This is a genomic window from Streptomyces sp. NPDC047017, from assembly GCF_040644175.1.
GTDB lineage: Bacteria > Actinomycetota > Actinomycetes > Streptomycetales > Streptomycetaceae > Streptomyces.
Genome location: NZ_JBEYVW010000001.1, coordinates 100,474 through 210,072, shown reverse-complemented (window position 1 = coordinate 210,072; position 109,599 = coordinate 100,474). Strand labels below are relative to the sequence as shown.

Genomic DNA, 109,599 nt, shown 5'->3' with positions numbered 1-109,599 from the left:
CGGACGGTCCAGGAGATCTCCCCGGTGCGGGGGCCGGCGGCGAGGGCCTTGGCGGCGTCGAGGGGCATGCGCCCTCTGTACACCCGGGGCGCGCGGGACGGGAAGTGCTCACGTGGGAGGTCCGCCGGGCAGGGGCGATGACATTTGTCCCGCCCGAGTCCGTACAACCGCATCTGCCGCCGCCGGTGCGCCCCTTCCTACCGTCATAGGCATGACACAGACACGAAGTGCCGTGTCCTTCCGGGGGGCGGTCAAGGTCTTCGGCGAGGTGCGTGCCGTCGACGGCGTCGACCTGGAGATCGCGCGTGGCGGGACGGTGGCCCTGCTCGGCCGCAACGGGGCGGGCAAGTCGACGGCGATCGCGCTGCTGCTGGGGCTGCTCGCGCCCGACGCGGGGACGGTGGAACTGTTCGGCGGGGAGCCGGAGCGGGCGGTGCGCGCCGGTCTGGTCGGGGCGATGCTCCAGGAGGCGCGGGCGGTGCCCCGGGTCAGGGTGGCCGAGCTGGTGGCGTTCGTGGCCGGGCGTTACCCGGACCCGCTGCCCGTGGCCCGGGTGCTGGAGCTGGCCGGGATCGCGGACCTCGCCGGGCGGCGCGTGGACCGGCTCTCCGGCGGCCAGGCGCAGCGGGTGCGGTGCGCGGTGGCGCTCGCCGGGAATCCCGCGCTGCTGGTGCTGGACGAGCCGACGGCGGCGCTGGACGTGGAGGCGCGCCACGCGTTCTGGGACGCGATGCGGGCCTCCGCGCGCGGCGGCCGGACCGTGCTGTTCTCCACGCACCACCTGGAGGAGGCCGACGCGTACGCCGACCGGGTCCTGGTGCTCGACGGCGGCCGGATCGTGGCCGACGGCACCGGGGAGGAGCTGCGGCACGCGGCCGGTGGCAGCCTGGTCGCCTTCGACCTGGGCGGGCGGGGCACGGCGGGTCTGGAGCTGCTGCCGGGCGTGCGGTCCCTGGAAGTGCGCGGGGACCGGGCGCGGCTGCGCACCGACGACCCGGACGCGACCGTGGTCGCGCTGGCCGGACTGGGGGCGGTCCGCGGCCTGGAGGTGGCCCCGGCCTCGCTGGACGAGGCGTTCCTGGCCCTGACCGCCGGCCGGCCGGGCGGCGCACCGCGCGCACGGGAGGCGGTCTGATGCTGGACTACCTGCGGCTGGAGGTGCGCCGCACGCTGCGCGACACGGGTTTCGTGATCGGCGGGATCGCCATGCCGGTCCTGATGTACCTGCTGTTCACCCACATCGGCACCGGCGGCGACGGGGAGTGGCGGACCGCCGCCATGGTCGGCATGGCCGCCTACGGCGCGGTCGGCTCGGCGCTGAACACCGGCGGCGGGGTCGCCGAGGACCGCGCGCTGGGCTGGCTGCGCCAGCTCAGGGTGACCCCGATGACCGCGCGGCAGGTGGTGGCCGGGCGGGCGCTGACCGGGTCGGTGACGGTGCTGCCCGCGATCTGCGCGGTGCTGCTGGCGGGCGGGCTGGTGAACGGCGTACGGCTCCCGGTGTGGGAGTGGGCGGTGACGGCGGTGCTGCTGTGGCTGGGGTCGGTCCCGTTCACGCTGCTCGGGCTCGGCAACGGCTACGGGCTGACCCCGCAGGCCACGGGTGTGGCGAACATGGTGGGCAACCTGGGGCTCGCGGTGCTCGGCGGGCTGTGGTTCCCCGTCTCGCTCTTCCCGCACTGGCTGCGCTCGGTGTCCGCGTACACGCCGACGTACCGGATCGCGCAACTGGGAGTATCGGTCACCGAGGGACAGGTTCCGGCCATGAGTGCGATCCTCGTGCTGGCGGGCTGGCTGCTGGTGTTCGGTTCGTACGCCGTGCTGTCCTACCGCCGCACCGCGGGAACCGTCTGATCGGGGGAAACGGAAGATGAGCTGGAGGCGCGCACTCTCCTGCCATGTGCAGGCGTGGCGGGAGACCTTCCGGGACGCGCAGGAGGCGCAGCGGTACTGGAAGGAGAACAAGGTACAGCTGAAGGCCGACTGGAAGGCCGCGAAGAAGGCGGGCAAGGAGGTCGAGGACCCCGGCCCGCCGCCCACCGGCTTCGGTCTGCTGCCCTGGCTGATGATGGGGCTGGGCGCCTTCTCCAACCTGCTGCACGGCAGGACGCCCGATCCGTGGGTGGGCGTCCTCGGCCTGCTCGCTTTCAATTCGATGTACATCTACGTCGTCTTCAACGCCTTCGACAAGGAGCGGCGCAAGGCCGCCCCGACGCGGATCGTGCTGCTGCTGATGGGGCTGGTCACCGTCGCGCTGGGCCTCGGCTACGGCGACAGCTGGCTGATGTTCTTCCCGCTGCTCGGCCTGGCGACGGGCTCGGTCATGCGCGGTCCCTGGATGGGCAAGACGGGTCTGCTGCTGGCGGTGCTCGGGGGCTCGGTGGCCGCCGTCCACGAGGGCTGGGACGGCATCAACATCGCCTACGCCACGTTCCTGTCCACCATGGTGACCGCGGCGATCATGGGGCTGAGCGAGGCGGTGCGGGAGCTGCGGGCCGCCCGCGAGGAGCTGGCCCGGCGGGCGGTGGAGGAGGAGCGGATGCGTTTCTCCCGGGACCTGCACGATCTCCTCGGGCACACCCTGTCGGTGATCGTGGTGAAGTCGGAGGCGGCCCGGCGGCTGGCGGCCCGGGACATGGAGGCGGCGCTGACGCAGGTCACCGACATCGAGTCGGTGGGCCGGCAGGCGCTCACCGAGATCCGCGAGGCGGTCACCGGCTACCGGGAGGGCAGCCTGAGCACGGAGCTGGACCGGGCCCGCTCGGCGCTGACCGCGGCCGGCATCGAACCCGTCGTACGCCGCTCCGGGCCGCCGCTGACCCCGCAGACCGAGGCGCTGCTGGGCTGGGTGGTGCGCGAGGCGGTCACCAACACGCTCCGCTACAGCGGCGCCGGCCGGTGCGAGATCACCGTGTCCGGCACCGCCGAACTCGTGCGGCTCACGGTCGCCGACAACGGGGACGGCGCGCCGGGCGCCGCCCAGCCGAACGCGCCCGGCATCGGCGGCACCGGCCTGAAGGGCCTGACCGAGCGGCTGGCCACGGCGGGCGGCTCGCTGCGCGCCGGGCCGTCCCCGCGCGGCTTCACGGTCACCGCCGAACTCCCGCGCGACCCGGAGGAGTTGACGACGGCGGCACTGGCGACGGTACCCAGGGCGACATGAGGCGCCCGGGGCGCGCGATGCCAGGGCGCGGAGTCCGGTGGCCGGTGGGCCGGTCGTGGTGCCGGGCCCGCGCGCGGCTTTCTACTCTGGAGCCGTGAACGAGATGCCCGAGGACCACCGGCCCGCCCCGTCCGTCCGTGTCCTGCTCGCCGAGGACCAGGGAATGATGCGGGGCGCCCTCGCCCTGCTGCTCGGCCTGGAGGAGGACATGGAGGTGGTCGCGCAGGTCTCGGCGGGGGACGCGATCGTGGACGCCGTGCTGGCGCACCGGCCGGACGTGGCGCTGCTGGACATCGAGCTGCCCGGGCGCAGCGGGCTGGACGCGGCCGCCGAGCTGCGGGCGCGGGCGCCGGGCTGCCGGGTGCTGATCCTGACCACGTTCGGGCGGCCCGGCTATCTGCGCCGCGCGATGGAGGCGGGCGCGGCGGGCTTCCTGGTGAAGGACGGCCCGGTGGAGGGGCTGGCCGCCTCGATCCGCCGGGTGCTGGCCGGGGAGACGGTGATCGATCCGGCGCTCGCGGCGGCGGCCCTGAGCGCCGGGCCCAGTCCGCTCACGGCCCGCGAGTGCGATGTGCTCAACGCGTCCGCGGACGGGGCGACGGTCGCCGACATCGCCGGGTCGCTGCACCTGTCGGAGTCCACCGTCCGCAACTACCTGTCCTCCGCCATCGGCAAGACCGGCACCCGCAACCGCACCGAGGCCCTGCGCGAGGCCCGCCAGCAAGGGTGGCTGTAGGGCAATCCCGTCCCGATCAGACCGGATCAGGACCGATCAGACCGGACCAGGACCGATCGGGCGGGATCAGGCGTCCGCCTGCCGCCGCCGGGCCGCGCGCGGCAGCCACACCAGCATCATCAGGGTCCCGCCGAGCAGGACCCACGCCCCGGTGCGGAACACCAGCGCGTACCCCTCCGTCAGGCCGGCCGCGGTGCTGCGCCCCGCCGTGCGGGACGCGGCGATCGTCGACATGACCGCGAGGCCGAGCGAACCGCCCATGGTGCGCGAGGTGTTGATCAGGCCGGAGACCAGGCCGGCGTCGCCGGGGGCGGCGCCGGAGGTGGCCAGGGCGGCGAGCGGGGTGCCGGCCAGGCCCGCGCCCAGCATCATCAGGATGCCGGGGAACATGATCGCCGTCAGGTACGCCCCGTCCGCCCGCATCGCCGACTGCCAGGCGAACCCGGCGGTGGCCAGCAGCGAGCCCAGCACGGCGACGCTGCGCGCGCCCGCCGTCCGCATCAGGCGCGGCGCCAGCTTGGAGCCGAGGACGACGGCGAGCGAGCTGGGCACCAGGGCGACCCCGGCGTCCAGCGGCGAGTAGCCCAGCACGTTCTGCGCGTACAGGGTCATGAAGAACCACATGCAGAACATGGCCGAGCCGGACACCAGCATCGCCGCGTTCGCGGAGGCCACCGACCGCACCCTCAGCAGGCCGAGCGGCATCAGCGGGGCGGCGGTGCGCGCCTGGACGGCGAGGAAGAGGGCGACGAGGACGGCTCCGGCGAGCAGCGGCGCCAGGGTGGCCGCGGCGGTCCAGCCCTCGGCCTCGGTCTGCGAGATGCCGTACGCCAGCGTGGCGAGACCGGCGGTCACCAGCAGCGCGCCGGGCAGGTCGAGGCGGCGGCGCTCACCGGAGCGGCTCTCCACCAGCCAGTACACGGAGGCGGCGAGGACCACCGCGCCGACCGGCACGTTGATCAGCAGCACCCACCGCCAGGACAGCCCCTGCACGAGGACGCCGCCGACCAGTCCGCCGGCCGCGCCGCCGCCCGCGCCGACCGCCGTCCAGGTGGCTATCGCGCGGGCCCGGGCGGCGCCCTCGGGCACGGCGGCGGTCAGCAGGGTCAGCGTGGAGGGGGCGAGCACGGCCGCGCCGAGGCCCTGCACGGCCCGGGCGAGCAGCAGCTGCCAGCCCTCCTGGGCGATGCCGCCGCCGAGCGAGGCCAGGGTGAACAGGGCGAGCCCGACGAGGAACATGCGCTTGCGCCCGTAGAGGTCGCCGGCCCGGCCGCCGAGCAGCATGAAGCCGGCGAAGGCGATGGCGTACGCGTTCACCACCCACTGCAGGCCCGGCGCGCTCAGCCCCAGGTCCGTCCGCATGGAGGGCAGCGCCACATTGACGACGGACACGTCCAGGACGACCAGGAACTGCCCGGCGCAGGCGAGGGCGACGACGAGCCAGGTGGGCGGGGCGGTAGGACGGCGGCGGGCGGCCGGGGCGGCATCGGGGGCTTCGAGCATGGGGGTCATGGTCTCAAGCGGTAGGTGCCCCTTGCATCGGGATTTCGCCCGGCCCCGGCCGGGACCGAGGACCTACGTCCCCGGCCGGGGCGAGGACCCACGTCCCCGGGCGGCGTCCCCTGACGGGCCGTCACCTGATATCGGATCGGTCAAGGATTCGTTAGTACGCCGAAGCATCGGAATAGTCGCCCCGGCGTACGGGGTTCACCCTGCACATATCCGATCGGATGATCACCTGCTCACCTCAACGGCCTGGAGGCCACCCTCAATGACGCTCACGACGACCGACCGGCCCACCCGGAGCGCGAGCGGGGCCGTCGTCCCCGTGCTCGCCTTCGCGGGCATCGTTGTCGCGGTGATGCAGACCCTGCTGGTGCCGGTCATCAAGGACCTGCCGCAGCTGCTGGGCACCTCACCGAGCAACGCCACCTGGGTCCTGACCTCCACCCTCCTCTCGGGCGCCGTCGCCACGCCGATCATGGGCCGCCTCGGCGACCTGTACGGCAAGCGCCGCATGCTCATAGCCAGCCTCGCGGTGATGGTGGCCGGCGCCCTGGTCAGCGCGTTCACCAGCGCCCTGCTGCCCATGATCGTCGGCCGTACGCTCCAGGGCTTCGCCATGGGCGCGATCCCGCTGGGCATCGGCCTGATGCGCGACATGCTGCCGCGCGAGAAGCTCGCCTCGTCGATGGCCCTGATGAGTTCCTCGATCGGCGTCGGCGGCGGCCTGGCGCTGCCCGCCGCCGCCCTGGTCGCCCAGCACACCGACTGGCACGCCCTCTTCTACGGCGCCGCCGGGCTCGGTGTGCTGTCCATCGTGCTGACCCTGCTCACCGTCCCCGAGTCCCCGATGCGCGCCGAGGGCTCCTTCGACCTGCTGGGCGCGCTCGGGCTCTCCGCCGGCCTGGTGCTGTTCCTGCTGCCGATCACCAAGGGCAGCGACTGGGGCTGGTCGTCGGCGACCACGCTCGGCCTGTTCGGCGCGGCCGTCGTCGTCCTGCTGCTGTGGGGCCTCATGGAGCTGCGCGTGGCGGCCCCGCTGGTCGACCTGCGCACCACCGCCCGCCGCGAGGTGCTGCTCACCAACCTGGCCTCGATCATGGTCGGTGTCGCCTTCTACGTCGTCTCCCTGGTCCTGCCCCAGCTGCTCCAGCTGCCCGCGGCCACCGGGTACGGCCTGGGCCGGTCGATGGTCGTGGCGGGGCTGTGCGTGGCCCCGCTGGGCCTGACGATGATGTTCACCGCGCCGGTCTACGCCCGCCTGTCCGCCCGCTACGGCCCCCGCACCACCCTCATCATCGGCCTGCTGGTCATCGCGATCGGCTACGGCGGCGGCCTGGGCCTGATGGACGCGGCCTGGCAGACGGTCCTCACCTCGGTGATGCTCGGCGCCGGCATCGGCCTGGCGTACTCCTCGCTGCCCGCGCTGATCGTCGGCGCGGTGCCGGCCTCCGAGACGGGCGCGGCCAACGGCCTCAACACGCTGATGCGGTCCATCGGCACCTCGGTGTCCAGCGCGGTGATCGGCATGGTGCTGGCCAACACCGCCGACCATGTCAACGGCGTCGCGCTGCCGACCATGCACGGCTTCCGGGTCTCCTTCCTGATCGCCACCGCCGCGGTCGCCGTCGGCCTGCTGCTCGCCCTGTGCCTGCCGCGGCCCGGCCGCTCCACCGTCCCGCAGCTGCGCGCCAGCAGCGAGGAGGACGCCGGCCTGGCCCGCGCCGAGGAGGCCCTGCGGGGCTTCCGCGGCCGGGTCCTGGACGCCGCCGGCGCCCCGGTCGCCCGCGCCAAGGTCACCCTGATCGACCGCCGCGGCCGGCAGGCGGGCGCCACGCTCTCCGCGGAGGACGGCGGTTACGTCCTCGTGGTCCCGGCCCAGGGCCCCTACGTCCTGGCCGCCCGCGCCACCGGCCACGGCCCGCACGCCTCCGCGGCCGTCCACGCGGGCGACGACCGCCCGGTCGACCTGGACCTGTCCCTGCCGGGCGAGACCGTCACGGCCTGAGATCCCGCCCCCGTCCCGGGGCCCCGGGCCCGCACCCCCGCACCCGCTGTCCCCCCGCCGGCAGCGGGTGCGGCAGCATGGGCGGCCGGAACACCGACGTACGACCGGAAGGACCCGCCGCATGAGCGTGGCACCCGCGCCCGAGATCCTGGCCGCGTTCGAGGCGGCGAAGGGGTTCATGCCCGCGGACGAGGGACTCGCGCTGTACGCGGCGGCCGTGACGGCCGGGCGGCTCGGGCTGCCGCTGCTTGAGGTCGGCACGTACTGCGGGCGCTCCACCGTGCTGCTCGCCGACGCGGCCCGGCGGTCCGGGGTCACCGCGCTCACCGTCGACCACCACCGCGGCAGCGAGGAGCAGCAGCCCGGCTGGGACTACCACGACCCGGAGACCGTCGATCCCGAGATCGGCCTGATGGACACGCTGCCCGCCTTCCGGCGCACCCTGCACCGGGCCGGCCTGGAGGAGCACGTGGTGGCGCTCGTCGGCCGCTCGCCGCAGATCGCCGCCCTGTGGAACACGCCCCTCGGGCTCGTCTTCGTCGACGGCGGCCACACCGACGAGCACGCCGGGGCCGACTACGCGGGCTGGGCCCCACACGTGGCCGAGGGCGGGCTGCTCGTCCTCCACGACGTGTTCCCGGACCCGGTGGACGAGTTCACCGGGCAGGCCCCGTACCGGGTGTACCTGCGGGCGCTGGAGTCGGGCGCGTTCACCGAGGTCTCGGTGACGGGCTCGCTGCGCGTCCTGCGGCGAGAGGCCGCCGGCGCCCCGGCCCGCGGTTAGAGTCGCGGTCATGTCGTACGTGGGTCCCGAGTTCGATCCGTCCCCGTCCGAGGGGGCCGGCCGCCCCGGGGGCGCGGGCCGCCGGCGCCGCGGGCCGGTGGTCGCCCTCGGCGCGCTGGCCGCCGCCGCGCTGCTGGGCTGGCTGGCGTACGAGGCGGTGGGCTCCCCGGGCGGTCCCGGCGGCCCGGACGGGGCGGGCGGCGGGCCGGGCCCGGGCGGGACCGCGGCCACCTCCGGGAAGCCGCCGTCCGGCTCGTCCCCCGCCTCCCCCGCCTCCCCCTCCTTCCCCGGCGACGACGCCAAGCAGCCCGGCGGCGCCGCCGGCCCGCTGCGCGGCAAGGTCGTCGTCATCGACCCGGGGCACAACCCGGGCAACGTCCGGCACACCGCCGAGATCGACCGCCAGGTCGACATCGGCACCGGGCACAAGGAGTGCGACACCACCGGCACCGCCACCAACGCCGGTTACGCCGAGGCCCGGTTCACGCTGGACGTGGCGCACCGGCTGCGCGCCCTGCTCGAACAGCGGGGCGTGACCGTGAAGTTGACCCACGACGGTGACTCGCCCGCCTGGGGCCCGTGCGTGGACGAGCGGGCCCGGATCGGCAACGCCGCGCACGCGGACGCGGCCCTCTCCCTCCACGCCGACGGCGCGGCGGCCGGCGACCGCGGCTTCCACGTCATCCTCCCGGCGGCGGTGCGCGAGGGCGCCGCCGACACCCGGCCGATCGCCGCCGCCTCCCACGACCTCGGGGTGCGCCTGGCGGGCGCCTTCCTGCGCGCCACCGGCGAGCCGCCCGCCGACTACGTCGGCGGCGGCACCGGTCTCGTCACACGGAAGGACCTGGGCGGTCTCAATCTGTCAACGGTTCCGAAGGTGTTCATCGAGTGCGGCAACATGCGGAACAGCACGGACGCGGCCCGGCTGACCAGCGCCGACTGGCGGCAGCAGGCGGCGCAGGGGATGTCTGAGGGAATCGTGAGTTTCCTGAGCGGGTCCTGACCTGCGGGGCCGTACCGGCGGACAGGCCGCCCGTACGGGCGATAGTGTCACCCGTACGTGACGACGGTACGTGACGACCTACGAAGGACCTGACGTGAATATCCGCTCCCTCACTCGGGGCGACGGCGTGGTGATCGGGGCAGCGGTGTTGCTGTTCATCGCGTCGTTCCTCCACACCTATGACTACCTGAGCAGCAACGCCTGGGACGGGCTCGGCCTGAGCCTGGGCCTCTACCTGGGCGGAGTGATCGGCGCCGCACTGGTCGTCATCAACCGGTGCCTGCCCCAGCCGCGCAAGGTGGCGGGACTCGAACTGGCCACGGTGGGCACGGCGTTCACGGTCCTGACGGCGTGGATCCTGTTCTGGGACCTGGTGGACCCGGGCGCGGTCGGCGCGGGCCCCGGCCTGGTCCTCGGCTTCATCGCGGCCCTCGTGCTGGCGGGCGCGGCGATCGCCACCCCGCTGGTCCCCGCCCTCCAGGGCGCCCTGGTCCCGGCCCCCAAGCCGGCCGCGCCGCAGCCCTACGGGGCGCAGCCGCAGGGCGGTTACGGCTACCCGGGCCAGCCGCAGCCCTACGGCGCCCAGCCGCAGCCCGGCCAGTCCTTCGGCGGCCCGCCGCAGCCGGGCCAGCCGGGTGCCGCCGGTGCGCCGGGGGCCACCGCCGCGCCGGCCGCCGCGGGCTTCTCGCCGTTCTGGTTCGCCGTCCCGGCGCCGCGCCCGCTGGTCGGGGACGACGGCTCGTCCGCGCCGATCGCCGAACTGACGCCGGGCGTGTGGTACTTGGCGGTGGAGGCCCGCGGCCAGGGCCTGCTGACCGAGATGCAGGACGGCCGCCGCGGTGTCCTGCAGGACGCGTCGAACATCCAGCGCGGCTGAGCCAGCGCGGCTGAGCCAGCGCCGCTGATCCGCCGCACCGCCGACGGCCCCCCTCCCTGCGGGCGGGGGGCCGTCGCCGTGCGCACGGCGGTGAGCCGCGCGCACCGGGGCCGTACGCCTACGAGCCGCTCCTGAGCTGCGCGGGCGAGGGCACCTTGTCCTTGACCGGGGCGCCCGCGCTCTTGCCGGCGTCCTTGATCTTGTTGATGGTGTCGTTGAAGCTGTCCGCCGCCGAACCGTCGCCCTTGCGGAGCTTGGACGGCAGGTCCTTCAGCCCGGCCACGGCCGAGCCGAGCGGGGCGAGCGCCTTGGACAGCGTCGGGTCGCCCTTGGCGTTGCGCTGGGCCGCCTTGAGCCGGTTGTAGGTGAACGCGCCGGCGAGCGCGGCCTTGACCAGGGTCGCCTTGCGGTGCTTGGCGCCCTTCTTGAACTTGCCCTCCTTGTACGGTTTCCAGATCCACTGGTACGTGGCCCCGGCCGCGAGGCCCGCGTTGGCCACGAAACGGGTCTTGGCGAACTTCTGCCGTTCCGCGGACGTGCTCGGGCTCGGTGTGGGCGCGGCGACCGCGACGGCGGGGGCGGTCTGCCGCCCGTCGCCGTGGCCCGCGGCCCACGCGGTGGTGGAACCGGCGAGCAGGGCGCAGCACAGGGTGAGCGCCACAGCGAGGCGCCGTATCGGTACGGGCACGGTGTCCTCCCGAAAGGTGTTGCTCCGGGTACTCCAGGGGACCGTGTGAACCGGGTCATCTCCTGTGAAACAGGACACCTAGGGTGGTGGCCTTCTCACCCGGTGTGCGCGCGGCAGGTTTCAGCCGTGGCGCGGCGGCCAGACGCACTGCATGTCCCCTAGATATCGCTCGGGCCCCAACTCCGCCGGTACGGTCATCGCGGTGGTCGCCGACATCATGGCCGTCATCCTCGGACTGTGGATCCTCATGTATCTGCTGGACGCGAACCGGGGCAACGACCTGGTGCGCCTCGTCCACGAATCGGCCGACTGGCTGGCCGGCTGGTCGCGCGACCTGTTCACCTTCGACCGGGCGTGGGCCCGGGTGGTCGCCGGTTACGGTCTGGCCGCCGTGGTCTACCTGTTCATCGGCCACGCCATCGCCAACCGCCTGCACCGCGGCTGACGACGCGGCCCTCACCGGGCCGCCGTCAGCCGCAGCAGTCCGGGTCCAGGCCCCTGGGCAGCCGGTCGCCCGCGAAGACCGTGCAGGTGGCCTCGTGGCCGCCGAGCGCGGCGACGGCCAGGAGCAGGGACCCGGCGGTCCAGGTGGTCAGCTCGCGGGGCCATATGGCCGCGTCCTCGAAGACGTAGCCCGTCCAGTACAGGCCGGTCGCGGGATCGCGCAGGTGCTGGATGGACTGGAGGACGTCGAGCGCGCGGTCGGACTCGCCCACCGCCCACAGGGTCAGGGCGAGTTCGGCCGACTCGCCGCCGGTCACCCACGGGTTGGGCACCACGCAGCGCACGCCGAGTCCGGGCACCACGAAGCGGTCCCAGTCCCGGGCTATGCGCGCCTTGGCCTCGGTCCCGGTCAGCGCGCCGCCCAGCACCGGGTAGTACCAGTCCATGGAGTAGCGGTCCTTGTCGAGGAACCGCTCGGGGTGGCGGCGGATGGCGTGCCGCAGCGCGCCGGCCGCCAGCTCCCAGTCGGGCTGCGCCTCCTCGCGCTGCTCGGCGATGGCGAGCGCGCAGCACAGCGCGTGGTGCACCGAGGAGGACCCGGTGAGCAGGGCGTCCGCGGTGGCCGTCCCGTCGTCCTCGCGCTTCCAGCCGATCTGCCCGCCGGACCGCTGGAGCCGCAGCACGAACTCGACCGCCGCGTAGACGACGGGCCACATCCGGTCCAGGAAGGTGTCGTCGCCGGTGGAGAGGTAGTGGTGCCACACCCCTACGGCGACGTACGCGACGAAGTTGGTCTCGCGGCCCCGGTCGGTGACGTCGTCGTGGGCGCCGTCCGCGTAGGCCGCGTACCAGGAGCCGTCCGGGAGCTGGTGCCGGGCCAGCCAGGCGTACGCCCGCTCGGCGGCCTCGTGCTCGCCGGCCGCGTCCAGGGCCATCGCGGCCTCGGTGTGGTCCCAGGGGTCGAGGTGGTGGCCCCGGAACCACGGGATGGCCCCGTCCGCGCGCTGGGCGGCGAGGATGCCGTGCACGGTCGCGGCGGCCTGCTCGGCGGTGAGCACCCCGGGCAGGACGAGGTGCTCCGTCCGGGGAGTGGTCACGCGGCGTCCACCGGCGGCAGGTGCGGCTTGGTCGCGTACGCCACGAAGCTCTTGCCGATCACCGGGTTCAGCGCCTGCTCGGCGACCCGGGTGGCCAGCGGCTTCTTCATGATGTCCCAGACCAGCAGCTTGTGGTACGCCCGCACCGGCAGCGCCTGGTCGTTGTCGACGCCGAAGGCGCACTTCAGCCACCAGTACGGCGAGTGCAGGGCGTGCGCGTGGTGGGTGCCGTACGGCTTGAGGCCGGCCTCGCGGATCTTGCCGAGGAGTTCGTCCGCCTTGTAGATGCGGATGTGGCCGCCCTCGACCTCGTGGTAGGCGTCGGAGAGGGTCCAGCAGACCTTCTCGGGGCCGTAGCGGGGCACGGTGATCGCGATCCGGCCGCCCGGCCTGAGCACCCGGACCATCTCGGCGAGGACGCCCTTGTCGTCGGGGATGTGCTCCATCACCTCGGAGATGATGACCACGTCGAAGGACTCGTCGGGGAAGGGCAGCGCGAGGGCGTCGCCCTCCATGGCGGTGGCGGTGGCGCCCTCGGGGGCCTCACCGGCCTCCTTCATGGCCGCGAACCACTTGGCGACCTCGCGTATCTCCTCGGCGCTCTGGTCCAGGGCCACGACCCGCGCGCCGCGCCGGTAGCACTCGAACGCGTGCCGTCCGGCACCGCAGCCGAGGTCCAGGACGCGGTCGCCCGGGGCGAGCGGGAACCGGGAGAAGTCGACGGTCAGCACGTGGCCCTGCTTTCGTATTCCGCTGAGGCTGATTCTGCCGAGGCTGCTGAGTCTGTTGGGGCTGCTGCTTCTGCCGAGGCCACGGGGAGAGAGCCCGCCGAGGGGGCTGCCGCCGGGGGCGATCCCGCCGAAGGGGCTCCCGCCGAGGGCGCTTCCGTCGGGGTCACTTCCGCGGCCGGGCCGCGGCCGGACGGGCGGGGCGCGGCGGGGGCGGCGGCCTGCGCGGCGGCGGCTTGCGCGGCGGGCGCGGCCTGTCCGGTGGGCGCGGACTGCGTGGCGGCGGCCTGCTTGGTGGCGGCAATCTGCACGGTGGGCGCGGTCTGTCCGCTGGGCGCGGACTGCGTGGCGGCGGGCTTGGCGGGCGCCGCCTGCGCAACGGGGGCGGCCTGCCCGGCGGGCACGGCCTGTCCGGTGGGCGCGGCCTGTCCGGCGGGCGCGGACTGCGCGGCGGCGGCCTGCTTGGTGGGGGCAACCTGCACGGCGGGCGCGGACTGTCCGCTGGGCGCGGACTGCGTGGCGGCGGGCGCGGCGGGCGCCGTCTGCGGAACGGGGGCGGCCTGCCCGGCGGGCACGGACTGCCCGGTGGGCGCGGACTGCGCGGCGGCGGCCTGCTTGGTGGCGGCAACCTGCACGGCGGGCACGGACTGTCCGCTGGGCGCGGACTGCGCGGCGGCGGGCGCGGCGGGCGCCGCCTGCGCGGTGGGCGCGGACTGCGTGACGGCGGCCTGCTTGGTGGCGGCAATCTGCACGGTGGGCGCGGCCTGTCCGGTGGGCGCGGACTGCGCGGCGGCGGGCGCGGCGGGCGCCGTCTGCGCAACGGGGGCGGCCTGCCCGGCGGGCACGGACTGCCCGGCAGGAGCGGACTGCGGGGCGGCGGGCTTGGCCGACGCGCCGCCCTGCATGGCGGGCGTCGCCTGCGTGGCGGGCGCGGGCCGCCCGGCGAGCGCGGACTGCGGGGCGGCGGCCTGCGCGGCAGGCAAGCCCTGCATGACGGGCGCAACCTGCGCAGCGGCGCCCTGCCCGGCATGCGTCGCCTGCGCGCTCCCGGCCGGAGTGCTCGCCAGGGCGGTGGCGATGGCCTCGCGGTAGCGGGCCACCGTGCCCTGGGCCGCGCGTGCCCAGGTGAAGTGGCGCAGGACCCGTTCGCGTCCGGCGGCGCCCAGCCGCGTCCGCAGGTCCGGGTCGGCCAGCAGCCGGTTCAGCGCGGCGGCCAGCGCCCCCGCGTCGCCGGGCGGCACCGCCAGGCAGGTCTCCCCGTCCCTCCCGGCGACCTCGGGGATCGCGCCGCCGGTGGTGGCGACCAGCGGGGTGCCGGTGGCCATCGCCTCGGCGGCCGGCAGCGAGAAACCCTCGTACAGCGAGGGCACGCAGGCGATCTCGGCCGAGCGGACCAGATCGACCAGTTCGGCGTCGGAGATGCCCTTGACGAACTCGACCGCGCCTTCGAGGCCGTACCGTTCGACGGCCTGGGCGACGGGCCCCTCGGTGGGCCGCTTGCCGACCACGACGAGATGCGCGCCCGGGTGTTCGGCGCGCACCTTGGCCAGCGCCTCGACGAGGAAGACCAGGCCCTTGAGCGGCACGTCCGCGCTGGAGGTGGTCACGATCCGGCCCGGCACCCGCGCCACCGACGGGTCGGGCGAGAACAGGTCGGTGTCGGCGCCGATGTGCACGACGTGGACGCGGTCGGGGCGCACCCCGAGGTGGTCGACGATCTCCTGCCGGGAGGTGCCGGAGACGGTGAGCACGGACGGCAGCCGGCGCGCGACCCGCTTCTGCATGCGGGTGAAGGCGTACCAGCGCCGCACCGACCACCGCCGCTGCCGGCTCCCGGCGGCGTCCAGCTCCAGTTGCCGGTCCACGGTGATGGGGTGGTGGACGGTGGTCACCAGGGGCGCGCCGACGTCGCCGAGCAGGCCGTAGCCGAGGGTCTGGTTGTCGTGCACGACGTCGAACTCGCCACGCCGGGCGCGCAGCAGGCGGCGGGCGCGCAGCGAGAAGGTCAGCGGCTCGGGGAAGCCGCCGGTCCACATGGTGGCGACCTCCAGCGCGTCGATCCAGTCGCGGTACTCGCCACGCCCGGGGGTGCGGAAGGGATCGGGCTGGCGGTACAGGTCGAGGCTGGGCAGCTCGGTCAGGCGCAGCCGGTCCCCGGCGTCGCCGTCGAGGGCGTCGAGCACGGGGTAGGGCTGGGCGCCGATCACCTCGACGTGGTGGCCGAGGCGGGCCAGTTCGCGCGAGAGGTGGCGTACGTAGACGCCCTGGCCGCCGCAGAACGGGTTCCCCTTGTAGGTGAGGAGGGCGATCCTGAGCGGGCGCCCGCCGTCCGCCGCGAGGTCCGCCGGGGACCCCGCCTGACTGGCCTCAGCGGTCACTCCGGGCCCCCTTCTGACAGCATTTGCGCGCGAGATTACGCCGGGACGCTAATCTAGAACAAGTTTCAGACTTGATCGTTCAGAAGGCTCCGAATCTACCGGCAGGTAGCCGCGCTGTGAGCAGTGGATCAGGTGATTCGCGCCACGGCTCGCGCGGCCTCGGCGCACCGACTCTCACGGAGCGGGACCATGCCTGTGCACGCGCATCCGCCTCGCCCGGCCGCCCCGCCGCTCACCGAGCGGCAGCAGGCGCGCCGCCGCCGCATCCTGCGTGCCAGTGCGCACCTGGCCTGCCGGGGCGGTTTCGACGCGGTGCAGATGCGGGAGGTCGCGGAGTCCTCGCAGGTCGCGCTGGGCACGCTCTACCGGTACTTCCCGTCCAAGGTGCATCTGCTGGTCGCCACCATGCAGGACCAGCTGGAGCAGATGCACGGCACACTGCACCGCAGGCCGCCGACCGGGCGGAGCGCGGCGGAGCGGGTGGCGGAGACGCTGATGCGCGCCTTCCACGGCCTCCAGCGCGAACCGGGCCTGGCCGAGGCGATGGTGCGCGCGCTGACCTTCGCGGACCGCAGCGTGAGCCCCGAGGTCGATCAGGTCTCCCGGCAGACCACGGCGATCATCCTGGACGCGATGGCCCTGGGCACCGCCCCGACCGCCGAGCAGCTCTCCGCGGTCCGCGTCATCGAGCACACCTGGCACTCGACCCTGATCACCTGGCTCTCCGGCCGGGCCTCCATCGCCCAGGTCCGCACCGACATCGAGACGGCGTGCCGGCTGATCGACCTGACGGATCAAGGGATTTGAGGGATTTGGGGGGTTCAAGGGCCTTGCGTCCGGCGTCGGGGGTTCTACACTGATAAGTGCCTACGAGGCGAGTGAGGGAGTCCGACCGGAGTAGCCGACTTCCGCGTGATGCCGAGGCATCCGCCGGGGCCGACGTCGACGGTAGGGCTGAGAGGCCGGAGAGCCGCTGGCACAGGGCTGGACGGCGACCCCCATCACCTGATCCGGACCATACCGGCGAAGGGAACCCGTCTCGTAGGTTCTCGCACGCCGGGGCGGCGGTTCTCGTAGGTCGGGGCCGCCGTCGCCGCATGTCCGCACGCCCCCTCGGCGGCCGTCCCGTTCCCCGGGCTGGGTAGAGTGGCCCGGTCGTTTCACGCCTCCCCGGGGCACCGCAGCCCACTCCAAGGTGCGGCGGGCGGGACCTCCCCGGTGCGTGACCGGCTCGCGTACGCCGGCGCTCCGCCGCCGTACGGCACCGTCGAGGTACACGGAGCCGAGCCGCCGGGGTGTCCCGCGCAGTTGGGCTCCCCGCAGGGAGAGGCACCCGCCGATCATGAACATACGCCGCAGCGCCGCGGCCCTGGCCGCCGTCGCCGCCGTCGCCGTGATCGGTGTCCCGGCCACCGCCGTCGCCGCCCCGCCCGCCCCCTCGGGCGCGCCGAAGCTGCCCGCCGGGCTCTACGGCGGCGCCGACCCGAAGTACGACGGCGTGTGGCGGCAGTCCCTCGCGCTGCTCGCCCAGCACACCACCGGGGTACGGCCCGCCGCGCGGGCCGTGGACTGGCTGACCGGGCAGCAGTGCGCGGACGGCGCGTTCGCGCCCTTCCGCGCCGATCCGGCCGCCGCCTGCGACGCCAAGGTCACGGTCGACACCAACAGCACGGGGGCCGCCGTCCAGGCGCTGGCCGCGCTCGGCGGTCACGACGCGGCCACCGGCAAGGCGGTGGCCTGGCTGAAGTCCGTGCAGAACAAGGACGGCGGCTGGGGCTACACACCCGGCGGGCCCAGCGACACCAACTCCACCGCGGTCGTGGTGGGCGCCCTCGCCGCCGCCGGGCAGCACCCCGCCGACGTCCGCAAGGACGGCAAGTCGCCCTACGACGCGCTGCTGGCGTTCGCGCTGCCGTGCGCGGGGGACGGCGCGGGCCAGGGCGCGTTCGCCTTCCAGCCCGACCGGCAGGGAAAGCTGGCCGCCAACGCGGACGCGACGGCCGCCGGTGTCGTCGCCGCGCTCGGCCAGGGTCTGGCGGCCACGCCGCCCGCCCACGGCGGCGGCGCGGCGGCCTGCTCCGACTCCGGTACGGCGACGCCGGCGCGGGCCGCCGCCAACGGCGCCTCCTACCTGGCGCACGCCGTCGCCAAGAACGGCTTCCTCACCTCGGTGCTGCCCGGCTCCACCAGCCAGCCCGACTTCGGCAACACCGCCGACACGGTCGTCGCGCTGGCCGCGCAGGGCGGCGCCGGGCAGGCCCGCGAGCCGCTCCAGTGGCTGGAGGGGCACGCCGAGTCCTGGGCCCGGCAGAGCGGCCCGGCCGCCTACGCCCAGCTGATCTTCGCCGCCCGCGCCACCGGCACCGACCCGCACGACTTCGGCGGCCTCGATCTGGTCAAGGCGCTCAACGCCACCGGGCCCGCGCCGCAGTCGTCGGCCACGGACCAGGGCGTCGCGGCCGCGGTGAAGGACAGCGGCTCCCGCCACACGGTCTGGTGGGTGGTCGGCGGTGTCCTCCTGGTCGTGGTCGTCGGCGCGCTGGTCCTGGTGGCCGCCCGCCGCGGCCGGGGCGCGGGACAGCGGCCGTGACACGCCGCACGCACGCCGCGCACGTCTCGCGCACCCCGCACGCTCCCCGCGTCCTGCGCGCCCCGCACGCCCCGCACGCCCCGCGCACCCTGTCCGCGCTGCTCCTGGCCGTGGTGTGCGCGCTGGTGGCGGGCGCCGGGCCCGCGCAGGCGGCCGGTTACCGCTACTGGTCCTTCTGGGACCGGGACGGCGGCACGTGGACGTACGCCACCCAGGGGCCGTCCACGGCCAAGCCCGCCGACGGCGCCGTCGAGGGGTTCCGGTTCGCGGTGAGCCAGGACTCGCAGGATGCCGCGAAACCGCGCGGGGCGGCGGAGTTCGCCGCCATCTGCGGCTCCACGCCGGTGCGCGGCGGCGACAAGCGCGTCGCCCTGGTGCTGGACTTCGGCACCCCGGCCGACGCCCCGTCCGGCGAGACCCCGCCCGCCCCGCGCTCGGCCTGCGCGCGGGTGCCCGCCGACGCCACCGCCGCCGAGGCCCTGGCCGCCGTCGCCAAGCCCCTGCGCTACGACACCAACGCGCTGCTCTGCGCGATCTCCGGCTACCCCCGCAAGGGCTGCGGCGAGCAGGTCGCCACGGGCAAGGGCGGCAGCAGCCCGGCGAGCAGCGCCCCGGACAAGGGCGACGGCGGAGACAAGGACGGCGGCCCCTCGGTGGGGCTGCTCGCGGGCGGCGGTGTGGTGGTCGTCCTGGCCGGTGCGGCACTCTGGCAGGCGCGGCGGCGCAGGAATGCGTGAGGCGCCGCGCGGCGCGGCGGGTCCGTACGGCACGGGTCACCGTGACGCGGCCCCGCGCCGTACGGACTCCGGTGGCACGGCCCCGCGCCGTACGGACTCCCGTGGCACGGCCCCGCGCCCTACGGACTCCCGAGACACGCCACCACGCCGCACGGGCCCCCGTGACACGCCCCCGCGCGGCACCGCGCCCGGTGTGCACGCGGGCGCGTGGTGGCTGTGGGCGCTGGCGCTGGGCACCGGTGCCACCCGCACCACCAACCCGGTCCTGCTCGCCCTGCTCCTGACGGTCTCCGGCTACGTCGTCGTGACCTGCCGTCCGAACACGCCCTCGGCCCGCTCGTACACCGCCTTCGTGCGGCTGGCCCTGGCGGTCCTCGTCATCCGGCTGTTCTTCGCCGTCGCCCTCGGCTCGCCCATCCCCGGCACGCACGTCCTCGCCACGCTCCCCGAAGTGCCGCTGCCGCACTGGGCGCAGGGCATCCGGCTGGGCGGCCGGGTCACCGCGGAGGCGCTGCTGTTCGCCCTGTACGACGGGCTGAAACTGGCCACGCTGCTGGTCTGCGTCGGCGCCGCGAACGCGCTGGCCGCACCCGCCCGGCTGCTCAAGTCGCTGCCCGGCGCGCTGTACGAGACGGGCGTGGCCGTCGTCGTCGCGCTCACCTTCGCCCCGCATCTGGTCGCCGACGGCCGCCGCCTGCGCGCCGCGCGCCGGCTGCGCGGCCGCCCCGACCGCGGGGTGCGCGGCCTGCTGCACGTGGGACTGCCGGTCCTGGAGGGCGCGTTGGAGCGTTCGGTGGCGCTGGCCGCCGCGATGGACGCCCGCGGCTACGGCCGTACCGCCGAGGTCGCGCCCGCCGTGCGCCGCACCACCGCCGCGCTCACCCTGGGCGGCCTGCTCGGCGTGTGCGCGGGAACGTACGGGCTGCTCACCGCGGAGGGCGGCGGCTACGGTCTGCCGGTGCTGCTCGCCGGGGTGGCCGCGGCGCTGGCCGGGCTGTGGCTGGGCGGCCGGCGCTCGGTGCGCACCCGCTACCGTCCCGACACCTGGAACCCGCGGTCCTGGCTGGTGGCCGGGTCGGGCGTGGCGGTCGCGGCCCTGCTGGCCCTGGCCGCCGCCCGCGACCCGGACGCCCTGCACCCGGGGGTCCTCCCGCTGGTCGCCCCCGCCCTGCCGCTGTGGCCCGCCGCGGCCGTCCTCCTCGGCCTGGTCCCGGCCTTCGCCGCGCCCGCAGCCCGCCCCGCAGCACTCCCCGCCGCCCGCCCCGCCGCCCGCAAGGAGCCGTCGTGATCCGCTTCGAGGATGTCTCCGTGACGTACGAGGGGGCGGCCGGGCCCGCCGTCGCCGGGGTCGACTTCGAGGTCCCGGAGGGCGAACTCGCCCTGCTGGCCGGGCCGTCCGGGGTCGGCAAGTCGACCGTGCTCGGCGCGGTCAGCGGCCTGGTGCCGCACTTCACCGGCGGCACGCTGCGCGGCCGGGTCACCGTGGCGGGCCGCGACACCCGGGTGCACAAGCCGCGTGAGCTGGCGGACGTCGTCGGCACGGTCGGGCAGGACCCGCTCGCGCACTTCGTCACGGACACGGTGGAGGACGAACTCGCCTACGGCATGGAGTCGCTGGGCCTCGCCCCGGACGTCATGCGGCGCCGGGTGGAGGAGACGCTGGACCTGCTGGGCCTGGCCGCGCTGCGGGACCGGTCCATCGCCACGCTCTCCGGCGGGCAGCGGCAGCGGGTCGCGATCGGTTCGGTCCTCACCCCGCATCCCGAGGTCCTCGTCCTGGACGAGCCGACCTCGGCCCTGGACCCGGCCGCCGCCGAGGAGGTCCTCGCCGTCCTCCAGCGGCTCGTGCACGACCTCGGCACGACGGTCCTGATGGCCGAGCACCGCCTGGAGCGGGTCGTGCAGTACGCCGACCGGGTCGTCCTGCTGCCCGCCCCGGGCGCCGCCCCGGTGCTGGGCGCTCCGGCGGAGGTCATGGCCGTCTCGCCGGTGGCCCCGCCGGTGGTGGACCTGGGCCGTCTGGCGGGCTGGTCCCCGCTCCCGCTGACCGTGCGCGACGCCCGCCGCCGCGCGGCCGGCCTCCGCGCCCGCCTGGCCGACCGCGCACCGGCGCCCACCGCCCCGGCGCCACCCGCGACCCCACCGGCACCCGCGCTCCCCGCGCCCCGCCCCCGTTTCGGCCCCCGCCTCCGCCCCCGCCTCCGCCTCCGCCGCGAAACCGGCACCACCCCCGCGACCGTTCCCGCCGAACCGGTCGCCGACGTCCGCTCCCTCGCCGTACGCCGGGACGGTGTGCAGGCGCTGCGGCACGTAAGCCTGACCGTGCTCCCCGGCGAGACGATCGCGCTCATGGGCCGCAACGGCGCCGGCAAGTCCACGCTGCTCGGTTCGCTGGTCGGCCTGGTGGAGCCCCGCTCCGGGCAGGTCCGCGTCGGCGGGGCCGTACCGCACCGCACCCCGCCCCGGGAGCTGGTGCGCCGCGTCGGCCTGGTCCCGCAGGAGCCGCGCGATCTGCTGTACGCCGACACGGTCGCCGCCGAGTGCGCGGCGGCCGACCGGGACGCGCAGGCCCCGCCCGGCACCTGCCGCGCCCTGGTCACCGAGCTGCTGCCCGGCGTCGCCGACGCCGCCCACCCCCGGGACCTGTCCGAGGGCCAGCGCCTGGCGCTCGCGCTCGCCGTGGTCCTGGCGGCCCGCCCCCCGCTGCTGCTCCTGGACGAGCCGACCCGCGGCCTGGACTACGGGGCGAAGGCCCGGCTGGTCGGGGTACTGCGCGCGCTGGCCGCCGAGGGGCACGCGATCGTGCTGGCCACCCATGACGTGGAGCTGGCCGCGGAACTCGCCCACCGGGTGGTGCTGCTCGCCGAGGGCGAGGTGATCGCGGACGGCCCGATGGCCGAGGTGGTCGTCTCCTCCCCCTCCTACGCCCCGCAGGTCGCCAAGATCCTCGCCCCGCAGCGATGGCTCACCGTCGCCCAGGTCCGCGAGGCCCTGGCATGACGGACCGCCCCGGCGCCGCCGCGGCCACCCCCACGGCCTTCGCCGCCCACCGCCCCCAAGCCCGTGCCATCCGCTTCGGCCCCCGTTCCGTGGCCGCGCTGGTGCTGGCCGGCGCGGTCGGGGTGGCCGCGTTCACCTGGCCGTTCCTGGCCCCGCCCGCCTCGCAGCTCAGCGCGCACGCGCAGGACGCGCCCTGGCTCTTCGCGGGCCTGCTGGTGCTCCTCGTCGCCGTGGTCGCCGCGACCATCTCCGAGTCGGGGCTCGGCCCGAAGGCGGTCGCGATGCTGGGCGTGCTGGCGGCGACGGGCGCCGCGCTGCGTCCGATCGGCGCGGGGACGGCGGGCCTGGAGCCCATGTTCTTCCTGATGGTGCTGAGCGGACGCGTGCTGGGGCCGGGCTTCGGGTACGTGCTCGGCTCGGTGACGATGTTCGCCTCCGCGCTGCTCACCGGCGGGGTGGGCCCGTGGATGCCGTTCCAGATGCTGGCGATGGGCTGGTTCACGATGGGCGCGGGCCTGCTGCCGGGCCCGGACCGCCTGCGCGGCCGCCTGGAACTGCTGATGCTGGCGGCCTACGGCTTCCTCGCCGCGTTCGCCTACGGCACGGTCATGAACCTGGCGGGCTGGCCCTTCATGGGCACCCTCGCCTCCTCCATCGCCTTCGACCCGCACGCCGCCGTCACCGCCAACCTGGCCCGTTTCCTCGCCTACTGCACGGCCACCTCGCTCGGCTGGGACCTGGGCCGGGCGGTCGTCACCGTCGTCCTGACCCTGCTCGTCGGCCCGGCGGTGCTGCGGGCGCTGCGCCGGGCCACCCGGCGGGCCGCCTTCGAGACGCCGGTCACCTTCGACGCGCCCGCGCGGTGAACCCTCGGTGAGCGCCGCGGACCGCCCGGTGACCGTACCGGTGAGGCGCCCCACATGACCCAGGTCACCTACGAAGCGGGGCCGTAGCCGTACACGCGTGGCATGCACGCGGCTTTACCCGTGCCGACCTGCGCGTTGAGACGCCGCTCACACAGGAACGCCCCGCCCGTGATGCGACGAGCACTAGTAAAAGGGGTGTTTGCGGACGGTTTTCCCGGCTGCTTCTCTGGTGGACGTCGCCAGGAGCCGACGGTCCCCACGGGTCGCGGCACCAGGCAGCTCCTCCCCCGCGTCAGCGGGCTCCGGCTGCCGGCGACCCCTGTCCCCGATCAAAGAGGTTCTCCGTGTCCGTCTCCTTCATCCGCCGCATCGCCAGCCCGAAGAAGGCCCTCTCCACCGCCGCCGTGGCCGCCGCCACCGTCGGCATGGCCCTCACCTCGGCTCCCGCCCACGCGGCCACCGCCGCTCCGGCCGCCGACGCGCAGACGGTCGCGCACCAGATGATCCCGGACGCCGCCCAGTACAACGCCTTCAGCCGTATCGTCGAGCACGAGAGCGGCTGGAACATCCACGCCACCAACTCCTCGTCCGGCGCCTACGGCCTGGTCCAGGCGCTGCCGGCCTCCAAGATGTCCTCGGCCGGCGCCGACTGGAAGACCAACCCCAAGACGCAGATCAAGTGGGGTCTGGACTACATGAACTCCCGCTACGGCAGCCCCGCCGCCGCCTGGAACTTCTGGCAGGCCAACGGCTGGTACTGAGCGGCCACCGCACAGAGCCTGGCGCCGGCGACCCCGGTCTGAGCCACCTCACGGCACTCGTGGAGGCGGCGGCCCCCGATCCCCGGGCCGCCGCCTTCGCCGTGCCCGCATCCGCATCCGCACCCGCATCCGCATCCGCATCCGCATCCGCCCTCAGCGCGTCCGCGTCCGGCCCGCTTCCAGCGCGTTGAACCAGCGCGCGATCTTCGGCAGCGAGGCGAACGCCGACCCGTTGTGGTCGACGTCCCCCTGATTCATGACGGGTGCCGTCACCCCGTGCGCGGCCAGGGCGCGGGCGCAACTGCGGGCGTTGCCGATGGGCACGTCCGTGTCGGCGTTCCCGGCGTACAGCCTGACCGGCGCGGCCGGCTTCCCGTCGCAGGCGCCGTCGTTGGCGCGCAGCGCGTCGAGGAAGCCTCCCGTGGGGTGGGCGAGCTGCCGGGCGAAGCCGTCCGTCAGCAGCGCGCGCACGCTGCCCGGGAGCCGCGCGATCACGTCCCCCTCCTCGTGCCGCCCGTCGAAGAGGGCTTCGACCCGGCTCGCGTACGGCGCCCGGAACACCTCGGCCGGGTCCCGGTAGATGGGGTGCAGCCGGTTCTGCGCGACGAGGAAGTACGCGAGGTAGAACACCCCGCTGGTGTCGTTGACCCGGCCGTCGGTGAGCGCCGGGATCTCCTGGCCGGCCAGGTCGTAGGGCCCGCTCACCGGTGCGAGCGCCCGCACCCGGAAGTCCCGGCCGGCGCCCTCACCCAGCGCCTTGCCGAGCGCCATGGCGACCTGCCCGCCCTGCGAGAAGCCGCTCAGGTACACGTCCCCGGTGAGGGTCCGCCCCAGCCCGGCCGCCGCCGTCCGCGCGGCCCGCAGCATGTCCACCGAGGCGGTCACCGCCGAACGCGTGTCCATGTACGGATGGAGTCCGGGCCCCCGCCCGAGCCCCAGGTAGTCGGGCGCGGCGACGGCGTGCCCGGCGGACGCGAACAGGTACGACGCCGCCCGCCCGTCCTCCGCCACGGACGGCGCGTAGTCCCGGTCCACCATGGTCCCGTGCGCGTCCGACACCAGCCCGATCCGCCGCCCGCCGCCGTCGGGCAGGGTGAGCAGCCCGGTGGCGGTGGTGGGACGGCCGTACGGATCGACGGTGCGGTACGTCAGCCGGTACGCCCGCACGCCGTACCGCACCGGATCGGTGGCCATCGGCAGGGCGGCGAGATACCGGACGACCTCGCCCCGGCTGTGCGCGGCGACGGGCGTGACGTCCAGGAGACCACCCCGGCCGCTCCGGCCCGCCGTGGCCGACGCGGAAGGAGTGACATCCGTCCTGGTCGCTGTGGCGGCCGAGGCGGTGGGCGCGGCGGCGAGGGCGGCGAGCAGCAGGGCGGCGGTCGCGGCCACTGCCCGCCGCGCACGCCAACTGTTGGTGTTCTTCCGCGAGTTGTGCGGGTTCTTCGTCATGCCCCGACGCTACGGACACGCGGGGCGCGCGGACATCCGAGACTCCCCCGCCTCCGTGGTGCACTTGGGAACACCCTGCCCGTCCAGGTGACCGGAGGTTCCATGACAGCGGGAGAGGTACGGCCCGAGGACCGCGAGGCGCGCGGACTGCGCCTGGTGGCGGTGCTGCTGGGGCTGACGGTGGTCAGCGGGATCATCGACGCGGTGAGCTATCTGGGGCTCGGGCACGTCTTCACCGCGAACATGACGGGGAACGTGGTCGTCCTCGGTTTCGCCGCCGCCGGCGCGCCCGGCTTCTCCCTCCCGCACACGGCGACCTCGCTGGCGTGCTTCCTGGTGGGCGCGGTGGTCGGCGGCCGGGTCGCGGTGCGCTGCGGGGAGGGCTCGCGCCGCACCTGGGCGCGGGTGACACTCGCCTGCGAGGCGGTGCTGGTCGGGATCTCGGCGGTGGTCGCCTTCGCCGCGCCGGGCGCGACCGGGACGACGTACGCCCTGATCGCCCTGACCGCGTTCGCGATGGGCCTGCGCAACGCGACGGTCCGCAAGCTGGGCGTGCCGGATCTGACGACCACCGTCCTCACGATGACGCTGACCGGCCTCGCCGCCGACTCCCGCGCGGGCGGCGGCGCCGGCCACCGCTCCCCGCGCCGCACCGCCTCGGTGCTCGCCATGCTCCTTGGCGCCACCGTCGGCGCCTGGCTGGTCATCCACCGCGACCTGGGCACGCCCCTGCTGATCGCGGCGGTGGCGGCGGCCGTACTGGCGGCGGTGACGTCAGGCCGGGAGTGAGGCCCAGGCCACGAACTCGGTGAAGACGGCGGGCCGGAAGGTGAGGACCGGCCCGGCGGGGGCCTTGGAGTCACGGACGGCTACGTGGGTGCCTTCGGCGATCTACGGAGCGAGCAGTCCTCGACGGTGTCCGGGTTCGCGGTCGGATGACCGCTGCCGTAGCCCTCGGTGGAGACGATGCAGGGATCGCCGGCGAAGTGGAAGAGGCCGAAGGAGCCCTGCGAGCCCGCTTGTTCACGAGTTTCCAAGCTCGTGGACGAAGCCACTGGGGCTAGGCTCGGTCGGCCACGGGACGCTGATCCGGTGGGCAAACGCCCGCCGCCGGTCCGGGCTGGTCGGCGGCGCGGACGACCGGTGGCTGCGTCGAAGCGGCGGGGCCCGGCACTGCGGATGGCTGGCCAGGAACCTGAAGGCCATCCACTCGCGAGTGCCGTCATTCTGCACCAACTGCGCCCGGTCCAGATGCGGTCTGTGCCGCTCGACCGTCCACTCCGTCCCGTCCAGCACCAGCCCTGCGCCGGGGGATAGGTCCCACACCGGCCCGACTCCCTGGCGGGCATCACGAGCGAGCGGTCCTGGAGCGGGCCGGTCGGGTCGATGCCCCAGCTGCCGGGACCACAGCAGGAGCAGCAACTGGGCCCGGCGACCAGCTCGCAGCCCGTCGCCGCCGCGAGCTCGCCGAACCTCCGCCCGCTCGCCGCCTCGGCGAGCAGCACCGGCCGAAGCCCCAGAGGATCGGACCTCAGCCGACACCGCGACGCCATCGCTTCCAGCCCTGCGAAGGCGTGCTCGCGCCAGCAGGCGGCCACCGTGTCGCGCCAGCCGCAGGCGACCTCGGCGGCCGCAGCGAACGACTCCCGGTCCGCCACCTTGATCAAAGGCTCGGGGCGCACGTCGATCAGCCAGACACCGCGGCGGGTCACCGTCAGGTGGTCAGGGGTATGGGAGCGGCGCTTCCCGCAGGTGTCGAAGGAGATCCTGAGCGGCTGCGTGACGACGTCCACCACGTCGCCGGCGAAGTCCAGAGCCGGCGGCACCCGGCTCTCCTCCAGGCTCTCCGCGCCGTGGTGACGGCCGGTGCTGATCAGGAACGGCGGGCCAGGACGGTGCCGTTGGTCCCGGCGTCAGGTGAAGTGCCGCATCGGGTCGCTCGTGAGCACGGGGGATGTCACCGTGGCGGTTCTGAAAGGTCGTAGACCCGGTCGCCTGGAGCGCGGCATGCGGCCTGCGACGCTCAGCCCTGGGAAGGTCAGAAGCCGGCCTCCCTTTCTTCCCGCGTTTCGAATCCTTCGCGTGCGCGTTCGACGGCGGGCATGTTCTGCGAGGCCCACGCCAGCAGCACGTCAACGGGATGCCGGAGGGTCTTGCCGAGGGGCGTGATCCGATACCGGACCGCCACGGGGCGGATGGAGACGACCTCGCGCTCGATCACACCGTTCCGTTCGAGCCGCCGCAGTGTCGCGGTCAGCGACTTCTGCGTGACCTGGGGGATGGCCCGGCGCAGTTCGTTGAAGCGGCACGGGCGTTCGCAGAGCTCGTTGAGGACGCTGAGCGACCATTTGTCGAGGATCTGGTCGAGCAGTTCGCGGTGCGGGGTGTCGATGCGGAGTTCGTCGTCGGTATCCATGGTGAAACCTGATCTCGTTGAAGTGTCCTTCTTCCACTAGGTAGCTTACCGATACCTATTTGGGAGGAGAGAAACCCATGACTGTTCAGCACTTCACGCCAGAAGGCATGCTGCAGCCGGTCCCCTACCACCATGTCGCCGTGGGCACCGGGACGAAGCACATCCACGTCAGCGGCCAGGTCGCGCGCCAGGCCGACGGGACTCCGGTGGCACCCGGTGATCTGGCCGGGCAGGTCGCCCAGGCACTGCGCAACACCGCCGTCGGACTGGCGAGCACGGGCGCGTCGTTCGTGGACGTGCTGCGCTTGACGTTCTACGTGACCCGGTGGAGCCCGGAGAAGATCGGCGACCTCATGGCCGGCGTGGAGGCCGTCGCCGAGGAGATCGGCCTCCGGCTTCCCCTGCCCCCGGCCTCCCTCATCGGCGTCGAGTACCTCTTCGAACCGGACGTCCTCGTCGAGGTCGAGGCGACCGCACTCCTGGACTGACCCCTTCGAGGGGACTCACGCAGCCCCGGCACGGCCCGCGTGAGGAGGGCTTCGGGGGCCGCCCGCCAAGGGCCGGAGGGACGACCGCCCCGGCGGTCCGATCCGTACGACGCCCCCATCGCCCGGGCCGACCGCCGGAAGCTGATCGTCAATGATTAGCAGGTGACGAACCTCAAGCCCGGCCAGACGCTGCGCACCAGCAGCGGCAATGCCGTGACTGTGGTCCGTGTCCACCTCTTCCACCGGCTGCACTCCGCATACAACCTCACGGTCGACAGCCTGCACACCTACTATGTGCTGGCCGGGACGACGCCGGTTCTGGTCCACAACACGAGCGGTTGCCCGACCGGAACCATGGTGCTCGGCATCGGCGAACACTCGGAGGCCCTGGCCAAGGAGATCCAGGGGGGATACACCTTCAACGGTGACGCCTACGCGGAGGTGATCGGCCGGAGCAACGGAAAACCGATCGCCCTGTGGATGACCGAGGTCTCGAATGTCCTGCGCAACAACGGCAAGGTGGCGGTCAGCCTCAAGGGCTTCGACGGGGACACCCCAGCCGAGCAGTATGCGCGCGCGTACAAGGCCTGGCGCTCGGGCGACTGGGCAGCCACCCAATGGGAAATGGGCCAGATCGGACTTCAGACCCAGTTGGAAAATTTCGAGTGGCGCAACATCACGTTCTACAGCAAAGAGGGCAAAGTCGTGAACATCCCCGAACCCGATTGGGATGTGCTGAACAGTGGGAGCTGAAGTGACGCCGGAGCCCACCGGTCCCGAGCTATTCCGGTCGGACAGATACTTCAAGGTCTGGCAGTACACCGTAGGCCATCAAAGGCTCCTCCTCCGCAGTAGCAGGGACAGACCGCCGGAGACCCGCATCGACGTCCACTTCGCCAACGTCGACCTCATGGTCCTCCGCTCCGGCTACGAAGGCTTGGTCATCCGCCGGGCCGGCGCCGAGGAATGCGCGAAGGTCGGCCTCGACTACGGGGTGGAGGTCCTACCGGGCCGCCTGTTCGCCCTGGGCGACGGCATGAGGAGCTTCGTCGTCTCCGCACCTCCGCAGTGGCATGAGGACGAGGGCGAGATGGACGATCCCTCATGGTTCGGCCAGATGCGAGGAACACGCTGAAGTGCTCGGAAGGCCCCTTCGCGAAGGGGCCTCCCGACGCCGTCCGGGCCGGGAGTGCGCTTATGTGGTTCGTCAAAACGCCCGAGTCGGGCTGGGGGGTTGACCGGCTGGGACCATGCGGCGAGTTCGGCGTGCTTGGGGACGTGGGGCTCGTAGCTCTCCGCTGCCGGAGCCTGTACTGCGCACCGTCTGGCTGGCTGCCGTACGACGGTGCTGCGGGCCCCGCCGAAGCAGAAGGGGACGTTCGGGCCTGGCTGCGCCGCCTCTCGCACGTGTACCCATAACAGGCACGACAACTGGACCCCTACGAAGCAACCGCTTTTGACGAGGTTCGCCCCACGGTGACAGACGGAGCTGCGCGAGATTGCGCCAACCGAGACCGAGGAAGCAGTCCCCGCTCTGGACCGGGCCATCGCCGTACCCGGCCTCGCTCCCGCCTTGAGGCACGTCATCCCACCAAGGGGACGCCGATCTGGGGTTCCGACTGTCCCTGCGCGCCACCAAGGCGTACTCCGTGCCCTTCGCGTCGCAGCAGTACGAGCGGCTCCGGGCGATCGGTGACCGTCTGGCCCACCCCCGGCCGCCGTCCACGAAGACCTGGCCGTACGGTGGCCGCCCCCAGGGTCCGTCTTCAAAGATCATCAAGTGGTGGATCACGGTGGAGTGATACGCCACCATGAACTCACTGGCCAGGATTGGGAGTTACTCGCTCCGCTGATACCGCGGGCCGCTACTGGGCGGCCGCGCGTGTCGGACCAACAGGTCGTCAACGGGATGGTCTACAAGATCCGGACCGGGATCTCCTGGCGTGACCGGCCGAAACGTTACGGGCCGTGGAAGACCGTCTACACCCGCTTCCACCACTACACCCAGACGGGCGTGTTCGCCCAGGCTCTGCACAAATCCAGTCCCGTGCGGACGCGGTCGGCCCCATCGACTGGCTCGTCCAGACCGACTCCACCATCGTCCGCACCCACCAGTACGCCGACGCCACCGGCCGAAAAGGGGGCGGCGCCTGCCGGACAAACCGGACGATCACGCCTTCGACCGATCCCGAGGCCTGCTGCGCCGGCTCTCCGCAGATGATGTCCTGCGGAACACGTTCCCGACGATCACGCACGGTGCCGTGCGCCTGCGTGTGGACCCGCTGGAGGGAACGAGCCGTCAGGTTCTGGCGCATGAGTCGGTCGGGCAACGATATGACGCCCTGTGCGTCGGGGTGCCCGAGGCCGCCTGGGACGAGGTTCCGACCGGTGATCTGATCGCCTACCTGCGAGCCGCCTTGAACGAAGGGTGATCTCGACAGATCGATGAGACCGAACCGCGCCAGGTGATCCCTGGCAAAGACATGCCGACACCGGACTGGACTGAGTGGCCCCAAGACCCCGAGGACAGGGAGAACACAGAGGATGCCGGACTTCGTACGAGAAGGACGCCTGTTCCGAGTGGTCAGCTTCGCGACGTCGCACCGAGTGCTGCTGCTGCGCAGCGACGCCACCGCAGTCGACGGAACGGACACCCGGGTCGAGGTCTGCTTCGGCCATGTGGAGCTGATGCTGCTCAAACCCATCTACAAAGGTGTCCACATCCGCCGGGCGTCGCAGGAGGAGTTCGCGATGTTGAAGGAGCGCCATGACCTTGCCGCGGACGATGCGGCCTTCACCTGGATGATCGAACCGGATGGAGACAGCTTCGTCGTCTCCGGCGACCCCTCGTGGCGCGAGGCAAACCGCGAATTCGATGATCCGTCCCTGTTCGACTTCGGCCGGCCATGGCCCCTGGCCTTCCCTGTGGAGTACGGCAGCGTCGGCTGACGGGGACGACACGCTGAGGGCGCCCTCTGCCACAGAGAACGCCCTCACCGCCGTGCATGGCTCCTACGAGTGCTGCGTCCGCTCTCCGTGCCGGTCATGGTGGACGCAGCCGAGGCGGCTCTCCCCCGGATGGGAAACTGTGTTCCCCTGTATCGAACCGGAGAGCGGTGACCGTGGCTTCTGCGGACCTCATATCCAGAGCGGCGGAACGGGAAGGCACCGGTCGGGAGTTGTGGCTCCGGCGGTTCGGGGCTCGCCATCGGGTACCGCTCCTGGCCACGTTGCCGTTCGTTCCGCTGTATGCCGTGTGGGCTCTGTGGCTGGCCACCGGCGGCGGGGATCTCGCGGCGCAGGAGGCGTGGGCCGGGTTCGCCGCGCGGCACCCGGGGTCGGCGTACAACCTGTTCTGGTACGGCGGCACGCACACCGCCAACTACAGCCTGCTGTCGCCGTTCCTGATGGCCTGGGCCGGGGTCCGGGCGGTCACGGTGGCCTCGGGCCTTGCCGCCACCTGGTGCGCGGCCCGGCTCCTGGAGCGCTCGGGGGCCGCCCGGCCGCTGTGGCCGGCCCTGCTCGCCGCCGCCGCCCTGTGGTGCGATGTCGCCTCCGGCCGGACCACGTTCGCCCTCGGGGTGGCCTTCGGCCTGGCCGGCTGCCTGGCCGTCACCGGCGGGCGGCCGCGACCGGCCCGGGCGGCGGTGCTCGGCGTCCTGGCCACGGCGGCGAGCCCGGTGGCGGGGCTGTTCCTCGTGGTCGCGGGCGCGGGCCACCTGCTGGACCGCCGGCCGCGCACCGCCGCCGCGCTCGTGCTGCCCCCGTTCGCGGTGGTCGCGCTGACCACGGTGTTCTTCCCGTTCGAGGGCGAACAGCCCATGCCGGCGGGCCGGATCTGGCCGCCCGCCCTCTTCGGCGCCGCCGTGCTCCTGCTGGCGCCGCGCCACTGGCGGGTACTGCGCTGGGGGGCGGGCGCCTACGCCCTGGGGGTCGTCCTCACCTACCTGATCCCCTCGCCCGTCGGCACCAACGTGGAACGGCTCGCCGAACTGGCCGCCCCGGCGGCGCTGCTCGCCGCCGCGACGGCAGTACGCCGCTCGCCGCTGCGGTGCGCGGTGCTGGTGCTGGTGTGCGCGCTGTCGGTGAACTGGGTGACCCGCAAGACCATCGACGACCTGCGCGTCTCCACCCGGGTGCCCGCCTGGGCCGCCGACACGAAGGGCGTCGTCGCCGCGCTGGAGCGGCTGGGCGCCGACCGGACCCGGGTGGAGGTCGTCCCGGCCCGCGACCACCGCGAGGCCAGCGGCCTTGCCCCGTACGCCGATTCCGCGCGCGGCTGGAACCGGCAGCTGGACGTCGTACGCGGCCGCCTCTTCTACGACGGCACGTTCTCGGCGCACACCTACCGGCAGTGGCTGGCCGAGAACGCGGTCGGCCTGGTCGTCCTGCACGACGGCCGGCCCGACGGCCCCGCCGAGCAGGAGGCCGCGCTCGTGCGCTCCGCGCCCGCCTGGCTGGAACCCGTCTGGAAGGACGCCCACTGGCGGGTGTTCCGGGTGCGCGGCGCGGTCCCCCTCGCCGAGCCGCCGGCCGTCGTGGTCCGCTCCGACGACGCGCAGGTGGTCGTCCGGGTCGACCGGCCGGGCCCGGTGACGGTGCGCGTGGCCTACTCGCCCTGGCTGTGGGCGGACCACCACGGCTGCCTCGTCCGGGACGGCCGCTGGATCCGGCTGGACGCCCCCGCGGCGGGCGAGTACCGCATCGGCTCCCGCTACCGGCTCCCGTGGAACCGGCGCTGCTAGGGATCGCCCCGCGGGGGCGGCGACTCCTCCCGCGGCGCTAAGAGCTTCCTTGCGGGACGGGCGGTGTGGGTGGTGTGGGCTGCTCGGCGCTTGCCGGTGGGGCCGCCGGGGCCGGTACGCGCACCCGCGGCCCCTGCAACGCATACGTCAGTCCGAACCCCGCGCACACCACCGCCGCCCCGCCCACCGCGTCCAGCACCCAGTGGTTGGCGGTGGCGATGATCGCGGAGACGGTGAACAGGGGGTGCAGCAGGCCGAGGGCCTTCATCCACCATCTGGGGGCGACGACGGCGATGACGATGCCGCAGAACAGGGACCAGCCGAAGTGCAGCGAGGGCATCGCGGCGTACTGGTTGGTGACGGCGGTCATCGCGCCGTAGTCCGGCCTGGCGAAGTCCTGCGCGCCGTGCACGGTGTCGATGAAGCCGAAGCCCGGCATCAGGCGGGGCGGGGCCAGCGGGTAGAGCCAGAAGCCGAGCAGGCCGATCAGGGTGGCGAAGCCGAGGGCGGAGCGCGCCCACCGGTAGTCGGCCGGCCGTCGCGCGTAGAGGACGGCGAGGACCGTCAGCGGCACGATGAAGTGGAACGTCTCGTAGTAGAAGCTCAGGAAGCGGTTCAGCCAGGGCAGCGAGACCACCGTGTGGTTGACCCAGTGCTCGATGTCGAGGTGCAGGGCGTGCTCGGCGGAGTGGATCTGGTGGCCGTGCCGCTCGGCGGTGGCCCGGTCCCCGCGCGCGACCAGGCGGACCTGGGAGTAGGCGGCGTAGGTGACGCGGATCAGGAGGAGTTCGAGCAGGAGGTTGGGGCGGGTCAGCACCCGGCGCAGCAGCGGCGGGAGCGTGAGGCTGCCCAGGCGGGCCGGGAGCGCGGGGGCGTACTCGGTGGCGACGGGGGCCCGGTAGTGCTCGGCGGTGCGGGACAGGAACGGCACGGCGGTCGCGGCGGCGAGCGCGGCCAGCAGGACCACGTTGTCGCGCAGCGGGTTCATGGCCGCCATGTTCGGCAGCAGCATCTTCGCCGGCAGCGTCATCACCAGGATCACCGCGACCGGCCAGACGTACCGGTCGGAGACGCGCCGGCCGACCCGGCCGACGACCGCGAGCAGCACCCACAGCAGCTGGTGCTGCCAGGCCGTGGGGGACACCGCGATCGCGGCGCAGCCGGTGACGGCGACCGCGAGCAGCAGCTGACCGTCGCGGGCGTAGGTCACGGCCCGGCGCAGGCCGAGCACGGCGACGGCCGCGCCGAGGGCGAGGAAGAGGGCGATCTCCAGCGGGCCGGCCAGGCCGAGGCGCAGCAGCGCGCCGTGCAGGGACTGGTTGGCCAGGGCGTCGGCGGGGCCGCCCAGGCCGACGCCCGCCATGTGGTGGATCCAGTACGCGGTGGAGTCGTGCGGCATCGCCGCCCAGGCGAGCGCGGTGCAGGCGGCGAAGGTGAGGCCGGCCGAGGCGGCGGCCCGTCTGCGCTCGGTGTACCAGAGCAGCGGCGCGAACAGCAGCATGGTGGGCTGGAGGGCGGCGGCCAGGCCGATCAGGGCGCCGCCGGTGCGCTGCCCGCGCACGGTGAAGCAGCCGAGCAGCACCAGCAGGACCGGCAGCACGCTGGTCTGGCCGAGCCAGAACGCGTTGCGCACCGGCAGGGAGAGCATGAGCAGGCTGATCGCGACCGGCGCGGCCAGCAGGGAGGTGCGGCGCCCGGCCGGCTGGGGCAGGGCTCGGGCGGCGATCAGACCGAGGGCGACGACCAGCAGCAGGGTGCCGAAGATCCAGCCCCAGCCGAGGGCGCCCTCGGCGGCGTTGGTGAGCGGCTTGAGGACGAGCCCGCTGAACGGGGTGCCGGTGAAGCGGGTGGAGTCGTAGAGCGATCCGTTGACGTGCAGGACGCCGTGCGGGCCGACCCAGGTCTCCAGGTCCGTCAGCCGGTCCGCGCGCGGCGTGGCCAGCACGGCGGCCACCTGCCGTATCGCGAGGACCGAGGCGATCAGCCACAATCCCAGCCGGGCCGCCCGCAGCCGGGCGCCGGGCGGTGCGGCCGCCACCCCCGCGAGCACTCCTGCCGGTCCCCCGCTGCGTTCCGCGTTCGCCACGCCCCGTCGGCCTCCCGCCCCGTTCGGTCCCGCGCCGGGCGCCGGGACTCGCTGTACGACCCTACGCGGCGCGCGGCTGTCGCCGACAGGGACGCCGGTGACCCCGGAGCCGCCTGTCGCCCGCCCGCCTTTTGTCCGGATGACGATAGTGCGCGCGGGATGCGCCGGTGCCCACCGGGGCGCGACAAGGATCACAACCGCGGCCGGTGCGGAACCGCCCGAGGTGGGCAGATGTCCCTGCGTAACCCGCCTTTGGATGCAGTACGCAGCGAAGTGCGCGCGTTACGTGACGGGACCCACCGCGCGTATGGTCGATTTCCGGCCACCCCGCCGCACCGGTTCAGTCCGGCCGCGCGGCGTACGGCCGCCCCCGACCCGCCCGCCGGCACCGGCACCGTCGCCGCCGCCGCCGCGCGGGTCGCGTCCCTGTCCCCGTCGAGAGGTAGGCGAGCGAAGCCTTGTCGGCTGCCACAGTCACCGCGTCCCGGCCCCCGCGCCCCGTGTCCCCCACCGAGCCCTCCGGCCCGACCGTCACCGACCCGGCACTCGTCCGGCGCGCCGTGAAGGCCGCCGCGCTGGGCAACGCGATGGAATGGTTCGACTTCGGTGTCTACAGCTACATCGCGGTGACCCTGGGCAAGGTCTTCTTCCCCTCCGGCAACCCCACGGCGCAGCTCCTGTCGACCTTCGGCGCCTTCGCCGCCGCCTTCCTGGTCCGCCCGCTGGGCGGCATGGTCTTCGGCCCGCTCGGCGACCGCGTGGGCCGCCAGAAGGTGCTGGCCGTCACCATGATCATGATGGCCGCGGGCACCTTCGCGATCGGCCTGATCCCGTCGTACGCGACGATCGGCGTCGGCGCCCCGATCCTGCTGCTGGCCGCCCGGCTGGTGCAGGGCTTCTCCACCGGCGGCGAGTACGCCGGCGCGTCCACCTTCATCGCCGAGTACGCCCCCGACAAGCGGCGCGGCTTCCTCGGCAGCTGGCTGGAGTTCGGCACGCTCGCCGGGTACATCGGCGGCGCGGGCCTGGTCACCCTGATGACGGCGCTGCTGTCCTCGGACGACCTGACCTCCTGGGGCTGGCGCGTCCCGTTCCTGATCGCGGGCCCGATGGGCATCATCGGCCTCTATCTGCGGATGCGTCTTGAGGAGACCCCGGCGTTCGCCGCCGAGGTCGAGAAGGCCGAGGCCGGCCGCACGAAGGTGCCGCTGCGCGAGATGGTCGCCGGCCAGTGGAAGGCGCTGCTGCTGTGCATGGGCCTGGTGCTGGTCTTCAACGTCACCGACTACATGCTGCTGTCGTACATGCCGAGCTACCTGACCAGTGAGCTGAAGTACGACGAGACGCACGGCCTGCTCGTGGTGCTGGCCGTGATGGCGCTGATGATGATCGTCCAGCCGTTCGCGGGCGCGCTCACCGACCGGGTCGGCCGCCGTCCGGTGATCGCGGCCGGCTGCGCGGGCTTCCTGTTCCTGTCGGTCCCGGCGCTGCTGCTGATCCGCCAGGGCGGCCTGCCGGCGGTGGGCCTGGGCATGGCCGCGCTCGGCCTGCTCCTGGTCTGCTTCACCGCGGCGATGCCGGCCGCCCTGCCGGCCCTGTTCCCGACCCGGGTGCGCTACGGCTCGCTGTCCATCGGCTTCAACGTCTCCGTGTCGCTGTTCGGCGGCACCACCCCGCTGGTGGTCACCGCCCTGATCGGCGCGACCGGCAACCTGATGATGCCCGCCTACTACATGATGGCCGCGGCCGTCGTCGGCGGCTTCGCGGTGTGGCGCATGACGGAGTCGGCGGGCCGCCCGCTGCCGGGCTCGGCGCCTTCGGTGGAGCCGTGACCGCCTGACGACGACTCGTGATGCGTCAGGCGTCGTAGAGCCCTCCGCCCCGGAGCGGAACCGCGCCCCCCGTCCCGTCGTCTGATCCCCGGACGACGACGGACGGGGGGCGCGGTACATGGTGAAGGTGGCCGCCAAGGTGACCGGAGAGCGCACAGGGCGGCGGCGGGCACGGCCGCGCGCCCGCGTGCTGGCGCTGCTGCTCACCCTGCTCGCCCTCCAGCTGGGCTCGCTCGTCTCCCCCGCGTACGCCTGCGGCTGCGGCGCGATGGTGCCGGGGCCGAACCAGCGGATCGCGGTGGGCCGCGAGGTCTCCGCGGTGCGCTGGGACGGCCGGCAGGAGCAGATCGTGATGAGCCTGACCGTGACCGGGGACGCCGACCGCGCCGCCTGGATCATGCCGGTCCCGCACCGGGCGACCGTACGGCTCGGTGATCCGGCGCTCTTCGGTGAGCTGACCGCCGCCACCGCCCCGGTCCACCGCACCCGCGAGCACTTCTGGCCACGCCGCGGCGACTGGCCCTTCACCTCCGGTGACGGTTCCGCCGCGGCCGGGCCGGGGAACGCGGCGGCCGCGCCGCCCGGGGTCGGGGTGGTCGGACGCCAGCGGCTCGGCCCCTTCGACGTGGCCCGGCTCACCGCCACCGACCCGCACGCCCTCGCCGACTGGCTGCACGCCCACGGCTTCGCCCTGCCCGCCCGGCTCGACCAGGCCCTGCGGCCCTACGTCGACCAGCACTGGGAGTACGTGGCGATCCGGCTCGCCCCCACCGCCGCCGGCACCCCGCTGCGCGGCACCCTCGACCCGCTGCACCTCACCTTCGCCGCCGGCTCCCCCGTCTACCCGATGCGGCTGTCCCGGCTGGCCGCCACCCCGCAGTCGCTCGGCCTGTACATCCTGGCCGGCCACCGCATGGAACCGGTCTCCGCCATCGGCGGCGACCCCTGGCGCGTCACCTTCGCCGGCCGGCTCGACGCGCCGACCGGGGCGCTGGGCGCCCTCGCCGCGGGCACGCCGTTCCTGACCGCCGTCGACCAGGAGTTCCCGCGGCCGTCGCGGATCGACGGCGACCACGCGCTGCGCCGCACGGCCACCGACGCCACGTACCAGCAGGTGGTCTACACCGACCGGCTGCGCGAGTGGGCGGGCGTCCCGGCCTGGCTGATGACCGTGGGCGGCGCGCTGTTCGCCGCGGCGGCCCTGACCGTGTGCGTCCTGGTCCGTGCCCGGCGCCGGCCGGTCCTGCCGCCACCGCCGGTGCACGTTCCGCCGCCACTTGGCTGAAATCCTTGTGCAACGCCCCCGGGTGCCCGGCTACTATGCGGGAGGCGCAGCTAGTTAGGCAATCTAACTAGGCGGACGAAAGGTTTGCTGGATGAGCGACTCGCAGCTCTGGGACGACGTGGACGACTACTTCACCGCCCTGCTCTCCCCGGAGGACGAACCGCTGGCGGCCACGCGGCGCGACAGCGACAAGGAGGGCCTGCCGCCGATCAACGTCACGGCGAACCAGGGCAAGCTGCTGCACCTGCTCGCCCAGCTCCAGGGCGCCCGCAGGGTCCTGGAGATCGGCACCCTCGGCGGCTACAGCACCATCTGGCTGGCCCGCGCGCTGCCGGCCGACGGCCGCCTGGTCACCCTGGAGTACGACGGCCACCACGCCGACGTGGCCCGCCGCAACCTCGCGCACGCCGGCCTGGACCGGATCGCCGAGGTGCGGGTGGGCCCGGCCCTGGAGTCGCTGCCCAAGCTGGCCGACGAGAACCCGGCCCCCTTCGACCTGGTCTTCATCGACGCCGACAAGGTCAACAACCCGCACTACGTGGAGTGGGCGCTGCGGCTGACCCGCTCGGGCAGCCTGATCGTGCTGGACAACGTCGTGCGCGAGGGCCGGGTGACCGACGCCGCGAGCACCGACCCGGGCGTGCGCGGCACCCGGGCCGCGCTCCAGCTCATCGCCGACCACCCCCGCCTCGACGGCACCGCGATCCAGACGGTGGGCGCCAAGGGGTACGACGGCTTCGCGCTGGCGCGGGTGCTGGACTGAGGCGGGTGCCGGACCGGGGCGGGTCCCGCTTCACGGCACCTCGTGGTAGAAGCCGACGTTGACGCTGCGCGGGCTGGTGCGGTCCTGGACGACGATCTCGCCGGAGCCGCCCCGGGGCAGCGGGACGGTGTCGCCGTAGCCGAGCGGCCGGGTGTGCCCGCCGTCCGTCAGCCGGACCTCGGCGGACGGGTCCGGCTGCGAGCCGCGCAGCCAGGTGAGCCGCCAGGCGCCGTCGGGCCCGCACCGGAACTCCAGGTGGACCCGGGAGACGAACAGCCAGTCCTCGGGCGTCACCAGCCGGCAGGCGGCCCCGTCCCGGCCCACCCGCAGCACGGCGCCCGGGTCGCTGGGCGCGTCGGCCATCAGCATGCCGGCCGTGGCGCCCGCGTCCGTGCCGGAGACGGAGGCCATGGTGAGTTCGAGCACGTGCGCTCCTCGTGGTTCGGGGCGCGCCGGGCCGCCGCTGCTGCCGCGGGCCCGGCCGTGCGCGCCAATGCCGGTGGCGGCGCGCCCGATTGGCGATCCGCGGCGGAATGATAAATCGACCGGGCCGGGCATGTCCGGCACAATGGCGACATGACCGAGCGCAAGCCACCGGGTGTCCCGTTCGAGTCCTGGGTCGAGAAGGAGATCCGCGACGCGCAGGGACGCGGCGACTTCGACCGCCTGCCGGGCGCGGGCAAGCCCCTCCCGGACGACACGACGTACGACGAACTGTGGTGGGTCAAGCGGAAGATGGCCCGCGAGGGGCTGTCCGCCCTGCCCCCGTCGCTGGCGCTGCGCAAGGAGGCCGAGGACGCGTTCGCGGCGGCCTGCGCCGCTCCCTCGGAGAGCGCGGTCCGGAAGATCGTCGCGGACATCAACGCGAAGATCCTCGACATGATGCTGAAGCCGCCGCCCGGCCCGCCGCTGGGCCTCAAGCGGTACGACCCCGAAGAGGTCGTCCGCGAGTGGCGCGAGCGGCGGGCCGCGGCGGGCGGCTGACGGTTACGAGCGGCTGACGGTTACGAGCGGCTGACGATTCCGGGCGGCTGACGGCTCCGGCCGGTGGCTCCGCGGTGTGCGGGGCGTTCGGAGTGTTCAGACCGCCCGGAGTGCTGGGAGCGGAGTGGTCAGAGAGCGGTGAGCCGGTCGGCCAGCTCGCGGTAGTCCCGCAACGCCAGCCGGAGCCGTTCGGTGGCCTCGCCCTCGCCCTCCTCCTGCCAGGCGGCCCGCAGCGTACGGTGCCGGCGGGCGACGGCGTCCGCGACCCGGGCGGCGAGTTCCTCCACCACCCGGTCCGCCTCCTCCACGGCCTCCCGGGGCCCGTCCACGAACCCGACGACCGCGCCCCGCAGCCGGTCCCCGAAGGCATCGGCCTCGTCCTGGGAGAGGAGGGGCGGCGTGGAGGGCGTCGAGGACGAGGGCGTGGAGGGCGAGGGTGTGGGTCCGGGGGTCGGGGCGTGCGTGGGGGCGGGGGCGTGCTCGGTGGCGGGCGCGGGCGGCTGCTCAGGAGCGGCCGTCTGCTCGAAAGCGGGCGTCCGCGTCTGCTCGGGGACGGGGGGCTGCTCGGGAGCGGGCGTCCGCGTCTGCTCCGGGGCGGGTGCCGGCCAGGGCTCGGGTGCGGCGGCGGCGAGCGGGGGCTCGGCGGCGGAGGCCGCGAGCAGGGGGTCGGGCGCGGGGGTGTCGGTCGCCGCGTGGTCCGTTCGCGCGTGGTGGGTTCGCGCGTGATCCGTTCGCGCGGGGGACTCCGCGGCCGAGTCGGCGCCGGCCGGTGTGCCCGGTGCCGTGGGGTGGGCGGGGTCCGGCGCGCTCTCCCCCGGCGCGGCGGGCATGGCCGTGGACGGCTCGTCGTGCGGCGGGGTCTCGACGCTGCCCACCGTGGACGGCAGTCCGGCGCCGCCGACGCGGCCCGCGCCCGGGGCGCCCGCTCCGGGGGCCGAGGCCGCGCCCGCGATCGGCTCGGCGGCCGGGGCCGCCCGGTGCTCACCGGGCTCGGGGGTCCCTCTCTCGCCGCTCGCGGCGGCTTCGGCGGGCGGCACGGTCCCGTCCGGCAGGGTGCGCGGGTCGCCGCCCGCTGTCCGCTTCGGCATGGGGTCAGCTCTCCTTGACGTGACGGCCGTGGAACGCGGCCCACGGGGCGTGGTTGCGGGCCTGTGCGGGGCGGGCGGTGCGGTCCTGCGCCCGGTGGCGGCCGGAGTCGGCGGACTCGGAGGTCAGCAGGGCCTCGAACAGCTCGCGGGCCTCCAGCAGGGAGGCGCGCAGTTCCTCGGTGCCGCCCTGGTCCTGGGTGCCGCCGTCCAGCGGCGTGTGCGCCGCCCGGTGGACGCGCCGGTAGCCATGGACGTGGTGGGCGTGGTGCACGGACAGCGCGGACAGCTGCTCCTCGTACCGGTCGCCGGCCGGGAAGCCCCGGGCCTCGGCGAGTTCGGCGACCAGCCGGTCGGCCTCGGTCACCGCCTCGCGCGGCGCGTCGACGAACCGCTCCTGCACGGCGGTCCAGCGCGCCTCGAACTGCTCGCGCGCGCCCGGCTCCAGGGCCCGTTCACGCAGGTCGCCGTGGCGTTCCACCCGGTCGGCCAGCTCGCGTTCGGCGGCCTTGGTGTCGCCGTCGTGGTGGGCCACGGTCCGCTCGTACTCCGGACCGAAGCGCTTCCTCAGATTCCGCCCTCCCTGCCGGCCGCGGGCACGCGAGCCGAGCACGGCCGCCACCACGACGACGGCCGCGACGATCACGACGAGAGCGATGATCAGGCCAGTGGACATGGATGCCTTCCGGATCAGGCCGGTCCAATTGACCGGTTCCTTCGTCGGGTTGCCCGGGAAAGCCCCGGCAAACTGCGCGGGGCGGGGACGGGCACGGAAAGGCGGACGGCGGGGCCGGCGGCGGACGGCGAGCGGGCGGCGGCCGGACGGCGGACAGGCGGCGGGCGGGCGCCGAACTGCGGCCGGGCGGCGGGGCGGCAGCCGGGCGGCGGACAGGCTGCGAGGTAGCAGCCGACGGCCGGGACCGCGCCCCGACGCGCGATGGATACCGCGTGTCCGGCCGCGCGATGGATACCGCGTGTCCGGCCGCGCGGTGGATACCGCGTGTCCGGTCGTGCGGTGGATACCGCGTGTCCGGTCGTGCGGTGGATATTCGGTTGCGGGCGCCCCGTGCACCCCGCCGAGAATGCCCGGGTGACCTGGACCATCGCCCCGGAACCCGTCGACTCCCCGGCCGCCGCCGCGCTGTGGCGGGCGTACTACACCGAGGTCAGCGACCGCTGGTACCTGCTGCACGAGGGCCGGCGCACCGACCCCGGCGAGCTGGAGCGGGAGATCGCCGCCTGCACCGGCACCGAACTGGCCCCGCCGACCGGCCAGTTGGTGATCGGCCGGTACGAGGGCAGGGCGGCCGGCACCGCAGGCGTACGGCTGCTGGACGCGGCGACCGCCGAGCTGACCCGGGTCTTCGTACGGGCTCAGGCACGCGGCCGCGGCGGCGCGGCCCTGCTAGGGCCTGTCTGACCATTCCCGTCTGCCGCGCGACGCCATGCACGCCCTCTCGCCGCACCGGGCGCAGAGCCGAGTACACCCAGTACGAGGCTCTACGCCCGGCACACCGAGAGCACGCACCTGACCCCGCGCGGCCGCCCTCCGGGCGACGACGCGAATGGTCAGACAGGCCCTGGTGGCCGCGGCCGAGGACGCGGCCCGCGCGCTCGGCGCCCGCCGGATGGTGCTGGACACGCGCGGCGACCTCGTGGAGGCCCGGGCGCTGTACGCCCGGCTGGGGTACGAGGAGACCGCCCGGTACAACGACTCCCGGTACGCCGAACACTGGTTCACCAAGCGGCTGTCCTGACCCGCCGCCGATGGTCCGGGCCCGGAGGCTCAGGCCGGGCGGGTGGCGGGCCGCTCCTCGTGCGGGCGTTCGGCGTCCGAGCCGCACAGCTCGCCGGTCAGCTCCTTCACCAGCCGCATCAGGTCGACGGTCCGGCCGGGGCTCCACCAGTCGCCGAGCAGTTCGGCCAGGGACTCCTCGCGGGCGTGCGCGAGGCGGGCGGCGACCTCGCGGCCCCGCTCGGTCAGGACGAGTTCCAGGCCGTGGCGTTCACCGAGGCGGCGCTCCTCGACCTGGCGGGCGGCCTCCAGGATGACGTTGAGCGGCACGGGGACGCGCTCGGCCAGCAGGGCGGGCTCCACCCAGCCGTACTTGTTGATCCGCAGCACCAGCCAGCTCGCCGCGGGCAGCAGGTCGTAGCCCGCCCGCGCGGTGATCTGCTGGTAGATCTCGCGCCGCCCGGCGCGGGTGCCCAGCACGGACAGCGCCCGGCACACCTCGTCGTACGAGGACCGCTCGACCGGGTTGGTGGCCATGGTCTGGGCGCCGTCGGGGGCCGTCACCGAGCCGCGCAGCCGGTCCTCCTTGAGGAACCAGGCCAGCACGAAGGCGAGCAGGGCGACGGGGGCGGCGTAGAGGAAGACGTCGGTGATGGCGGCGGCGTAGGCGTGCAGGGCGGCCGGGCGCAGCGCGGGCGGCAGGGCGGCGATGCCGCGCGGGTCGGACTTGAGGGCGTTCGCCGAGACGCCCGGCGGCAGGTGGGCGCCGTGCAGGGCGGCGGTGAGCTGGTCGCCGAGGCGGCTCGCGAACAGGGTGCCGAAGATGGCCACGCCGAAGGAGGCGCCGATGGAGCGGAAGAAGGTGGCGCCGGAGGTGGCGACGCCCAGGTCCTCGTAGCTGACGGCGTTCTGCACGATGAGCACGAGCACCTGCATGACCAGGCCGAGGCCCAGGCCGAAGACGAAGAAGCAGCCGCTCATCCCGGCGGTGGAGCTGTGCTCGTCGAGGCGGTGCAGCAGGAGCAGGCCGAGGGTGGTGACGGCGGTGCCGGTGACCGGGAAGACCTTCCAGCGGCCGGTGCGGCTGACGATCTGCCCGGAGCCGGTGGAGGCCAGCAGCATGCCGATCACCATCGGCAGCATGTGCACACCGGACAGGGTCGGTGAGATGCCCCGGACGACCTGGAGGAACGTCGGCAGGTAGGTCATCGCGCCGAACATGGCGAAGCCGACGATGAAGCTGATGACCGCGGAGAGGGTGAAGGTGCGGACGCGGAACAGCTTGAGCGGCAGGACCGGTTCGGCCGCCCGGTGCTCGACGGCCACGAAGGCCGCCGCGAGGGCCACGCCCAGCACCGCGAGGCCGATGATCTGCGGCGATCCCCAGGCCCAGGTGGTGCCGCCGAGGGAGGCGACCAGGACCAGGCAGGTGGCGACCGAGGCGATCAGCAGCGTGCCCAGGTAGTCGATGACGTGGCGCTGTGTCTTGCGCGGGACGTGCAGGGCGGCGGCGATCACGGCGAGCGCGACGACGCCGACGGGCAGGTTGACGTAGAACACCCAGCGCCAGCTCAGGTGCTGGGTGAACAGGCCGCCGAGCAGCGGGCCGAGCACGCTGGTCGCGCCGAACACCGCGCCGAACAGGCCCTGGTAGCGGCCGCGGTCGCGGGGCGGGACGACGTCGCCGACGATCGCCATGGACAGCACCATCAGCCCGCCGCCGCCCAGGCCCTGCAGCGCGCGGAACGCGATCAGCTCGGGCATGTTCTGCGCCATGCCGCACAGCGCCGAGCCGATCAGGAAGATCACGATCGCGGTCTGGAACAGCTTCTTGCGCCCGTACTGGTCGCCGAGCTTGCCCCACAGCGGGGTCGCCGCGGTCGAGGCCAGCAGATAGGCGGTGACCACCCAGGACAGGTGCTCCAGGCCGCCGAGGTCGCTGACGATGGTGGGCAGCGCGGTCGACACGATCGTCTGGTCCAGCGCGGCCAGCAGCATGCCGAGGAGCAGCGCGCCGATGGAGACGAGGACGTTCCCGGAGACCCGCTCCGGCTCGCCCGCGCCGCCGCCGTGCGGAAGCTCGGGTATGGACGGCGGAGGCGACGGGTCCGCTCCCGTCGTCCCGGTCCTGCCGTGCTCATCCCCGGCCATGGAGACCTCCCGGCGCTCGAATGACATCGTCCACCGTCACCAGTGTGACCCGTTATGCCCCGTTGGGACCTACCCGGAGACCGCCATTCCGGGGGCTTCGGGGAGGGCGTGTGGAGAGAATCTGCATAATCCTTGGAGTCCGGACGGGAGGGGACCCACGCGTGGAAGAGCCCAGGGGGCACGTCTGCCCGGAGTGCGCGGCACCCCGCGGCCCGGACAACTCCCCGTCGTGCGCCTGCGGCCCCCGCGCGGCCGCCACCCTCCACGAGACCCGCACGGCGGCGGCCGCGGCAGCGGAGGATTTCGATCCCCTGCGGATACGGCCGTATGTGGAGCTTCCGGGGGGTGCGGGGAGTGCGGGCCGCTCGGGGGACGCGGGGGGCGTGGGCCACGCGGGTGGCACGGGCCACTCCGGCGATACGGGCCGGGCGGGCGGAACCGGCGGAACCGGCGGTACGGGCGGCACGGGCCGTACGGGCCAGGCGGGCGGAACCGGCGGCACGGACGGCACGGGCCAGGCGGGCGACACCGGCGGCACGGGCGGTACGGGCGGTACGGGCGACGCGGACCGTACGGGCCAGGCGGGCGGCACCGGCCGCCGTGCGGGCGACGCGGACCGTAAGAGCCAGGCGGGCGGCACCGGCGGCACGGGCGACGCGGGCCGGGCGGGCGGCACCGGCCATGCGGGCGGCACGGACGGCTCCGGCAGCGCGGAGGCGCCCGGCGGCGGGGACGGCTCCACGGCGGGACACCCGGGGCCCGGCGAGCCCGCGCCGCAGCGACCGTGGCACTCCTCCGGTACGGCGGGACAGCCCGGGTCCGGCGCCACCGCAAGGCCGGGAACCGGCAATCCGGCGTCCGGCACACCCACCGGGGCAGGGACCGGCACCCCGGCACCCGGCACACCCACAGGTCCGCCGCCCCCTCGGCCCACGGCAGGACACCCCGGCCCCGGGCCCGCTCCGGCGGCCGCGGACCCGGCAGCCGCGGACGCGGAGACGCGGCCGGTGCCCGCCGTGGAGGCCACGATGCCGCTGCGCGCGGTCGGCGCGGGCACGCTGCCCGCGCCGCCGGCGCGGCGGGCGGGGGAGCCGAGCCCGGCGGACCTGCGTCTCTTCGACTCCGGGGGCGGGCGCGCGGAGGTCCCGGAGGAGGCGGGCGGGGAGGCCGGGCGGCGGCCGGGGCGCCGGCGGCGGCCCCTCGCGCTGCTCGCCGTCACCGCCGCCGTGGCCGCCGTCGTCGCGGCGGCCGGGTACGCGAGCGGGCTCTTCTCCTACGAGTCCCCGGCCCGGGACGACGCGGGCGCCCACGAGGTGCGCGCGGGCGTCCCGGACGAGCCGCACACGGACCCGGCCACCGCGCCCCCGGTCTCCGCCGCGCCCACCACCTCGCCGTCGGCGTCCGCGTCGGCGAGCGCCTCGCCCTCGCACGGCGCGAGCCCGTCACCGTCCCTGTCGCCCTCGGCGACGACGGCCCCGCCGTCACCGTCCGCCACGGCAACCGCCGTACCCGGGGCGCACCCCACGGCGCCCACCCGGACCGCGGCGACGAGCACCCGCTCCAGCGCCCCGGCGGCGCCCGGCCCCTCCCTGCGCCGTGGGGACCACGGCCCCGGGGTGGCCGAACTCCAGCAGCGGCTGGCGGAGTTGGGCCTCTACACGAACCGTGTCGACGGCAGCTACGGCCAGCGCACCGAGGACGCCGTACGCACCTACCAGTGGGCCCGCGGCATCACCTCGGACGGCCTCGGCGTCTACGGCCCGGCGACCCGGGCGAGCCTGGAGTCGGAGACGTACTGAGACGTACTGAGACGTACGGAGACGTACTGAACAACCGGGCAGGTGCCCGCAGGCGGCTAGCCCACGCGCAGCCGTACGCCCCCGTCCTCCGCCCGTTCCACCCGGACCCGTGTGAGGTCCGGTACCACCGCGTCCGGGCGGTGGGCGGCCGCGCGCGGGCCGATGCCGATGACGCGCATGCCCGCCGCGCGCCCGGCGGCGATGCCCGCGCCGGAGTCCTCGAAGACCACGCAGTCGGCGGGGGCGACGCCCAGTTCGGCGGCGCCCTTGAGGAAGCCCTCGGGGTCGGGCTTGCTGGCGCCGACGGACTCGGCGGTGACTCGCACGTCCGGCAGGGGCAGCCCGGCGGCGGCCATCCGGGCCGTGGACAGGGCCACGTCGGCGGAGGTCACCAGCGCGTGCGGCAGTCCGCGCAGGGCGGCGAGGAAGCCGGCCGCCCCGGCGATCGGCACCACGCCGTCCATGTCCGAGGTCTCCTCGGCGAGCATGCGGGCGTTGTCGGCGAGGTGGTGCTCCCGGGGCCGGTCCGGCAGCAGCAGGGCCATCGAGGCGTGTCCCTGGCGGCCGTGGACGACCTTCATCACCTCGTCGCCGTCCAGCCCGTGCCGGTCGGCCCAGCGCCGCCAGATCCGTTCGACGACGGCGTCGGAGTTGACGAGGGTGCCGTCCATGTCCAGCAGGAGGGCGCGGGCGGTGAGCACGGCGGTGGCCGTCATCAGCAGCTCCAAGGGGGGCGGTGGGACGTACGGGTGGGTCCCTGGCGGCCCTCGGCGGGACCGGGAGCGGCCCGCGGCCCCGCAGGGACAAGGCGGCCCCGCCCGCCGGTCGGGGAGAGCGGACGGGAGCCACTTTGTTTCTCTACGGTACAAAACAAGCCGGGCATCCCGCCACCACCCCCGCTCAGGCGACCGCCTCCCACAGGCCCCACACGCCCAGCGCGAGCATCAGCACGGCCGCGATCTTGGTGATGAGCCCCAGCGGCACCCGCTTCATCAGCGCCTTCCCGCCCACGATGCCCAGCCCGGCCACGGCCCACAGGGCCAGCACCGCGCCCAGGCCCACGGAGAGCGGGTCGTCGTAGCGGGCGGCGAGGTTCGCCGTCATGATCTGGGTGAGGTCACCGAACTCGGCGACCAGGATGAGCATGAAGCCGGTGCCGGCCACCCGCCAGAAGGACTGGTCCGCGGGCCGCCGGACCTCCTCCTCGTCGTCACCCTTCTTCAGCAGCAGCACCGCGGCCCCGGCGAGGAACAGCACGCCGGTCAGCGCGTGCACGATCCGCTGCGGCAGCAGCGTCAGCACGCTGCCCGCCGCCACGGCCAGCACCACGTGCAGCAGGAAGGCCGCGGCGACGCCGGCGAAGACGTACGAGGCGCGGTAGCGGGTGCCGAGGACGAGCCCGGCGAGGGCCGTCTTGTCCGGCAGTTCGGCGAGGAAGACGACGCCGAAGACGAGCGCCAGGACACTGAGACTGATCACTGTTCCTCAATCGGTCGGGGCCACCCCGCCGAGAGTGCTGCGACTGTGCGATGAGACCTCGGCAGGGCAGCACACGGTCGGCCGTGCCGTGGGGCACGGGTGTGCACTGCTGTACCGAAGGTCTCGCTGGCCGACCCGGCCTTCCGGTCCGAGGTCCGCCTCCGGGCGCCGGCTCAGCGAGCTGAGCAGTATGTCGACGGTCCGGCGAAGAGCTACTCCCCTTCTGCGCCGCCCATCGTACGCGAACGGACATCCGGACACGAAACCCCGCCGGGCCCGCGCACGCTCCCCCGCCGCGCCCCGTACACCCCTCGCCGCACGCGCGGCACGGACCCCGCCACAGACCTTGTCGTGTCATGCGCGCGTCACTAACTTCTTACCGCACGCACGCCTCCCCGCAATCCGGCGCCGCGAGTCTTGCCTCGCCCGCGCCCGAAAACCCCCACCCCGCAAGGGAGTTCGCATGCCCAGGTGCTACGCGCGTCGACGGCTGAGCATACTCACCGCCCTCACCGCCCTCATCGCCTCCGCCGTCCTCTTCGACTCCCCGGCCGCCTCGGCCGCCCTCCCCACCCCGGTCAGCGCCGCCACCGCCCGCACCTACCTGGCCTCCCTCACCGTGGCCGCCGAGAACCGCACCGGCTACGACCGCGACCTCTTCCCGCACTGGATCACCATCAGCGGCACCTGCGACACCCGCGAGACGGTCCTCAAGCGGGACGGCACGAACGTCACCACCGACTCCGCCTGCGCCGCCAAGAGCGGCAGTTGGTACTCGCCCTACGACGGCGCGACCTGGACCGCCGCCTCCGACCTCGACATCGACCACCTCGTCCCGCTGGCCGAGGCGTGGGACTCCGGCGCGAGCAAGTGGACCACCGCGCAGCGCCAGGCGTTCGCCAACGACCTGACCCGCCCGCAGCTCGTCGCGGTCACCGACAACGTCAACCAGTCCAAGGGCGACCAGGACCCGGCCACCTGGGTGCCGTCCCGCTCGGCGTACGTCTGCACCTACGTACGCGCCTGGGTCCAGGTGAAGTACTACTACGACCTCTCGGTCGACTCGGCGGAGAAGAGCGCGCTCCAGCGCTACCTGGCCGACTGCTGACCGGCCGCCGCCCGGCCACCCCTCTCCCCTCCCCTGCCGCCGCCCCTCTCCCCCCGCCGTCGCCCCGCACCCGATTCTTTCGGCCGGTGCTCCCCCGGCCGGAAGCGATCGCCCGATGCGGGCCGCCGGCCGGGCGGCGCGGGTGCGATGTCGAGCCACCGGCCGTCCGGCACCCGGGGGCGGCGCCTGGTTCGGCGGCCAGTTCGCTCCCGAGGCGCCGGGCGGTCGTACGGCACGGCCGTGGCCGGAAGAGGCCCGGTGCAGGCGGCGAGGGGTGGCCGGTTCCGGCCGCAGTCGACGGCGATTCCCGGACGGCACTCCGGCCGGCCGGTGGTCCAGTCGCTGGTACACCCCGTTATCCGCCCAGTTGTCCACCCCATCAGTGGTTGCCGCACTCCTCCCAATTCCCGCCGTACCGCCACCAACGGACCTCCCGCACCGCCCACGGGGTGGCCGAATGTTGAACTTGCAAGTTCTAGTTAGGTCGACCTAACCTAGCTCCCCCGTTCGGATTCGTCCCCAGCCGGCCCCCTCCCCGGGCCGGCCAACCGAAGGAGTTCCCCCATGGCCGGCCTGACCGGACGCCTCAATTCCGCACAGCCCTACGCCCTCGGCCTGTTCCGGGTCGTCGTGGGCCTGGTGTTCACCTGCCACGGCGTCGCCTCGCTCTTCGGCGTGCTCGGCGGCGCGGCCGGCGGCCACGGCGGCACGATCGCGGCCGGCACCTGGCCGGGCTGGTACGCGGCGGTGATCCAGTTGGTCGGCGGCGCCCTCGTGCTGCTGGGCCTGGGCACCCGCGGCGCGGCGCTCATAGCCTCCGGCTCCATGGCCTTCGCCTACTTCGACGTCCACCAGAAGGTGGCGCTGTGGCCGATCCAGAACGGCGGCGAGCCCTCCGTGCTGTACTGCTGGGCCTTCCTGCTGCTGGTCTTCACCGGCTCCGGGGCGTTCGCCCTGGACGGGCTGTTCGCCCGGCGCTCGGCCCAGGAGGAGCGGCCCGCGCCCGAGCAGACGCCGGTGGCGGCCTGACCGTACGGCCCGGACCACCCTCGCCCCCGCCCTCACCCCGCTCCCGCCTCCGCCCCCGCGGTGCAGCGTCCCGTCGAACACACGAACCCCCGGTGAACCACCTGTCACACCATCGGCGTACGCTGTATGGCTGATCACAGGCCGCCCCTGCCGCTCCCCCGCGACATCGCGGCGCACACCGGTCCACGGGGGAGTTCGGGGAGTTCTGCGGTGCTGGAGAGTGTGGCGAGGGTGGGGGCGCTCACCGGCACTCCGTGGATCTATGTCGCGGTGACCGTGTCGGTACTGCTCGACGTGTTCCTGCCGCTGCTGCCCAGCGGCGTGCTGATCGTCACGGCGGCCACCGCGGCCGCCGCCGGCTCGGGCGCCGCCGCTGCCGCGGGCGGCGCCACGACGGGCGACGTGCCGCACGACGTGCCCGACATCCTGGCCCTGACGCTGTGCGCGGCCACGGCCTCGGTGCTGGGCGATCTCGTCGCCTACCGGCTGGCATGGCGCGGCGGCGCCCGGCTGGACCGCGCGCTCGCCCGCTCCCGGCGGCTCAGCTTGGCCCAGCAGCGGCTCGGCGCGGCCCTGTCCCGGGGCGGCGGCGGCGCGCTGGTGGTCGTCGCCCGCTTCGCCCCGGCCGGCCGCTCGGTCGTCTCCTTCAGCGCCGGCGCGACCCACCGCCGGGTCCGCGAGTTCCTGCCCTGGTCGGCGCTGGCCGGCCTGTCCTGGGCGGCGTACAGCGTCGCCCTCGGCTACTTCGGCACCCGCTGGCTGGGCGCCGCCTGGCTCGCCACGTGCGTGTCGGTGGCGGCGCTGTTCGCGGCGGGCGCGGGGGCGGCGTATCTGATGCGCCGGGCACCGGGGGCCTCGGAAGCGTCGCAGGCGCCGTAAGCCGGCCCCGCCCGGGCGTCGTACACCCGCCTACCCGCTCATCCACCGGCCCCCGTGCCCTGCCGCTGCCGCTGGCCGCGCACCTGGAGTCCGGCGAGCAGTTCCCCGGTCGCCGCGGTGACCGCCTCGACGGCCCGGTCGAAGACCTCCCGGTTGTGCGCGGCGGGCGTCCGGAAGCCCGAGACCTTCCGGACGAACTGCAACGCGGCCGCGCGGATCTCCTCCGGCGTCGCCTCCTCGGGCAGCACGGGCGGACGCAGCGTCTTGATACTCCGGCACATGGCTCCAGTGTCGCGCGCCGCCCTGCCCGGAGGGGAGAGGCCGTGGAGACGCGACCGCCTGCCGCGGGGATACGGCCACTCGAACACACGAACCCACCCCGGCAACTCGCGACCCAAAATCGAACAGGCGTAGCATTGCCGCGTGGCTACTCCCCATGACTTTCCGAGTGACCTCCTGGCCGGTCAGGAGGAGCTGCACCAGATCCGGGCCGAGCTGTCGGCCCTGCTGAAACGGCTGCCCTGGTCGGTGGCGCCGCTGGACGGGTTCAGCGACAGCGGCGGCTGGCGCAAGGTCGAGCGGCCGGCCTCCCCGGGCTGGACGGCCGACGAGCAGGCCGAGGTGGAGAAACTCCGCCGCCGCGAGCACGAGCTGGCGGTGTTCGTCACCACCCACCGGTACTGGTCGGAGTTCACCGGCCCGGACGGCGTCGACGCCCGCGCCCGGCTCAAGCACACCCGTACGGCACACTCTTCTCCCGAGGGACCCGGGGGACCGGAAGAGCCCGAGGAGCCCGGGAAAGGGGCCGAGGACGCATGATCTACCACGTCGTGCCGCTCACCGAGTGGAGCACCGGCCCCGACCGCCCCTACGCGCCCGCCTCGCTCGCCGAGGAGGGCTTCGTGCACTGCTCCCCGGACGAGGCGACCACCCTGGCCGTCGTCAACGCCTTCTACCGGTCCGCGCCCCGGCCGCTGCTGGCGCTGCTCATCGACGAGGACCGGCTCGCCGCCCGGCTGGAGTGGGAGCCCGCCGTGCCCGTTCCGCCGCCCGGGACGCCCGAGGGCGCCGCGTTTCCCCATGTGTTCGGGCCGCTGAACCGCGACGCCGTGACCCGGGTCCTCGAAGTCGCCTTCGACGGCGAGGGCAGGGCAACGGGTTTGCGGGACAGTCCCCCTGGCAGGGTAGGCTGTCCACTCGTCCCGGGTGCGTAGCTCAGGGGTAGAGCGCCTGCCTTACAAGCAGGATGTCGGCGGTTCGAAACCGTCCGCGCCCACCGGTAGTGCGACCAGCACCACCCCGTACGACTCCGTACGACACGGACGAAGGCCCAGGCTCACAGGTGACACCCGAGGCCCTGGGCCTTCGTCGTACCGCTGCACCCACCCGCCGTGCCGGGCCGTGCGGGCGAGCGGCATACGGGGGTTTTCCCCACCCCTAACCCGGCAGTGGACTGGATTCCCCGCCCCGGCGGGCGCGCCTAATGTCGTCCCCGACCAGCGAGAACCGCGTCCGTTCCACACCGGGGGACCACCACCATGAGCCGCACCGCTCCCACCCGTACCGCTGCCGCCCGCACCCTTCCCGTCCGCCCCCTCGCCCTCACCGGCGTCGTCGCCGCCCTCGTCCTCACGGCCACCGCCTGCGGCGGCGGCGCCTCCGACGACCAGCACCCCGAGCAGCGCTCCTTCGCCCTGCACGGCCGCACCCTGACCGTGGACTCCGACGACTCCTCGCTGGAGATCGTCGCCGCCGACGGCATCAAGGCGGGGGACGTGCGGGTCACCCGGTGGTTCAAGGGCTCGGCGCTGGTCGGTGACGACCCCCGGGTGACGTGGTCGATGCGGGACGACCGGCTGGTGCTGCGGCTCAAGTGCTCCGGGCTGGTCACGCGCTGCTCCGCCAAGCACCGCGTCGAGGTCCCGCGCGGGATCACCGTGAAGGTCCAGGACCAGGACGGCAGCGTGGCCGCGCACGGCTTCCGGGACGCGCTGGACATCCGTACCAGCGACGGGTCCGTGCACGTCACCGACTCCACCGGCCCCCTCGAACTGCGCTCCGAGGACGGCTCCGTGCACGCCGAGGTCGCCTCGCGCCGGGTGCGGGCCAGCACCCGGGACGGGTCGGTGCACCTCGAACTCGGTGCCGTCCCCGACCAGGTGGACACGCGCTCCGAGGACGGCTCGGTCAGCATCGCGCTGCCCCGCACCGGGTACCGGGTGACCACGGACACCCGGGACGGCTCCGCCCATGTCTCGGTGCCCCGGGACGACGCCAGCTCCCACGTCGTGTCCGCGCACACCTCCGACGGAAACATCACAGTCCGTACGGCGAACTGACCGGCCCGTGTGTTCGTCCTGTACTGGTGGGAGAATGAAGCGACGCTGATTCCACGCGGACGCTGATGCCCACGCGGAGCGGACCACGGCACGGGAGAGGGATGTGACGGCCACACCGGCGGCACGGGCGACACCGACGGCACCGGCCACGGCCGCGCGTGACCTCCTGGTCCTGCTCGGGCTGCCCCTGCTCGCCGCGCTCACGCTGCCCGCCGCCTTCGCGGGCGGCGGCACCCGGCGCTGGTTCGGCGGCCGCGCCGAGAGCCAGCGGGCCGAGGCGCAGGCGGCCAAGGACGCGGCGGCGAGCGCGTTCTACGAACTGGACACCGCCCAGCGCGACCTGCGGATCTCCATGGAGACCATCACAGCCGTCGACGACTCCCCCGCCGCCCGCCGCGCGGTCACCGACTTCGAGGCGCTGGGCCGGCGGATCGACGAGGCCAGCCGGCGCTACATCCAGGCCGTCGACGCGACCGACCTGGACCGCGACGACCTGGAGGCGGCCGCCGCCTCCCGGGCGCGCGCCGAACTGGTCGCCGCCAAGGACGAACTGCTCGACGTCACAAGGGCGCTGGACCGTTTCAGCAGCGGCCTGGGGCCGCTGCTCGACAAGGCCGAGACCCGGCTGGCCCGGCTCGCGCCCGCCGTGGAGCGCGCCCGCCAGGCCCTGCTGGCCGCGAGCAACGCCCTGGACGCGGTGCGCGAGGCGGGGCTGCGGGCGGACGACCTGGCCGCCCGGCTCGCCGCGCTCTCCCCCGAGCTGACCCGGCTGAACCAGGGCGCCGGACAGCACGGCGTGCAGCCGACCCTGGAGCGGGCCGAGCGGGTGGCCCGGGAGGCCGAGGCGATCCGGGCGGAGGCCGGCCGGCTGCCGGAGAAGGCGGCCGAGATCGATCACCGGCTGGTGTCGCTGCGCACCCGGGCGCAGGCGCTGACCACCCGCAGCGGGCAGGTGGAGCCGGTCCTCAGCGAGCTGCGGCGGCGGTTCACGGCCGCCTGCTGGCAGGACCTCCAGCAGGTGCCGGACCAGGCCGCCGAGAACGTCCGGCAGGCCGAGGCGAAGCTGAAGGACGCGCAGGTGGCGCGGGACGCGCAGCGCTGGCCGGACGCGACGGCGCTGCTGTCCACGGTGCGGGCGCTGCTGAACACCACCGACGAGGCGGTGTCGGCGGCCGGTGACCGGCTGGCGCGGCTGAACGCGGTGCAGAAGGACCCGCAGGGCGAGATCGAGAAGACCCGGTTCGCGATCCGGGACGCGCAGCGGCTGGCCATGACGGGCCGGACGACGCCGGACCCCCGGCACGCCCGCCCGCTGGACGAGGCGGTCGCCCGGCTGGAGCGGGCGGTGACCGGCCTGGAGGGCCGCCATCCCGACTACTGGCACTTCCTGACGGAGACCGACGCGGTCAGGCGGACGGCGGCCCGGACGGTCGCGCAGATCCGCGAGGAGCGGGGAGCCGGGCACTGAGGCGAAGGTCCTGCCGGCCCGGCTCCCGCCCCCTTAAGCCACCGGTCATGTGCGGTAGGCGTAGTAGTACGCCGTCGGGTAGGAGGCGATGAGGCTCGCCACCGACCGGTTGTAGGTGTTGGTGGAGTGGTACGACACGTACGGCACGCCCTGCGGGCTGCGGTAGGTGACGATCATGGAGTGGTCCTTGGACCCGTCCCTGTTGAAGTCCATCTGCAACACGTCACCGACGCCCAGCTGGTAGACGTACGGCAGGCTGGTGACCCGCTTGGAGGACAGGGCGAACCAGGAGAACTCGTTGACCCCGATGAACGAGTCCGACTGGATCTGGTCGGTGCCGAACCAGTTGTGGAAGTCGTTCGTGTAACCGGGGACGTGCTTCCAGCCGCCGGCCTTCAGGGACTGGCTGACGAAGTTGGTGCAGTCGCCGCCGGCTCCCTGCCCGTTGAAGTTCGGGTAGGCCGGGTTGTAGTCGCTCCAGTACTTCTTCGCGTACGCGGCCATCGCGTTGTAGTCGTACGTGCCGCCGGTGAGCGTCTTCGGCTTGGCGGGCGCGTTCCTCGCGGTGGAGGCGCGGGGCGCGTCCGGCGGGTTGCCGTCGTCGGCGGCCGTGTTGGGCTTGGCGGCCGGCGGGGTGGCGGGCTGGTTCACGGCCACGCCGTCGTCGGTGTCGCGGATGCCGGTGAGCTGCCAGGTGCCGTGCTTGTCGGCCTGGAAGGTCAGCTCGTGGTGGGCCTGGAAGCCGGTGTTCTTCGGCTCGTTGCCGCGCACCTTCTCGTAGGTGAGGGTGGTGCTCTCGGTGACCGCGACCTTGGCGTTGCGCCCCTTGACCCGGGTGGCGTCCAGCGTGACCGTGGTGGCGCCCGAGCTGTACTTCTCGCCGAGCTGCCGCAGGCGGTCCTTGCGGCCGCGCAGCTGGGTCAGCGCGGAGTCCTCGTAGCGGGACTGCGTGCCGGAGACGCGCACCTTGCCCGAGAAGCGGGAGGACAGCCGCTCGTGGTGCCCCTGCTTGTCCTGGCCGCCCTTGCCGTCGTCGACCAGGGCCTGGGTGCGGTCGGTGAAGACCGCGTCGGCCAGCTTCTGGAAGGTGGCCTTGGTGGCCGCGTCCACCGTCGGGTCGTCGGTGACCGCCGCGCCCGCGCTCCAGCTGGGCACCAGCACCACGCCGGCGACCACCGAGGCGGCAGCGGCGGTGACTATGGTGGCGCGGCGCCGCTTGCGGCTCAGTTTCCTAGATTTCAATGATGATCCCCTCTACGCCGGTACACCTACCGGGCGGTCGCATCTTCGCACGGCACGCGCGCCGGTTGTGAAGAGGGTGTGCGCAAGTGCAACCAAGGGGTTACCGTGGTCACTTGACCACGGTGGACCAGTCCGGGGACTGCGCCGGGTCCAGCGAGCGCAGCCGCTGCAACGTCTCCGGCTTCTGCACGTCCATCCAGTCGGCCATCTCCTTGAAGGACACGCACTTGACGCCCTTCTTGGTGCACACGTTCTTGATGACCTGGTCGATGGACTTCATGTAGATGCCGCCGTTCCAGTCCTCGAAGTGGTTGCCGATGAACAGCGGCGCCCGGCTGCCGTAGTAGGCGCGGTTGAAGCCCGCCATGTACGAGTCGACGGTCTGCTTCTCCCACTGCGGGTACTTGGCGGGGTCGCCCTTGGTCTCGCCGTTGGACTGGTTGTAGAGGAAGTTGAAGTCCATGGACAGGCCCTGGAACTTGCCGTTCTCGTAGGGCAGCATCTCCAGCGGGAAGTCCCAGACGCCGTTCTTCTTGGTGGGCCAGATCTGGAAGTCGCCGGGCGAGGAGGCGTCGTAGCGCCAGCCGTAGTCCTTGAGCGCCTTGAGCAGGTTGGGCTGGCCCTCCAGGCAGGGCGCGCGGCCGCCGGTGACCTCCTTCCTGAAGTCGAAGGGCAGCGGCTTGATGTCGGTGAAGCCGGTGTTGGTCTTCCAGTTCTCGGTGAAGTCGTAGAACTGGTCGATCTCGCTCTTCCACTCCTCCACGCTCCAGTCGCCGCCGCCCTTGGCGCCGCAGAAGTGGCCGTTGAAGTGGGTGCCGATGTCGTTGCCCTGGTCGTAGGCGAGGCGCAGTTGTTCCAGGGTGTCGCGGATGTGCTCGTCGGTGGGGTAGTCGATGGCCGCGTCGCCCGGGTTGTGCATCGGCGGGTGGTAGAGCGTCTTCTTGCTCTTGGGCAGCAGGTAGATGCCCGTGAGGAAGAAGGTCATGTGGGCGTTGTACTCCTTGGCCAGCTCCCGGTAGTGCGAGAACAGGTGGTCGCTGCCCTCCAGGGCGCCGTCCCAGGAGAACACCACGAACTGCGGGGGTTTCTCGCCCGGCTTGAGCGGTACCGGCTTCAGGGTGTTGGTCTGCGGCCCGGTGTACGAGGTCGAGCCGTCGCCGAGCACCTTCACCTTGCCGTCCCACGGGGGTTCGGTGGACGCCGAGGGCGCGGGGCCCTTGGCGTCGCCGCCGGTGCCGGAGGAGGCGGTCGGCGTGGTGTGGTCGGTGCCGCGCAGCGCCAGGAAGCCCGCCACGATCGAGGAGACGACCAGGAGGGCCGCCAGGGTCACGAAGTGCGGGGTGGTGAGGCGGCGGCGCGCGGGGGCCTTGCGGCGGCGCCCGGAGGTCGGCTTGCCCGGGGTCGGCTTCATGGCGGCTCGAATCTGCGAGGGTGCGGCGGGCTGTGTGGCGGTCGGCGTCGGTCGGCGGTGGCGTCGGGGCGGGCGGGGCGGCCGGGCGCGGGGTCAGCCCAGTGGCGCCATGGCACCTGCCCAGATGTCATACGGAACACTGCCGGCCGGCGTTCCGGCGATCCCCCGCAACGGCAGCGGTTCCAGGCTCTTGGCCAGATCCATGCGGTAGACGACGACGGCCGTCGACACCGAGTCGGCGGTGCCCACGTACCAGGCGGCGGTGTCGTCCTCGGTGGTGCCCGCCTTGCCGGCCGGCGCGGGCGAGCGGGACGACGCGGTGGGGTGGGCGGTGCGGAAGGCGTCGGTGAGGGCGTCGTCGACCTGCTGGGCCACGCGGGCGTCCACCGCGCGCCGGGCCGTGGGGGTCTCCAGCGGGACGGCGGTGCCGTTGCGGGTGATCCGGCGCACCGAGTACGGCTCGGTGTGCGTCCCGTCGGCGGCGAAGGTGGCGTAGCCGTCGGCCATGCGGATCGCGCTCGGCCGGGAGCTGCCCAGGGACAGCGCGGGCACCTGCGGGCCCATGCTGGAGTCGAGCAGGCCGGCCGCCACGGCGGTCTGTTTCACCTTGTCCAGGCCGGTGTCCATGCCGAGTTGCATGAACACCGTGTTCACCGAGTCGGCGAGGCCCTTGCGCAGGGTGACGGGGCCGTAGGACTTCTTGCCGTCGTTGTGGGCGGCGACCTTGCGGCCGCTGCGGTCCCAGTAGGGGCCCTCGGGGGTGCTGACGGGCACGGCGTCGTCCCCGTTGTAGACGGTGTCCGGGGAGACGGGCGCGCGGGGCGCGTCGCGCTGCTTGACGATGCCGTTCTGCAGTGCGGCCGCGTAGACGAACGGCTGGAAGGCCGAACCGGCCGGGACGGTGGAGGCGTTGGACTCGTTGTAGCCCTGGGTGCGGTGGTCGGGGCCGCCGTAGACGGCCAGGACGCGGCCGTCGCCGGCCACCGACGCGGCGCCGTAGTGGGCGGTCTTCGCCGCCGACGGGTCGCCCTGCTGCCCCTTCTTGCGGGCCTTGGTGACGACGTCGGTGAGCGCGTCCTCCCGCTTGCGGTCGAAGGTCGTGTAGATCTGGTAGCCGCCCAGGTCGAAGTCGCGGTCGGACAGGTGGGCGGCGGTCTTGGCGTACTGCGTGGCGAGTTCCACGAGGTAGTCGCTCTGCTGGCCGGTGTCGGAGAGCGGGTTGCGCTTGAGCGGCTCGGGGAACGTCGTGTACGTGGCGCGCTCGGCCGGCGACAGCTTGCCGATCTTGACCATGCGGTCCAGGGTCCACTTCCAGCGCTTGACGGCGCGGGCGTGGTTGGCCGGGCCCAGGGTGGGGTCGTAGAGCCCGGCGCCCTTGAGCAGGGAGGCGAGGAAGGCGGCCTGGCTGGCGTTGAGCTTGCTGACGTCCTTGCCGTAGTACGCCTGGGAGGCGCGCTGGATGCCGTAGGTGCCCCGGCCGAACCAGCTCGTGTTCAGATAGCCCTCCAGGATCTCGTCCTTGCTCATCTTGTTGTCGAGCTTGAGGGAGATCATCGCTTCGGTGAACTTGCGGCTGACGGTCTGGTTCTGGTTCAGGTAGACGTTCTTGACGTACTGCTGGGTGATGGTGGAGCCGCCCTCGGTGTCCCCCTCGCCGACCGTGCGCCACAGGGCGCGGGTGATGCCCTTGAAGGAGATGCCGGAGTCGGTGTAGAAGCTCTCGTTCTCGGCGGCCAGCACCGCCCAGCGGACGTCCTCGGGTATGTCCTTGAGTGGCATCGCCTGGCGCTGCACCCAGCCGGTGCGGGCCATCGGGGTGCCGTCGGACCAGAAGTAGACGTTGTCCTGCTGCGTGGCGTAACTGTTGAGGTTGTCCGGTATGTCGGTGGCGGCGTAGGCGGCGACCAGGAACAGCGTGGTCGCCACCAGCCCGGAGAGGACGGCGCCCGCCCACTGCCGCCAGGACGGCATCCAGCGGCGCCAGCCGGTGCGGCCGGGGCGCGGGTAGACCGGCTTGAGTTTCCGGGCGTACGGCGCGAGCGCCGCGCACACCGGTGCCAGGCGCCGGCCGAGCGGGCCGGCGAGCCGGGCGAGGGCCGCCGGCGGCGCGGCCTTGCGGCGCGGCTTGCGGCGGTCGGTCCGTCCCCTGGGCGGCTGCGCGGCGGGCTCGGGGCGCACCACGCGCAGCGCCATCGTCTCGTCCGGCCGGCCGGAGGGCTCCTCGGACTCCGGCCCGGACTCCCGTGCGGCCGCGCGCCGCCCGCGGCGCAGCGCGTCGACGTTCAGCTGCATCGTCTCGTCCGCGGGCACCGGCGCCCCGGTGTCCGGCGCATGCCCCGGCTCGGCGCGGCGGCGCCCCCGGGGCCGGTGGCCCTCCTCCGGAGGTCCCTCCCCCTGCCCTGACTCGGTCACGACTGCGTCTCCCTCCGCACCCCGTGTTGCTCGCGCGGGTCGACACAGCCGCCGCACTCGCGGCCGCCAGCCCCCTCACTCCCAGCCGCTGCGCGGCCCTCACGGCCATACAAAATTATCAGCCGCCTTTTCAATTCCTCCGCATGAGATCGGGACAGAAACGAACACACACGAAATGCACAGGACTGTAACCCCGGTCACGCCCGTTAACCTGGGGCTATGCCTCGTTACGAATATCGCTGCCGGAGCTGCGGCGACACCTTCGAACTGAACCGTCCGATGGCCGAGTCCGGCGCCCCGGCGAGCTGCCCGGCCGGCCACGACGACACGGTCAAGCTGCTGTCCACGGTCGCCGTGGGCGGCTCGGCGAGCGCCCCCGCGGCCGCGCCCCGGTCCGGCGGCGGGGGCGGCGGCTGCTGCGGCGGGGGCTGCTGCGGCTGAGGCCCACCGCCCCGCACCCACGCGGCCACCGCCGCGCGCCCGCCGCCCCGCGCCCGCCGGCACCTCGCCCGGCGCGGTCCGTGCCGCCGGTGCTACCGGTGCGCGCGGGCCGCGCCGAGGAACTCCCGTACGATGCGCTCCCCGGCCAGCACCCCGCGCTCGGGCAGCGCGCTGATGCCGGGCGCGCTCCAGCCGGTCTCGGCCAGTTCGCCGTGGCCCGGCCGCCAGCCGCGGTCCACGGCCAGCAGCAGATCGGCGTCCAGCAGCGAGTCGCCCGCGCCGAGCACCAGCTCCGCGCCGGTGCGGCGGGCGACCTCGCGGACGGCCGCGCTCTTGGTGAGCGGCTTCGGCACGGCGTAGATCTTGCGGCCCTGGAGGGACACCGTCCAGCCGCGGCCCTCCGCCCACGCGGCCAGCTCCTTCACCCAGTCCTCCGGGAGCAGCGCGCGCTCCACCACGAGGTAGGCGAACAGGTCCTCGGCGACACGGTGCTTGCGCACCCACACCGGGTCGGCGCTGCGCAGCAGGTGCTCCTGGATCTCGGTGAGCGGCGCGCACTCGCCGGCCAGCCGCCCGGTGACCTGCCGGTGCCAGCCGGTGTCGGAGACGCCGTCCACCAGCAGGTGGCCGCCGTTGGCGCAGATCGCGTACCCGGCGGGCGGGCCGGGCAGGTTGATGCGCTGGTACTGCTTGCGGGTGCGGGTCGTGGTGGGCACGAACACCGCCTCGTCGCCCAGGTCGGCCAGCAGCCGGGCCGCGGTCTCCGTCATGAACGACAGCGGCTTGCTCTCGTGCACCTCCACGCACAGCAGCCGGGGCGCCCGGGCGTCCGGCATGGTCAGCGCGAGGGCCGCCGAGGAGTAGATCAGCGTACGGTCGAGGTCGCTGGCCACCAGCACCGGCATCAGAGGTTCACCGCCCTGCCGTCGGCGCCCGTGGCGCCCCGCGTGTAGCGGGGGTGGATCAGCCCCACGCAGGTGTACGGCAGCGCGTCCACCTCCTCGACGGGCACCCCGCGCTGCTCGGCCAGCAGGCGTACGTGGTCCAGGTCGGCGCCCGCCCCGGCCCGGGCCAGGATCTTCCAGGGCACCCGGCGCAGCAGGACGCGCGTGGTCTCGCCGACGCCCGGCTTGACGAGGTTCACGTCGTGGATGCCGTACTCCTCGCTGATCCGCTCGACCGCCGCCCAGCCCTCCCAGGTGGGGGTGCGGTCGCCGGCCAGCAGTTCCTTGACGGCCACGTCGACGGTGTCGGCGACCTCGGGGAAGCGGGCGGTGACGGCGTCGAGGAAGGCGCCGGAGACATCGGCGCCGGCCAGCTCGCGGTAGAACTTCGCGCCGTGGAAGTCGTCCGGGCCGACCAGGTCGGCGCGCAGCACGGTGCGCGATATCAGCCCGGAGACGGTGGAGTTGAGGCAGGCGGAGGGGATGAGGAAGTCGTCCCGGGTGCCGTACGTCCGCACGCACGCGCCCGGGTCGGCGAGCACCGCGATCTCCGGGTCGAAGCCGGTGACGCCCTCGCGCTGCTCGAACTCCTCGACGGCCCGGGCGAGTTCCCGGGTGATGGCGCCCTTGCCGGTCCAGCCGTCGACGAAGACGACGTCGGCCGGGTCGTGGTGGGCGGCCAGCCAGCGCAGCGCGTTGGCGTCGATGCCCCGGCCGCGCACGATGGACACGGCGTAGTGCGGCAGGTCGAGGCCGTGCCGGTGGGCGGCCCAGCGGCGCATCAGCACACCGACCGGGGTGCCGGCCCGGGCGAGGGAGACCAGGACGGGGCGCGGGGAGCGTTCGGCCAGGACGAGTTCGGTGACCGCGCCCACCGCCTGGGCCAGCCGGGCCGCCGAGGCGTCCAGGGCCGCGTGGAACAGCTCCTGGTACTGGGCGCTGGGCTGGTACTCCACCGGCAGCGACTCGGCGTAGTGGGCGCCGCCGCGCTGGATCGCCTCCTCGCGCTCCTCGGTCGGCGCCTCCAGGGTCACCTCCGAGAGGTCCTGGAGCAGCCAGCCGACCTCCTCGGGCGGATAGGACGAGAAGGCGGGGCCGCGCAGGGGCTCGGGCAGCATGGGGCGACTCTCCTGGGCGGGGCCGGGGACGTACGAGGGGACGTACGAGGGAACGACGGCGAGCAGGACGTGCGGGACGTGTGCGGCGAGTTCGGCGAGCAGGCCGTGCGGCGCGTGCAGGGCGGGGGTGTCGGCGGTGGAGTCGACGACGGCGACCACCGCGTCGAAGCCGCCGCCCGCCACGTTGTAGGCGTAGCGCTCGCCCGGTCCGTCGGCCGGGTCGTCGTGCGCGGGGAAGACCAGGCGGCTGCGGACGGCGTAGCCGGGGTCGTCCACGGCGAGGACGGGTGAGCGGGTGGTGGTCGAGGTGCGGACCTCGGTGCCGGACCGCGCCGCCGGTGTCCTTTCCAGCTCGCGGGCCAGCCGCAGCGGCGCGTACATCAGCTCCTCGCAGCCGAGCACCAGCACCCGCCGGGCGCCGTGGGGCAGCGCCGCGGCGAGGCGGGCGGCCATGCCCGGCAGGGCGCGCTCCAGCCGCTCGCGGTGCTCCGGCGTGAAGCCGTGCCGGCCGCCGTCCGGGACGCCGCGGGGCCAGCCGAGCCCGACGCGGATGATCCGGCCGGGCGCGGGCGGGGCGGCGCCCTCCGGGTCCGAGGCCGTCCGCTCCGAGGCCGGCCTGTCCGGGGCCGGCCTGTCCGGGGCCGGCCTGTCCGGGGCCGGCCTGTCCGGGGCCGGCCTGTCCGGGGCCGGCCGCTCGTGGCGGGCCACCAGCGCGCGGCCCCGCTCCAGGACGTCCGGCGGGAGCCGTACCGTGCCGGAGGCGGTGGCGATCAGGTCCACGCGGGCGCCGATCTCCCGGGCGAAGTCGTCCAGGCGGGCGGTGTCGGCCGCCGAGCGCATGTCCACCAGGGCGACCACGACATAGCGCCGGCGCGGGTGGCGGGCGTGCAGGTCGCGGATGGTGTTCAGGACCGTGCTGCCGGTGGAGAACTCGTCGTCGACCAGCACCAGCGGGCCGCCGCCGGCCAGCAGCGCGGGGTCCTCGGGCAGCAGCAGGTGCGAGGTGGCGTGCGAGTGGGACTCCTCGAAGCCGCCCGCCGGGGCCACGCCCGGCACCGGGCGGCGCGTGGAGTGCAGGTAGGTGACCTTGCCCAGGCCGTCGGCGACCGAGTGGCCGAGGCCGGTCGCGGTCTCCGCGTACCCGAGGACCACCGCGGCGCCCGCGTCCCGCTCCCCCAGCAGGTCGCGCACCCGGCGGCCCAGGGCGACGCCGTGCCCGTACACCAGCGAAGGCGACTGCGGCACGTGCTTGCCGAGCACGTGGGAGACGAGCAGGTGGGCCCGCTTGGGGTTGCGGCGCAGGGCGAGGCCGAGCAGGTCCGTCAGCTCGTCACCGCCCACGAGTTCCACCCCGAGCCGCTCGGCGACCCAGGTTCCGGACCAGACGCCGTCGTTCACTGCGTTGTTCATGCGTTCCTTGTGAGACATGTGAGACATGTGAGCCGTATGAGCCGCGGGGCGGTCAGCCGGGGATCCCGGCGGCGAGGAGTTCCACGAAGCCGGTGTCCTCCCGGGCGACACCGAAGGCCTCGGCGCGCAGCAGGGTCCGCTCGGCCCAGGCGCGATGCGGCTTCACCTCGTTCATCTTGTTCGTGTACGCCGACCGCAGCACTCCCCCGCCGCCGCGCTCGGGGCGCAGGATGTCCACCGCGTCGCTGTACTCCTCGTGGCTGACCACGGACAGCGCGTGCACGGGCAGGACATGGGAGGGGTGGATGCAGGTCTTGCCGAGCAGCCCGTTGGCCTGGTCCAGGGAGATCTCGCGCAGCAGCCCGTCCATCGCGTGCTCGATCAGTGTCTCCCGCAGCTCGGCGGCCTGCACCTCCTGGAACGGGCTCTGCCGCAACTGCGGCTTGAACATGCGCTTCTGCGCCCGGAAGTACTCCCAGACCGGTCCGGTGACGGTGAACCCGGAGCCGTCGGCGCGGCCCAGCATGTTCACCACGTCGGCGATGACGGAGGCGACGACCTGGACGTCGTAGGCGGTCATGTCGGGGGCCCGGCGCAGCCCGTAGGAGGAGCAGAAGTCGGTCACGCCCAGGCGCAGCGCGAGCACCCGGTCGCGGTACTTGTCGACCGCGCGGTATATCCCCTCCAAGGTCTCCACCCGTGACTCGCGGTACAGCAGCTCGGGCGATTCCAGGACCGGCATGGCGAACAGACGCCGGCCGCCGGCCGCCTCCGCGGCCTGCACGGCCTCCAGGAAGGGCAGGCCGCGTTCCCCGGTGAACTTGGGCAGTACGAAACCGGACAGCAGCCGCACGGCGGGGCCGAGCCGGCGCACCAGATCGGGTATCTGCCCGGCGGCGCGGACCCGGACGAACAGCAGCGGGAGCCGGTCGGCGGGCAGCTCGGCCAGGGCGGCGAACTGTCTGACGAGGTTCTCCTCGCCGCGCTCCACGTCCGCGTCGCCGATCGAGTCCTCCAGGCACAGCACCATGGAGACCACACCGCGCCCGGCCTGCCTGACGATGTCGTCGGCGAGGCGCGGCCGGGTGGCCGGGCTGTAGAGGGTGGCGCCCAGGGCCGCGGAGAGCAGCCGGGCCGGGGAGTCGGCGGTGAACTCCGCCGGTTCCCGGTGGAAGAGGCGCTGCCGCACCTCAGAAGCGAGGTGCCCGAAATGACGCATATAGCTCCCCCGTATTGCCCCTGGCGGAAAAAAGCTGGCCGGTAATAGTACGTACAAATCAGTGACAGAAGTTCCCGGGGAGCATGAATTTCTGGTAACCGGGACGGGCCGAACAGCACCGACGCGCGGCCCCCCGCGTTGTCGTGGCCAGGACCGAGCAGGCAGGATGACGGCATGACGCGCGCGATGCTGAAGGGGTCGAACGTCCCGCTGGAGGCCACCACCGTACGCGCCGTGGTGCGCTGGACCCCCGGCCAGGGGGTGCCGGACGTGGACGCCTCGGCGCTGCTCCTCGGGCCCGACGGCCGGGTGCGCTCGGACGAGGACTTCGTCTTCTACAACCAGCCGCGGCACCCCTCGGGGAAGGTGTGGCGGCTCGGCAAGCGGCGGCTGGCCGAGGCGCTGACCGACACGATCCAGGCGGACCTGCGGGGCGTGGGGCCCGAGGTCGGCCGGATTCTGCTGGTGGCCTCGGCGGACGGCGTCGCCTTCGACCGGGTGCCGGAGCTGAGCATCCTGGTCTACGACGCCGCGGTCGCCGACGGGGAGCCGCTGGCCGGCTTCGACATCAAGCCGGAGACCGGCCGGGAGACCGCGATGCTCTGCGGCGAGCTGTACCGGCGGGGTGAGGGCTGGAAGTTCCGGGCGCTCGGCGACGGCTACTCCAACGGCCTCAAGGGGCTGGCGACCGACTTCGGCATCTCGGTGGACGAGTCGGAGGAGGCGCAGGGGCAGCCCGCCGCGGCGCCCGAGGGCGCGGACGGGGTGACGGCGCAGGTCGCCCAGCCGCTGCCGCCGGAGCAGCCCGCCTACGGGTACCCGCAGCAGCCTTCGGCCGCGCCCGCGGCCCAGCCCGCCTACGGGTACCCGCAGCCGGCCTACGGCTACCCGCCCGCGCCGGCGCCGGACCCGGAGTTCCGGCTGCCGCCGCAGGGGCCGCAGTTCATCGGCCGGTGAGCGGCTCACGCCGGGGCCGGTAGCGGGTTCCGCCGGACGACAGGCCCTAGCGGTCGGCGTTCTTGTAACCCCGCCCCCACTGCAGGCCCCAGCCGTACAGGCGGTCCAGCTCCGACTGGAAGCCGTAGACGAACTTGACCTCGCGGCGGACCACGAGTTCGTCCTTCACGTTCTCGATCAGGACCACCGCGCAGGAGCGGGCCTGGGGATGGCGCTCGTCGAGGCCGATCTCGATGCGCGGCCCGTTGCTCGGGTAGAGCGTGACCACGGCGTGGGTACGGTCGAAGGCCGGCGTCTGGTCGTAGATGTAGACGAAGACCAGCAGCCGCTTGATGTCGTCGCGGTGGTCGAGGTTGACGTAGATCGTCTCACCGGAGGCGGAGCCGAACCGGTCGTCGCCGCTGAGCTTGATGTACGGCGGCCCGTTCACGTCACCGAGGAAGCCGCCGAGCGGCTGGACGACGCCCTTGGTGCCGTCGGCCAGCTCGTACAGGCAGCCGAGGTCGAGGTCGACGTTGACCATGGACTGGCTGTGCCCGATGACCTCCGGGGGCCTGAGCGCCTTGAAGGGGTGGCGCAGCAGGCTCTGCCGGACGGCGCCGCCGATGTCGGAGGTGCGCATCCGCCAGTTCAGGTTGATGCGCAGGTTGCCGGTGGCCGCGCCCTGCTTGGTCAGGGACACCTGGCTGTGCCGTTTGCTCAGTTCGATCGCGTTGGACGCGGCGCTGCCCGAGTCGAACTCGGCCGCGCGGCCCCCCAGCAGCCCGTCGAAGAACCCCATCGTCCGCCCCTGCCTCCCCCGCGTCCGCCACCCCGCACCCATGCGACGGGGCGGCCGCGCGGACCCGGCTGCTACGCCGTCGCCGTCGTCGGCCGCCCCGCTCAGAAGCGTTCCTCGCCCCGGGGGCCGTCACACCCCGGACTGGACCTCACTGCGGTCGCCCGGGCCCGCAGCCTTGCCCTCGGCGGCCTCCAGCGCCTTGTTGCGGCGCACCGAGGACCAGAAGGACCAGGCGATCAGGACCACGCCGACCAGGCCGGTGATGACCTCGTTGATCTCGTACTGGATGGTGACCATGAGGATCACGGCCAGCGCGCCGATCGCGTAGTGGGCGCCGTGCTCCAGGTAGACGTAGTCGTCGAGGGTGCCCTGGCGGACCAGGTAGACGGTCAGGGACCGGACGTACATGGCGCCGATGCCGAGGCCGAGGGCCATCAGGACGATGTCGTTGGTGATGGCGAAGGCGCCGATGACGCCGTCGAAGGAGAAGGAGGCGTCCAGGACCTCCAGGTAGAGGAACATGAAGAACGCGGCCTGGCCGGCCAGCTTGACCGCCGAGCGCTGCGTGCCGCTGCGGGCGGCCGCTTCCTCCTCCTCGTGCTCGCGCTCCTCCTCTTCCTCCAGGCGGTCCTCGAAGAAGCCGGACAGACCGCCGACGATCATGTAGGTGATCAGTCCGGCGACGCCCGCGATCAGGACCGTCTGCGCCTTGTCGGCGTGCATACCGCCGTGCTGGTGGGCGTGGGTGGCGAAGGTGAAGGAGGTGATCAGCAGGACGATCAGGGAGATGCAGACCGACAGCATGTCGACCTTGCCGAGCTTGGCCAGCGGCCGCTCGATCCAGCGCAGCCACTGGATGTCCCGGTCCTCGAAGATGAAGTCGAGGAAGATCATCAGCAGGAACATGCCGCCGAAGGCCGCGATCGCCGGATGGGCGTCGGTCACCAGCTGCTGGTAGCGGTCCTTGTCGTCGAAGGCGAGCCGGACCGCCTCGACGGGGCCCATCTTGGCGGTGATCGCCACGATGACCACCGGGAAGACCAGCCGCATGCCGAAGACCGCGATCAGCACGCCGACGGTGAGGAAGATCTTCTGCCAGAAGGCGTTCATCTTCTTCAGGACCCCGGCGTTGACCACCGCGTTGTCGAACGACAGCGAGATCTCCAGGACGGCGAGGATCGCCACCACCCCGAAGGCGGTCCAGCCCCCGTAGAACACCGCCGCGATCAGGCCGAGCACGGTGATCGCGAACGACCAGCCGAAGGTTTTCAGAAGCACTGGCTACCCAATCCGTTGTGTACGGGGCTCCCCCGTCGCCGTACCCGGCTTTACGAAACGTTGACTCCGAAGTCTAGAGCGATGCCGCGCAGCCCCGACGCGTACCCCTGCCCCACCGCCCGGAATTTCCATTCGCCCTGGTAGCGGTAGAGCTCACCGAAGATCATCGCCGTTTCGGTGGAGGCGTCCTCGCTCAGGTCGTAGCGGGCCAGCTCCTGGCCGTCGGCCTGGTTGACGACCCGGATGAAGGCGTTGGAGACCTGGCCGAAGGCCTGGCCGCGCTCGTCGGCCTGGTGGATCGAGACCGGGAAGACGATCTTCTCGCACTGCAGCGGCACCCTGGTGAGGTCCACCAGGATCGATTCGTCGTCGCCCTCGCCCTCACCGGTGAGGTTGTCACCGGTGTGCTCGACCGAGCCGTCCGGGCTGGTGAGCTGGTTGTAGAAGACGAACCACTCGTCGCCGAGCACCCGGTTGGCCGCGGAGCACAGCAGCGCGCTGGCATCGAGGTCGAAGGGGGCTCCGGTGGTGGAGCGCGCGTCCCAGCCGAGCCCGATCATGACGTTGGTCAGATTGGGTGCGGCCTTGGACAGGGAGACATTGCCTCCCTTGGCGAGCGTGACGCCCATGATGCTGTTCCTCCCCGTGGTGGTGCCGGTGTGGTTGTTCCTGCGCGTCCGGCGCCGCGCGGAAACACGCGGCGCCGGACGGTCAGGTGTTCAGTGGCGCGGGACTCAGACGTTGACGCCGAAGTCCTGGGCGATGCCGCGCAGGCCGGAGGCGTACCCCTGGCCGATGGCGCGGAACTTCCACTCCGCGCCGTTGCGGTACAGCTCGCCGAAGACCATCGCGGTCTCGGTCGAGGCGTCCTCCGACAGGTCGTAGCGGGCGATCTCCGAGCCGCCGGCCTGGTTCACCACGCGGATGTAGGCGTTGCGGACCTGGCCGAAGGACTGCTGGCGGTTCTCCGCGTCGTAGATCGAGACCGGGAAGACGATCTTCTCCACGTCGGCGGGGACGGCCGCCAGGTCGACCTTGATGACCTCGTCGTCGCCCTCGCCCTCACCGGTGAGGTTGTCACCGGTGTGCTCGACCGAGCCCTCGGGGCTCTTGAGGTTGTTGAAGAAGACGAAGTTCTGGTCGTTGCCGACCTTGCCCGAGTTGTTCAGCAGCAGCGCGCTGGCGTCGAGGTCGAAGTCGGTGCCGGTCGTGGTGCGGGCGTCCCAGCCCAGACCGACGAGGACCGCGGTCAGACCCGGGGCCTCCTTCGTCAGCGATACGTTGCCGCCCTTGCTGAGGCTGACTCCCACGAGTCCTCCATTGTTGTCCGGGGGCGGGGAGCCCCGTAGTGCATCGGTTATGGGATCAACGTGTCGATCCTAGTGACGGGTTCCCGCACCACGCAGGCCCGCGACCGGAGATTCCCGGATGTCGGGTGCCCGGTGCGCGGGGCCGGCTCACAGGGTGTCGAGCGCCTTCACGTACTCGTCCAGGTCGCGCGCGTCCGGCAGCCCGTTGACCACGGTCCACCGCACGACGCCCTCCTTGTCGAGGATGAAGGTCCCGCGCACGGCGCAGCCCTTGTCCTCGTCGAAGACGCCGTAGGCGCGCGAAGTGTTGCCGTGCGGCCAGAAATCGCTCAGCAGCGGGTACTCCAGGCCCTCCTGCTCGGCGAAGACGCGCAGGGTGTGGATGGAGTCGTTGGAGACGGCGAGCAGCTGAGTGTCGTCGTTGACGAACTTCGGCAGGTTGTCGCGCAGCGCGCACAGCTCGCCGGTGCACACACCGGTGAAGGCGAACGGGTAGAAGAGCAGCACCACGTTCTTCTCGCCGCGGAAGTCGGACAGCCGCACGGTGCGGCCGTGGTTGTCCTTCAGCTCGAAGTCGGGGGCCTTGTCGCCGACCTGGATCGCCATCGTCCTGCTTCCCTTCGGTGGGGCTGTTCGGGTGAGACCACCCTACGCAGCGATCACCGCGGGCCGGCGGACGGGCCGACACACAGGCCGGCCCGTCCGATGGCGTGCCCTGGTGCCCGGACGCGGTCCGGGGCGGGCGGTGCCGGGGCTACTTCTTGGGCTTGGCGGCCTTCGGCGTCAGCAGCCTGGTGCCGTTCCAGTCCTTGCCCACGCTGACGCTCTTGGTCTGGGACAGACCCGCCGTCGTCGCGGCTTCGCCGATGTCACTGGGCTCGACGTACCCGTCCCGGCCGGTCTTCGGCGTCAGGAGCAGGATCACCCCGCCCTCGTCGAGGAACCCGAGGGTGTCGACCAGCGCGTCCGTCAGGTCGCCGTCCTCGTCGCGGAACCACAGCACCGCGGCGTCGGCCACGTCGTCGTAGTCCTCGTCGACGAGGTCGCTGCCGATGACTTCCTCGATGGACTCGCGGAGCTCCTGGTCGACGTCGTCGTCGTAGCCGATCTCCTGGACCACCTGCCCGGGCTGGAATCCCAGCCTGGCGGCCGGGTTAGTCCGCTCCTCCGCGTGGTCCGCGGTCGCGCTCACGGGTTGCCTCCTGATGGTGTTGCGATTGGGTCTTCAGCCACGCGCGTGCGCGAAGCATTGGCCGTAGTCCACACGGGCGGGCCGGATCGCGCAAGTACCCGGCGATTCGGACCGCCGAAACGGTGACGTTCCCGGCCGTGTCGCCGCAACTCCTGACACGGTATCGCGATCAGCGATGGCGCACACCACACCCTTCTGCCCGCTTTTGCGTGTTTGGGAACCCGACCTGGGCAGGAGATCCGGGAAGAGGGGCGGTCACCGTGGTCGAAGATGGGGGTCACCGACGGGTTACCGGCCAGTAAAGATGACGTTTGCCTCACGCCAGGTACACGATGGGGGACGGTGCAGGCACACGCCCCACGTATGTCAGTCCATGTCAGCCCTTTGACAGGTAAGGAACAGCGTGCCTTCCGGATCCGATCGAAACCCGATCATCATTGGCGGCCTTCCGAGTCAGGTTCCTGACTTCGATCCCGAGGAGACCCAGGAGTGGCTCGACTCGCTCGACGCCGCCGTCGACGAGCGAGGCCGGGAGCGGGCCCGCTACCTCATGCTCCGGCTGATCGAACGCGCCCGGGAGAAGCGCGTGGCCGTGCCGGAGATGCGCTCCACGGACTATGTCAACACCATCCCCACCAAGAGCGAGCCGTTCTTCCCGGGCGACGAGGAGATCGAGCGCAAGATCCTCAACGCCACCCGGTGGAACGCCGCGGTGATGGTCTCGCGCGCCCAGCGCCCCGGCATCGGCGTCGGCGGCCATATCGCCACCTTCGCCTCCTCCGCCTCCCTGTACGACGTGGGCTTCAACCACTTCTTCCGCGGCAAGGACGACGGCAAGGGCGGCGACCAGGTCTTCTTCCAGGGGCACGCCTCCCCGGGCATCTACGCGCGCGCGTACCTGCTCGACCGGCTCAGTGAGCAGCACCTGGACGGCTTCCGCCAGGAGAAGTCCAAGGCCCCCCACGCCCTCTCCAGCTACCCGCACCCGCGCTCCATGCCGGACTTCTGGGAGTTCCCGACCGTCTCCATGGGCCTCGGCCCGATCGGCGCGATCTTCCAGGCCCGGATGAACCGGTACATGCAGGCGCGCGACATCGCGGACACCTCCGGCTCGCACGTGTGGGCGTTCCTCGGCGACGGCGAGATGGACGAGCCGGAGTCGCTGGGCCAGCTCTCCATCGCCGCCCGGGAGGGCCTGGACAACCTGACCTTCGTGGTCAACTGCAACCTCCAGCGCCTGGACGGCCCGGTGCGCGGCAACGGCAAGATCATCCAGGAGCTGGAGTCGGTCTTCCGCGGCGCCGGCTGGAACGTGATCAAGCTGATCTGGGACCGCACCTGGGACCCGCTGCTCGCCCAGGACCGCGACGGCATCCTGGTCGACCGGATGAACACCACCCCGGACGGCCAGTTCCAGACGTACGCCACCGAGTCCGGCGCCTACATCCGCGACCACTTCTTCGGTGACGACCACCGGCTGCGCGCGATGGTCGGGAACATGACCGACGACCAGATCCTGCACCTGGGCCGCGGCGGTCACGACCACCGCAAGATCTACGCCGCGTTCAAGGCGGCCGTGGAGCACAAGGGGCAGCCCACCGTCATCCTGGCCAAGACGGTCAAGGGCTGGACGCTGGGCCCGAACTTCGAGGGCCGCAACGCCACCCACCAGATGAAGAAGCTGACGGTCGACGACCTCAAGCGCTTCCGGGACCGGCTGCACCTGCCGATCTCCGACAAGGAGCTGGAGTCCGGCGCGCCGCCGTACTACCACCCGGGCCGCGACTCCGACGAGATGCAGTACATGCACGACCGCCGGCAGAACCTCGGCGGCTATGTGCCGACCCGGGTGGTGCGCGCGAAGCCGCTGCCGCTGCCCGAGGACAAGACGTACGCGTCCGTGAAGAAGGGCTCGGGCCAGCAGTCCATCGCGACCACCATGGCCTTCGTCCGGCTCCTGAAGGACCTCATGCGGGACAAGGAGATCGGCAAGCGGTTCGTGCTGATCGCGCCGGACGAGTACCGCACGTTCGGCATGGACTCCTTCTTCCCGAGTGCGAAGATCTACAACCCGCTCGGCCAGCAGTACGAGTCGGTCGACCGCGATCTGCTGCTCGCCTACAAGGAGTCGCCGACCGGGCAGATGCTGCACGACGGCATCTCCGAGGCGGGCTGCACGGCCTCCGCGATCGCCGCCGGATCGGCCTACGCCACGCACGGCGAGCCGCTGATCCCGGTGTACGTCTTCTACTCGATGTTCGGCTTCCAGCGCACCGGCGACCAGTTCTGGCAGATGGCCGACCAGCTGGCGCGCGGCTTCGTCCTCGGTGCCACGGCCGGGCGGACCACCCTGACCGGTGAGGGGCTCCAGCACGCGGACGGCCACTCGCAGCTGCTCGCCTCGACCAACCCGGGCTGTGTGGCCTACGACCCGGCGTACGGGTACGAGATCGCGCACATCGTGCAGGACGGCCTGCGCCGGATGTACGGCGGCGACGAGCGGCACCCGCACGGCGAGGACGTCTTCTACTACCTCACCGTCTACAACGAGCCGATCCAGCAGCCGGCCGAGCCGGCCGAGGTGGACGTGGAGGGCATCCTCAAGGGCGTGCACCGGATCTCCGCGGGCGCGGCGGGCGAGATCCCGGCGCAGATCATGGCGTCCGGGGTGGCGGTGCCGTGGGCCCTGGAGGCGCAGCGGCTGCTCGCCGAGGAGTGGAACGTCAAGGCGGACGTCTGGTCGGCGACCTCCTGGAACGAGCTGCGGCGCGAGGCCGTGGCCTGCGAGGAGCACAATCTGCTGCATCCGGAGGAGGAGCAGCGGGTGCCGTGGGTGACGCGGAAGCTGAGCGGGGCCGAGGGGCCGTTCGTGGCCGTCTCGGACTGGATGCGCTCGGTGCCGGACCAGATCTCGCGCTGGGTGCCGGGCCCGTACCAGTCGCTGGGCGCGGACGGCTTCGGCTTCGCCGACACCCGCGGGGCGGCCCGGCGGTTCTTCCACATCGACGCGCAGTCGGTGGTGGTGGCCGTGCTGACCGAGCTGGCGCGGGAGGGCAAGGTGGACCGGTCGGTGCTCAAGCAGGCCATCGACCGCTACCAGCTGCTCGACGTCACGGCCGCGCATCCGGGCGCGGCGGGCGGCGACGCGTAACGGACAGCGACGCGGGGCGGGAACGCCGGAGGGGCGGCGGAGCATCGGCTCCGCCGCCCCTCCGGGGCCGTCCGCCTCTTCGGGTCCGCCTCTTCGAGTCCGTCCCCGCGGCTGCTCAGAACCCGCCCGGGCCCCAGGCCGCCGCGCCGCTGAGCGCGACGAGGGCCAGGAGGGTGTCGATGGCACCCAGCACCAGGGCGACCAGGGCCGGCACCGAGCGGCTCGAACCCGCCCAGCTACGGCCCATCGCCAGCCAGCCGCAGACCACCGCCGCCGGGCCGAGCACGATGCCCAGGGCGAAGAAGCCCGCGACCGCGCAGACGGTTCCGATGATCCCGAGCGTCGCGCGGTCCGGCCCTTCCCGACGCCACGTCCGACCCCGGGAACGGGGATACCCGCGCGTTCCGTGTCCGAAGCCCGCCATCATCAACTCCCCGAACCCCGGGTCGGTTTGGTGTTCATCGGGGCTCATGGGTGCGGATACCCCGGTGCGGGCGGCTCATCCGTGCCGTCGGGCGCGCCGCCCCCCTCCAGCAGCGCGCCGCAGCGTCCGCTCCGTTCCCCTGCGCAGGACGTGACCCACTGTCACCTGTGGCACATGCCAGAGGCGAGGGAACCCGGTTCCCGTCACCCTGATGAGGGAAAACCCCGGCCGCGAGGCGGCCGGGGCGGCGAGTGACGGGTGGCGGGTGGCGGGTCAGATGTGGCCGACGCCCGCGCCCGCCTCCGCGTTGATGCCGCGCTTGGTGAGCAGCGCGACCAGGACGGCCACGGCCGCGACCCCGGCGGCGACCAGGGAGGCCAGGCTCATCCCGGAGATGAAGGTGTCGTGCGCCACGGAGGTGATCTTCGCGGCGACCTCCGCCGGGACACCCTTGGGCACCGGGGCCACGCCGACCTGGACCGCCTCGGAGGCCTGGTGCGCCTGGGCGGGGGTGAGCGGCGGGAGGCCCGCGTCCTTCCAGTTGCCCGCGAGGTCGTTGTCGACCTTGGAGGCCATCACGGCGCCGAGCACGGCCGTGCCGAGGCTGCCGCCGATCTGCATGGCGGCCTGCTGGAGGCCGCCGGCCACCCCGGACAGCTCCATGGGCGCGTTGCCGACGATGACCTCGGTGGCGCCCACCATGACCGGGGCGAGGCCGAGGCCGAGCAGGGCGAACCAGAGGGACATGGTCAGGCTGCCGGTGCCGGTCTTGAGGGTGGACATGCCGTACATGGCGACGGCGGTGGCCACCATGCCGCCGGCCAGCGGGATGCGCGGGCCCAGCTTGGTGATCATCGCGCCCGCGGCCGGGGAGCCGACGATCATCATGCCGGTGAGCGGCAGCAGGTGCAGGCCGGCGTCGATCGGGCTCATCCCGTGCACGTTCTGCAGGTAGAAGGTGACGAAGAACAGACCGCCCATGAACGCGATGGCCATCAGGACCATCAGCACCACGCCCGCGGACAGCGGGACGGAGCGGAACAGGCCGAGCGGGATCAGCGGTTCCTTCACCCGCGTCTCCCAGAAGGCGAAGGCGGCGAAGGCCAGCACGGAGGCGGCGATGAACGTCCACGTCGTGCCGTCGCCCCAGCCCCAGGACGGCGCCTTGATGAGCGCCCACACCAGGCAGAACATCGCGCCGGAGAGCAGGACGATGCCGAGGGCGTCGAAGGAGCGCGGGGCGTTCTCGGCGCGGTGGTCGAGCAGGATCAGCAGGCCCAGGACCAGGGCGAGGGCGCCGACCGGCACGTTGATGAAGAACACCGACTGCCAGTTGACGTGCTCGACGAGCACACCGCCGAGGATCGGGCCGCCCGCGGTGGAGGCGCCGATGACCATGCCCCAGATGCCGATGGCCATGTTGAGCTTCTCGGCCGGGAAGGTGGCCCGCAGCAGGCCGAGCGCGGCCGGCATCAGCAGCGCGCCGAACAGGCCCTGCAGGACGCGGAACGTCACCACCATGGCGATGCTGTTCGACAGGCCGATGGCGCCGGAGGCGGCGGCGAAGCCGGTCACGCCGATGAGGAAGGTCTGCCGGTGGCCGAAGCGGTCGCCGAGCTTGCCCGCGGTGATCAGGGAGACCGCGAGGGCGAGGAAGTAGCCGTTGGTGATCCACTGGACGTCGGCGAAGCTCGCGCCCAGGTCCTTCTGGATCGCCGGGTTGGCGATGGCCACGATGGTGCCGTCCAGGGCCACCATCATGACCCCTACGGCTACGGTGATCAGGGTGAGCCACGGGTGTCCGCGCATACCCCGGGCCGGCGCGGGGTCCGACAGGGCCGACGCCTTGTCCCCCGGCCCTGTCGTGTCGACGGTGGTCTGACTAGTCATACATTCGAGGCTAATGTCAGTCGCTGACAAACGACAAACCAATTCACAAGTCGGTCACTGACATGTCGTCCTCCTATAGGCTGAACTGGGGAAACAGTTCGCTGGAAAGTCCGGAGACGTACATGGAGACGGCGGGGACCGCCGAGGCGGCGCCACGGCCGGGGCTGCGTGAGCGCAAGAAGCAGCGCACCCGGGACGCCCTGCTGCGGGCCGCCCTGGAGCAGTTCACCACCCGGGGCTACGAGCGCACGACCGTCGACGGCATCGCGGAGGCCGTCGGCGTCTCCCAGCGCACCTTCTTCCGCTACTTCCCCGGCAAGGAGGAGGCCGCCTTCGCCGTGCAGGAGATGGTGGAGGCGCACTTCGTCGAGGCACTGCGCGCCCGCCCGCCGCAGGAGGCGCCGCTGGAGGCGCTGCGCCGGGCGGTCCTGGAGGGCTGGGAGACGATCAGCGAGGCGGTGCGCAGCATCGTGCCGGTCGAGCTGTACCTGCGCATGTTCCAGGTGATCGAGTCCACCCCCGTGCTGCTCGCCGCCCATCTGCGGCGCTCGGTGGAGAGCGAGGAGCAGATCGCCCGGCTGCTGGCCGCGCGCGAGGGCCTGGACGCGGACACCGATCCGCGCCCGCGCCTGACGGTGGCCGCCTTCGGCGGGGTGATGCGGGTGACGGGCCGCCAGTGGAGCACCGGCGACGATCTCAGCCTGACGGCGATCCGGGCGCTCACCGCCGCCCACCTCGACCAACTGGGCCCGGCGCTGACCGGGAACTGGCGGGACACGGGGCGGCCCGGCGCCGGGACGTGAGCGGCGGATCACGAACTGCCGCACAGATCACCGATCTTGAACATGTGTGCGGGCCGAGATACGCGTCACTCCGGCCGAAACGTGATCCGTGTCACTCGGTTAACGCGAGACCCGCTCGTTCTCCTAGTGTGTCCTCCCAGTGACTTCCTTCGACACCTCCCCTCCGCTCAACGTCTGGCGCGCGCTGCTCGCGCTGGCCGTCGTCTTCGTGATGCTGGCGACCACCGGCTGGACCGCCGTGCGCGGCCACCGCGCGGCCACCGCCCTGCAGTCCTCCGTCTCCGCGTGGCAGCACGGCCGCCTGCACGGGCACCCGCTGCCGGACCCGGACGCGGCCCCGGCAGTGCTCACCCGGTTCTTCGCCTCGCTCGGCGCGCAGGACCGCGCGGCGCTCGCCCGGCGCTACCCGCTCGCGGTCGGCAACATGAACGGCGCCCCCGTCCCGCTGCGCTACCAGGCCAACCGCCTCGCGCTCGCCCAGGCCCGCACGGTCGAGCTGAGGCGCGTGCACGACACCAAGCTCTCCCCGGCCGGGCGGCAGGACGCCGGCCGCCGGATGCAGCGCTTCGCCTCGCTGCTGGCCGGCAACCGCCAGATCCTCGCCTTCGACCCGGAGGGCTCCGGCCGGATCGCCGAGGTCTTCGGCGACCTGCCGAAGGCGCGGCGAGTCTCGGTCGTCGTGCCCGGCGTCGACACCGACCTGTTCACCTTCCGCAAGACCTACCGCCCCTACTCGGCGCCGTACGGCATGGCCCAGTCGCTGTACGCGGCCGAGCGCACGGCGGACCCCTCGGCCGGTACGGCCGTGATCGCCTGGGCCGACTACACCGCGCCCAGCGGCCTCGGCGTGGACGCGGCCACCGCGATGCGCGCCCAGGAGGGCTCCGTCCGGCTGAACCGGATGCTGCGCGGGCTGCCCGGTGCCGCGCCCGTCGCGCTGTTCTGCCACAGCTACGGCTCCGTGCTGTGCGGCCTCGCCGCGCACGGGCTGCCGGGCCGGGTGTCGGACGTGGCGGTCGCCGCGAGCCCCGGCATGCGCGTGCCCGACGCCGCCCATCTGCGCACCTCCGCCCATGTGTGGGCGATGCGGGACGCCACCGACTGGGTGCGGGACGTGCCCTACCTGGAGCTGGGCGGCCTCGGCCACGGGGCCGACCCGGTCTCCTCCCGGTTCGGCGCGCGGGTGCTGTCCGCGAAGGACGCCAAGGGCCACGCCGGCTACTTCGAACCGGACACCGACAGCCTGGAGAACTTCGCCGCGATCGGTGTCGGGGCGTACGGCTCGGTGGAGTGCGCCCATGGCAATGACGGGTGCCGGGCGGGTTTGTCCGCCGCGACGACGGCCGGACGCGCGTAGAGACAGCAGGAAGTGCGGTCCGCTCGGGGAGGGACTATGCGGCAAGTGCCCCCTACGATGAGCCGCATGGGTGACGTACTGACCGGATTTCACGCTGCCTGGGAGTTCGCGTCCGATTCCGTGCTCATCCGGTACGAACGGGGGATACGGACACCGAAGCTCTTCCAGGCGCTCGGCGAGCGCCGCGTTCCGCTGGCCGCGCTGGCGTCCGTGACGCTGGCGCCGGGCCGGCGCGGCACCGTGGTGCTGCGCGCCGAGCCGCGCCCCGGCGCCGACCCGCTGATGGACGCGGCCGACGGGCAGCTCAAGGAGGGTTGCGACCCCTACCGGCTGGTACTGCCCGCCGAGCGGGAGGCCCACGCCGAGCAGTACGCCGACCGGCTGCGCGCCCAGCTCAGCGGGACCGGCCCGGCCGACCGCCATCTGGTGGCCGCGCCGAAGGCCCCCCTGCACTTCAAGGCGTACGACGGCAAGGCGTCCTTCGACGGGGAGGCCGTCAGGTTCCGGTGGTCGTGGACCGGGGCGTCGTCCACCAAGTGGAAGGCCGGTGACCAGAGTTTCGCGGTCGACGAGCTGGGCGGCGTCCAGTGGCGTTCGCCGGAGGTGTTCGAGGGGCATCTGCGGCTGCTGCCGCGCGACGCGGGTTCCGCGCAGCCGCCGCAGCCCGACCAGGACCCGGCCGCGGTGGTGTTCGGGCTGGGCTACGGGCCGGTGCACGAGTCGCTGCCGTTCGCGGCGGCGGTGCTGGCCGCGGTGCGGGTGGCCGCGCCCGCCCCGGCGGTCCCGGTCCCGGCGGCCCGCCGCGACCCCGCCGACATCGCCGAGCGCATCCGCCACCTCGGGGAGCTGCACCGGGCGGGGCTGGTGACCGACGAGGAGTTCTCGGTGAAGAAGGCGGAACTGCTCGCGGAGCTGTAGCGGCCGGCTGCGGTGCCCGCCGGCGTCCTCAGCCGGCCGTGTCGGGCGCCGCGGGCAGCCGGCAGCCGGTCTGCGCATAGAAGTCGATCTTGCGGTCGAGGACCGCGAGCGTCTCCTGGAGTTCGGCGATCCGGCTCCTGACGTCCCGGCGGGTCGCCTCCAGCAGGGCGTACCGCTCCCCGTACGTCTCCTCCCCGGCCCGTACCAGCTCCGCGTACCGGACCATGTCGGCCACCGGCATGCCGGTCAGCCGGAGCTTGCCGACGAGGTCGAGCCAGTCCAGGTCGCGGTTGGTGTAGCGGCGCTGGCCGGTGTGCGAGCGGTCGACGTGCGGCATCAGGCCGATCCGCTCGTACCAGCGCAGGGTGTGGGCGGTCAGCCCGGTGAAGGCGACGACCTCGCTGATCGTGTAGCCGTCCCGGCCTTCGGGGCGCGGCGGCGGGGGCTCGGCGGAACAGTCGCGGGTGCCGGCGGGGGCCTGTGCGCTCTCCTCGATGGCCACGGCCGTGGTCTGCGTCACCGTCATGACCCCACGCTAGGGCCTTGGAGTGCACTCCAGGCAAGCGGGTGCCGGTGGCCCGGCGGTCCGGGGGGTCCGGCGGTCCGGGGGGTCCGGCGGTCCGGCGGTCCGGCGGTCCGGCGGTCCGGCGGTCCGGCGGCGGAAAAGCAGGGGACGCGGGGGCGGCGGGGTGGCTAGCGTGCGGGACATGAGTCTTGTACGACGTGCGGAGCCGGCCGATGCCGGGGAAGTGCTGCGGCTGCGCCAGGTGATGATCGACTCGATGGCCGCGGGCGATCCGTCCACCGACTGGCACGCCGGATCCCTGCCCCGGCTGCGGGCCAGGCTGGGCGAGTCCGACGGTGATTTCGCGGCGTTCGTCGTGGACCATCCGGAGCGGCCCGGGACGCTGGCGGCGCTGGTGGCCGGAACGGTGGACTACCGGATCGGCAAGGCCGGCGATCCCAGCGGGACGGTCGGGTTCGTGTTCAGCGTGGCCACCGACCCCGGGACCCGGCGGCGCGGGTACGCGCGGGCGTGCATGGAGACGCTGCTCGCCTGGTTCCGCGAGCGCGGTGCGCACCGCGTCCAGCTCACCGCGTCCGCCGAGGCCGCGCCGCTCTACGCCGACCTCGGCTTCCTGCCCAAGCCCGACCCGCTCCTGGAACTGCGCCTGTGAGCGGCCGGCCGTCCCCGCCGGCACCCCGCCCCCGGGGGCGGCGCCGCTCGTCGTAGGCTCGGCCCATGTCGTTGAAGAGCCTGGCGTCGATCGAGAACTGGCCGGTCCCCACCGCCGCGGCGGGTGTCGTCCGCGCGGACGGCACGGTCGCCGGAACCCACGGCCCCACCGCGCACCCCTTCCCGCTGGCCTCGGTGACCAAGCCGCTGGCGGCCTACGCGGTGCTCGTCGCCTACGAGGAGGGCGCGATCGAGCTGGACGAGCCGGCCGGCCCGCCCGGGGCCACGGTCCGCCATCTCCTCGCCCACACCTCCGGCCTGGCCTTCGACGAGCACCGGGTCACGGCCCCGCCCGGTGAGCGGCGGCTGTACTCCAACGCCGGTTTCGAGCAGCTCGGCGACCATGTCGCCAAGGCGACGGACATCCCCTTCGCGGAGTACCTGCGCCAGGCGGTCCTCCAGCCGCTGGGCATGACGGCGACGACCCTGCACGGCTCCCCCGCCAAGGACGGCGTGTCCACCGTCGACGACCTGCTCCGCTTCGCCGCCGAGTTGCAGGCGCCGCGCCTGCTGGACCCGCGCACGGTCGCCGCGGCGATGACGGTCCAGTACCCCGGCACCAAGGGCGTCCTGCCGGGCTACGGCCACCAGAACCCCAACGACTGGGGACTCGGTTTCGAGATCCGCGACGGCAAGTCCCCGCACTGGACGGGCGCCGCCTCCTCCCCGCGCGCCTTCGGCCACTTCGGGCAGTCCGGTACGTTCCTGTGGACCGACCCGGACGCGGGCGCGGCCTGCGTGGCCCTGACCGACCGCGCCTTCGGCCCCTGGGCGACCGAGGCGTGGCCCCCGTTCACGGACGCCGTACTGACGGAGCTGCGCACCGCCTGAGCCGGCGCGCCGGTTGGTGCCCTGACCTGCTCATGTTTCGGGGAGGGGACACGTATGCGTGCGATGTCGACTGCCCTGCGGACGGCCCTGGCGTCCGTCGCGGCCGGCGTGCTGATGACCGGCTGCTCCGGCGGTTCGGGCGGTTCGGGTGCCGAGGGGCCGTCCGCGCGGCAGTTGCTGCGGGACGCGAACGCCACGATGAGGACACTGACGTCGGTGACGATCGACTCCGACGGCACCTCCGCGGTCCGGCTGCGCACCGACCTCAAGGACCGGTGCGCGAACCGGACCAGTTTCAAGGGCGGCGGGGTCCTCGACCAGATCCGGATCGGCGCGGTGGACTACGTCCGGCCCGACAGCGCCTGTCTGAAGAAGTCGGGCCACACCCCGGGCGGCTCGTACGGGCGCGGGCACTGGGTCAGGACCCGCGCCGCCGACGCGGTGCCCGGCGACGGCCTCGCCGCCTGCACCTGGCCGTTCGCGGAGTTCGGCACCGCGAGCGGCACGAAGGAACCGGTCACGGTCGGCGGGGTCCGGGCGACGCCGGTCACCGTGACCGACCCGAAGGACAAGGACGGCACGTACACCGTCTCCATCGCCGCCCAGGGGAAGCCGTACCTGCTCAAGGTCGCCTACGAGGGCGGCGGGCGCCGGACCACGACGTCCTTCAGCGGCTTCGGCGCGCCGCTGGACGTGCGTGCTCCGGCCGCCTCCGACATCGTGGACACGAGCGGCGCCTGACGCGCCCGGGCGGCGGTGCTCAGGACTGGTGGGCGAAGCGGGCCGGGGGCGGGTCCTGGGCGAAGAAGGTCTTGGCGCGCAGCAGGGCGCGGTCGTCGGTGAGGACCTGGCCGGGGCTCGTGCCGTTGCCGAGCAGGACGCCGCCGAAGCGCATGCCCATGTAGGCGGCGCTGTGGTGGAGGGTGAGGATCAGCGGCTGGGCCACCTCCTCCTCGCGGTGGGCCATGGCGGTGACGCCCCACAGGGTGCGGCCGCCCATCTTCGCCCGGAAGCCGGGGTCGGGGGTGTGCAGCCACTTGCTCCAGTAGTCGAGGTAGCGCTTGGTGGCGGCGGAGACGGAGTACCAGTACAGCGGGGAGGCGATCACTATGTCGGTGGCGGCGGTCGTCGCCTCCCACAGCAGCGCCTCGTCGCTGTTCCCGGCCGGCCCGGCGTCCGGGTCGTGGCGCTCGTCGCGGAAGTCGGGCAGGTGCAGCGCGGTGAGGTCGAGCCAGCGCTGTTCCACGTCGGCCGGGAGCTGGTCCGCCGCCGCCCGGGCGAGCAGCTCGGTGTTGCCGCCCGTCCGGGCGCTGCCGAGCAGGAACAGGAACGATCGGGTCATGGGGCGCTCCGGGGATGCGGCGGGATCTGATTCCGCCTGTCCAACCACGGCCGGGCGGCGGGCATTCCGCACGGCGGCCGGTCCTCAGCCGGCGGGCATTCCGCACCGCGGCCCGTCCTCAGCCGACGGGCATTCCGCACCGAGGCCCGTCCTCAGCCCGCGGTCATCTCCCACACCAGCAGTTCGGCGCCGGCCGCCGCCACCGCCACGGGAGCGGCAGTCGGCTGCGTGATCCGCGCCGCGTCGCCCGCCGCCAACAGCTCGCCGTCCAGGCGGACTTCGCCGCGGACGACATGGACGTAGACGTACGCGGCGGTGGGCAGCTCCGTGCGTTCTCCCGCCGTCAGGCGGTGGACGCGCAGTACGGCGCCGGCCGCGGGGACGGCGTACGGGGTGCCGTCCGCGAGGGCGGGGGCGACTCGGTAGGCGGGGGTGCCGCCGGGCTCCCGCGGGTCCAGCCACAGCTGCACGAAGGTCAACGGGCCCCGGCCGTCGTTGCGTTCCACGTGGCGGACGCCGGCGGCGGCGCTCAGGTGCTGGAGGTCGCCGGCGCGGACCACGCGTTCGTGCCCGGCGGAGTCGCGGTGGGTCAGCTCGCCCTCGACCACCCAGGTGACGATCTCGGTGTGGCTGTGCGGATGTTCGCCGAAGCCCGCGCCGGGCGCCAGGCGCTCCTCGTTGCAGGCGATCAGCGCGCCGAAGCGGAGGTTGTCCGGGTCGTAGTGGGGCCCGAAGGAGAAGGCGTGCCGGGTGTCGATCCCGGCCTCCTCGTCCCCGCCCCGGTACCGGTCCGCCGCCCGCCGTACGTCCATCACACCGCCCACGGTAGCCGCCGCCCAGGAAGGCCGGAGCCCCGGTCCGGAGGCCCCGAGGCCCGGCCCCGGGGCCTCCGGGCCGACCCGGCGGCACGTACTCACGTCCGGATAAGGCAGTCTTGTCCCGTGCCCGAACCCGAATCCCACCCCGCCGAAGCCGCCGCCCGCCCCGTCCATTCGCACTCCGCGACCCTGAAAAGGCTGGAGAAGTCCTCCGGGTCGCTCGCCGCGCAGGCGATCGCACGGATGGACGAGACGCTGCCGTGGTACCGGGCCATGCCCCCGGAGAACCGGTCCTGGATCGGGCTGGTCGCCCAGGCGGGCATCGCCGCCTTCACGGAGTGGTTCCGGCACCCGGACGCGCCGCAGGCGATCTCCACCGATGTGTTCGGGACGGCGCCGCGCGAGCTGACGCGGGCGATCACGCTGCGCCAGACCGTGGAGATGGTGCGCACCACGATCGAGGTGATGGAGTCCGCCATCGACGAGGTGGCGGCCCCCGGCGACGAGTCCGTGCTGCGCGAGGCGCTGCTGGTGTACGCCCGGGAGATCGCCTTCGCCACCGCGCAGGTGTACGCGCAGGCCGCCGAGGCACGCGGTGCCTGGGACGCGCGCCTGGAATCGCTGGTGGTCAACGCCGTGCTGAGCGGCGAGGCCGACGAGGGCGCCGTCTCCCGGGCCGCCGCCCTCGGCTGGAACTCCCCCGAGCACGTCTGCGTGGTCCTCGGGACCGCGCCCGACGGGGACTCCGAGCTGACCGTGGAGGCCATCCGGCGGGCCGCCCGGCACGCCAAGCTCCAGGTGCTCACCGGGGTCCTCGGCGACCGCCTGGTGGTGATCGCGGGCGGCAGCGACAATCCGCTCGCCGTCGCCAAGTCGCTGATCGGCCCGTACGCGGCGGGGCCGGTGGTGGCCGGTCCCGTGGTGCCCGATCTGCTGGCCGCGACCCGGTCCGCGCAGGCCGCCGCGGCCGGGCTGAAAGCGTGTTTCGCCTGGCAGGACGCCCCGCGCCCGGTACTGGCTGACGATCTGCTGCCGGAGCGCGCCATCGCCGGTGATCCGAGTGCGCGCGAGCAGCTGGTAGAGGAGATCTACAGACCGCTGGAGGAGGCCGGTTCCGCGCTCCTGGAGACCTTGAGCGTCTATCTGGAGCAGGCGAGCAGTCTGGAGGGCGCGGCCCGGATGCTGTTCGTTCACCCGAACACCGTGCGCTACCGGCTCCGACGTGTGACTGACGTCACCGGCTGGTCGCCGTCCGATGTACGATCCGCCTTCACACTGCGGATCGCGCTGATCCTGGGGCGTCTGGCTGATGGGGACGCTCCGGCCTAGTCTTTTGTCGGGGGTCCACAAAACCCCTCCGTGTTCTTCGTCCCTGTCCTCACGGGCGGTCGTGGCCGCCTCCAAGAGAGAGTGTGAGAGTGCTCGTACTCGTCGCTCCCGGCCAGGGCGCCCAGACGCCCGGCTTCCTGACCCCCTGGCTCGAACTCCCCGGTGCCGCCGACCGTGTGGCCGCCTGGTCGGACGCCATCGGTCTGGACCTCGTCCACTACGGGACGCAGGCCGACGCGGACGCGATCCGTGACACCGCGGTCGCGCAGCCGCTGCTGGTCGCCGCCGGTCTGCTGTCGGCCGCGGCCCTCGGTGAGGTGGCACCCGGTGCCGTCGCGGGCCACAGCGTCGGTGAGATCACCGCCGCCGCCTTCGCGGGCGTCCTCGGCGACACCGCCGCGCTGGCCCTGGTCCGCGGGCGCGGCCTGGCGATGGCCGAGGCCGCCGCCGTCACCGAGACGGGCATGTCGGCGCTGCTCGGCGGCGACCCGGAGGTCTCCACGGCGCACCTGGAGAAGCTGGGCCTGACCGCCGCCAACGTCAACGGCGCGGGCCAGATCGTGGCCGCCGGCACCCTGGAGCAGCTCGCCGCGCTGAGCGAGGACAAGCCCGAGGGCGTACGCAAGGTCGTGCCGCTGAAGGTGGCGGGCGCCTTCCACACGCACCACATGGCCCCCGCGGTCGAGAAGCTGGCCGAGGCCGCCAGGGCGATCGAGCCCGCCGACCCGAAGGTCACCTACGTCTCCAACAAGGACGGCCGCACCGTGGCCTCCGGCGGCGAGATCGTCGAGCGGCTGGTCGGGCAGGTCGCCAACCCGGTCCGCTGGGACCTGTGCATGGAGACCTTCAAGGAGCTGGGCGCCGGCGCGCTGATCGAGGTGTGCCCCGGCGGCACGCTCACCGGTCTGGCCAAGCGGGCGCTGCCCGGTGTGCAGACGCTGGCGCTGAAGACACCCGACGACCTCGACAAGGCCCGCGCGCTCCTCGCCGAGCACGCGTCCGCCTGACGCCCGAAGGAGCCGACCGAAACATGCCGATGGCGAAGATCAAGCCCAGCAAGGGCGCCCCGTACGCGCGCATCCTCGGTGTGGGCGGCTACCGGCCCACCCGGGTGGTGCCCAACGAGGTGATCCTCGAGACGATCGACTCCTCCGACGAGTGGATCCGGTCGCGCTCCGGCATCGAGACCCGGCACTGGGCGGGCCCCGAGGAGACCGTGGCGGCCATGTCGATCGAGGCGGCAGGCAAGGCGATCGCGGACGCCGGGATCGAGGCCGCGCAGGTCGGCGCGGTGGTCGTCTCGACCGTCTCGCACTTCAGCCAGACCCCGGCCGTGGCCACCGAGATCGCGGACAAGCTCGGCACCGCCAAGGCGGCCGCCTTCGACATCTCGGCGGGCTGCGCGGGCTTCGGCTACGGCCTGACCCTCGCCAAGGGCATGGTGGTGGAAGGTTCCGCCGAGTACGTGCTCGTGATCGGCGTGGAGCGGCTGAGCGACCTGACCGACCTGGAGGACCGGGCGACGGCCTTCCTGTTCGGTGACGGCGCCGGCGCGGTCGTGGTCGGCCCCTCCAAGGAGCCGGCGATCGGCCCGACGGTGTGGGGCTCGGAGGGCGACAAGTCCGAGACGATCAAGCAGACCGTCCCATGGGACCGCTTCCTCCCCCACCTCCGGCTTCGCTCCGGCGGGGGGACCCCCGCCGGCGACGTGTCCGAGCTTCCCCTGGACCGCGAGGGCAACGTCAAGTTCCCCGCGATCACGCAGGAGGGCCAGGCGGTGTTCCGCTGGGCCGTGTTCGAGATGGCGAAGGTCGCCCAGCAGGCGCTGGACGCGGCCGGGATCAGCCCGGACGACCTGGACGTCTTCATCCCGCACCAGGCCAATGTGCGGATCATCGACTCGATGGTGAAGACCCTGAAACTGCCGGAGCACGTCACGGTCGCCCGTGACATCCGCACCACCGGCAACACCTCGGCCGCCTCGATCCCGCTCGCGATGGAGCGGCTCCTGGCGACCGGCGAGGCGAAGAGCGGCGACACCGCGCTCGTCATCGGCTTCGGGGCGGGTCTCGTCTACGCCGCGACGGTCGTTACCCTCCCCTAGGCACTCCGTGCCGGATCACGCGTCCGGGACGGCACCGCCACACCCTGCCGCTGCCGCGGCGGGCGCCACATCCTCTGGAACACCAACGAAGGAGCGCCGACATGGCCGCCACTCAGAAGGAGATCGTCGACGGTCTCGCCGAGATCGTGAACGAGATCGCCGGTATCCCCGTCGAGGACGTCCAGCTGGACAAGTCCTTCACCGATGACCTGGACGTCGACTCGCTGTCCATGGTCGAGGTCGTCGTCGCCGCCGAGGAGCGCTTCGACGTGAAGATCCCCGACGAGGACGTCAAGAACCTCAAGACCGTCGGCGACGCGACCGACTACATCCTCAAGCACCAGAGCTGATCTACCGATCACTGCTGTGGGCTGACTGCCCCGCCACCCGGCGGTGGCGCCGTTTCCGATCCTCGTTTCCGTTGGAGAAAGAATTCCCGTGAGCCCGACCAATCGCACCGTGGTCGTCACCGGTATCGGCGCAACCACACCGCTGGGTGGCGACGCAGCCTCCACCTGGGAGGGCCTGGTCGCCGGCACGTCCGGCGTCAAGCCCCTCACCCAGGACTGGGCGGCCGAGCAGGCCGTCCGGATCGCGGCCCCGATCGCCGTGGAGCCGACCGAGACCATTCCGCGGCCGCAGGCCCGCCGCCTGGACCGGTCGGCGCAGTTCGCGCTGATCGCCGCCCAGGAGGCGTGGACCGACGCCGGTTTCTCCGGCAAGGCCGGTGAGGACGGCAGCGACGGCGCCGTCGACCCCGACCGGCTCGGCACGGTCATCGCCTCCGGCATCGGCGGCGTGACCACCCTGCTCGACCAGTACGACGTGCTCAAGGAGAAGGGCGTACGCCGCGTCTCCCCGCACACCGTGCCCATGCTGATGCCGAACGGCCCCTCCGCCAACGTGGGTCTGCTCGTGGGCGCCCGCGCGGGCGTGCACACCCCGGTCTCCGCCTGCGCGTCGGGCGCCGAGGCCATCGGTTACGCCATCGAGATGATCCGCACCGGCCGCGCCGACGTGGTCGTCGCCGGCGGCACGGAGGCGGCGATCCACCCGCTGCCGATCGCCGCGTTCGGCAACATGATGGCGATGTCCAAGAACAACGAGAACCCCGAGAGCGCCTCGCGCCCCTACGACGTCGCCCGGGACGGCTTCGTCCTCGGCGAGGGCGCCGGTGTCCTCGTGCTGGAGTCCGCCGAGCACGCCGCCGCGCGCGGTGCCCGCGTCTACGCGGAGGCGGTCGGCCAGGGCATCTCCGCCGACAGCCACGACATCGTGCAGCCGGAGCCGGAGGGCCGGGGCATCTCCCACGCCCTGCAGAACCTGCTGGAGCGCACCGACCTGGACCCGGCCGAGATCGTGCACGTCAACGCGCACGCCACCTCGACGCCGGCCGGTGACATCGCCGAGCTGAAGGCGCTGCGGAAGGTGTTCGGTGACGACGCCGACCACATGGCGGTGTCCGCGACCAAGTCGATGACCGGTCACCTGCTCGGTGGCGCGGGCGGCGTGGAGTCGGTGGCGACGGTGCTGGCGCTGTACCACCGGGTGGCGCCGCCGACCATCAACCTCGACACCATCGACCCCGAGGCGGAGGCGAACGCGGACGTGGTCCGCGGGGAGGCGCGGAAGCTGCCCGTCGAGGGCAGGATCGCCGCGCTGAACGACTCGTTCGGGTTCGGTGGGCACAATGTCGTGCTGGCGTTCCGTTCCGTCTGAGTGAGTTTGTGTGAACGGTGTCGGCCCGGACCCCTGGTGGGGTCCGGGCCGACACCGTTCTGTTTCGGTTGTCACCGGCTGTCCGCCGGTGGGGGTCGGTCGCGCCCACGCGGCGGAGCCGCATATCGGCACAGCCCCGCGCCCCTTCCGGGGCGCTCCTGTGCGGCGAGTTTCTAGACCACCTGGTGGAGCCAGCGGACCGGGGCGCCCTCACCGGCGTAGCGGAAGGGTTCGAGTTCGTCGTCCCAGGGCTTGCCGAGGAGCTTGGCGGTCTCGGCCTCCAGGTCGGTCTCGCCGCGCTGGGAGCGGATGAGCGCGGCGCGCAGCCGGTCCTCGGGGATGAGGATGTCGCCGTGGATGCCGGTGACGGCGTGGAAGATGCCGAGGTCGGGGGTGCAGCTGTAGCGCTCGCCCTCGGCGGTGGCGCAGGGCTCGGCGGTGACCTCGAAGCGCAGCAGGCTCCAGCCGCGCAGCGCGGAGGCGAGTCGGGAGGCGGTGCCGGCCTGGCCCTGCCAGGAGAACTCCGAGCGCCAGGTGCCGGGCGCGGCGGGCTGGCGGATCCAGTCCAGGCTGACGCGGGTGCCGAGCACCCCGGCGACGGCCCACTCGACGTGCGGGCACAGCGCGCGCGGCGCGGAGTGCACGTACAGGACTCCACGTGTCGTCACCGGGACCTCCGGGCAGAGCTGGGCAGGGGGCGGGCGGCAGTGGCGCGGCGGCCACGTTGAGGGCGAGGCTACCGTGCGAGCGGCCGGGGAGTGTGACGTACCGTCGGTCCTGGGGCCGGGAAACACCCGCCATTCACCCGTGGGGACGCTTGTACGGGTGCAGGCGGTCCACCCGGGTGGGGGCGGGAACCCCCGCGCGTTGTCATGGAGGGGAGCAGTGCACGTCGACCGAGGGGATCACCTGTATGCGCAAGCCGAGTCAGCGGGTGCGGGCCGCGCTCGCCGCCGTGGCGGCGGCGGTGCTGACCGTCGCGGGGTGTGACACCGTCGGGAAGGGGTCGGGGCAGCGGGACGCGGGGGCGGGGGCCGCGCGGGCCTCGGCGTCGCCGGGCCCGGCCTGGGACACGCGGCCGGACTCGGTCGCCGCGGTCGGTGATTCCATCACCCGCGGTTTCGACGCGTGCATGGTGCTCTCGGACTGCCCGGAGGTGTCCTGGGCGACCGGCAGCGACGCGGCGGTGGACAGCCTGGCGGTGCGGCTGCTGGGGGCGGCGGGGGCGGCCCAGCACAGTTGGAACCACGCGGTGACGGGTTCCCGGATGGCCGATCTGCGCGGCCAGATGACGCAGGCGGCGCTGCACAGGCCGGAGCTGGTCGCGGTGATGGTGGGCGCCAACGACGCCTGCCGCAACTCCCCTTCGCAGATGACGTCGGTGGCGTCCTTCCGCAGCGAGTTCCAGTCGGCGATGGACACCCTGCGCCGGGCGCTGCCGAAGACGGAGGTGTACGTCTCCAGCGTGCCGGACCTGAAGCGGCTGTGGTCCGAGGGGCGGACGAACGCGCTGGGCAAGCAGGTCTGGAAGCTCGGGATCTGCCCGTCGATGCTGGGCGACGCGGACACGCTGGACGCGGCGGCCACCGGGCGCCGGGACGCGGTGCAGGCCCGGGTGGTGGAGTACAACAAGGTGCTGGCGGAGGTGTGCGCCAAGGACCGCCGCTGCCGCTTCGACCACAACGCGGTCTTCGACTACCGGTTCGGCACGGCTCAGCTGAGCCACTGGGACTGGTTCCACCCGAGCCGCAACGGGCAGGCCCGGCTGGCCGAGATCGCCTACCGCACGGTGACCGCGAAGAACCCGTGACTCAGGGAGGCTCTAGGGTTTCCCACATGAACGAACTTTTCGGCACACTTTCCGACGGCACGCCGGTGCACCGCTGGACGCTGGAGCGGGCCGGGGTGCGGGTGCGCGTCCTGTCGTACGGCGGGATCGTGCAGTCGCTACAGGTCCCGGACCGGGACGGGCGGGCCGCGGACGTGGTGCTGGGCTTCGCGGACCTGGACGGCTACCTCACCCATCCGGAGCCGTATCTCGGCGCGCTGGTCGGCCGGTACGCCAACCGGATCGGCGGGGCCCGCTTCGCGCTGGACGGGCGGACGTACGAGCTGGCCCGCAACGACGGCCCCAACTCGCTGCACGGCGGCGCGCGCGGCTTCGACAAGCGGGTGTGGGAGGTGACGCCGCAGGGGCCGTACGGGGTGCGGCTGACCCGGGTCAGCCCGGACGGCGAGGAGGGCTTCCCCGGGCGCCTTACGGTCGGCGTGACGTACGCGCTGGACGAGGCGGGCGCGCTGTGCGTCGGCTACGAGGCGGTCACCGACGCGCCGACCGTGGTCAACCTGACCAACCACACGTACTGGAACCTCGGCGGGACGGGTTCCGGGCCGGCCGGCGGGCACGAACTGCGGCTGGCGGCCTCGCGGTACACGCCGGTGGACGCGGGGCTGATCCCCGCGGGCGACCCGGCGGACGTCACCGGCACCCGCTTCGACCTGCGCCGCCCGCGCGCGCTGGGCTCCGGCTTCGACCACAACTTCGTCCTGGACAAGGGCGCCACCCCGGCCGCCGAGGAGGTCGCCGAGCTGCGGGACCCGGTCTCCGGCCGGGTGCTGACGGTGGCGACGACCGAGCCGGGGCTCCAGCTCTACACCGCCGACCACCTCGGCGCGCCGTTCGCCCCGGGCGACGGGATCGCCCTGGAGACCCAGCACTTCCCGGACTCCCCCAACCGCCCGGACTTCCCCGGCACCACGCTCCGCCCCGGCGAGACGTACCGCTCGCGGACGGTGTACGGCTTCTCGGCGCGGTAGCCGGGCGGCGGCCGGCAGGACGTGCCGTGTGCCGTGCCGGGGCGCGTGCCGGGCCGGGACGCCACGAACCCCGGTCCAGGGGTCAGGTCCCGGGCCGGGGCCGTACGCGGGGAGGATCGCCCCGGATCAGACCCTAATCGCCGCGGTGCGCGCGATCCCGGTGATCCAGGGGCCTGTTCGCAACCCCGTACGAATTTTTCACAAACCGGCGGGCACCGCGGCCACCACCTCGATCTCGATCCGCGCCTCGGGCCGGAACAGCCGGGGCACCTCGAAGGTCATGCTGGTGGGCGGGGTGCCGGTGAGGAACCGCTGCCGGACGGCGGCGTACTCGGGCAGCTCCGCGATGTCGGTCAGGTAGGTGCGGATGCTGATGACGTCGGCCAGGGTCGCGCCGTGCGCCGCCAGCAGCGCGGCGATGGTCTCGAAGACCCCGCGGCTCTGCTCGGCCAGCGTGGCGCCCGCGGCGATCTGACCGGAGACGAACAGCAGGGCACTGCCGTCGGCGTGGGCGACGCGGGCGACCTGGGAGTAGAGCGGGCTGAACGGCTGCGGGGCTCCTGCGGGGTTGTCGAGGGTGATCTGCACGGGGTTGCTCCTCACGCGTGGGTACGGATGCGGGCGGCTGCCCGGGAGAGGTCGGCGGCGGCGAGTGCGGGGTCCTCGGCGGCGCGCGCGTACTGCGCCAGGGCGGCCCGGACGGCGGGGAGGCGGACGGCCCCGGTGGCGAGCCGCAGGTCCTTCACCGCCAGGGCGGTGGCGAAGTGCGCGTCCCCGGCGAAGGCGCGGGCAACCGCTCCGGTGAGCGGCCCGGCGGCCAGCGCGGTGCGCGCGGTGTCCTCGTCGAGGCCGAGCGCGTCGGCCAGCCGCAGCGCCTCGGCGACCAGGGCGACGCCGCCGAGCGCGGCGGTGTTGGCGACGAGCTTGAGCGCGGCGCCGGAGCCGGTGGGGCCGGTGCGGGTGACGGTGCCGAGGTGGGCCAGGACGTGGGCGACGCCCTCCGTCTCGCCGCCCGCGAGGATGCCGAGGCGGCCGGTGGCGGCCCGGTCGGTGCTGCCCATGACGGGGGCGTCCACCAGGGTCGCCCGGCCGTCGAGGCGGGCGGCGAGCGCGTGCACGGCGGCCGGGCCCACGGTGGACATCTCCACCCAGTGCGCCCCGGCCCGCAGCGCGGGCAGGACGGCGTCGGCGACCTCGGTGAGCGCGTCGGGGCCGGTGAGCATGGTGATCACCACATCGGCGTCCCGTACGGCGTCGGCCGGGCGGGCGGCGGCCACGGCGCCCTCGGCGGCCAGCGCCCCGGCCTTCGCCGCCGTACGGTTCCAGACGGTCAGCGGGTGCCCGGCCGCGAGGAGCCGGCGGGCCATGGGCGCGCCCATCCGGCCGAGCCCCAGGAAGGCGATCTTGTCGGTGTGCTGCATGCCGAAGACGCTAGGCCCGCTCACCCGATGCGACCAGCGAATCTCTAACATGGGTGCCATGCCGAACCCGCATGCCACGGCCGACGACGCCGTCCCCGATCTGTCCACGCTCTGGCTGCGGGTGTTCCTGGAGGTGGCCCGGCACGGGTCGTTCACGGTGGCGGCGCGGCTGCTGGGCTGGACGCAGTCGGCGGTGTCCCGGCAGATCTCCGCGCTGGAGGCGGCGCTCGGCGGGGCCCCGCTGTTCGACCGGCTGCCGCGCGGGGTGCGGCTCACCGAGGAGGGGCGGGCGCTGGTGCCGCACGCGCGGGCGGTGGCCGACGCGCTGCACGGCGCGGTGCGCGACCTGGCGGCGCTGCGCGAGATGGCGGGCGGGCGGCTGCGGTTCGGCGCGTTCGCCTCGGCCGACGCGGCGCTGGTGCCCTGGGCGCTGGCCGCCTTCCGGGCCCGCCATCCGGGCGTACGGGTGGAGCGCGAGGAGGGCCTGACCGCCGGGCTGCTGGACCGGCTGGACGAGGGACACCTGGACCTGGCGGTCGTCTCGACCACCCGGCCGGCCCCGCTGGCCCGGTACGCGCTCCACCATCTGCTCGACGAATGCCTGTACGTGGCCGTCCCGGCCGGCCATCCCCTGGCGGACCGCACCGCCGCGGTGCGGCTGCGGCAGTTCGCGGACGCCGACTGGATCTCGGGCGGTGCGCGCCCCGAGGGCACCCTGCTCGACGCGGCCCTGCGCGAGGGGTTCCGGCCGCGGGTGGCGCATGTCGTCGCCGAGTGGACGGCCAAGCAGGGGTATGTGGCGGCCGGGCTGGGCGTGGCCCTGGTCCCGGCGCTCGCCGCCGCCTCCGTACGGCCCGATGTCCGGCTGCTGCGGGTGCGGGAGGAGGACGCCCCGGCCCGGACGGTGTACGCGGCGGCCGTACGGGGGCGGTCGCTGCCGCCGGCTGCTCAGGCGTTCGTCGAGGTGCTGCGGGAGGTGGCGGGGTCGGTGGGGGTGGCGGCCTCGGGGGCGGTGGAGCCGGGGGCGGCGGGGCTGGGGGCGGCGGGGCCGGGAGCGGTGGCCTCGGGGGCGGCCGGGTCCGGCTGACCGTCCCGTCGGTTCCCCGCCCCGCCCGTGCCCTCGCCGGTCGCCCCGCCCGTGCCCTCGCTGGCTTCCTCGCCCGTGCCCTCGCCGGATTCCTCGCTCGCCGGCTCGCCGGTCTCCTCGCCCAGCAGGTCCCGGGCGAGCAGGGTGGCGCCGGCGACCGCGCCCGGCATGAGGAAAACGGCGACGAAGGGCAGCAGGAAGGCGAGGCCGAGCGGGGTGCCGAAGCCCCAGACCAGGGCCTTGCGGGAGCGCAGCAGGCGCAGCCGGGCGCGCAGTTCCACGCCCCGGCGCTGGAGGGCGACCGCGGCGAGTTCCTCGGTGAGGAAGAAGCCGGTGACGAAGAAGCCGATCACCGGGACCGCGGTCTGGCCGACGACGGGCAGGAAGCCGAGGGCGAAGAGGAGGAGGCCCCACAGCGCGGCCCGGACCAGGACGCGGACGCTGTCGCGGGCCGATATCCACAGTTCGCGCGCGAGCGGCAGGCCGGACTCGGGGGCGGTGCCGTCCGGGGAGACGTCCCGGTCGACCTGTTCGGAGAGGCTCTCGTAGAAGGGCTGGCCGACCAGCAAGGTGACCGCGGTGAAGGTGACGACGGCCAGCAGCAGGCCGAGGGCGAACAGTACGGCGGTCAGCAGGCCGCGGAAGAGGCCGAGCCAAGGACTCGGCCAGCCGTCGGCGAACGGGGTGGCCCAGGCGACGGCGTCCTCGCCCCACAGGGCCAGCGCGGTGAGCGCGGCGGCGTACAGGACGAGGGTGATCAGTCCGGGGAGCAGGCCGAAGCCGTACGACCGCCGGTGGCGGGCCATCCACCGCTGGCCCTTCAGGAGATAGCCGAACCCCGCCCCTAGATCACCCATACGGACCACTGTATCGAGTGGGTGTCCGGGTCCCCGGCGGTCCGGTGAGCGGCGGTCCGGTCGCCGGACGGCGCAGCGGGCCGCACCCCTGTCGGAGGGTGCGGCCCGCCGCTCGCCGGCCGGGCGCTCAGGCGAGCGTCACGGTGGTCCGGGCGCTCAGGCGAGCGTCACGGTGATGTTGCCGCGGGTGGCCTTCGAGTACGGGCAGACCTGATGGGCCTTCTCCACCAGGCTCTTCGCGGTGGCCGCGTCGACGTTCGGGATGTCGGCCGAGATCTCGACGATGATCCCGAACCCGTCCTCGTTCTTGCCGATGCCGACCTTCGCGGTGACGGTCGAGCCGGAGATGTCGGCGCCCTCCTGGCGGGCGACGACTCCCAGGGCGCCCTGGAAGCAGGCGCTGTAGCCGGCCGCGAACAGCTGCTCGGGGTTGGTGCCGGTGCCGGTGCCGCCCATCTCCTTGGGCGGGCTGACCACGACGTCGATCTTGCCGTCGTCGGTGGCGACGCGGCCGTCGCGGCCGCCCTCGGCGGTGGCGACGGCGGTGTACTTGACGTCGGACTGCTGGATGGCCATACGGTGCGTTCCTCCTCGGGTCCGCCGCGACTCGCGCCCACGGTCGCAACGATTTCGGAATGAAGTTACCGCATGCCGGAATCTTTGGGGAAGGCGCGTCCGGTGACTGGTCAGAGCCGCGACGGTCAGGGCCGGCAGGTCAGAGCCGGCCGGTCAGAGCTTGACGATCATCTTCCCGGTGTTGTCGCCGCGCAGCACGCCGAGGAACGCCTCCAGGGTGTTGTCGATGCCCTCGACGACCGTCTCGCGGTACTTCAGCTCGCCCGAGCGCACCCAGGGGCCGACCTCCCGCACGAACTGCGGCTGGAGGTCGTAGTGGTCGCCGACGAGGAAGCCCTCGATCCGGCCGCGGGTCTGGATCAGCCGGGCGAGGTTCTTCGGGCCGGGGGCGGGCTCGGTGTTGTTGTAGACGGAGATGGCACCGCAGATCGCGATCCGCCCGTCCCGGTCGAGCGAGCCGATGGCGGCCTCCAGGTGGTCGCCGCCGACGTTGTCGAAGTACACGTCGATGCCGTCCGGGGCGGCGGCGCGCAGCTGCTCGCTCACCGGGCCGTTCTTGTAGTTGAAGGCGGCGTCGAAGCCGTACTCGTCGACGAGCAGCTTCACCTTCTCGTCGGACCCGGCGGAGCCGATCACCCGGGCGGCGCCCTTGAGCCGGGCGAGCTGCCCGACCTGGCTGCCGACCGCGCCGGCCGCGCCCGAGACGAAGACGATGTCGCCCTCCTTGAAGGAGGCGGTGCGCAGCAGCCCGGCGTAGGCGGTCAGGCCGGTCATGCCGAGCACACCGAGGTAGGTGGACAGGGGCGCGGCCTGCGGGTCGACCCGGACGGTCTGCTCCGCGTCCACGGCCGCGTACTCCCGCCAGCCGCCGAAGTGCAGGACGTGGTCACCGGGCTCGACACCCTCGGCGCGGGAGACGACGACCTCGCCGACCGCGCCGCCCTGCATGGGCCGGTCCAGCTCGTAGGGCGCCGCGTACGACTTCGCGGCGCTCATCCTGCCGCGCATGTACGGGTCCACGGAGAGGTACTCGTTCCGTACGAGGACCTGGCCCTCGCGCGGCTGCGGCAGCTCGGCCTCCACCAGGGCGAAGTCCTCGGGCTTCGGCCAGCCGACCGGGCGGCTGAGCAGGTGCCATTCACGGCTGACGGCGGGGAGTGCGGGGGTGTCGGACATGGTGGCGCCTCTCGTCGCGGATACTTCACTACCTTAAACAACCATGCGCCTGAATATTTCACCCTGTCAAGTAACGGAGTACCCTGGTCGCCATGGCCACACCACCGAACCCCCGCCGCCCCGACGCACTCACCATGGAGGTCGTCGAGCTGATCGGTGACGTCGTGGCGCGGTTCTACACGGACTACGAGGAGGCGGCGGGCGAGCACGCGCTGACCGGCGCGCAGGCGCGGCTGCTGAGCCTGCTGTCCCTGGAGCCGCTGCCGATGCGGAAGCTGGCGCAGAAGCTGAAGTGCGAGCCGTCGAACGTGACGGGGATCGTGGACCGGCTGGAGACGCGCGGCCTGGTGGAACGACGGCTCGACCCCGCCGACCGGCGGGTGAAGCTGGCGGCGGCGACGGAGGAGGGCCGCCGGGTGGCACGCGAACTGCGCGAGGGCCTGCGCTTCGCGCGGGAACCGCTGGCGGGCCTGTCGGACGAGGAGCGGTCGGATCTGCGGGACTTGCTGCGGCGGATGCTGGGACGGGCGGCCTGACGGCCCGCCGGGGAGACACCCGGGACGCCCCGCAGCCCCCCTCGCCGGGGGGACACGGAAGCGGCCCCGCGTTCCCCCGGCGAGGGGGGCTGCGGGGCCGCGCCACTCAGACGGCTACCGACCGACTGACGCCTGACACCTGACGCCCGACACCTACGGCATCAGTACAGCGCCCAGAGGCTGATGACTCCCTTGTTCTCGACGCAGGTGGCGTCCTTGTAGTGCTTCTTCGCCTCGGGTATGTCCGCCTGGCACGCGGCCATGTTCGGGTACATCTCGGGACCGCCGGCGACGTCGTGCCAGCTGGCGGCGGAGGCGGTACCGGCTGACAGCGGAATCGCGACCATGGCGGCGACGGCGGCGAGGCCGTAGGTCATTCGCTTGCGCCACGACGTCATACGTCTCTCCTCACATGATGGCCGGACCCGTGCCGTCCCGGCCTCGTCAGACCGACGCGTGCCCCAAGATCGCCAACACAGCTCCCGTTCCGTCACATGGGCACCACATGTCCCGAGGACGCGCACAGCTTCGCCACACGGCGCCGCGCGGAGTTGCCTCGTCGGAAACGACGCCTTGGCGCAGGGGGCGTTGACAAGGGATGCTGAACGCGCAAGGCCGCCTCGCCTGCGCGCCACCGGGGGGAGCGTCACAGGCGGAGCTGTCAGGGAGGCTGTCAGGAATCCGCGAGGACCGGGACAGGATGGTCCGGCCGGTCCAGCCATACCCGCTCGCCGTCGCGGTCCACGGTGAGCCCGAACCGCTCGAAGCCCGGCCGTCCCTGTCCGTCCCACCAGAGGTAGGCGGCCACCACCTCGTCCCAGAGTTTCCGGGGGCCGGATTGGTAGACCTCGAATGCGTCGCGGCCGGGCACATAGTCGGCCGTGGCCCACGATGTGACGGCGGTGTCCCGCAGCCACAGCGTGTAGGAACCATCGTCGTAGGTCTCGGCCCACGGGAAAGCGTCGGGAACCCGCACACCGATCGCGAACATGACCGGCCAGTCCCCCACCGCTTCCGGGGAAACGCTGGTCATGCTGAGTCGCCCGTTCGCCGGCCACTCCTTACCGCCGAGGTATTCACGGACGTGCTTCCGCCGAACGCGCTGAGCGCGTAGCCGCATGAAGGCCGACGACCCGAGGAACCACCCCGTAGCCGTGCCGTCCTCGGCCACAGCGAGACGGGCCACAGCTTCCCCGCCATACGTCGGCCCCCACGGCGCGACGATGAGCCCGCCCGGTTTTGTCTGCGCGACCCATTGCCGGGGCACGCTGCCGATTGAGCAGGTGGCCATTACACGGTCGTACGGGGCGCCCTCCGCGTATCCCTCGGCCCCGTCCCCGATGATCGAGACGGGATCGAATCCGGCGGCAGTCAGACGCTTACGCGCTTCCCTCGCGCTGTCCCCGTCCACCTCTACGGTGAACACGTTCTCAGAACCGAGCCGGTGACACAGCAGTGCGGCATTCCAGCCGGTACCGGTGCCGATCTCAAGCACTCGCTGCCCGTCCTCGACACCGAGCGCGTCCAGCATCGAGAAAACCATGGTGGGCATTGAGTTGGAGCTTGAGGGGGCCTTGCCTCTGCCGGGCCCGGTGTAAGCGCCGTCATCCCATTGCGTCGTGATGGGCGCATCACGGTAGACCGCAGCCCGCCATACGTCGGGTTCTTCGCCCCGAATCACTCGTTCGTCCTGCCGGTTCATTCCGGCACGGCCGGGCCAGATCACATCCGGGATGAACAGATGCCGGGGCACCGCGTGGAACGCGGGCAACCAATCGCCTGTCAGCGCGCCCTTTTCCATGAGCGCGGAGGCAAGCCCCTCGGGACCCGCCTCCTCTGTGCGTTCGCTCATCAGCGCGGACTCACTTACCGTTCGCCGGGCCTTGGCCGTCATTGGTGTTGCCGCCCTCGTCCGAGCCTCCCCCGCCGTGCTTGTTGCCGCTGTCGCTGTCGTCCTGGGGATTGCCGCCGTCGGCCATCGTGAGCCACCAAGCACGCATGTCCGTACCTCCTGTTTCAGCGAACCGATACGCAATTTCACATGCTAGGAGCGGAGACATCGCAGCACCCAGCGCGTTGCACGAGGTTGCACGGCAATCACGGGAGCCGTTCCATGGCTTTTGCGATCAGCGCACGGGCGTTCGCTCCGTAGACCGCCAGCGCTGCCAGTTCCGCGAACGTCTCCGCGTACATGGCTATCTCGCTGGGCTGCGTGATCGTGAGGTAGCCGGAGATCAATTCGACGTTGACCTGTGCCGTGTCGTAGATCCAGAACCCCTCGGCGGGCCAACGCTCCCGGTCGGCCCGCATCGGCACCACTCCGAGACTGACGTGGGGAAGTGAGGCAACGGACACGAGGTGCCCGAGTTGTGCGGCCATCACCTCAGCGCCACCGATCCCGGCCCGCAAAACCGACTCTTCGACGAGGAACGCGAAGCGCCGGTCACCCTCGTGCAGCACCCGCTGACGTTCCATGCGCGCGGCCACCGCTTCCGCCACGTCGTTCACCAGCCCGCGCCGACGTTGAATGGCTTGCAGCGCTGCCGTCGTATAGGGCCGCGTCTGGATCATGCCGGGCACGAGCCAGGACGAATAGGACCGGAAGCGGCGGGTGCGCTGGTACAGCGGCAAGCGGGCCTCCTGCGCTTGCTTGAGTCCGGCCCTTTCCATGCGCCGCCAACCGATCCACATTCCCTCGGCCGTCCGCAGCGAGGCAATCAAATCCTCTGCTTGTTCCTCGGCCCCGCACGCCCTGCACCACGCCCGGATGTCGTCAGCGTCCGGAGGCGTACGCGCGTTCATGATCCGCGAGGATTTCGACTTGCTCCAGTCGCAGCGCTCCGCGATATCCGCACCGGTAAGGCCGGCATCCCGGCAGAGTTCCGCGAGACGATCCGCGAGAGCCTGCCGGGCCCGCTGTGCACTGGAGTACGAGGAAACAGCCATGGCGCGTGATCGTCAGGCGGGGCCGGTATTCCGCGGGGGGAACAGCCCGCTCCCACGCCGCCTCATACCGTCCAGCGCAGGCAGCAGCAAGTCACGAGCCAGGGCGCGAGGCAGCCAACGCACGTCCTCACCGGCGGCAATGTTGGCGAAAGTGCCGTCGTACTCGTACCGGACGTAATCACTCAGCATGGTGGGCGAACCGTCGTCGGGGGTGTTCGGCCAAATTCCCAAGAATTTCAGGGCCATTGGGCACTCCCTCTACCGAGTCGGTCGCACGGGTGTGCACGAGCCTCGCGCCGCGTGTGATCAACGTCAAGAGGGCATGACACGTGTTCGTAAGGACGTTCAACTCCCGGCGCAGTGCGACACCGCACCGGACCGTACCTGATGGCCGGTCAGCACAGCCCGCGCTCTCCTAGCTGCACCACCACAGGAAGTGCTGGCAGGTGTGGGTGGGCTTTGGGTGGGGGGTTGGGGTCGTGGGGGGTGGTGGGGGTTGCTGGGTGGCTGTGGCTGTGGGGGTGGGGGCTCCTGGGGGTGGCGGGGAGGCGGCGTCTGCTGTGTCTCCGGTCGGGGCGGCCGTCGGGGTCGTCGAGGACTTCGGGGCGTCGGGCGGGACGCTCTCGCCCGGCTTCGGGGTGCCGCCGGGTGCGGAGGTGGTGGGTGAAGCGGGGTTCGTGGCGGAGGCCGGGTGTGCGGTTGTCGTGTCGGCGGCCGCTGTGTCGTCCAGGGGGTGGGCGGTCCGGGGTGCCGTGTCGTCCGCCGTCGGGCCCGCGCCGGAGAAGACCGGCAGGCCGGGGGCGTCCACTCCCAGTTCGGCCAGGCTCAGTCCGGCCGCCGCCAGGACGAAACCCGCGCCGATCAGCAGGACGCGGCGGCGGCGCCTGCGGTGGGTCGCCGCCTTGCGGTCGCGGCGGCTCCCGGCCGTGTCCGAGTCCGGGGACGTGCCGCGCCCGTGTCCAAGCGGCTTGCGGCGGTCCGGGACCGGGGCCGGGTCGCCATTTCCCTCACTCGCGGGCCGCCCGGGGGTCTCCGGGTACGCCGGGAGCGAGTCCGCCGGGGTGCCGCAGCCGGGGCAGGTGAGGGCGCCGTTGAGGTGCCGTCGGCACGGGGGGCAGTAGTTCATGACGCGGGAAGAGTAAGTTCCGGGCGGGGCGCCTTCCTAGGGGCCGCTGTGAAGGTTCCGTGGGAGATGATGCTGAACGCCGCCCTTCGTGTCTCCGTATGTACCGGTGGTCCGTGTTGCTCTGCGCGGGCCGCCGATGGGCGGAGGTTCTCTTGGCCGGCGATGTCACCCCGCTGTTCCGTACGCCGGAACCGCTGGACTTCCGCGGCCCCGGCAACCCGTACTTCCTCACGCCCGCCCTGGCCGCGGAGTTGACCTGCCGCCTGCCCGGCCTGCTCGCCGCCCGTCCGGCCGGCGCCGAGGCCGCCGTCGCCACCCTGTGCGACCTGCTGGGCCTGCCGCCCCAGTGCGTGGCGGCGGGCAACGGCTCCTCCGAACTCGCCGCCTGGATCGACCACCTCCTCGTCCCCGGCTCCTACGCCGTGCCCGTGCCCGCCGCCGGCCGCTGGACCGCCCGGCCGCTGCGCACCGGCCGGCGCGTCGACATGTTCCCGCTCCAAGAATCCTGCGGCTTCGCCCTCGACCTCGCCCGCTACACCGAGTTCATCCGCTCCCGCGACGCCTCCGCCGCGGTCGTCTGCACCCCCAACGATCCCGACGGCCATGCCCTCACCCGGCACGCTCTCGTACGGTTCATGGACGACCTCGCCGACCTCGACCTGCTGGTCATCGACGAATCCCACCTGGAGTTCGCCGACCCCGGCGACGGCGACCCCAGCGTGGTCCAGGACGCGGTACTGCGCCCCAACGTCGTCGTCCTGCGCAGCCTCGGCACCGGTCTCGGCCTGCCCGGCGCCCGCCTCGGCCACCTCGTCGCCAACCCCGCCCTCACCGCCCGCGTCCGCGCCGCCCTGCCCGAGCGCAACCTCAACTCCCTCGCCGAGCACCTGATCCGCCTCGTGCACCAGCACACCGCCGCCTACCGGCAGAGCACCGCCCTGGTGCGCCGCGACCGCCGCGACATGGCCGCCCGGCTGCGGACCCTGCCCGGCCTCACCGTCTATCCCTCGCACAGCAACTTCCTCCTCGTACGGCTGCCCGTGGGCGCCGAAGGCACCCTCGTCCGCGACCGGCTGTTCGCCGAGCACGGCGTCCTCGTCCGCGAGTGCGGCGACCGGATCGGTTCCTCCAGCCGCTTCCTGCGACTCGCCGTACGCCCCGAACCGGACGTACGCCATCTCGTCTCCGCCCTCGCCCAAGTCCTCCTCGCCCCCGGCTACAGCTCCGGCACGGCCGCCGTGGACCGCCTGGTCAGCGAGACGAACGGGGCCGGTCTGCGGGTCGGCTGACCCGTCACCTCCTGCGGCGGCCCGGCGGCAGGTCCACCTCCGCCCTCACCGTCTTGCCCGGCTGCGGCACCCTGTCCACCACCTCCCACCGGTCGGCCAGCGCCCCGACGATCAGCAGCCCTCGCCCGTGCTCCGCCAGCGGCTCCGGTGCCGCCACATCCCCCGGCACCGGCGGCACCGGCGGCCCGCCCCTCGTGTCGCTCACCTCGATCCGCACGCTGCCCGTGACCAGCGACAGCCGCACCTCGAAGTCCCGCCCCGGCACGCGTCCGTGCGTCACGGCGTTGGCGGCGAGTTCGGCCACGATCGCGGCGACCGCCTCCGACGTGGCCGAACCGTGCGGGACGCCCCACGCGTCCAACTGGTTCAGCACCAGGAAGCGGGCCAGGCGCGCTCCGCGCGCGGTGGAACTGAGCCGCTGCGCGAACACACGTACGGTAAGCGGCGGCTGGGGAGTCGATGGTGCGGTCATGGCCCCAATGTGGGGGCCCGATCAGGCGCTTCACCAGCCCTGGACCGCGTACGCTGCGCGAGCGTACGCGGTGACCCGCTGGACAGTACCCGTGACGTTCCGTGAGCATGGACGGCGGGAGGTGACCGGTGTGGTCAAGGTGAAAGAGCCCGAACCGTTGGACAGCTTGCGGACGTTCGGCGCGGTACTGCAAGCGCTCCGGGAGCACGCGGGGCTGTCCCGTGAGCAGTTCGCGGTGTTGGTGAAGCACTCCAAGCACACGGTGGCGTCGATCGAGCTGGGCAGGCGGATGCCGGATCCGGCGTTCGTGGAGCGCGCGGAGGAGGTGTTGGGCAACACGGGTGCCCTGCGGAAAGCAGCGGCGTGCTTGGCTCGGCAGCCGGGGTTGGCGGCGTGGTTCCGCCAGTGGGCGCGGATGGAGGCCACGGCCGTCACGCTCTGCACCTACGAATGCCGCGTCGTGCCAGGTTTGTTGCAGACCGCCGCGTACGCACGAGCGGTGTACGTGAGTGTGCCGCCGCTCCCGGACGAGCAGGAGTTGGAGCAGCGGATCGAGGCCCGCATGGCCAGGCACGCATTACTGTCGACTCGGCGCAAGCCGCCGCGTGCGTTCAGCTTCATCGTCGAACAGGCGGTGCTGGAGCGGCACACGGGCGGGGACGAGGTAGTCCGGGAACAGCTCGATCACCTGCTGGAAGTGATCGACCAGCACTGGAACGTCGAGGTGCAGGTCATGCCGCTACGGCGGCCCGTCCACGCGGGTCTGGACGGGCCGCTGCAACTGCTGGAGACGCCCAAGACCAAGTGGTTCGCCTACTCCGAAGGGCAGAACAATGGCCGCCTCATCTCCGACCCGAAAGAGATCAGCGTCCTCCACCAGCGGTATGCAAAACTGCGCTCGCAGGCTCTCACCCCCGAAGACTCCAAGAGCCTGCTGGAGCGGATGCGAGGTGCGCAATGAGCACGCTGGAACTGGCCTGGTTCAAGAGCAGCTACAGCAGTGGCAGCCAGGGCGACTGCGTAGAGGTCGCCCTCTCCTGGCTCAAGTCGAGCCACAGCAGCGCCTCGGGCGACGACTGCGTCGAGGTCGCCACCTGCCCCGCCGCCATCCACATCCGCGACTCCAAGAACAAGCAGGGCCCCCACTTCACCGTGGCCCCCACCGCCTGGCACCGCTTCCTCGCCCACGCCGCGCAGTGAACCCTCACGGGTTCTCCCACGCCGCCGGTTCCGCCGCCAAGCCCCTCACCTCGTCCGGCAGGACCCCCGCCGCGATGTCCGCGATCGTCACCCCCTCCAGGATGCGGCGGACGTTCGCCCGCAGGGCGATCCACAGCGGCAGCAGCGGCCGCGCCGAGCCCGTGTAGGTCAGGCCGGTCGGCCGTTCGCCGCGGACGGACACGATCGGGCCGTCCACCGCCCGGATCACGTCCGCCACGGTGATCGTGGCGGCCGCGCGGGCGAGTGCGTAGCCGCCGCCCCCGCCGCGGCGGCTGCTCACCACGCCCGCGCGGCGCAGGTCCCCGAGGATCCCCTCCAGGAATTTGTGCGAAATGCTCTGCTCCCGGGCGATGGCTTCCGCCTTCACCGGGCCCTCGCCCTGCCGTACGGCCAGTTCGAGCACCGCCCGTACCGCGTAGTCCGCCCGTGCCGAGATCCTCATGCGTCCATTGTGGCCCCCGGGACCATGGAGAATGGCGGGACCCGCGCCCGTAAGGACCCCGCCCGGGAGGCACAGCTTTGGCGGTCAGCAGACGTACATTCAGCGCCCTGGCGGGCACCGCCGCGCTCGGGCTGGCCCTGGGCGGCAGCGGCGGGACGGGGGCGTCGTCGGCGTACGCGGCACGGGAGTCGCCCGCCGGGCCGCCGCCGCCCGAACCGAGCGCCGACGGACGGCGGCACAGCGTCGGCTTCGACCGGTACTCGCTGCTGGTGGACGGCAGACGGCTGGTGCTGTGGTCCGGCGAGACGCACCCGTTCCGGCTGCCCAGCCCCTCGCTGTGGCGGGACGTGCTGGAGAAGACGCGCGCCCACGGCTACAACGCGGTCGGCGTCCGCGTGGCGTGGAACCACCACTCCCCCGCCCCGGGCACGTACGACTTCACGGGCGTACGCGACCTGGACCTGTTCCTGCGTACGGCCGCCGACGCCGGGCTGTACGTGCTGCTGCGCCCCGGCCCGCACATCGGCGCCGACGTGGACGGCGGCGGCCTGCCCGGCTGGCTGGCGGCCGCCGAGGGCAGCGCGCGGGAGGCCGACCCGGCCTATCTGGCACATGTCGACGAATGGCTGGGGCGCGTCAACGCCATCGTCTCCCGGCATCTGTTCACGCGGGGCGGCGGCACCGTGCTGCTGTACCAGCTCGGGGACGGGTACGGCCCCGACGAGCCGGCCGGGCGCGACGCCTACCTGTCCCACCTGCGCGACAAAGTCCGCGCCGACGGCATCGACGTACCCCTGTTCCAGGCGGACGGGAGCTTCGAGAACGCGGGCGCGGGTGCGCCCGGGTTCGTGCCGGACGCGGTGGGCGGGCGGCCCGATCCGTGGGGCGGGGCCCCGAGCGGGGGCCGCGGGTACGCGCAGGTGCGGCGCGTCCGGGGCGCGGCCGCCGAGCGACGGGACCGGCTGACCGACCTCGCCCGCGGGGTCACCCTGCACAACACCTACCTGGCCTTCGGCGGCACCTCGTGGGGCTGGCTGCCCGCGCCGGACGTCTACACGTCGTACGACTACGGGGCCGCGCTCGACGAGGGACGGCAGCCCACGGAGAAGCTGACGGCCGCCCACCAGATCGGGCACATGCTGCGCAGCATCCCCGACTTCGCCGCGCTGGAGCGGGCCGCGGACGTCAAGGTGCCCGGACTCACCGCGTACCACCTGAAGAACCCGGCCAGCGGCGCCCATGTGCACGTGCTGCGCAACGACGGCGGCAAGGACGTGAGCGCGAAGCTGCCCGCCGGCGGTGAGCGGCTGCCGGTGACGGTGCCCGCCGGGGACGCCCGGCTGGCCGTCACCGGGCTGCGGCTGGGGCAGCGCAGGCTGCGGTTCACCACCGCGCAGCCGATGCTGTTCCTGTCCGCCGGACGCCAGGACGTCGCCGTGTTCTGCGGGGCGCACGGCGAGATGGTCCGCGTGGGTCTGGAGGCCCGGCAGGAACCGCTGGTCACCCGGCTGAGCCCGCAGGCCGCGTACGTCTACGACGACAACCGGGCCCTGCTGCGGGTGACGGTCCCGGTCGGCGCGGGCGGGCTGATCGGCGTCCGGGTCGAGGACGACGGGATCGACCGGCCGCTGCTGATGCTGTTCGCCGACGAGAAGACCTCGGTGCGGCTGTGGCCGCGGGAGACGCCGCAGGGCGCGCTGCTGGTGTGCGGGCCGCGGCTGCTGCGCGGTGCCGCGCTCAGCGGGTCCACGGCGGAGCTGACCGGGGACACCGTCGAGGCGGCCCGGCTGGAGGTGTGGGGGCCGGCCGCCCTGGCCGCGGTGACCTGGAACGGGCGCCCGGTGCGCACGATCCGTACCGGCTCGGGCAGCCTGCGCTCCACCGCGGCGCTGCCCGGCGTGCCGAAGGTGGAGCTGCCCGCGCTGGGCGGCTGGCGGCGGCGCACCGAGAACCCGGAGTCCGAGCCGGACTTCGACGACTCCACCTGGCGGGTCGCCGCGAAGAAGTCCTCGTACAGCACCACCGCCGTGCCGGAGGGGCAGCCGGTGCTGTTCGCCGACGACCACGGCTTCCACTACGGGGACGTCTGGTACCGGGGCGCGTTCACGGACGCCACCGGTATCGAGTCGGTCTCGCTCACCCACCGCGGCGGCACGCAGGGGCTGCTGATGGCGTGGCTGGACGGGGAGCCGCTGGGCACCCACCGGATGCCGGTGCCGGGCCAGGGCGCGGCGGGGAAGGAGGGGAAGGAGACGTGGACTGCCACGGCCGTCCTCCCCGTGCGGTCGCGGCTGCGTACCGGGGGCCGGCACGTGCTGTCGGTGCTGGTCCGGCCGATGGCCCACGCGCAGGGCGGCGGCCCGGCGGGGGACTCCTACGAGGACACGTACGGCAACGCGTACAAGGCGGCGCGCGGGCTGACCTCGGTCACCTTCGGCGGGGGCGGCGCCGGGCCCGAGGTGCGCTGGCGCGTGCAGGGGCAGGGCGTGCCCGATCCGGTGCGCGGGCCGCTGAACAACGGCGGGCTGTACGGGGAACGGGAGGGCTGGCACCTGCCCGGGTTCGCGGACGGCGACTGGGAGCCGGTGTCCTTCCCGCGCACCGAGTGGCGCCAGGGCGTGATCTGGTACCGGACCGCCTTCCGGCTCGCGGTGCCCGAGGGCGTCGACGCCTCGGTGGGGCTGACCCTGGAGGACGACCCGGAGCGGGCGTACCGCGCGCAGATCTTCCTGAACGGCTGGAACATGGGCCAGTACGTCAACGACGTCGGCCCGCAGCACACGTTCGCGCTGCCCGACGGCATCCTGCGCAGCCGGGGCGCCAACACCCTGGCGTTGGCGGTGCTGTCCGGGGACACGAGTGCGGCGGGGCCGGGGCGGGTGCGGCTGACGCTGCTGGGCGGGGCGGCGGGCGGGGTGCCGGTGGCGCCGGTTTCCTCGCCCGGCCGCTGAGCGGCGCCGGCCCGCGCACCGAGGGGGGCGCGGCGCTTCCGGAACAGGTCACGGCCGTGCGCAGAGCGCCGCGAAAGGGCCTTTCGCCGGTGTCGGCGACGCGAGGATGATGGAGGGCGGTCCGGGCAGACTCATGGGGGGACGAAGGGAAACAGGTGCACAGGAAAAGGGAGATGCGGCGCCTCGCCGACGCTCTCGTCGACCCCATCCGGGTGCCGGTCCCCGCGGACCCCGAGACACTCTTCGCCGCGCTCGTCGACTCGGTCAGCGCCTGGCGCGGACGCCGGGTCGTGGTCCGCCGGGAGATCTTCCCCCCGCACACCGCGAGCGGACTGTGGCTGGAGGGCGAGACACAGGACGTGGTGGTCGTCGACCGGCGGGCCGCCGTCTGGCACCAGCTCGTGATCTTCTGCCACGAGGTGTGGCACATGAACCGGCGCGACACGGACGGCGCCTCGGCCGCCGCCCGCCCCGCGGGGCCGCCCCGGCCGGTCGCCGCGCGCAGCGACTTCAGCCTCGCCGACGAGCAGGAGGCCGACCGGTTCGGCATGCTCATGGGCGGGCGGCTGCGCGGCTGGCTGGAGGCCGGTCCCGAACCCGCCGGGGACGCGGACGACGACGGCCTCGCCGGACGGATCGGGGCCGCGCTCAACTACCGCGGGACGCCGGGACGATGACCGTCCTGATCGACTATCTGAGCTGCGCCGCGCTGTGGCTGGGCCTGGCGGTGAAGACCCCCGACCTCGTCCACCGCCGCCACGATCCCCAACTGCGCGCGATCTGCGCGGTGCTGGGCCTGGCCGGCATGTGCTTCTTCCTCGGGGCGGCGCCCACGGTCGGCGCGGTCAACCGGCTCAGCGGCGTACCGAATCTCGCCGCCCCGCTGACGTACGCGGCGATCACCGCCTACAGCGCCGCCTCCCAGGTGCTCATCGTGCGATGGCGGGGCGGCGAGCGGGTGCGGCAGGTCGTCCGGTGCTGGGTGGTGGCGTACGCGGTGGTGCTCGTCGCCGTCGCCGTGCTGTTCGCGCTGGGCAGGGCGCCGGTGGAACGCCGTACGGATCTGGACACCTACTACGCGACGACGCCGTACATCGCCGAGATGATCGTGCTGTATCTGCTGGGGCATCTGGTCGCGGTGAGCGTCACCACGGTGTCGGCGCTGCGCTGGGCCCGCCGGGTGCGGGGGTGGCTGCGGGCCGGGCTGGTGCTGCTGGGGCTGGGGTCGCTGTGCAGCGTGGGCTTCAGCGTGGCCAAGTCGGTCGCGGTGGCCGCGCGCTGGTGCGGGCGGGACTGGCCGGTGCTGGGCACCCGGGTGTCGCCGGCCGCCGCCGGGCTGGGCGCGCTGGTGACGTCGGTCGGCGTCCTCGTCCCGCTGGCCGGGCCCCGGCTGGCCCGCTGGCACCGCTCCTGGCGGACGTACACCCGGCTCGCACCGCTGGAACGGGAACTGGACACCGTGCTCACCCACCACGCCCTGCGCCTGCCCCGCCCGCGCTGGGCCTCCCCCACCACCCGCCTGATCTGGCGCCAGACCAGCATCCACAACGCGCTGGGCTACCTGGACGCGTCCCTGGACGGCACGCTGTACGACCGGGTCCACGCGGGGGCACTGGCCGCCGGGGACGACGAGTCGGCGGCGGAGGCTGTGGCCTGGGCGGTGGTGATCAGGGGGGCGGTGCGGGGGCCTGCGGGGTTCGTGGGGGCTGTGGGGCCTGCGGGGCCTGCCGGGCTTGCGGGGCTTGCGGGGCTTGCGGGAGCTGCGGAGCTTGTGGCGGTGCCCCCGTCCGGCCGGTGGGCGCTCACGGCACGCGGGCCGGGCCGGCGGGTGCTTGCGGCGCGTGCGTCGGGCCGGCGGGCGCTTGCCGGTCCGCGGCCGCTTGCCGATCCGCGGCCGTTTGCCGGTCCTGCGGGCGGGGGGCCGCTCGGCGCGCCGGGGGGCGGTGGGGGGTCACTCGGCGCGCCAGTGAATCCAGTGGATGGTGGGTGGTCATTCGCCACGCCGGTGGACGGTGGGGGCTCGCTCGGCGCGCCAAGGGGCGGTGGTCCGCCGCTCGCTGCGCCGACGGCCGGTGGGTGGCCGGTGCTGCTTCCGGGGATCGGGCGGCCACAGGCGCCGGGGGACGACCGGGGCGGGGGGCCGGTGGGCGGGCTGGACGGCCGGCCGGTGCCCGGCGTCGGGGCGTCCGCACTCGTCGACGCGGTGGAGGCCGCCGGGCCGGCGGCGCGGGACAGCGGCTCGGCACCCGCCCGGCCGGCGCCGCGGGGCGCGCGTCCGGTGGCCGCCCGCGCGGCAGCGCAGGGTGCGGGCGCGACGCCCGCCGTCGCGGCACCACAGGCCAACGGTCCGGCATCCACCGAGTCGGCGCCGCAGGGCGTAGGACCGGCGCCCACCCACGCGGCAGCACAGGCCACAGGCCCGGCGCCCACCCACGCAGCAGCACAGGCCACAGGCCCAGCACCCACCCACGCAGCAGCACAGGCCACAGGCCCAGCACCCACCCACGCAGCAGCACAGGCCACAGGCCCAGCACCCACCCACGCAGCAGCACAGGCCG

At 73.4% G+C, this 109,599-nt stretch carries 107 protein-coding genes, 1 tRNA gene and 5 pseudogenes (1 of these 113 only partly in view); 65 read left to right on the top strand and 48 right to left on the bottom strand.

The genetic code is table 11. The annotated features are described in order from the left end of the window. Positions 1 to 68 carry the start of a MaoC/PaaZ C-terminal domain-containing protein gene (locus tag ABZ858_RS01140; protein WP_361370710.1) on the bottom strand. 796 nt of this gene lie to the left of the window's left edge, so 68 of the gene's 864 nt are visible here — the first part of the coding sequence; the start codon lies at positions 66 to 68; its stop codon lies beyond the left edge, outside the window. Positions 69 to 211: 143 nt separating this feature from the next. Here ABZ858_RS01140 and ABZ858_RS01135 point away from each other — a divergent pair, with 143 nt between their 5' ends. The 4 genes from ABZ858_RS01135 to ABZ858_RS01120 all read left to right on the top strand — a co-directional run bounded on the left by ABZ858_RS01135 (position 212) and on the right by ABZ858_RS01120 (position 3,899). Beyond that, a complete protein-coding gene (locus ABZ858_RS01135) occupies positions 212 to 1,135 on the top strand; it encodes an ABC transporter ATP-binding protein (protein WP_361370707.1) in 924 nt (307 codons plus the stop codon). Further along, entirely contained in the window at positions 1,135 to 1,854 is a 720-nt protein-coding gene (locus ABZ858_RS01130; protein ID WP_361370704.1) for an ABC transporter permease, read from the top strand. The genes ABZ858_RS01135 and ABZ858_RS01130 overlap by 1 nt, the downstream gene beginning before the upstream one ends. A gap of 16 nt (positions 1,855 to 1,870) precedes the next feature. Continuing rightward, positions 1,871 to 3,163 (top strand): sensor histidine kinase, encoded by a 1,293-nt coding sequence (locus ABZ858_RS01125; RefSeq protein WP_361370701.1) that lies wholly within the window; start codon positions 1,871 to 1,873, stop codon positions 3,161 to 3,163. A 94-nt stretch (positions 3,164 to 3,257) separates the two neighbouring features. Continuing rightward, positions 3,258 to 3,899, top strand: a complete 642-nt coding sequence (locus ABZ858_RS01120; protein ID WP_361370698.1) for a response regulator transcription factor — start codon at positions 3,258 to 3,260, stop codon at positions 3,897 to 3,899. Positions 3,900 to 3,965: 66 nt separating this feature from the next. Here the strand turns inward: ABZ858_RS01120 and ABZ858_RS01115 are convergent, their stop codons facing one another. After that, positions 3,966 to 5,411: an MFS transporter gene (locus ABZ858_RS01115; protein ID WP_361370695.1), complete on the bottom strand. Its 1,446-nt coding sequence runs from the start codon at positions 5,409 to 5,411 to the stop codon at positions 3,966 to 3,968. 259 nt (positions 5,412 to 5,670) lie between these two features. On the opposite strand from ABZ858_RS01115, the gene ABZ858_RS01110 reads away from it, so the two are divergent. From ABZ858_RS01110 to ABZ858_RS01095, 4 genes are all read left to right on the top strand, one after another. Beyond that, positions 5,671 to 7,410, top strand: coding sequence for an MFS transporter (locus tag ABZ858_RS01110; RefSeq protein WP_361370692.1), 1,740 nt, complete (start codon positions 5,671 to 5,673; stop codon positions 7,408 to 7,410). Between the two features lie 121 nt (positions 7,411 to 7,531). Further along, entirely contained in the window at positions 7,532 to 8,194 is a 663-nt protein-coding gene (locus ABZ858_RS01105) for a class I SAM-dependent methyltransferase (RefSeq protein ID WP_361370689.1), read from the top strand. A gap of 10 nt (positions 8,195 to 8,204) precedes the next feature. Further along, positions 8,205 to 9,197 (top strand): N-acetylmuramoyl-L-alanine amidase, encoded by a 993-nt coding sequence (locus ABZ858_RS01100; RefSeq protein WP_361370686.1) that lies wholly within the window; start codon positions 8,205 to 8,207, stop codon positions 9,195 to 9,197. Between the two features lie 94 nt (positions 9,198 to 9,291). Beyond that, on the top strand, positions 9,292 to 10,074 hold the full coding sequence (locus tag ABZ858_RS01095; RefSeq protein WP_361370683.1) for a hypothetical protein: 783 nt from the start codon (positions 9,292 to 9,294) through the stop codon (positions 10,072 to 10,074). Between the two features lie 118 nt (positions 10,075 to 10,192). Here ABZ858_RS01095 and ABZ858_RS01090 read toward each other — a convergent pair whose 3' ends face one another. Next, on the bottom strand, positions 10,193 to 10,762 hold the full coding sequence (locus ABZ858_RS01090; protein WP_361370680.1) for a hypothetical protein: 570 nt from the start codon (positions 10,760 to 10,762) through the stop codon (positions 10,193 to 10,195). 151 nt (positions 10,763 to 10,913) lie between these two features. On the opposite strand from ABZ858_RS01090, the gene ABZ858_RS01085 reads away from it, so the two are divergent. Beyond that, entirely contained in the window at positions 10,914 to 11,207 is a 294-nt protein-coding gene (locus tag ABZ858_RS01085; protein ID WP_361370677.1) for a hypothetical protein, read from the top strand. A gap of 25 nt (positions 11,208 to 11,232) precedes the next feature. On the opposite strand, the gene ABZ858_RS01080 is transcribed toward ABZ858_RS01085, so the two are convergent. The 3 genes from ABZ858_RS01080 to ABZ858_RS01070 are packed head-to-tail and all read right to left on the bottom strand — an operon-like array spanning position 11,233 to position 15,409. Continuing rightward, positions 11,233 to 12,303, bottom strand: a complete 1,071-nt coding sequence (locus tag ABZ858_RS01080) for a prenyltransferase/squalene oxidase repeat-containing protein (protein ID WP_361370674.1) — start codon at positions 12,301 to 12,303, stop codon at positions 11,233 to 11,235. After that, on the bottom strand, positions 12,300 to 13,034 hold the full coding sequence (locus ABZ858_RS01075; RefSeq protein ID WP_361370671.1) for a class I SAM-dependent methyltransferase: 735 nt from the start codon (positions 13,032 to 13,034) through the stop codon (positions 12,300 to 12,302). The genes ABZ858_RS01080 and ABZ858_RS01075 overlap by 4 nt, the downstream gene beginning before the upstream one ends. Then, complete coding sequence (locus ABZ858_RS01070; RefSeq protein WP_361370668.1) at positions 13,028 to 15,409, bottom strand: glycosyltransferase family 4 protein; 2,382 nt, start codon at positions 15,407 to 15,409, stop codon at positions 13,028 to 13,030. The genes ABZ858_RS01075 and ABZ858_RS01070 overlap by 7 nt, the downstream gene beginning before the upstream one ends. 189 nt (positions 15,410 to 15,598) lie before the next feature. Between ABZ858_RS01070 and ABZ858_RS01065 the strand changes: the two genes are divergently transcribed. From ABZ858_RS01065 to ABZ858_RS01035, 7 genes are all read left to right on the top strand, one after another. Next, positions 15,599 to 16,216 carry a TetR family transcriptional regulator gene (locus tag ABZ858_RS01065; protein WP_361370665.1) on the top strand — a complete coding sequence of 206 codons (618 nt, stop codon included), beginning with the start codon at positions 15,599 to 15,601 and terminating at the stop codon, positions 16,214 to 16,216. 535 nt (positions 16,217 to 16,751) lie between these two features. After that, on the top strand, positions 16,752 to 17,999 hold the full coding sequence (locus tag ABZ858_RS01060; RefSeq protein WP_361370662.1) for a prenyltransferase/squalene oxidase repeat-containing protein: 1,248 nt from the start codon (positions 16,752 to 16,754) through the stop codon (positions 17,997 to 17,999). An 89-nt stretch (positions 18,000 to 18,088) separates the two neighbouring features. Further along, on the top strand, positions 18,089 to 18,736 hold the full coding sequence (locus tag ABZ858_RS01055) for an SCO2322 family protein (protein ID WP_361371905.1): 648 nt from the start codon (positions 18,089 to 18,091) through the stop codon (positions 18,734 to 18,736). After that, entirely contained in the window at positions 18,729 to 20,024 is a 1,296-nt protein-coding gene (locus tag ABZ858_RS01050; RefSeq protein ID WP_361370660.1) for an energy-coupling factor transporter transmembrane protein EcfT, read from the top strand. The genes ABZ858_RS01055 and ABZ858_RS01050 overlap by 8 nt, the downstream gene beginning before the upstream one ends. Further along, positions 20,021 to 21,736 carry an ATP-binding cassette domain-containing protein gene (locus ABZ858_RS01045; protein WP_361370657.1) on the top strand — a complete coding sequence of 572 codons (1,716 nt, stop codon included), beginning with the start codon at positions 20,021 to 20,023 and terminating at the stop codon, positions 21,734 to 21,736. The genes ABZ858_RS01050 and ABZ858_RS01045 overlap by 4 nt, the downstream gene beginning before the upstream one ends. Beyond that, positions 21,733 to 22,602: an ECF transporter S component gene (locus ABZ858_RS01040; RefSeq protein WP_361370654.1), complete on the top strand. Its 870-nt coding sequence runs from the start codon at positions 21,733 to 21,735 to the stop codon at positions 22,600 to 22,602. Before ABZ858_RS01045 ends, ABZ858_RS01040 begins: the two co-directional genes overlap by 4 nt. A gap of 344 nt (positions 22,603 to 22,946) precedes the next feature. After that, positions 22,947 to 23,363: a transglycosylase SLT domain-containing protein gene (locus ABZ858_RS01035; RefSeq protein WP_361370651.1), complete on the top strand. Its 417-nt coding sequence runs from the start codon at positions 22,947 to 22,949 to the stop codon at positions 23,361 to 23,363. A 153-nt stretch (positions 23,364 to 23,516) separates the two neighbouring features. Here the strand turns inward: ABZ858_RS01035 and ABZ858_RS01030 are convergent, their stop codons facing one another. Then, the gene (locus tag ABZ858_RS01030; RefSeq protein WP_361370649.1) at positions 23,517 to 24,815 is read right to left on the bottom strand and encodes an alpha/beta hydrolase; all 1,299 of its coding nucleotides are present in this window, start codon (positions 24,813 to 24,815) and stop codon (positions 23,517 to 23,519) included. Positions 24,816 to 24,917: 102 nt separating this feature from the next. Here ABZ858_RS01030 and ABZ858_RS01025 point away from each other — a divergent pair, with 102 nt between their 5' ends. Continuing rightward, entirely contained in the window at positions 24,918 to 25,604 is a 687-nt protein-coding gene (locus ABZ858_RS01025) for a YoaK family protein (protein ID WP_361370646.1), read from the top strand. On the opposite strand, the gene ABZ858_RS01020 is transcribed toward ABZ858_RS01025, so the two are convergent. Continuing rightward, entirely contained in the window at positions 25,590 to 25,706 is a 117-nt protein-coding gene (locus ABZ858_RS01020) for a DUF397 domain-containing protein (protein ID WP_361371902.1), read from the bottom strand. The genes ABZ858_RS01025 and ABZ858_RS01020 overlap by 15 nt on opposite strands. Positions 25,707 to 25,708: 2 nt before the next feature. Then, positions 25,709 to 25,834: pseudogene (locus ABZ858_RS01015) on the bottom strand (XRE family transcriptional regulator); the annotation flags it as partial. A gap of 367 nt (positions 25,835 to 26,201) precedes the next feature. Here ABZ858_RS01015 and ABZ858_RS01010 point away from each other — a divergent pair. Then, the gene (locus ABZ858_RS01010) at positions 26,202 to 26,675 is read left to right on the top strand and encodes a hypothetical protein (RefSeq protein WP_361371982.1); all 474 of its coding nucleotides are present in this window, start codon (positions 26,202 to 26,204) and stop codon (positions 26,673 to 26,675) included. Between the two features lie 178 nt (positions 26,676 to 26,853). Here ABZ858_RS01010 and ABZ858_RS01005 read toward each other — a convergent pair whose 3' ends face one another. After that, positions 26,854 to 27,231 (bottom strand): helix-turn-helix domain-containing protein, encoded by a 378-nt coding sequence (locus tag ABZ858_RS01005; RefSeq protein WP_361370643.1) that lies wholly within the window; start codon positions 27,229 to 27,231, stop codon positions 26,854 to 26,856. 77 nt (positions 27,232 to 27,308) lie between these two features. Between ABZ858_RS01005 and ABZ858_RS01000 the strand changes: the two genes are divergently transcribed. From ABZ858_RS01000 to ABZ858_RS00965, 8 genes are all read left to right on the top strand, one after another. After that, positions 27,309 to 27,719 (top strand): Rid family hydrolase, encoded by a 411-nt coding sequence (locus ABZ858_RS01000; protein WP_361370640.1) that lies wholly within the window; start codon positions 27,309 to 27,311, stop codon positions 27,717 to 27,719. A gap of 162 nt (positions 27,720 to 27,881) precedes the next feature. Continuing rightward, positions 27,882 to 28,472: a polymorphic toxin-type HINT domain-containing protein gene (locus ABZ858_RS00995; RefSeq protein WP_361370637.1), complete on the top strand. Its 591-nt coding sequence runs from the start codon at positions 27,882 to 27,884 to the stop codon at positions 28,470 to 28,472. A 157-nt stretch (positions 28,473 to 28,629) separates the two neighbouring features. Further along, positions 28,630 to 28,854, top strand: coding sequence for a hypothetical protein (locus ABZ858_RS00990; protein WP_361370634.1), 225 nt, complete (start codon positions 28,630 to 28,632; stop codon positions 28,852 to 28,854). Positions 28,855 to 29,368: 514 nt separating this feature from the next. Further along, positions 29,369 to 29,521: a hypothetical protein gene (locus ABZ858_RS00985; protein WP_361370632.1), complete on the top strand. Its 153-nt coding sequence runs from the start codon at positions 29,369 to 29,371 to the stop codon at positions 29,519 to 29,521. Next, complete coding sequence (locus ABZ858_RS00980; protein ID WP_361370629.1) at positions 29,500 to 29,940, top strand: transposase; 441 nt, start codon at positions 29,500 to 29,502, stop codon at positions 29,938 to 29,940. Before ABZ858_RS00985 ends, ABZ858_RS00980 begins: the two co-directional genes overlap by 22 nt. Before the next feature lie 40 nt (positions 29,941 to 29,980). Continuing rightward, on the top strand, positions 29,981 to 30,151 hold the full coding sequence (locus ABZ858_RS00975; RefSeq protein ID WP_361370626.1) for a hypothetical protein: 171 nt from the start codon (positions 29,981 to 29,983) through the stop codon (positions 30,149 to 30,151). A gap of 112 nt (positions 30,152 to 30,263) precedes the next feature. Continuing rightward, on the top strand, positions 30,264 to 30,668 hold the full coding sequence (locus ABZ858_RS00970) for a hypothetical protein (protein ID WP_361370623.1): 405 nt from the start codon (positions 30,264 to 30,266) through the stop codon (positions 30,666 to 30,668). Between the two features lie 230 nt (positions 30,669 to 30,898). Further along, positions 30,899 to 32,464, top strand: a complete 1,566-nt coding sequence (locus tag ABZ858_RS00965) for a hypothetical protein (protein ID WP_361371899.1) — start codon at positions 30,899 to 30,901, stop codon at positions 32,462 to 32,464. A 37-nt stretch (positions 32,465 to 32,501) separates the two neighbouring features. Here the strand turns inward: ABZ858_RS00965 and ABZ858_RS00960 are convergent, their stop codons facing one another. Next, a complete protein-coding gene (locus tag ABZ858_RS00960; RefSeq protein ID WP_361370620.1) occupies positions 32,502 to 34,550 on the bottom strand; it encodes a phosphatase PAP2 family protein in 2,049 nt (682 codons plus the stop codon). Between the two features lie 500 nt (positions 34,551 to 35,050). On the opposite strand from ABZ858_RS00960, the gene proP reads away from it, so the two are divergent. The 3 genes from proP (at position 35,051) to ABZ858_RS00945 (ending at position 38,430) form a co-directional block, all read left to right on the top strand. After that, positions 35,051 to 36,382, top strand: a complete 1,332-nt coding sequence (proP, locus tag ABZ858_RS00955; protein ID WP_361370618.1) for a glycine betaine/L-proline transporter ProP — start codon at positions 35,051 to 35,053, stop codon at positions 36,380 to 36,382. Positions 36,383 to 36,500: 118 nt separating this feature from the next. Next, the gene (locus ABZ858_RS00950; RefSeq protein WP_361370615.1) at positions 36,501 to 37,667 is read left to right on the top strand and encodes a DUF2330 domain-containing protein; all 1,167 of its coding nucleotides are present in this window, start codon (positions 36,501 to 36,503) and stop codon (positions 37,665 to 37,667) included. Between the two features lie 91 nt (positions 37,668 to 37,758). Beyond that, the gene (locus tag ABZ858_RS00945; protein ID WP_361370612.1) at positions 37,759 to 38,430 is read left to right on the top strand and encodes an O-methyltransferase; all 672 of its coding nucleotides are present in this window, start codon (positions 37,759 to 37,761) and stop codon (positions 38,428 to 38,430) included. Between the two features lie 30 nt (positions 38,431 to 38,460). On the opposite strand, the gene ABZ858_RS00940 is transcribed toward ABZ858_RS00945, so the two are convergent. Next, entirely contained in the window at positions 38,461 to 38,856 is a 396-nt protein-coding gene (locus tag ABZ858_RS00940; protein ID WP_361370609.1) for an FHA domain-containing protein, read from the bottom strand. Positions 38,857 to 39,006: 150 nt separating this feature from the next. Between ABZ858_RS00940 and ABZ858_RS00935 the strand changes: the two genes are divergently transcribed. Continuing rightward, positions 39,007 to 39,414 carry a DUF1992 domain-containing protein gene (locus ABZ858_RS00935; protein ID WP_361370606.1) on the top strand — a complete coding sequence of 136 codons (408 nt, stop codon included), beginning with the start codon at positions 39,007 to 39,009 and terminating at the stop codon, positions 39,412 to 39,414. Between the two features lie 128 nt (positions 39,415 to 39,542). Here the strand turns inward: ABZ858_RS00935 and ABZ858_RS00930 are convergent, their stop codons facing one another. Continuing rightward, positions 39,543 to 40,502, bottom strand: a complete 960-nt coding sequence (locus tag ABZ858_RS00930) for a hypothetical protein (RefSeq protein ID WP_361370603.1) — start codon at positions 40,500 to 40,502, stop codon at positions 39,543 to 39,545. A 4-nt stretch (positions 40,503 to 40,506) separates the two neighbouring features. Continuing rightward, the gene (locus tag ABZ858_RS00925; protein ID WP_361370600.1) at positions 40,507 to 41,175 is read right to left on the bottom strand and encodes a hypothetical protein; all 669 of its coding nucleotides are present in this window, start codon (positions 41,173 to 41,175) and stop codon (positions 40,507 to 40,509) included. A 414-nt stretch (positions 41,176 to 41,589) separates the two neighbouring features. Between ABZ858_RS00925 and ABZ858_RS00920 the strand changes: the two are divergent. Both ABZ858_RS00920 and ABZ858_RS00915 read left to right on the top strand, forming a co-directional pair. Then, a pseudogene (locus ABZ858_RS00920) lies at positions 41,590 to 41,907 on the top strand (GNAT family N-acetyltransferase); the annotation flags it as partial. 172 nt (positions 41,908 to 42,079) lie between these two features. After that, positions 42,080 to 42,256, top strand: a pseudogene (locus ABZ858_RS00915) (GNAT family N-acetyltransferase); the annotation flags it as partial. Between the two features lie 29 nt (positions 42,257 to 42,285). On the opposite strand, the gene ABZ858_RS00910 reads toward ABZ858_RS00915, so the two are convergent. Beyond that, the gene (locus ABZ858_RS00910; protein ID WP_361370597.1) at positions 42,286 to 44,385 is read right to left on the bottom strand and encodes an MDR family MFS transporter; all 2,100 of its coding nucleotides are present in this window, start codon (positions 44,383 to 44,385) and stop codon (positions 42,286 to 42,288) included. A gap of 383 nt (positions 44,386 to 44,768) precedes the next feature. On the opposite strand from ABZ858_RS00910, the gene ABZ858_RS00905 reads away from it, so the two are divergent. Beyond that, positions 44,769 to 46,184, top strand: coding sequence for a peptidoglycan-binding domain-containing protein (locus tag ABZ858_RS00905; protein ID WP_361370594.1), 1,416 nt, complete (start codon positions 44,769 to 44,771; stop codon positions 46,182 to 46,184). Positions 46,185 to 46,240: 56 nt separating this feature from the next. Here the strand turns inward: ABZ858_RS00905 and ABZ858_RS00900 are convergent, their stop codons facing one another. Next, positions 46,241 to 46,900: an HAD-IA family hydrolase gene (locus tag ABZ858_RS00900; RefSeq protein WP_361370591.1), complete on the bottom strand. Its 660-nt coding sequence runs from the start codon at positions 46,898 to 46,900 to the stop codon at positions 46,241 to 46,243. 184 nt (positions 46,901 to 47,084) lie between these two features. Further along, positions 47,085 to 47,663, bottom strand: coding sequence for a TMEM165/GDT1 family protein (locus ABZ858_RS00895; protein WP_361370588.1), 579 nt, complete (start codon positions 47,661 to 47,663; stop codon positions 47,085 to 47,087). 463 nt (positions 47,664 to 48,126) lie between these two features. On the opposite strand from ABZ858_RS00895, the gene ABZ858_RS00890 reads away from it, so the two are divergent. The 3 genes from ABZ858_RS00890 (at position 48,127) to ABZ858_RS00880 (ending at position 50,679) form a co-directional block, all read left to right on the top strand. After that, entirely contained in the window at positions 48,127 to 48,771 is a 645-nt protein-coding gene (locus ABZ858_RS00890) for an HNH endonuclease family protein (RefSeq protein ID WP_361370585.1), read from the top strand. A 573-nt stretch (positions 48,772 to 49,344) separates the two neighbouring features. After that, positions 49,345 to 49,800 (top strand): DoxX family protein, encoded by a 456-nt coding sequence (locus ABZ858_RS00885; RefSeq protein ID WP_361371896.1) that lies wholly within the window; start codon positions 49,345 to 49,347, stop codon positions 49,798 to 49,800. Positions 49,801 to 50,010: 210 nt separating this feature from the next. Next, positions 50,011 to 50,679 (top strand): VTT domain-containing protein, encoded by a 669-nt coding sequence (locus ABZ858_RS00880; protein WP_361370582.1) that lies wholly within the window; start codon positions 50,011 to 50,013, stop codon positions 50,677 to 50,679. A gap of 38 nt (positions 50,680 to 50,717) precedes the next feature. Here ABZ858_RS00880 and ABZ858_RS00875 read toward each other — a convergent pair whose 3' ends face one another. Then, positions 50,718 to 50,960, bottom strand: a complete 243-nt coding sequence (locus ABZ858_RS00875) for a DUF2277 domain-containing protein (protein WP_361370580.1) — start codon at positions 50,958 to 50,960, stop codon at positions 50,718 to 50,720. Positions 50,961 to 51,102: 142 nt separating this feature from the next. On the opposite strand from ABZ858_RS00875, the gene ABZ858_RS00870 reads away from it, so the two are divergent. From ABZ858_RS00870 to ABZ858_RS00850, 5 genes are all read left to right on the top strand, one after another. Beyond that, positions 51,103 to 51,498, top strand: coding sequence for a hypothetical protein (locus ABZ858_RS00870; protein ID WP_361370577.1), 396 nt, complete (start codon positions 51,103 to 51,105; stop codon positions 51,496 to 51,498). After that, positions 51,495 to 51,893, top strand: a complete 399-nt coding sequence (locus ABZ858_RS00865) for a DUF952 domain-containing protein (RefSeq protein WP_361370574.1) — start codon at positions 51,495 to 51,497, stop codon at positions 51,891 to 51,893. Before ABZ858_RS00870 ends, ABZ858_RS00865 begins: the two co-directional genes overlap by 4 nt. Then, positions 51,884 to 51,955: transfer RNA gene (locus tag ABZ858_RS00860), tRNA-Val, on the top strand. The genes ABZ858_RS00865 and ABZ858_RS00860 overlap by 10 nt, the downstream gene beginning before the upstream one ends. A gap of 262 nt (positions 51,956 to 52,217) precedes the next feature. Next, on the top strand, positions 52,218 to 53,018 hold the full coding sequence (locus tag ABZ858_RS00855; RefSeq protein WP_361370571.1) for a DUF4097 family beta strand repeat-containing protein: 801 nt from the start codon (positions 52,218 to 52,220) through the stop codon (positions 53,016 to 53,018). Positions 53,019 to 53,121: 103 nt separating this feature from the next. Then, positions 53,122 to 54,486: a hypothetical protein gene (locus ABZ858_RS00850; RefSeq protein WP_361370569.1), complete on the top strand. Its 1,365-nt coding sequence runs from the start codon at positions 53,122 to 53,124 to the stop codon at positions 54,484 to 54,486. Positions 54,487 to 54,531: 45 nt separating this feature from the next. Here the strand turns inward: ABZ858_RS00850 and ABZ858_RS00845 are convergent, their stop codons facing one another. The 3 genes from ABZ858_RS00845 to ABZ858_RS00835 form a co-directional block, all read right to left on the bottom strand. Continuing rightward, positions 54,532 to 55,662, bottom strand: a complete 1,131-nt coding sequence (locus ABZ858_RS00845; protein ID WP_361371893.1) for an amidase domain-containing protein — start codon at positions 55,660 to 55,662, stop codon at positions 54,532 to 54,534. A 175-nt stretch (positions 55,663 to 55,837) separates the two neighbouring features. Further along, entirely contained in the window at positions 55,838 to 57,139 is a 1,302-nt protein-coding gene (locus ABZ858_RS00840; protein WP_361370567.1) for a hypothetical protein, read from the bottom strand. A 93-nt stretch (positions 57,140 to 57,232) separates the two neighbouring features. Next, positions 57,233 to 59,431 carry a transglycosylase domain-containing protein gene (locus tag ABZ858_RS00835; protein ID WP_361371890.1) on the bottom strand — a complete coding sequence of 733 codons (2,199 nt, stop codon included), beginning with the start codon at positions 59,429 to 59,431 and terminating at the stop codon, positions 57,233 to 57,235. A 339-nt stretch (positions 59,432 to 59,770) separates the two neighbouring features. Between ABZ858_RS00835 and ABZ858_RS00830 the strand changes: the two genes are divergently transcribed. Beyond that, positions 59,771 to 59,992, top strand: a complete 222-nt coding sequence (locus ABZ858_RS00830) for a zinc ribbon domain-containing protein (RefSeq protein WP_361370564.1) — start codon at positions 59,771 to 59,773, stop codon at positions 59,990 to 59,992. 92 nt (positions 59,993 to 60,084) lie between these two features. On the opposite strand, the gene ABZ858_RS00825 is transcribed toward ABZ858_RS00830, so the two are convergent. The 3 genes from ABZ858_RS00825 to ABZ858_RS00815 are packed head-to-tail and all read right to left on the bottom strand — an operon-like array spanning position 60,085 to position 64,683. Next, complete coding sequence (locus ABZ858_RS00825) at positions 60,085 to 60,897, bottom strand: HAD family hydrolase (RefSeq protein WP_361370561.1); 813 nt, start codon at positions 60,895 to 60,897, stop codon at positions 60,085 to 60,087. Beyond that, the gene (locus ABZ858_RS00820) at positions 60,897 to 63,464 is read right to left on the bottom strand and encodes a phosphoribosyltransferase domain-containing protein (protein WP_361370558.1); all 2,568 of its coding nucleotides are present in this window, start codon (positions 63,462 to 63,464) and stop codon (positions 60,897 to 60,899) included. Before ABZ858_RS00820 ends, ABZ858_RS00825 begins: the two co-directional genes overlap by 1 nt. 52 nt (positions 63,465 to 63,516) lie before the next feature. Next, positions 63,517 to 64,683 carry an HpcH/HpaI aldolase/citrate lyase family protein gene (locus tag ABZ858_RS00815; protein ID WP_361370555.1) on the bottom strand — a complete coding sequence of 389 codons (1,167 nt, stop codon included), beginning with the start codon at positions 64,681 to 64,683 and terminating at the stop codon, positions 63,517 to 63,519. A 174-nt stretch (positions 64,684 to 64,857) separates the two neighbouring features. Here ABZ858_RS00815 and ABZ858_RS00810 point away from each other — a divergent pair, with 174 nt between their 5' ends. After that, positions 64,858 to 65,640 carry a TerD family protein gene (locus ABZ858_RS00810; RefSeq protein ID WP_361370552.1) on the top strand — a complete coding sequence of 261 codons (783 nt, stop codon included), beginning with the start codon at positions 64,858 to 64,860 and terminating at the stop codon, positions 65,638 to 65,640. Positions 65,641 to 65,686: 46 nt separating this feature from the next. On the opposite strand, the gene ABZ858_RS00805 is transcribed toward ABZ858_RS00810, so the two are convergent. The 6 genes from ABZ858_RS00805 to ABZ858_RS00780 all read right to left on the bottom strand — a co-directional run bounded on the left by ABZ858_RS00805 (position 65,687) and on the right by ABZ858_RS00780 (position 70,201). Next, positions 65,687 to 66,421 carry a Tellurium resistance gene (locus ABZ858_RS00805; protein WP_361370549.1) on the bottom strand — a complete coding sequence of 245 codons (735 nt, stop codon included), beginning with the start codon at positions 66,419 to 66,421 and terminating at the stop codon, positions 65,687 to 65,689. Between the two features lie 129 nt (positions 66,422 to 66,550). Continuing rightward, positions 66,551 to 67,699, bottom strand: a complete 1,149-nt coding sequence (locus ABZ858_RS00800) for a DUF475 domain-containing protein (protein ID WP_361370546.1) — start codon at positions 67,697 to 67,699, stop codon at positions 66,551 to 66,553. A 50-nt stretch (positions 67,700 to 67,749) separates the two neighbouring features. Beyond that, positions 67,750 to 68,328 (bottom strand): TerD family protein, encoded by a 579-nt coding sequence (locus tag ABZ858_RS00795; RefSeq protein WP_361370543.1) that lies wholly within the window; start codon positions 68,326 to 68,328, stop codon positions 67,750 to 67,752. A 105-nt stretch (positions 68,329 to 68,433) separates the two neighbouring features. Beyond that, positions 68,434 to 69,009 carry a TerD family protein gene (locus tag ABZ858_RS00790; protein ID WP_361370540.1) on the bottom strand — a complete coding sequence of 192 codons (576 nt, stop codon included), beginning with the start codon at positions 69,007 to 69,009 and terminating at the stop codon, positions 68,434 to 68,436. 147 nt (positions 69,010 to 69,156) lie between these two features. After that, positions 69,157 to 69,615, bottom strand: a complete 459-nt coding sequence (locus ABZ858_RS00785) for a peroxiredoxin (RefSeq protein ID WP_361370537.1) — start codon at positions 69,613 to 69,615, stop codon at positions 69,157 to 69,159. A gap of 148 nt (positions 69,616 to 69,763) precedes the next feature. Continuing rightward, positions 69,764 to 70,201, bottom strand: a complete 438-nt coding sequence (locus ABZ858_RS00780) for a DUF3052 domain-containing protein (RefSeq protein WP_361370534.1) — start codon at positions 70,199 to 70,201, stop codon at positions 69,764 to 69,766. Between the two features lie 403 nt (positions 70,202 to 70,604). Here ABZ858_RS00780 and aceE point away from each other — a divergent pair, with 403 nt between their 5' ends. Further along, the gene (gene aceE / locus ABZ858_RS00775; protein ID WP_361370531.1) at positions 70,605 to 73,352 is read left to right on the top strand and encodes a pyruvate dehydrogenase (acetyl-transferring), homodimeric type; all 2,748 of its coding nucleotides are present in this window, start codon (positions 70,605 to 70,607) and stop codon (positions 73,350 to 73,352) included. Positions 73,353 to 73,467: 115 nt separating this feature from the next. On the opposite strand, the gene ABZ858_RS00770 is transcribed toward aceE, so the two are convergent. After that, entirely contained in the window at positions 73,468 to 73,776 is a 309-nt protein-coding gene (locus ABZ858_RS00770) for a small hydrophobic protein (protein ID WP_361371887.1), read from the bottom strand. Between the two features lie 273 nt (positions 73,777 to 74,049). Beyond that, entirely contained in the window at positions 74,050 to 75,666 is a 1,617-nt protein-coding gene (locus tag ABZ858_RS00765) for an MFS transporter (protein WP_361370528.1), read from the bottom strand. A gap of 122 nt (positions 75,667 to 75,788) precedes the next feature. Between ABZ858_RS00765 and ABZ858_RS00760 the strand changes: the two genes are divergently transcribed. The 3 genes from ABZ858_RS00760 to ABZ858_RS00750 all read left to right on the top strand — a co-directional run bounded on the left by ABZ858_RS00760 (position 75,789) and on the right by ABZ858_RS00750 (position 78,744). Continuing rightward, positions 75,789 to 76,469, top strand: coding sequence for a TetR family transcriptional regulator (locus ABZ858_RS00760; protein WP_361371884.1), 681 nt, complete (start codon positions 75,789 to 75,791; stop codon positions 76,467 to 76,469). A gap of 139 nt (positions 76,470 to 76,608) precedes the next feature. After that, positions 76,609 to 77,826 (top strand): alpha/beta hydrolase, encoded by a 1,218-nt coding sequence (locus ABZ858_RS00755; RefSeq protein WP_361370525.1) that lies wholly within the window; start codon positions 76,609 to 76,611, stop codon positions 77,824 to 77,826. Between the two features lie 66 nt (positions 77,827 to 77,892). Continuing rightward, positions 77,893 to 78,744 (top strand): DUF4429 domain-containing protein, encoded by an 852-nt coding sequence (locus ABZ858_RS00750; RefSeq protein ID WP_361370522.1) that lies wholly within the window; start codon positions 77,893 to 77,895, stop codon positions 78,742 to 78,744. A 28-nt stretch (positions 78,745 to 78,772) separates the two neighbouring features. On the opposite strand, the gene ABZ858_RS00745 is transcribed toward ABZ858_RS00750, so the two are convergent. After that, on the bottom strand, positions 78,773 to 79,270 hold the full coding sequence (locus ABZ858_RS00745; RefSeq protein ID WP_361370519.1) for a MerR family transcriptional regulator: 498 nt from the start codon (positions 79,268 to 79,270) through the stop codon (positions 78,773 to 78,775). Positions 79,271 to 79,451: 181 nt separating this feature from the next. Between ABZ858_RS00745 and ABZ858_RS00740 the strand changes: the two genes are divergently transcribed. The 3 genes from ABZ858_RS00740 to ABZ858_RS00730 all read left to right on the top strand — a co-directional run bounded on the left by ABZ858_RS00740 (position 79,452) and on the right by ABZ858_RS00730 (position 81,553). After that, complete coding sequence (locus tag ABZ858_RS00740; RefSeq protein ID WP_361370516.1) at positions 79,452 to 79,922, top strand: GNAT family N-acetyltransferase; 471 nt, start codon at positions 79,452 to 79,454, stop codon at positions 79,920 to 79,922. Between the two features lie 65 nt (positions 79,923 to 79,987). Further along, positions 79,988 to 80,812, top strand: coding sequence for a serine hydrolase domain-containing protein (locus ABZ858_RS00735; protein WP_361370513.1), 825 nt, complete (start codon positions 79,988 to 79,990; stop codon positions 80,810 to 80,812). Positions 80,813 to 80,866: 54 nt separating this feature from the next. Beyond that, the gene (locus ABZ858_RS00730) at positions 80,867 to 81,553 is read left to right on the top strand and encodes a hypothetical protein (protein ID WP_361370510.1); all 687 of its coding nucleotides are present in this window, start codon (positions 80,867 to 80,869) and stop codon (positions 81,551 to 81,553) included. A 19-nt stretch (positions 81,554 to 81,572) separates the two neighbouring features. On the opposite strand, the gene ABZ858_RS00725 is transcribed toward ABZ858_RS00730, so the two are convergent. After that, the gene (locus ABZ858_RS00725) at positions 81,573 to 82,154 is read right to left on the bottom strand and encodes an NAD(P)H-dependent oxidoreductase (RefSeq protein WP_361370506.1); all 582 of its coding nucleotides are present in this window, start codon (positions 82,152 to 82,154) and stop codon (positions 81,573 to 81,575) included. A 152-nt stretch (positions 82,155 to 82,306) separates the two neighbouring features. Beyond that, complete coding sequence (locus ABZ858_RS00720) at positions 82,307 to 82,966, bottom strand: pirin family protein (RefSeq protein ID WP_361371881.1); 660 nt, start codon at positions 82,964 to 82,966, stop codon at positions 82,307 to 82,309. A gap of 129 nt (positions 82,967 to 83,095) precedes the next feature. Here ABZ858_RS00720 and fasR point away from each other — a divergent pair, with 129 nt between their 5' ends. From fasR to ABZ858_RS00695, 5 genes are all read left to right on the top strand, one after another. Further along, positions 83,096 to 84,301: a fatty acid biosynthesis transcriptional regulator FasR gene (gene fasR, locus ABZ858_RS00715; RefSeq protein ID WP_361370503.1), complete on the top strand. Its 1,206-nt coding sequence runs from the start codon at positions 83,096 to 83,098 to the stop codon at positions 84,299 to 84,301. An 89-nt stretch (positions 84,302 to 84,390) separates the two neighbouring features. Continuing rightward, positions 84,391 to 85,308 carry an ACP S-malonyltransferase gene (locus tag ABZ858_RS00710; protein ID WP_361370500.1) on the top strand — a complete coding sequence of 306 codons (918 nt, stop codon included), beginning with the start codon at positions 84,391 to 84,393 and terminating at the stop codon, positions 85,306 to 85,308. A gap of 29 nt (positions 85,309 to 85,337) precedes the next feature. Next, positions 85,338 to 86,405, top strand: a complete 1,068-nt coding sequence (locus ABZ858_RS00705; protein ID WP_361371878.1) for a ketoacyl-ACP synthase III — start codon at positions 85,338 to 85,340, stop codon at positions 86,403 to 86,405. Positions 86,406 to 86,506: 101 nt separating this feature from the next. Beyond that, a complete protein-coding gene (locus ABZ858_RS00700; RefSeq protein ID WP_037854199.1) occupies positions 86,507 to 86,755 on the top strand; it encodes an acyl carrier protein in 249 nt (82 codons plus the stop codon). An 88-nt stretch (positions 86,756 to 86,843) separates the two neighbouring features. Further along, a complete protein-coding gene (locus ABZ858_RS00695) occupies positions 86,844 to 88,124 on the top strand; it encodes a beta-ketoacyl-[acyl-carrier-protein] synthase family protein (protein WP_361370496.1) in 1,281 nt (426 codons plus the stop codon). Between the two features lie 173 nt (positions 88,125 to 88,297). Here ABZ858_RS00695 and ABZ858_RS00690 read toward each other — a convergent pair whose 3' ends face one another. Continuing rightward, positions 88,298 to 88,792 (bottom strand): DUF3145 domain-containing protein, encoded by a 495-nt coding sequence (locus ABZ858_RS00690; protein ID WP_361370493.1) that lies wholly within the window; start codon positions 88,790 to 88,792, stop codon positions 88,298 to 88,300. A 245-nt stretch (positions 88,793 to 89,037) separates the two neighbouring features. Between ABZ858_RS00690 and ABZ858_RS00685 the strand changes: the two genes are divergently transcribed. Further along, complete coding sequence (locus tag ABZ858_RS00685; RefSeq protein ID WP_361370490.1) at positions 89,038 to 89,934, top strand: SGNH/GDSL hydrolase family protein; 897 nt, start codon at positions 89,038 to 89,040, stop codon at positions 89,932 to 89,934. A 26-nt stretch (positions 89,935 to 89,960) separates the two neighbouring features. Further along, positions 89,961 to 90,941 carry an aldose epimerase family protein gene (locus tag ABZ858_RS00680; protein WP_361370487.1) on the top strand — a complete coding sequence of 327 codons (981 nt, stop codon included), beginning with the start codon at positions 89,961 to 89,963 and terminating at the stop codon, positions 90,939 to 90,941. Positions 90,942 to 91,139: 198 nt separating this feature from the next. Here ABZ858_RS00680 and ABZ858_RS00675 read toward each other — a convergent pair whose 3' ends face one another. Next, entirely contained in the window at positions 91,140 to 91,529 is a 390-nt protein-coding gene (locus ABZ858_RS00675; protein WP_361370484.1) for a RidA family protein, read from the bottom strand. An 11-nt stretch (positions 91,530 to 91,540) separates the two neighbouring features. Then, entirely contained in the window at positions 91,541 to 92,362 is an 822-nt protein-coding gene (locus ABZ858_RS00670; RefSeq protein ID WP_361370481.1) for an NAD(P)-dependent oxidoreductase, read from the bottom strand. 49 nt (positions 92,363 to 92,411) lie between these two features. Between ABZ858_RS00670 and ABZ858_RS00665 the strand changes: the two are divergent. Next, positions 92,412 to 93,344 (top strand): annotated as a pseudogene (locus ABZ858_RS00665) (LysR family transcriptional regulator); the annotation flags it as partial. Here the strand turns inward: ABZ858_RS00665 and ABZ858_RS00660 are convergent. From ABZ858_RS00660 to ABZ858_RS00650, 3 genes are all read right to left on the bottom strand, one after another. Beyond that, positions 93,311 to 94,306 (bottom strand): EI24 domain-containing protein, encoded by a 996-nt coding sequence (locus ABZ858_RS00660; RefSeq protein ID WP_361370478.1) that lies wholly within the window; start codon positions 94,304 to 94,306, stop codon positions 93,311 to 93,313. The pseudogene ABZ858_RS00665 and the gene ABZ858_RS00660 overlap by 34 nt on opposite strands. 156 nt (positions 94,307 to 94,462) lie before the next feature. After that, positions 94,463 to 94,882 (bottom strand): organic hydroperoxide resistance protein, encoded by a 420-nt coding sequence (locus tag ABZ858_RS00655; protein ID WP_361370475.1) that lies wholly within the window; start codon positions 94,880 to 94,882, stop codon positions 94,463 to 94,465. Positions 94,883 to 95,035: 153 nt separating this feature from the next. Next, a complete protein-coding gene (locus tag ABZ858_RS00650) occupies positions 95,036 to 96,058 on the bottom strand; it encodes an NADP-dependent oxidoreductase (protein ID WP_361370472.1) in 1,023 nt (340 codons plus the stop codon). Between the two features lie 92 nt (positions 96,059 to 96,150). On the opposite strand from ABZ858_RS00650, the gene ABZ858_RS00645 reads away from it, so the two are divergent. After that, the gene (locus ABZ858_RS00645; RefSeq protein ID WP_361370469.1) at positions 96,151 to 96,594 is read left to right on the top strand and encodes a MarR family transcriptional regulator; all 444 of its coding nucleotides are present in this window, start codon (positions 96,151 to 96,153) and stop codon (positions 96,592 to 96,594) included. Positions 96,595 to 96,755: 161 nt separating this feature from the next. Here ABZ858_RS00645 and ABZ858_RS00640 read toward each other — a convergent pair whose 3' ends face one another. From ABZ858_RS00640 to ABZ858_RS00620, 5 genes and pseudogenes are all read right to left on the bottom strand, one after another. Beyond that, entirely contained in the window at positions 96,756 to 96,992 is a 237-nt protein-coding gene (locus ABZ858_RS00640; protein ID WP_361370466.1) for a hypothetical protein, read from the bottom strand. Between the two features lie 275 nt (positions 96,993 to 97,267). Next, positions 97,268 to 98,446: a methyltransferase domain-containing protein gene (locus ABZ858_RS00635; RefSeq protein ID WP_361370463.1), complete on the bottom strand. Its 1,179-nt coding sequence runs from the start codon at positions 98,444 to 98,446 to the stop codon at positions 97,268 to 97,270. A 10-nt stretch (positions 98,447 to 98,456) separates the two neighbouring features. Then, positions 98,457 to 98,594 carry a hypothetical protein gene (locus ABZ858_RS00630; RefSeq protein ID WP_361370460.1) on the bottom strand — a complete coding sequence of 46 codons (138 nt, stop codon included), beginning with the start codon at positions 98,592 to 98,594 and terminating at the stop codon, positions 98,457 to 98,459. Between the two features lie 97 nt (positions 98,595 to 98,691). Continuing rightward, positions 98,692 to 99,540, bottom strand: a complete 849-nt coding sequence (locus ABZ858_RS00625; RefSeq protein ID WP_361370457.1) for a helix-turn-helix transcriptional regulator — start codon at positions 99,538 to 99,540, stop codon at positions 98,692 to 98,694. A gap of 37 nt (positions 99,541 to 99,577) precedes the next feature. Next, positions 99,578 to 99,726, bottom strand: a pseudogene (locus ABZ858_RS00620) (DUF6879 family protein); the annotation flags it as partial. A 1,092-nt stretch (positions 99,727 to 100,818) separates the two neighbouring features. On the opposite strand from ABZ858_RS00620, the gene ABZ858_RS00615 reads away from it, so the two are divergent. After that, entirely contained in the window at positions 100,819 to 101,955 is a 1,137-nt protein-coding gene (locus ABZ858_RS00615) for an aminotransferase class I/II-fold pyridoxal phosphate-dependent enzyme (RefSeq protein WP_361370454.1), read from the top strand. Between the two features lie 4 nt (positions 101,956 to 101,959). Here ABZ858_RS00615 and ABZ858_RS00610 read toward each other — a convergent pair whose 3' ends face one another. Beyond that, positions 101,960 to 102,427, bottom strand: coding sequence for an ATP-binding protein (locus tag ABZ858_RS00610; RefSeq protein ID WP_361370451.1), 468 nt, complete (start codon positions 102,425 to 102,427; stop codon positions 101,960 to 101,962). A gap of 91 nt (positions 102,428 to 102,518) precedes the next feature. Between ABZ858_RS00610 and ABZ858_RS00605 the strand changes: the two genes are divergently transcribed. Beyond that, positions 102,519 to 103,388, top strand: coding sequence for a helix-turn-helix transcriptional regulator (locus ABZ858_RS00605; protein WP_361370447.1), 870 nt, complete (start codon positions 102,519 to 102,521; stop codon positions 103,386 to 103,388). Next, entirely contained in the window at positions 103,385 to 103,627 is a 243-nt protein-coding gene (locus tag ABZ858_RS00600) for a DUF397 domain-containing protein (protein ID WP_361370444.1), read from the top strand. Before ABZ858_RS00605 ends, ABZ858_RS00600 begins: the two co-directional genes overlap by 4 nt. Before the next feature lie 4 nt (positions 103,628 to 103,631). On the opposite strand, the gene ABZ858_RS00595 is transcribed toward ABZ858_RS00600, so the two are convergent. Then, positions 103,632 to 104,090 (bottom strand): Rrf2 family transcriptional regulator, encoded by a 459-nt coding sequence (locus ABZ858_RS00595; protein ID WP_361370441.1) that lies wholly within the window; start codon positions 104,088 to 104,090, stop codon positions 103,632 to 103,634. Between the two features lie 77 nt (positions 104,091 to 104,167). Between ABZ858_RS00595 and ABZ858_RS00590 the strand changes: the two genes are divergently transcribed. The 3 genes from ABZ858_RS00590 to ABZ858_RS00580 form a co-directional block, all read left to right on the top strand. Beyond that, positions 104,168 to 107,041, top strand: coding sequence for a beta-galactosidase (locus ABZ858_RS00590; protein ID WP_361370438.1), 2,874 nt, complete (start codon positions 104,168 to 104,170; stop codon positions 107,039 to 107,041). A gap of 173 nt (positions 107,042 to 107,214) precedes the next feature. After that, positions 107,215 to 107,718 carry a toxin gene (locus ABZ858_RS00585; RefSeq protein WP_361370435.1) on the top strand — a complete coding sequence of 168 codons (504 nt, stop codon included), beginning with the start codon at positions 107,215 to 107,217 and terminating at the stop codon, positions 107,716 to 107,718. After that, the coding region (locus ABZ858_RS00580; RefSeq protein WP_361370432.1) for an MAB_1171c family putative transporter at positions 107,715 to 109,599 on the top strand (1,885 nt) is incomplete at its 3' end. The genes ABZ858_RS00585 and ABZ858_RS00580, both read left to right, overlap by 4 nt.

What these genes read in the sequence shown, in the direction of transcription:
- ABZ858_RS00685 (WP_361370490.1), top strand. Translation starts at nt 89,038, where the DNA reads ATGCGCAAGCCGAGTCAGCGGGTGCGGGCCGCGCTCGCCGCCGTGGCG.
- ABZ858_RS01130 (WP_361370704.1), top strand. Translation starts at nt 1,135, where the DNA reads ATGCTGGACTACCTGCGGCTGGAGGTGCGCCGCACGCTGCGCGACACG.
- ABZ858_RS00725 (WP_361370506.1), bottom strand. Translation starts at nt 82,154, where the DNA reads ATGACCCGATCGTTCCTGTTCCTGCTCGGCAGCGCCCGGACGGGCGGC.
- ABZ858_RS00825 (WP_361370561.1), bottom strand. Translation starts at nt 60,897, where the DNA reads ATGCCGGTGCTGGTGGCCAGCGACCTCGACCGTACGCTGATCTACTCC.
- ABZ858_RS00910 (WP_361370597.1), bottom strand. Translation starts at nt 44,385, where the DNA reads ATGGCCGGGGATGAGCACGGCAGGACCGGGACGACGGGAGCGGACCCG.
- ABZ858_RS01110 (WP_361370692.1), top strand. Translation starts at nt 5,671, where the DNA reads ATGACGCTCACGACGACCGACCGGCCCACCCGGAGCGCGAGCGGGGCC.
- ABZ858_RS00930 (WP_361370603.1), bottom strand. Translation starts at nt 40,502, where the DNA reads ATGCCGAAGCGGACAGCGGGCGGCGACCCGCGCACCCTGCCGGACGGG.
- ABZ858_RS01125 (WP_361370701.1), top strand. Translation starts at nt 1,871, where the DNA reads ATGAGCTGGAGGCGCGCACTCTCCTGCCATGTGCAGGCGTGGCGGGAG.
- ABZ858_RS00805 (WP_361370549.1), bottom strand. Translation starts at nt 66,421, where the DNA reads ATGGGGTTCTTCGACGGGCTGCTGGGGGGCCGCGCGGCCGAGTTCGAC.
- ABZ858_RS00890 (WP_361370585.1), top strand. Translation starts at nt 48,127, where the DNA reads ATGCCCAGGTGCTACGCGCGTCGACGGCTGAGCATACTCACCGCCCTC.
- ABZ858_RS00820 (WP_361370558.1), bottom strand. Translation starts at nt 63,464, where the DNA reads ATGAACAACGCAGTGAACGACGGCGTCTGGTCCGGAACCTGGGTCGCC.
- ABZ858_RS00945 (WP_361370612.1), top strand. Translation starts at nt 37,759, where the DNA reads ATGAGCGACTCGCAGCTCTGGGACGACGTGGACGACTACTTCACCGCC.
- ABZ858_RS01010 (WP_361371982.1), top strand. Translation starts at nt 26,202, where the DNA reads ATGCCCCAGCTGCCGGGACCACAGCAGGAGCAGCAACTGGGCCCGGCG.
- ABZ858_RS00795 (WP_361370543.1), bottom strand. Translation starts at nt 68,328, where the DNA reads ATGGGCGTCACGCTCGCCAAGGGAGGCAATGTCTCCCTGTCCAAGGCC.
- ABZ858_RS01005 (WP_361370643.1), bottom strand. Translation starts at nt 27,231, where the DNA reads ATGGATACCGACGACGAACTCCGCATCGACACCCCGCACCGCGAACTG.
- ABZ858_RS00625 (WP_361370457.1), bottom strand. Translation starts at nt 99,540, where the DNA reads ATGGCTGTTTCCTCGTACTCCAGTGCACAGCGGGCCCGGCAGGCTCTC.
- ABZ858_RS01040 (WP_361370654.1), top strand. Translation starts at nt 21,733, where the DNA reads ATGACGGACCGCCCCGGCGCCGCCGCGGCCACCCCCACGGCCTTCGCC.
- ABZ858_RS00720 (WP_361371881.1), bottom strand. Translation starts at nt 82,966, where the DNA reads ATGGACGTACGGCGGGCGGCGGACCGGTACCGGGGCGGGGACGAGGAG.
- ABZ858_RS00855 (WP_361370571.1), top strand. Translation starts at nt 52,218, where the DNA reads ATGAGCCGCACCGCTCCCACCCGTACCGCTGCCGCCCGCACCCTTCCC.
- ABZ858_RS00815 (WP_361370555.1), bottom strand. Translation starts at nt 64,683, where the DNA reads ATGCGTCATTTCGGGCACCTCGCTTCTGAGGTGCGGCAGCGCCTCTTC.
- ABZ858_RS00600 (WP_361370444.1), top strand. Translation starts at nt 103,385, where the DNA reads ATGAGCACGCTGGAACTGGCCTGGTTCAAGAGCAGCTACAGCAGTGGC.
- ABZ858_RS00730 (WP_361370510.1), top strand. Translation starts at nt 80,867, where the DNA reads ATGCGTGCGATGTCGACTGCCCTGCGGACGGCCCTGGCGTCCGTCGCG.
- ABZ858_RS01105 (WP_361370689.1), top strand. Translation starts at nt 7,532, where the DNA reads ATGAGCGTGGCACCCGCGCCCGAGATCCTGGCCGCGTTCGAGGCGGCG.
- ABZ858_RS00700 (WP_037854199.1), top strand. Translation starts at nt 86,507, where the DNA reads ATGGCCGCCACTCAGAAGGAGATCGTCGACGGTCTCGCCGAGATCGTG.
- ABZ858_RS00770 (WP_361371887.1), bottom strand. Translation starts at nt 73,776, where the DNA reads ATGGCGGGCTTCGGACACGGAACGCGCGGGTATCCCCGTTCCCGGGGT.
- ABZ858_RS00585 (WP_361370435.1), top strand. Translation starts at nt 107,215, where the DNA reads ATGCGGCGCCTCGCCGACGCTCTCGTCGACCCCATCCGGGTGCCGGTC.
- ABZ858_RS00635 (WP_361370463.1), bottom strand. Translation starts at nt 98,446, where the DNA reads ATGAGCGAACGCACAGAGGAGGCGGGTCCCGAGGGGCTTGCCTCCGCG.
- ABZ858_RS00610 (WP_361370451.1), bottom strand. Translation starts at nt 102,427, where the DNA reads ATGACCGCACCATCGACTCCCCAGCCGCCGCTTACCGTACGTGTGTTC.
- ABZ858_RS00950 (WP_361370615.1), top strand. Translation starts at nt 36,501, where the DNA reads ATGGTGAAGGTGGCCGCCAAGGTGACCGGAGAGCGCACAGGGCGGCGG.
- ABZ858_RS01135 (WP_361370707.1), top strand. Translation starts at nt 212, where the DNA reads ATGACACAGACACGAAGTGCCGTGTCCTTCCGGGGGGCGGTCAAGGTC.
- ABZ858_RS00705 (WP_361371878.1), top strand. Translation starts at nt 85,338, where the DNA reads ATGGCGAAGATCAAGCCCAGCAAGGGCGCCCCGTACGCGCGCATCCTC.
- ABZ858_RS00740 (WP_361370516.1), top strand. Translation starts at nt 79,452, where the DNA reads ATGAGTCTTGTACGACGTGCGGAGCCGGCCGATGCCGGGGAAGTGCTG.
- ABZ858_RS00655 (WP_361370475.1), bottom strand. Translation starts at nt 94,882, where the DNA reads ATGGCCATCCAGCAGTCCGACGTCAAGTACACCGCCGTCGCCACCGCC.
- ABZ858_RS01025 (WP_361370646.1), top strand. Translation starts at nt 24,918, where the DNA reads ATGACAGCGGGAGAGGTACGGCCCGAGGACCGCGAGGCGCGCGGACTG.
- ABZ858_RS00785 (WP_361370537.1), bottom strand. Translation starts at nt 69,615, where the DNA reads ATGGCGATCCAGGTCGGCGACAAGGCCCCCGACTTCGAGCTGAAGGAC.
- ABZ858_RS01115 (WP_361370695.1), bottom strand. Translation starts at nt 5,411, where the DNA reads ATGACCCCCATGCTCGAAGCCCCCGATGCCGCCCCGGCCGCCCGCCGC.
- ABZ858_RS00835 (WP_361371890.1), bottom strand. Translation starts at nt 59,431, where the DNA reads ATGCAGCTGAACGTCGACGCGCTGCGCCGCGGGCGGCGCGCGGCCGCA.
- ABZ858_RS01060 (WP_361370662.1), top strand. Translation starts at nt 16,752, where the DNA reads ATGAACATACGCCGCAGCGCCGCGGCCCTGGCCGCCGTCGCCGCCGTC.
- ABZ858_RS00840 (WP_361370567.1), bottom strand. Translation starts at nt 57,139, where the DNA reads ATGAAGCCGACCCCGGGCAAGCCGACCTCCGGGCGCCGCCGCAAGGCC.
- ABZ858_RS00865 (WP_361370574.1), top strand. Translation starts at nt 51,495, where the DNA reads ATGATCTACCACGTCGTGCCGCTCACCGAGTGGAGCACCGGCCCCGAC.
- ABZ858_RS01100 (WP_361370686.1), top strand. Translation starts at nt 8,205, where the DNA reads ATGTCGTACGTGGGTCCCGAGTTCGATCCGTCCCCGTCCGAGGGGGCC.
- ABZ858_RS00645 (WP_361370469.1), top strand. Translation starts at nt 96,151, where the DNA reads ATGGCCACACCACCGAACCCCCGCCGCCCCGACGCACTCACCATGGAG.
- ABZ858_RS01085 (WP_361370677.1), top strand. Translation starts at nt 10,914, where the DNA reads ATGTCCCCTAGATATCGCTCGGGCCCCAACTCCGCCGGTACGGTCATC.
- ABZ858_RS00680 (WP_361370487.1), top strand. Translation starts at nt 89,961, where the DNA reads ATGAACGAACTTTTCGGCACACTTTCCGACGGCACGCCGGTGCACCGC.
- ABZ858_RS00630 (WP_361370460.1), bottom strand. Translation starts at nt 98,594, where the DNA reads ATGCGTGCTTGGTGGCTCACGATGGCCGACGGCGGCAATCCCCAGGAC.
- ABZ858_RS00830 (WP_361370564.1), top strand. Translation starts at nt 59,771, where the DNA reads ATGCCTCGTTACGAATATCGCTGCCGGAGCTGCGGCGACACCTTCGAA.
- ABZ858_RS00765 (WP_361370528.1), bottom strand. Translation starts at nt 75,666, where the DNA reads ATGACTAGTCAGACCACCGTCGACACGACAGGGCCGGGGGACAAGGCG.
- ABZ858_RS01050 (WP_361370660.1), top strand. Translation starts at nt 18,729, where the DNA reads ATGCGTGAGGCGCCGCGCGGCGCGGCGGGTCCGTACGGCACGGGTCAC.
- ABZ858_RS00650 (WP_361370472.1), bottom strand. Translation starts at nt 96,058, where the DNA reads ATGTCCGACACCCCCGCACTCCCCGCCGTCAGCCGTGAATGGCACCTG.
- ABZ858_RS01065 (WP_361370665.1), top strand. Translation starts at nt 15,599, where the DNA reads ATGCCTGTGCACGCGCATCCGCCTCGCCCGGCCGCCCCGCCGCTCACC.
- ABZ858_RS00745 (WP_361370519.1), bottom strand. Translation starts at nt 79,270, where the DNA reads ATGACGGTGACGCAGACCACGGCCGTGGCCATCGAGGAGAGCGCACAG.
- ABZ858_RS00990 (WP_361370634.1), top strand. Translation starts at nt 28,630, where the DNA reads ATGGTCCTCCGCTCCGGCTACGAAGGCTTGGTCATCCGCCGGGCCGGC.
- ABZ858_RS00900 (WP_361370591.1), bottom strand. Translation starts at nt 46,900, where the DNA reads ATGACGGCCACCGCCGTGCTCACCGCCCGCGCCCTCCTGCTGGACATG.
- ABZ858_RS00810 (WP_361370552.1), top strand. Translation starts at nt 64,858, where the DNA reads ATGACGCGCGCGATGCTGAAGGGGTCGAACGTCCCGCTGGAGGCCACC.
- ABZ858_RS00750 (WP_361370522.1), top strand. Translation starts at nt 77,893, where the DNA reads ATGGGTGACGTACTGACCGGATTTCACGCTGCCTGGGAGTTCGCGTCC.
- ABZ858_RS01030 (WP_361370649.1), bottom strand. Translation starts at nt 24,815, where the DNA reads ATGACGAAGAACCCGCACAACTCGCGGAAGAACACCAACAGTTGGCGT.
- ABZ858_RS00925 (WP_361370600.1), bottom strand. Translation starts at nt 41,175, where the DNA reads ATGTCCACTGGCCTGATCATCGCTCTCGTCGTGATCGTCGCGGCCGTC.
- ABZ858_RS00735 (WP_361370513.1), top strand. Translation starts at nt 79,988, where the DNA reads ATGTCGTTGAAGAGCCTGGCGTCGATCGAGAACTGGCCGGTCCCCACC.
- ABZ858_RS00875 (WP_361370580.1), bottom strand. Translation starts at nt 50,960, where the DNA reads ATGTGCCGGAGTATCAAGACGCTGCGTCCGCCCGTGCTGCCCGAGGAG.
- ABZ858_RS00640 (WP_361370466.1), bottom strand. Translation starts at nt 96,992, where the DNA reads ATGACGTCGTGGCGCAAGCGAATGACCTACGGCCTCGCCGCCGTCGCC.
- ABZ858_RS00935 (WP_361370606.1), top strand. Translation starts at nt 39,007, where the DNA reads ATGACCGAGCGCAAGCCACCGGGTGTCCCGTTCGAGTCCTGGGTCGAG.
- ABZ858_RS01000 (WP_361370640.1), top strand. Translation starts at nt 27,309, where the DNA reads ATGACTGTTCAGCACTTCACGCCAGAAGGCATGCTGCAGCCGGTCCCC.
- ABZ858_RS00970 (WP_361370623.1), top strand. Translation starts at nt 30,264, where the DNA reads ATGCCGGACTTCGTACGAGAAGGACGCCTGTTCCGAGTGGTCAGCTTC.
- ABZ858_RS00670 (WP_361370481.1), bottom strand. Translation starts at nt 92,362, where the DNA reads ATGCAGCACACCGACAAGATCGCCTTCCTGGGGCTCGGCCGGATGGGC.
- ABZ858_RS00760 (WP_361371884.1), top strand. Translation starts at nt 75,789, where the DNA reads ATGGAGACGGCGGGGACCGCCGAGGCGGCGCCACGGCCGGGGCTGCGT.
- ABZ858_RS00595 (WP_361370441.1), bottom strand. Translation starts at nt 104,090, where the DNA reads ATGAGGATCTCGGCACGGGCGGACTACGCGGTACGGGCGGTGCTCGAA.
- ABZ858_RS00660 (WP_361370478.1), bottom strand. Translation starts at nt 94,306, where the DNA reads ATGGGTGATCTAGGGGCGGGGTTCGGCTATCTCCTGAAGGGCCAGCGG.